The organism is Luteococcus sp. H101 (assembly GCF_038433155.1).
Classification (GTDB): Bacteria; Actinomycetota; Actinomycetes; order Propionibacteriales; family Propionibacteriaceae; genus Luteococcus.
In genome coordinates, this window is record NZ_JBCDMW010000007.1 from 1 (window position 1) to 111,125 (window position 111,125).

Consider the following 111,125-nt stretch of genomic DNA (forward strand, 5'->3'; position numbering starts at 1 on the left):
CCCCCCCCCCCCCCCCCCCCCCCCCCCCACCCCCCCCCCCCCCCCCCCCCCCCCCCCCCCCCCCCCCCCCCCGGCTTTCTGTCAGCGTCTGGGGCTGGACGGGCGCCCAATTCTGGAGATCGACCTCTGGATTCCGGCCGTCGGACGGCCGGCCGCGGTGCCCTACTTGGGCCCGCGATTCCCGAGGTCGATTTCCAGAATTGGACGCCGGACCCAGTGGTGGGCGGGCTCCAGAAGGCGCCCGAGCCTTGACGGCCCGGGGTCTGCACCGGCAAGAATCGGGGGCGACGAACAATCCCGAATGCCCCGGCGGGGGCGGATGGAGGCCGAGATGACTGCAGGACTGCCCGGGCGGCTGCCGCTCTTCCTGGCGCCGATGGCCGGGGGGCCCACCTCTCCGGAACTGCTGGCGGCGGTGCTGCGGGCCGGGGCCGGCGGATTCCTGCCGGCCGGCTACCTCACCGCGGCCACCCTGGAGGCCAACCTGACCGAGCTGGGGGACCGGATGGGGCCGGCCCTGGAGGGTGCCCCGTACGGCGTGAACCTGTTCGTCCCCGGCCCCAATGACCAGGCCCGCGACGGCCAGGCCATCACCGACTACGCCGCCCGGTTGGGGGAGGGCGCCGGTGAACCGCGCTGGGATGACGACGACCACTACCCGGACAAGCTGCGGCTGTTGACCGAGGTGCACCGGGTGCCGATGGTCAGCTTCACGTTCGGCTGCCCCGGCGCCGATGAGGTGGCCCAGCTGAAGCAGGTGGGCAGCCGGGTGCTGGTCACCGTCACCGACCTGGCCGAGGCCCGGGCCGCCGCGGCGGTGGGTGCGGATGCCCTGGTGGTGCAGGGATTCGACGCGGGTGGCCACCGCAGCACCCATGACGTCGCCAAGGAGCCGAACCACCGCGACGCCCTGGCCCTGCTGCCGGAACTGGCCGAGCGGGGCCTGCCGATGGTGGCCAGTGGCGGGGTCGCGACGCGGGGTGACGTGCAGCGGCTGCTGGCAGCCGGAGCAGTCGCGGTGCAGGTGGGGACGGCCTTCCTGCGCTGCCCGGAGGCCGGAACCAGCCAGGCGCACCGGGAACTGCTGGCCACCGGACACCAGACCCGGATCACCCGGGCCTTCTCCGGCCGCCCGGCCCGCGGGATCGTGAACGACTTCCTGGAGCGGCACGACGCCGACGCACCGGCGGTCTATCCACAGGTCAACCACCTCACCCAGCCCCTGCGGGCCGCGGCCGCCGCGCGCGGGGACTCCTCCCAGGTCTCCGGCTGGGCGGGCGCCGGTTGGGCCGCTGCCCAGGAGATCCCGGCGGCCGAGGTGGTGGCCTCGCTGCTGCCCTGACGCGGGGAGCATCCGGGATGGTCAGAGCAGCTGGTCCTCCCCGGCGTCCTGCAGCTGGACCAGGCGGAGCAGTACGGCCATCCCGGCGGCGGCCACGCCACAGATCCCGGCCGCGCCACCCAGATAGGCGATGAACTGCTCGGTGAAGACCTCGCTGTGGATGTTGTTCACCTGCCAGGTGAACCAGGCGCAGATGGCCGCGATCCCCAGGGCGAAGCCCCCGGCCATCAGCAGCAGCACTGGCATCAGCCGGGAGGGGCGTTGCAGGGCGGGCTGGTCCTCGCCGAAGAGCCGTCGGCCCAGCATCCGTTGGCGCAGTGCCCCCAGGCTGAGCGCGCCGAAGGCCCAGCAGAAGCACACCAGGTAGGCGCCCACCACGTCGGAGGGACGGTGCCAGTGCGCCGCCAGGGTGCCGTACCCGAACAGCATCATCACGCCCGAGCCCAGCACCGCCACCAGGGGCCGCAACCGTCGGGGCGCCACCAACAGGGCGGCCACCATCGCGGAGCCGGCGGCCGTGGTGTGCCCGCTGGGAAAGGAGTTGTGCGCGATTCCCTTGTAGTCCAGCAGGAAAGGGCGGTACAGCAGGTGGTACTTCAGCACCCGGGTGGACAGGTTGGCACAGGCCACCACCGTCGCGGCCTCCAGGGCGAGCATCCACCGGCCGCGCAGCACCGCCACCATGGCCACCACCAGCATCGCCAGCGCGATCACGCCGACGGAGACCACCTCCAGGACGCCCTGCAGCCGGTCCGCGACGTGGGTGTGACCGATGCTGGCCCCCAGGTAGGAGGCGGTGTCCAGCATCTGCCCCCGCCCGGTGGCGACGAAGAAGCGCCAGCATGCGAGCATGCTGAAGCCGCAGGCCGCCGCCAACAGCAGGGGCCGCAACCATCGCCATTCCCGGGAGAAATCCATGCCGGGTATTCTTTCAAGCCAACCCAAAGCGCCGCTGTGAGCCAGCCCGGGCCGGTCCCTCGGTCCGTCGGGATTCACAGCTTCCTCACAGCGCGAACCATGGGTTTTCCCAGCCCGCCGACGTTGACTGGAGACCATGGACAACAAATTCCGTGCCGACGACCTGACCGGGGACGAGCCCACCCGGGCCCTGCTCGCGCAGCCCCGGGACGACGCGGAGTGGTTCTGGAGCCGTCCGCAGGAGGCCCAGGACGCCGAGCCGACCCGGGTGATCGGTGGCCAGGACGAGCAGACCCTCCAGCTGCCGTTGGCGATGAGCGCCGCGATCGGGTCGGCGGCGGCCACGGCGGCCCAGCGGGCAGGCTCGGGCTGGGGACAGGGTTCCGCGGGGCATGTGGCGCCGCCCGCTGCCGCGCCCTCGTTCACCCCGGCCCAACCCGTCCAGACCCAGCCTCTCCAGAACCAGCCCGTCCAGACCTGGGGTGCGCCGAGCGGTCAGCCGGTCCAGCCGGTTCCGGCCAGTGCGGCACAGCCGTCGCGCACCGGTGGCAAGGCCCTGTTGGCCGTCTTCGCCGCCAGCCTGTTGGCCGGCACCGCGATCCTGCAGGGGCCGGCGCTGCTCTCGTCGGGTTCCCAGCCGCAGGCGCAGCCCAGCGTGGGACAGCCGGAGGAATCGGGCCAGTCTGGCCAGGACCAGCAATCCGGAGCGGACGGGCAGTCCGGGCAGGATCAGCAGGGCCAGCAGGACGGTGGTGGCACCCCCGCCGAGGGCCGGCCCTGGGACCCGTGGCAGCAGGTGGAGCAGGGATCCGGCGTCACCAATGAGCAGCAGGCCGGCTCCCAGCAGACCACCGCCAGCGCGGCGCAGAGCAAGGGCGTCGTGCTGATCAACACCACCACCGCCGCGGGCCAGGGCGCGGGCAGCGGGATGGTGATCACCAGCAATGGCTATGTCCTGACCAACTACCACGTGGTGCAGTCCAGCACCCGGGTGCAGGTGCAGGTGGCCAGCACCCGCAAGACCTACGTCGCCACCGTCGTGGGGCACGACGCCAGCAATGACGTCGCCCTGCTGAAGCTGGAGGGGGCCGAGAACCTGGAGACCGTCACCATCGACGATGACCAGGTCCGGGCGGGGGACAGCGTGACCGCCGTCGGCAATGCCAATGGGCAGGGCTATCTCAGCGCCGCCGCGGGCACGGTCACCGACACCTCCAGCAGCATCACCGTCACCAATGAGTCGTCGGCCTCCGGCAGGGAGGAGCTGACCGACGTGCTCAAGACCACGGCCGGCGCGCAGCCCGGTGACTCCGGCGGCCCGATGTATGACGCCGAGGGTGAGGTGCTGGGGATGACCACCGCGGGGCAGACCGCCTCCTCGGGGATCCGGACCCAGAACACCACCATCGCCAGCTATGCCGTGCCGATCGAGCGGGCCATGGGCATCATCAAGCAGATCCAGGCCGGCAAGGAGTCCGGCAGTGTCAAGGTGGGGCCCAATGCCTACCTGGGAGTCTCGGTGCGCACCTTGGACGACGGCAGCCTGGTGGTGGCCTCCGTGGTCTCCGGTGGGCCGGCGGAACAGGCCGGGATCGGGCGCGGCGACGTGATCACCGGCATCGGCGGAACCGCCGTCGACTCCCACGCCACGCTCAGCGAGCAGCTGGCCGAGCGCAATCCCGGGGACACGGTGGCCGTGACCTGGCTGGACGAGCTGGGCCAGCGCCACCAGGCCGAGGTCAGCCTGGGCAGCAGCCCGGTGAACTGAGCTGGCTTCCGAGCCCCCAAGTCCCCAGGCCCTGAACCCCGGAGCCGCCCCCGCGGCGGCTCGACCCGCTACCGGGCATCATGGATGGGTTGGGCGCCGCCACGTCGTGGAACCCGCTGCTGATCCGGTGCCCGGAAATGGAGACCCGACGGGCCCGACCTGGCTGCCGATGGGATCCCGTCAGATCAACCACACCCTGCAGCGCAGGGTCCGGGCCTATGCTGAAGGTCATCCCGAGGAGATGGCCGCCTGGCAGGCCCAGCAAGGAGAGCACTGATGAGGTTGTTGCTGGTCGAGGATGATCGCTCGCTGGCCGAGGTCACCCGACGCGGACTCGTGGGCGAGGGCCACGTCGTGGATCTGGCGCGCGACGGCAAGGAGGGCTGCCTCAAGGCCGTGCACGGCGAATACGACGTGGTGATCCTGGACATCATGCTGCCGCTGATGAATGGCTACGACGTGCTCAAGCAGATGCGCGCCAACGACGTGTGGACCCCGGTGCTGATGCTCACCGCCAAGGACGGCGAATGGGATCAGGCCGACGCCTTTGACCTGGGCGCCGACGACTACCTCACCAAGCCGTTCAGCTTCGTCGTGCTCAATGCCCGGCTCCGCGCCCTGGCCCGACGTGGCGGTGCCGAGCGCCCGGCCCAGTTGACCGCCAAGGGGCTGGTGCTGGACCCGGCCACCCACCTGGTCAAGCGCGGCGAGCACTCCATCGACCTGACGCCGCGGGAGTTCAACCTGCTGGCCTACCTGATGCAGCAGCGCGGCGCCGTGGTCACCAAGGCGCAGATCCTGGACGGGGTCTGGGGTTCCGAGCACGACGGCGACCCCAATGTGGTGGAGGTCTACGTCGGCTACCTGCGCAAGAAGCTGGACACCCCGTTCGGGGAGAACACCATCCAGACCGTGCGCGGGGTGGGCTACCGGCTGGCGATGGACTAGCTCACTCCCGGCCGGGGAGCAGCACCTCGAAGCAGGCGCCGCCCAGCGGCGAGTCCTCCACCCAGATCCGCCCGCCGTGGGCGGTGACGATCTGCTGGACGATGGCCAGGCCCAGGCCGGAACCACCCTCGTCGCGGGAACGGGACTCCTCCAACCGCACGAAGCGGTCGAAGACCCGTTTGCGGTCATTGGGGGCAATCCCATTGCCGTCGTCCTCCACCCGGAGCACCGCGCCCCCGTCGGGCAGCGGACGAACCGTGACCTGCACCGTGCTGCGGGCGTGCCGGGCGGCGTTGTCGCACAGATTGCGCACCACCTGGCTGAGCTGCACCGGGTCGGCCACCAGCCGGGCCGCGGTGATCCGGGTGACCACCTCCACCGACGTCGTGCTGCGCAGCCGGGCGGCCTCCACGCTGGCCAGGTCATCCAGGTCGGTCTCGACGAGGTTCAGCGGGGAGGCCCCGTCGCCGCTGCGGGAGAGGGCCAGCAGACCCTGCACCAGCTGGTTCAGCCGGCCGGTCTCCGCCTGCATCAGCGGCGCCATCTCCCGCCAGGTGTCCAGCCGGTCATCCCGGACGGAGATCTCCAGCGCCCCGGACAGGCTGGCCAGCGGGGATCGCAGCTCATGGCTGGCGTCGGAGATGAAGCGCTGCTGCTCATGGTGGGCGGTCTCCAGCCGGGCCAACATCTGGTTCATGGTCAAGGCCAGGTCCCGCAGCTCGTCCTCGGTGGGGGGCAGCGGGATCCGCTCGTCCAGCGTCGACGAGGTGATCCGGGAGACCCGGTCATTCATCTGGTCCACCGGACGCAGGGCGCGCCCGGCCACCCACCAGGAGATCAGCCCCGCGGCCAGCATCACCAGCGGCACGCAGGCCAGCAACAAGCCCGTCGTCACGGTGACGGCGGACTGCTGGTCTTCCTGCGAGGTGGCGATCTGCACCACATAGTCCTGCCCGTCGTGGCTCAGGCCCTGCACAATCACCAGGTCCCGGTGCTCATTGCGGTCCCCGGGGCCCCACCACTGCACCTTGCCCTCCTCCAGCACCTGCCCGGGCTGGGCCATCTGCTCGGAGAAGGGCTGCTTGTAGTAGGAGTTGGAGGTCCACAACAGGGTCCGGTTGGCCCGCCACAGCTGTGCCCGGTAGCCGTCGTCCAGCTGCAGCTCGGAGCGCATCCCCTCGGGGCCGTGCTCGCTGACATAGCTGGCGGTGCGGTGGGCCACCTCCCGCGCCGACGTGACCTGCGCGGTGGCCAGGGCATTGGTCAGCAGGTTGGCCAGCAGGATGATCCCGAGGCACAGCGGGACGGCCACCAGCAGCACCGCCACGGCAGTCAGCTGCTTGCGGATCCCCCACCGGGTCCAGGTCTCGGCCAGGCGCAGTTTGGGCATGGCACCCATCGTGCCGCATCCGGATGGGCTGGCTGATCACATCCTCCGGACCATGAAGGGGATTGCGCCTGTCTGGCTACCTGCGTGGGCCAGGAGCTGCATCGGGGTCCGCGGCCTTGGCTGCCTGCGGTGCCGCGGATTGCCGCGCCCCTCTTCGGCGAACTCCGCCTCGGTCGCAGCCTGCCACTGTGCGAACTGTGGCTTGCGTTCCTCGAAATACTCGGGCTCGAAGAGCTTGGCCTCCAGCGGACTGGGGGTCTGGCGTCGGTGCGGTCCCTTGACGTAGTCCACCAGTTCGGTGTCGCGGAACTCGGGTGCTATCCGTTTGGCCACCCTGTCGACGAATTCCGCACCACTGGCGGGCGGGGACTCGGCGAGCGTGCGTTCCACATCCTCGATCATCTCCTCCGGTGTGGTGCGGGGCACCGGCTTGGGTTCCGAGTGGCACAAGACGTCGTGGGGGCCGGTATAGGTGTAGCTGTGCCGGGAATCCTGGACGACCCGCCCCAGATCGGTTGGGCAGGCCAGCAGTGAACTCGACATCACGCTGCGGTGCACCAAGTGGCCGTACAGCTCCTTAGACGTGCTGAAGATCGGTGCCGCGTAGCGCACGAGGACTCCCGGAGCGTTCGCCAGGTCGCACAAGGTGTTGTGCTGCACCTTGCCGTTGGCGGTCTGGCCGGTCTTCACCATGAACCGGAAATAGGCCTCGCCGGGCCGCCGCCAGCCCTGCCGGATCTCGTAGGCATTGTTCGCGGTCAGGTGGGCAGAAACCTTGAACTGCAGGAAGACTAACGCCCAGGGGGTGGGAACCTTCAGGTCATAGCCCAGAGCCGCCTCCTCCTGGAGCGAAGGCACCACGGGCAGCCCCAGCAACTGCTTCGTCCGACGCAGCTCGTCGAGCCACTCCATCGAGTAGGCAAGCGCGAAGGTCGATTCGCTGAACAGGTTCGGCATGTCCTGACTATAGGGCTGACCATGTCAGCCACCCAGACCGGTACCCACCTCGCGCGCCGCCTTGATCCAGTCGTGGTCGGTGGGGACGTACTTCACCTTGCCGGCCACCTTCTCCAGCGGCACCGCGACGGTGTGCTCGCCCTGCGCGGCCACCATCACCCCGTACTCGCCGCTGGCCACCAGGTCCGCGCCCACGGTGCCCAACCGGGTTCCCAGCAGCCGGTCATGCGCGCACGGGGTGCCGCCGCGCTGTACATAACCCAGGATGGTCACCCCGGGACTCCAGACCGGTGGCCGCCTCCAGCTCCCGCGCCAGCTTGAAGGTGTTCTCCCGCTGCGCCGATTCCACCGAGGCCTTGTGTTTCTTGGCCGCGGCCACCTGCTCCGGGGTCTTGGCCGCCTTCACCAGCGCCTCCGCGGCGGCCAGCTCCGCGGCATCCGCCACGCTGCGGGCTCCCTCGGCCACCGCCACGACGCTGAAGGTGGAGCCGCGCCTGCGGCGCTCCTCGATGGTCTGCACCACCGAGTCGATGGTGTAGGGGATCTCCGGCAGCAGGATGATGTCCGCCCCGCCGGAAATCCCGGAGCCCAGCGCCAACCAGCCGGCGCGGTGGCCCATGATCTCGGCCAGGATGATCCGGTGGTGGCTGTGGGCGGTGGAGTGCAACCGGTCCACCGCCTCCGTGGCGATCTCCAGGGCAGTGGCGAAGCCGAAGGAGTCGTCGGTCTCCACGATGTCGTTGTCGATGGTCTTGGGCAGGTGGATCACGTTCAACCCGGCCTTGGCCAGCCGGTTCGCATTCTTGGCGGTGCCGCCGCCGCCCAGGCAGACCAGGGCGTCGAGCTTGTTCTTCTGGTAGTTCTCGACGATGGTCGGGATCATGTCCCGGGTCTGGCCGTCGATGGTCATCCGGTGCACCTTGTCCCGGCTGGTGCCCAGGATGGTGCCGCCCACGGTCAGGATCCCCGACAGCGCCTGCGCGTCCAGCGGGATGGTGTGGTCCAGGGCCAGGCCCCGCATCCCGTCGCGAAAACCGATCAGCTCCATCCCGTGGCTGCCGATGGCAGCCTTGCCGAAACCGCGGATCGCGGAGTTCAGGCCCGGGGCGTCACCGCCCGCGGTGAGGATGCCGACGCGCTTGGTCTTCTTCGCGGCCATGGTGTGCCTTTCGGGGTCGGGTCACCCGGCGTGGCTGCCCGGGTGCTTTCCCCGATGCTATGCAGCCCGCCGCGTCGACAACAGGCCCGGCGGGGTGATCCGGTCAGGGCCGCGGGGGCAGGCCGGCCAGGCGTCGCACCGCGGCGAACAGCTCCGGGCCGCCGGCTCCAGTGACCAGATGGGTGGCCACCTCGGTGACCGCCGGGGCGCAGGGTTGCACCCCGATGCTGGTGCCGGCCCACTGCAGCATCGGCACGTCGGTGGCCGAGTCGCCGCAGGCGATCACCTCGTGGGGGCCCAGCCCCAGGTGCCGGCACAGCGCCGCCAGGGCATTGCCCTTGCCCGAGTCCGACGGCCAGATGTCGTGCAGCTCCATCCCGGAATGGGTGAGGTTCAGACCGTCGATCCGCCCGACGGCCTCCTCCAGCGCCGGGATCAGGGCGGCCGGCCCCTCGCACATGATCTTGCGACAGCGCAACCCCACCAGCTCCTCCGGGTTCGGCTGGTCCCCGTGCTGGTCAGCGGTGCACCAGGTGTCGCGTTCCTCCCGCGCGATCCCCTCCGGGTTCCCGTAGGCCAGCCACCGGTCGTCGCTGGTGTAGACGTCGATCGCACCCCAGCCGTCGTGGGTGGGGGCGGTGAAGTCCGCCAGCACCCCGGCCAGTTCCGGCGTGATCTGGAAGCCCACCTCGTGCACCACCGTGCCGTCGGCCAGCGTGGTGAGGGCCCCGTTGTAGCTGATCCGGGTGAGCGGCACCCCGATGGCGTCATTCACGATCTGCATCGACGGGTCCAACCGGGCGCTGGCCAGGGCGACGTCCAACCCGTCGGCCACCAGCGCGGCGACGCCAGCGGCGGCCTCGGGGGCGATCCGGCTGCCGGTCAGCAGCAGGGTGTGATCCAGGTCGAAGACGGCCAGTTTGATGCTCATTCAGAGTCCTTCGTCGTCCCTGCGGGCCCAGGGGCTGGTGGTGGGATCCTCCGACGGCCAGGCGGGGCCGGGGGGAGGGTTCTGCGGAGCAGCGTAGCCCGGTGGTTGCGGGGTGGGCACGGCCGGCGTGGCCGGCTGGCCCGGGTGGGGCACGGTGGGTGGGAACTGGGCCGGTGGGTACTGGGCCGGTGGGTATTGGGCCGGTGGGTACTGCGTTGGTGGGTACTGCGCCGTGGTCGGGCCCGGAAGGCAGTGCGTGACGGCCGGTGCCGACGGCCAGGCGGCCTCGGTCTGCGCCGGGGTGACGTCGCCCATCTGCACCCGGTCCAGGTACATCACCGTCTGCCACGCGGTGAGCCACACGCCCAGCGCGATCCCGAGCACGGCGGTGACAAGGCTCACCAACCCACCGAGCCCCGCCAGCGCCTGCCGTTCCTGCAGCTCCACCCGGGCCACGTTCAGCGCGAGGTTGGCGGCATAGGGAACGCCGCACCCCACCACCAGCAGCCCCAGGGTGCGGCCCACCTGCCCCGACGTGAGACGCCAGGCCCGGCGCACCGCCTGCCAGCCGGACATCTTCTCCAACGTCAACACGGGCAGCAGGTAGACCAGCCGTGCCAACGGGTAGAGCATCACCAAGGACAGCACAGGCAGGGCCAGCACGGTCAGGGCGAACACGGTCGTCGGCCCGTCACCCCACTGGTCGCTCTCCAGGGCCACCAGGAGCAGCCCCACCGGGATCGCCCCGGCCAGCGCCCCCAGGCCGGCGCCCCACCAGAGCAACGGCAGAGCCCGTCGGTCCGTGCCCTGCGCCTGTGCCGTGGCCGAATCCCAGGTCGGCTGGAAACCCCGTGCCAGCTGGTCGATCACGGCCACCAGCATGGAGTTGAACTTCGCCCAGACCCACACCCAGATCACCCCGATCAGGGCGCAGCAGATCACCACCAGCGGCAGCAGCACCCAGAAGTCCCCCAGCGGGGGGCCATCGGGCGGGCTGCCGATCGCGGCCATCGCCCCAAAGACTCCGGCGGTGAGCAGGGCAATGGCCGGAAGCAGCGCCAGCAGGCCGGCCACCAGGCCGCTCACCAGACTGATCCCCAGCAGCAGGCCAAAGCGTCGGCGCAGCACCTGCCAGGTGACGCCGATGATGTCGCCCAGACCCATGGGGGAGCGGCGCAACAGCGGTGGCTCCTGCGCAGGGGGCGCGCCGAAGAAGGTTGGCTGCTGCACAGCGGCCGGGAAGCCCGGAGCCTGCGGGGGATGGCTGGTCATGGTGCGATTTCAGTCCTGTTCGTTTCCGGCGACGGAGTCCAGGGCACCCACCTCGGCCTGCTTCGCCAGCGTGCGCAGCATGGTCAGGTGGGACTCCCAGAAGCCGGGATCGGCCGTTGCCATGTTGTCATTGGCGGCGGTCAGCCCCACCTGGCCGTCGATCTGCTCCCGCACGATGTCCGCATGCCCCAGGTGGCGGGCGGTCTCCACGGCGACGTGCACGATCAGCCGCTCCAGGGTGGTGGGCTCCGGCCACCACGGCACCCGGGCCTCGGCATCCAGCGGCAGTTCCTGGCAGGTCTGGTTCGAGGCGGCGATGGCGTCCCGGTAGGTCTGGATGATCTGGTCGGCCCGCTCCTCGGCCGTCGCATAGAAGTCCAGCATCCGGTCCGCGTCCATCCTCAGGTGCGGCAGGTCCGGGTGGGGCCGCCCGAAGGACATCTGGAAGTAGCCGTACTCCACCGCGGCCAGGTGCTTCACCAGCCCCAGCAGATTGGTGCCGGTGGGGGTCATCGGGCGACGCAGGGCGCCCTCATCCAGCCCGTCGACCTTCCACAGGAGGGCCTGGCGCTGGGCGTCGAGATAGGTCAACAGGGTCTGCTTGGTGGCATTTCCCGAAGTCTGGTTCATGTCCGCAACGCTAGCGGGCGCCTGTGACAAAAAATTGTCGGAGCTGGCTGCCAGACTGTGACCCATGGTCTTCCGGCTGGAGCAGATTGGTGTCGGGCTGCCCGTCCTGGCGGCCCGCGACGAGCTGCGGCGCGCCCTGACCGGCGGAATTGCGGTGGTGCAGGCCCCGCCGGGCACCGGCAAGACCACCTTGGTGCCGCCGCTGGTCAGCGAGCTGTTGGCGGCCGGTGCGGGGCGGGTGGTGGTCACCCAGCCCCGACGGATCGCGGCCCGCGCCGCCGCCCGTCGGCTGGCGCACCTGTCCGGCAGCACGCTCGGGCAGGAGGTTGGCTTCAGCGTCCGCGGCGAACATCGGGTGGGGCCGAGAACCCGGGTGGAATTTGTCACCACCGGTCTGCTGGTCCGACGCCTGCTGACCGACCCGGCGTTGGACGGGATCGGCGCGGTGGTGCTGGACGAGGTGCACGAGCGCTCCCTGGATGCCGATCTGGCCTTCGCCATGGTCCGGGAACTGCGCGAACTGCGGCCCGAGCTGGTGGTGGTGGCCATGTCCGCCACCCTGGATGCGTCGCGCTGGGCTGAGCTGCTGGGGGACGCTGCCCCGGCGCCGGTGGTGGCCGTCGATGCCGACCTGCATCCGCTGGAGATCCGCTGGGAACCCGCCCCGCCCGGGGTGCAGCGGCTGGACCAGCGCGGCGTCACCTTCGGCTTCCTGGATCACCTGGCCACCACCACCGCCCGGGCCCTGGGCCAGACGGAAGAGGGCAGCGCCCTGGTCTTCGTCCCCGGCGCGTGGGAGGCCGAACAGGTGGCGCAACGCCTGCGCAGCAAGGGGATTGAGGCAGATGCGTTGAGCGGCTCGCTGGATGCCCGGCGGCAGGACGCGCTGCTGGCAGAGCAACCCGGCCGACGCGTGGTGGTGGCCACCGCCGTCGCCGAGTCCTCCCTGACCGTGCCCGGGGTGCGGATCGTGGTCGACGCCGGGCTGGCTCGGGAGCCCCGACACGACGTTGCCCGCGGCATGAGTGGCCTGGTCACCGTGAGCGAGGCGCGCGCGTCTGCGGAACAGCGCGCCGGCCGCGCCGCCCGGCTTGGCCCCGGCCTGGCCATTCGCTGCTTCCCCCAGTCCGACTGGCCCCGGCTGCGGCCCTTCACCACCCCGGAGATTGCCACGGCCGACCTCACCCAGGCCGCCCTGCAGCTGTCCTGCTGGGGCGCCCCGCGCGGGGTGGGTCTCGCGCTGCCCGACGCCCCACCGACCGCCGCGATCGAGGCGGCCGAGGAGACGCTGCGCGCTCTGGGAGCGGTGGACGCGGAGGGCCGCGTCACCGCCCGGGGCCGACGGATCGCCGCCGTGCCCGCCGACCCCCGGCTGGCCAGGGCCCTGCTGGACGGCGCCCCGCGGGTCGGTGCCCGGGCTGCGGCCGAGGCGGTGGCCCTGCTCTCGCTGGACGAGCGCGCTCCCGGTGGAGACCTGGAGGCCCTGTTGAACTCCCTGCGGCAAGGCCGGACACCGGCCGCCGCCCGGTGGCGGCAGGAGGCGGACCGGCTCCAGCGGCTGGTCCGGGGCGCCGGGGTCGGTGCTGGGATTGGGCCCGCGGAGGTCCTGGGCCTGGTGGTTGCGCTGGCGCACCCCGACCGGATCGCCCGGCGGCGCGGCGGGCCCGAATCCTCGGCCTACCTGCTGGCCTCGGGCACCGGCCTGGTGCTGGACAAGGGCTCCCGGCTGCACGGGCAGGAGTGGCTGGCCGTCGCGGAGATGGCGCTGCGCCAGACTGGCGACGGCTCCGGGGCGGTGGTGCGCGCGGCGGTGCCGATCACCCGCGAGCTGGCCGAACAGGCGGCCGAGCACCTGCGCACCCGTCGCACCGAGGCTCGGTGGAGTGGGTCGGCTGTGGGCGGTGGAAAGGTCGTCGCCCGGGAGCGGGACCTGCTGGGTGCCATCGAGCTGACTGCCACGCCGGTCCCGCCCGATCCCCTGCAGGCCCGGGAAGCGGTGCTGACCGCCCTGCGTGCCGACGGGCTGGGGCTGGATTCACCCGGTCTGCTGGTCTGGCCGGATACTGCCCGGGACCTGCGACGGCGGCTGGCGCTGCTGCACCACGTCGTAGGCGAACCATGGCCCGCCATGACCGAGGAAGCCCTGCTGGCCCGGGCCGACGACTGGTTGGCCCCGGAACTGGACCGGCTGGCCGGCGGCGCGCAAGCCAGCCAACTGGACCTGACCTCCGCCCTGCGACGTCTGCTGCCCTGGCCCGAGGCGGGGCGGCTGGAGGAACTGGTGCCGGAACGGATCGAGGTGCCCACGGGCTCCCGGATCCGGCTGGACTACCCGGAAGACCCCGACGGCCGGGTGGTGCTGGCGGTGAAACTGCAGGAGTGCTTCGGGATGCTGGACACCCCGCGGATCCTCGACGGGCGCCTGCCCGTCCTGATGCACCTGCTCAGCCCGGCCCGACGCCCGCTGGCGGTCACGGATGACCTGGCCTCCTTCTGGGCCAACGCCTACCCGGCGGTCCGCTCGGAGAACCGCGGGCGTTATGCCAAGCACCCGTGGCCGGAGGATCCGCTGACCGCACCACCCCGTCGCGGCACCACCCGCTCCGGACGCTAGTCCCGGGCGGACGGGCGTCGCGGAAGGAAGTCTCAACCGGCACTCGAAGCGGCTTTCGGCTGGTTGGTTGGGGCACCTAGTGTCTGACCGTCGAATTTGTCTGGCCCACGAAGGAGTGGGTGCATGGCTGACCAGCTGAACCACCCGCCGGTGATCGTCGAACCCAAGAAGCCGCCGAAGGACAACACCCACTGGCTCTACATCGGCGTGATCATCGCGGTGATCGCCGGCATCATCGTCGGCGTCGCCGCCCCGGAGTTTGCGAAGAGCTGTGCCTGGATCGGCAAGACCTTCGTCAGCCTGGTCAAGATGATGATCAGCCCGGTGATCTTCTGCACCATCGTGCTCGGCATCGGCTCGGTCAAGGCCGCGGCCAGCGTCGGCAAGGCCGGCGGCATCGCGCTGGGCTACTTCATCACCATGTCCACCTTCGCGCTGGCGATCGGCCTTGTGGTGGGCAACTTCCTGCACCCCGGCAGCAACCTGCACATCAAGGCCGGCTCCGGATCCGAATACGCGGAGAAGGCTGGCGCCGAGGGCCATGGCACCGTCGCCTTCCTGCAGTCAATCGTCCCCGAGAGCCTGTTCAGCCCGCTGGTGGGGGAAAAGGTGCTGCAGACGCTGTTCGTGGCGCTGCTGATCGGCTTCGCGGTGCAGAAGATGGGCAAGCAGGGCGAGCCGATCCTGAACTTCATCTCCTACCTGCAGAAGCTGGTCTTCCGGGTGCTGACCATGATCCTATGGGCCGCCCCCATTGGTGCCTTCGGTGCCATCGCCGGCGTGGTAGGCGGCTCCGGCATGAAGGCCGTGTACCAGATGGGCATCCTGATGCTGGGCTTCTATGTCACCTGCTTCCTGTTCGTCTTCGTGGTGCTGGGCCTGGTGCTCAAGGTCTTCACCGGGTTCAGCATCTTCAAGCTGGTCAAGTACCTGGCCAAGGAGTACCTGCTGATCTTCGCGACCTCCTCCTCGGAGTCGGCGCTGCCCAACCTGATGGCCAAGATGGAGCACGTCGGCGTGCACAAGTCCACCGTCGGCATCGTGGTGCCCACCGGCTACTCCTTCAACCTGGACGGCACCGCGATCTACCTGACCATGAGCTCCATCTTCATCGCCAATGCCATGGGCAAGCCGTTGAACATGGGCGAGCAGATCAGCCTGCTGGTCTTCATGATGATCGCCTCCAAGGGCGCCGCGGGCGTCTCCGGCGCCGGCCTGGCCACCCTGGCCGGTGGCCTGCAGGCGCACCGGCCAGAGCTGCTGGACGGCGTCGGCATCATCGTCGGCATCGACCGCTTCATGTCCGAGGCGCGCGCCATCACCAACTTCTCCGGCAATGCCGTCGCCACCCTGCTGGTGGGCAAGTGGGTCGGCACCGTCGACTCGCAGCGGGTGCGGGAGGTGCTGTCCGGTCAGCAACCCTTCGACTACTCGACTATGACCGACGACCACGGCGTCTCCCGCGGCGAAGATGAGGTGCAGATCGGCAAGGTGCCGCATCCGAGCGACGTGCAGTCCCACATTCCGCCGACTCCCTACCCGGTCCTGCCGGAGGAGTCAGCCAAGCACTGAGCAGGCTCCGAGGAGCCCTGGAAAATGGACGAGGGAGCATTGCGGCCGTTACCCGACGGTCGCATGCTCCCTCGTCTTTCTGCGATCCAATTCGTGGCACCCGCGGGATCAGCCCCATGGGTTCCAAGTGGGCTTCCCCCGCCAGCGCACCGAATTAGAACGTTCAACAGTGTGCAGCACAACGTCTTTCCACGCGAATTGGGTCAAGCGCCCATTCTGTGGGACTTCTCAGCCAATGCGGGACACGCGCAGCCCGGAACCCGGGTGGACCGTGACCCGCACGGTGCCCGCCGGACGGCCGCGCACCAGGTAGGCGATCGCGGCGGGCGTCAGGGTGATGGCGTTGCTGGGGGCTGCGAGGGTGCGGACCTGGTGCTGACGGTTCTTCATGACTCACTCCTTGGGCTTGGTGCCGGTTGGCCGATGCCTTCATGGAAGTCCGCCAACCTGTCGCCGGCCTGTGCCTGCGCCCAGATGCCCCTGTGGGTCAGAGGTGCTCCACGACGAAGTCCACACACCGGGTCAGCTGGCTGACGTCCTCGGGGTCCACGGCGGGGAACATCCCGACGCGGATCTGGTTGCGCTTCAGCGCCCGGTAGGGGAAGACGTCCAGCACGCCATTGGCGGCCAGGGTCTGCACCACCGCGGCGGCATCGATGCCCTCGTCCAGGTCGACGGTGCCCACCACCTGCGAGCGCAGGGCGGGGTCCGCGACGAAGGGCGTCGCCCACTCGGTGCGCTCAGCCCAGTCATAGAGCCGCCCGGATGAGTCCTTGGTCCGGGCGCTGGCCCAGGCCAGGCCCCCCTGGGCGTTCAGCCAGCGCAACTGCTCGTCCATCAGCAGCAGCGGGCCGATGGCCGGGGTGTTGTAGGTCTGGTTCTTGGCGGAGTTGTCGATGGCCGTGGTCAGGCTGAGGAAGGCCGGGATCCACCGCTCGGTCTGGGCGATCTGCCGGGCTCGCTCCAGCGCCCGCGGGGACATGATGGCGAACCACAGCCCGCCCTCGCTGGCGAAGCCCTTCTGCGGGCTGAAGTAGTAGACATCGCACTGGGTGAGATCCACGTCCAGACCGGCCGCGCCGGAGGTGGCGTCGATCACCACCAGGGCGTCCTCGTCGGCGCCCGCCACTCGGTGCACCGGCAGCATCACGCCGGTTGAGGTCTCATTGTGTGGCCAGGCGTAGAGGTCCACCCCGGCCGTGGCGTGCGGAGTGGCGCCCTGTCCGGCCGGTACCTCCACCACCTCCGGCTCGGCCAGGAAGGGGGCCCTGCGGGTCTCGGCGGCGAACTTCTTGCTGAACTCGCCCAGCACCACGTGGAGCGAGCGCTCCCGGACCAGACCGAAGGTGGCCACATCCCAGAAGGCGGTGGCGCCGCCATTGCCCAGCACCACCTGGTAGCCGTCGGGCAGTCGGAAGAGTTCGGCCAGGCCCTCCTGCACGCTCCGGACCAGGTTCTTCACCGGCGGCTGGCGGTGCGATCCCCCGAACAGCTCCGCGCCGCGGGTGGCCAGGTCGGCGACCTGCTCCGGGCGCACCTTCGACGGGCCTGAGCCGAAGTGGCCGTCGGCGGGCAGCAGGTCGGCGGGAATGGTCAGGTGGGTCACGGTCAGCCTCTCGTCGGGTGCCTGTCCATCCTTTCGCGTCCCGGCTGGATTGTCCGCCCGGGCCGCTCACTGGACGGTCCAAGGGTGGGTCGGGCGTCCAATTCTGGGAAATGACCTCAGGATTCCCCGGGCTTCGGATGGTCCCGCGGGGACGGGTGGGAAGGTCGGATTCCCGTGGTCGATTTTCAGAATTGGACGCCCGACCCACCGCGTGGGCTGCGGCAGGGGTCAGGACAGCCGGGAGATGAGCCCCGTCAGCAGGGCGAGCACCACCACGAAGGTGGTCTGGCAGACCTCGATCAACGAGCCGAAGGTGTCCCCGGTGAGCCCGCCCAGCCGGCGCAGCAGGTGCCGTTGCCAGCGCCCGGCAACCAGCCAGGAGATGACGGCGGCCGCGACGAAGGCCAGCATCACGGTGGGATCCCAGCTGGCCAGCAGTCCCAGGCCGGCGGTGGCCGTGCTCACGAGCATTGCATCGATCACGGCATTCACCCGGCTGGTGATCCCGGTGAACAGTGCCCCGAAGCCACCCGCCCGGGCGCCCGGAATCCCTTCCACGGTGGCAAAGAGCGCCGCCACCTTGCCCACCATCGGCAGGCAGGTCAGGGCGGCCACCAGCAACCAGCCGCCCAGCGCCGTGGACGCCAGGGCGGAGGCCTGCAGCAGCAGCACCAGCACGGCGGTGGCCACCCCCATCGGCCCGATGTCGGACTGCTTCATCAGCGCCAGCGCTTCCTGCGGCCCTTTGCGGGAAGCCAGTCCGTCGGCGGTGTCGGCCACCCCGTCCAGGTGCATCGCGCCGGTCACCCCGGCCAGTGCGGCCAGGCCGGCCATCGCGGCCAGGATGTTGCCCGCGCCGCAGAGCACCACCAGGGCCGCCGCCGCGGCGCTGACCAGTCCGCAGACCAGACCGGCCCAGGGCAGGGCGAGCATCACCCGTCGATTGGTCTCGGGGGTGAGCTCCATGGTGGGCGGCACCGGCAGCAGGGTGAACATCCCCAAGGCGGTGACAAGGGATTTCACGAAGCGTCCTTGAGGGTCATCGGGATCCCGGCGATGCAGAAGACCACCCGCTCGCAGGCGGCGGCCACCCGGGTGTTCAGGATGCCCAGCTGGTCCCGGAAGAAGCGGCCGGACCAGTGCGCCGGCACCACGCCCTGGCCCACCTCATTGCTGACGAAGACCACCTCTCGGGAGGTCGTCTGGACGGCGGTGACCAGTTCGTCGACTCGGCGCTGCAGCTGGTCGCGGGGGGCCTCGGCCGTCGGGGAGGGCTCATCCCAGATGCCGCATTCGTCCATCATCCGGGTGAGCCACACGCCCAGGCAGTCCACCAGCACCACGGGTTCTCCGGCCTGCCGCAGGACGGCGGGGATGTCCGCGGTCTCCACCGTGTGCCAGTGATCCGGGCGGCGGGCCCGGTGCAGCGCGATCCGCTCCACCCACTCCGGGTCCTTGGGATTGACCGCCGAGGTGGCGACGTAGTCCACCGCGTCGGCGTCCATCACCAGCTGCTCCGCATGGGTGGACTTGCCGGAGCGGGCGCCGCCCAGCACCAGGGTGCGCATCACTCGTACTCGCCAGTGACGCCGGCGCTGTCGAAGGTGGCCATCTCCCGCAGGATCCTGGCCGCCGTCGCCACCACGGGCAGGGCCAGCGCCCCGCCGGAACCCTCGCCCAGGCGCAGATCCAGCCGGATCACCGGCTGCAGGCCCAGCCGGGCCATGGTGGCCTGGATGCCCGGCTCCACCCCGGCATGCCCGGCAATCAGGTAGCCGTGCGCGGCCGGGCAGAGGGCGACGGCCACCAGCGCGGCGGAACAGGCAATGGCCCCGTCCAGCACCAGCGGCACCCGCTGCTCCGCGGCCCCCAGGATCAGGCCCACCATCGCGGCGTGCTCGAAGCCGCCGACGCAGGCCAGGGCGCGCAGCGGGTCGGCCGCGGCGGACTCCGGGCTGAGGCCGTGCCGGGCAAATCCCCGCTGGATCACCTCGCCCTTGCGGGCCAGCATGTCGTCGTCGGCGCCGGAGCCGCGGCCGGTCACCTCCGCCACCGAGACTCCGGTGAACAGGCTGGTCAGGGCCGACGACGGGGTGGTGTTGCCGATTCCCACCTCGCCCGGAACCAGCGCCCGGAATCCCTCGGCGACGGCCTGCCGGGCCGCCTGCAGCCCCACCTCGATGGCCCGTTCGCACTCGTCGTCGGTCATCGCCGGCTCGACCGTGAAGTCCCGGGTCCCGCGCGCGATCACGGCGTCGACGGTTCCCGGGGCGGCCGAGAGCATGCCGACGTCGAAGACCTTCAGCGAGCCGCCGGCGGCCCGGGTGATCACGCTGACGCCCGCCCCGCCGGCTGAGATGTTAGCCGCCATCTGCACCGTGACCTCCTGCGGCCAGGGCGAGACCTTCTGCGCCTGCACCCCGTGGTCCCCGGCGAAGACGCAGACCAGCGCCGGTTCGGGCACGGGCGGCGGGCAGGCGCCGGCGATCGCGGCCAGCTGGTTGCCCAGGGCCTCCAGCTCGCCCAGCGAGCCCGGCGGCTTGGTCAGGGTGAGCTGGCGGGCCTCGGCGGCGGCGCGGGCCTCCTCGTCGACGGGGGTGATGGCGGCGATCACGTCGCGCAGGTTCTCTGTCATGCTGACTTCTTTCATGCGTTGACTACTGGTGATGTCTGAGTGAGGCCAGGGCCTCCACGGCCCGACGGCTGGTCTGCTGATCCCGGACGGCCAGCCGGATCCACGACGGGCCCAGCCCCGGGAAGGACTCGCCGCGGCGCACCGCGAAGCCCAGCCCGGCCATCTGTTCCCGGATCCAGCCCGGCAGCCCGGCCCGGGGCCCGAGCGGGGCGCAGTCCACCAGCACGAACGGCGCTCGGGGCGCATCGACGGGTGCCAGCCCGGCCGCGGTGAGGGCCCGGACCATGGCCTCCCGGTGGGTCTGGGCGGTGCGGGAGATCTGGTCCGCCTCGGCCAGGGCCTGTGGGGCGCTGCACGCAACCATCGCGTCCAGCGCCGGGGTGGCCACCGACCACGGGGTCTGCAGCCGGGCCAGCGTGCGGACCAACCCGGGATCGCCGACGACGTAGCCCGCGCGGATGCCGGCCAGGCTCCAGGTCTTGGTCAGGGAGCGGGTCACCAGGATCCCGCTCATCTGTTTGCCGATCAGGCTTTCCGGCTCACCGGGGACGGCGTCCATGAAGGCCTCGTCCACCAGCAGCACCCGGCCGGGGCGAGCCAGCCGGCGCAGACTCTCGGCGGAGTGCAGCACCGACGTCGGATTGGTCGGGTTGCCCACCACCACCAGGTCCGCGTCATCGTCGACGTCCGCAGGGTCCAGGGTGAAGCCCGTCTCGGGGCGGAGCAGCAGGCGTCGGGGCAGGTGCCCGGCCAGCCGCAGGGCCTGCTCCGGTTCCGTGAACTGCGGGTGCACCACCAGGGCGCACCGGGTGCCGAAGGCCCGCGCCACCAGCCCGAAGGCCTCCGCGGCGCCCGCAGTGGGCAGTACCATCCGGGGGTCGACGCCGTGCCGGGCGGCGAGCGCCTCCCGGGCCTCGCCGGCGTCCGGGTAGGGCGCCCAGGCCTCGCGGCGGGAGGTGAGGCGGTCCGCCAGCCACCCCGGCGGGGTGGCGGCGTGCACGTTGACGGCCAGATCGGTCAGCCCGGGCGCGAGGTCCCGGTCCCCGTGGTGGGTGAGGTCTGGGTGGTGGGGGGACGTGGGTGGTGGTGTCGCGGTGAGGCTGGCAGCTCGACTCGCTGGCGCAAGCCCTCCTCCGTCGGGCATTGTCGTGCTCACTCGCGTTTGACGCTGCTCATCCTCACCACGAGCACCACCACCCACGTCCGCCGCGCTGAGGGGGGCTGGGGGATCAACCTCCTGCGCGGCCGCCCAGCGCGCCGCGGCCTCGGCAAAGCGCTGCGCGGCCAGGGGATAGCCGGCCCAGTGCAGGTGCTGATAACTGGCGTGCACGGTGGGCCGGCCGAGCCCGGCCGGGTCTCCGGAGACGCCCTCGGCGCGGCCGTCGACATCCCATGCCACCTCGAACCGGTGGTCACCGGCCAGTGAGGCCAGTTCGATCCCGGTGCGGTGGAACTCGTGGCTGGCAAGCACGTCGTCGCGCCTGGTCAGCAGGCTGTCGACGGTGGCCCGGCAGTGCCGGTAGCCCAGGGTCAGCCGCGGAGTCATGGCCGCGGCCAGGGGCAGCGCCCCGGCCATCTCCTGCCCGTCCAGGGAATCGCACAGGTAGAGCAGCCCGGCGCACTCGGCGACGGTGGGCAGGCCCGCCAGCACCAGCCGTCGGATCTGGGAACGCAGGGCGGCATTGCCGGCCAGCTCCCGCGCATAGACCTCCGGGAAACCACCGCCCAGGTAGAGCCCGGCGGTGCCATCGGGCAGGGTGGCGTCGGTGAGCGGGTCGAACTCGGTCACCTCGCAGCCGGCCGCGGTCAGCAGCTCGACGGTCTCCGGGTAACGGAAGGTGAAGGCGCGCCCGGCCGCCACCGCGATCCGCGGCCGGCCGGACACCGCACTGACCAGCCGCGACGGCTGCCACGGCGGCACGTCCAACTCCCCGGCACCCCCGGCCAGTTCCAGCACCCGGTCCAGGTCCACATGGGCCGCCACCAGCTCACCGGCGTGCTGCACCATGGCGCGGGCCTGGTCCCGTTCGGCGGCCGGCACCAGGCCCAGGTGCCGCGACGGCGTGGTCAGCTCCGAGGCGCGGGGGATGGCGCCCAGCACCGGCAACCCCAGCTCCTCGACGGCCCGGGTGCAGGCGTCGACATTGCGCTGACTACCGATCTTGTTCAGCAGCACCCCGGCCACCCGGACGTCGGGATCATAGGAGGCCATGCCGTGCGTGACGGCGGCCACGGTGCGGGAGCTCTTGGCGGCATCCACCACCAGCAGCACCGGCGAGCCGGTCAGCGTGGCGACGTGCGCCGCGGACCCGAAGCCGGCCCGGCCCACCTCGGGCACCGACAGGCTGCCGTCGAACAGCCCCATCGCGCCCTCGACCACGGCAATCTCGGTCACCTCCGGGGTGCGGAAACCGTGTGCCAGCAGGGGAGCAATCAGCTCCGGCCCGCACAGGTGCGGGTCCAGGTTGCGGCCCACCCGCCCGGCGGCCAAGGTGTGGTAGCCCGGGTCGATGTAGTCCGGCCCGGTCTTGAAGGGCGCCACCGCCACCCCACGGGAGCGCAGCGCCGCCATCAGTCCGACGGCGATGGTGGTCTTGCCCGCGCTGGAGGACGGCGCGGCCACCACCAGCCGGGGAAGGTTCACCATTCGATCCCCGCCTGCCCCTTGGCGCCGGTGTCGAAGGGGTGCTTGATCTTGGTCATCTCCGTGACCAGGTCCGCGGCGTCGATCACCTGCTGCGGCATCCGCCGCCCGGTCATCACGACGTGCTGCCTGCCCGGCCGGGAAGCCAGGGTGGCCAGCACCTCGTCGACATCCAACCAGCCATTGGCCAGCACATAGCTGAACTCGTCCAGCACGTAGAGGTCATGGGTCTGGTTGGCCAGCTGCTCGCTGATCCGGTCCCAACCCTGCTTGGCCATGGCGACGTGGTCCACCTCCTGGGTGGAGCGCAGCCACGTCCAGCCCGCGCCCATCGCATGCCATTCCACCGGGCCACCCTGGCCGGTCTGTTGGTGCACCTCGTTCAACGCGGCGAAGGCGGCCTTCTCCCCGGTGCGCCAGTTGGGGGATTTCACGAACTGGTACACGCCAATGCTCCACCCCTGGTTCCAGGCGCGCAGGGCCATCCCGAAGGCGGCGGTGGACTTGCCCTTGCCGTCGCCGGTGTTGACGATCAACCGGGGTTGGTGGCGCAGCTGCTTGGTGGTGAGCTGGGTGTCGCTGACCGGTGGGGTGCCCTGCATCTCAATTCTCCTTGCCTGGTTGGGTTTGGGGATGGGTTGCCAGCGCCAGCAGCGCCTCGACGTCGACCTGCGCCTCCAGGGCGTCGGCCAGGGTGTTGATCATGGCTTCGCGACGTTCGTCGTAGCCGGGGGCATTTGGGTCCGGCCGCCAGGGGTGCCCGGTCTGCTCCGCCACCCGGCTCAGCCAGGCCCGGCGGAAGCCGTCGTGCTCCAGGGCGCCATGCCAGTGGGTGCCCCAGGTGGCGCCCACCCGCATCCCCTCCAGGAAGTCCTCATCCGGGGCTGCGAGGGTGGTGGGGCGGCCGTGGTGGATCTCGTAGCCGGTGGTGTGGTGGCCCCGCCAGGAGCCGGTGGGGCGGCTGAGCACCTTGTCCGGGTGGAAGTCGATCCGGACTGGCAGCAGGCCCAGCCCGTCCACCGGAGTGCTGGTGTGCCCCTCCACCTCGTCGTGGATGGTCCGGCCGAGCATCTGGTACCCGCCGCAGATCCCCAGCGTCGCCCGGCCCTGGTTGTGGCGCTCGGTCACGGCATGGTCAATCCCCTGGGCCCGTAGCCAGGCCAGGTCATCGGTGGTGGCCCGGCTTCCAGGCAGCACCAGCAGGTCCGCCTGGGCGCAGGCCTGCGGGTCGGCGGTGACGGTCACCCGCACGCCCGGCTCGGCGGCCAGGGCGTCGACGTCGGTGGCATTGCTGACCCGGGGGAAGCGGACCACCGCCGCCTCGAAGGGGCGGGATCCCTGACCGGGCAGGCTTCCGGCGCGCCGCCAGGCACCGATCGCCAGGGCATCCTCACCGTCCAGCCAGACCCCGTCCAGCCAGTTCAACACCCCGAAATTGCGCAACCCGGTGAGTTCACTGATCCGGCCCAGACCGGGGGCCAAGACGTCGGGGTCCCCGCGGAACTTGTTGATCAGGTAGCCCTGCAGCAACGCCCGGTCCGGCTCTTCCAACAGGGCCCAGGTGCCGTAGATGCTGGCCAGCACGCCACCCCGGTCGATGTCCCCCACCAGCACGACAGGCAGGTTGAACTGCCTTGCCAGCCCCATGTTCACGTAGTCGCCGGAGCGCAGGTTGATCTCCGCGGGGGAGCCAGCCCCCTCGCACACCACGACGTCGTGGGCGGCGGCCAGCTCCCGGTAGGCCTGGAAGGCGGCGGCCGCCAGATGGGTGCGGCCGGTGGCGTACTGCCCGGCCTCGAGGGTTCCGTCCGGCCGCCCTCGCAGCACGACGTGGGCCCGGCGGTCCGTGCCCGGCTTGATCAGCACCGGGTTCATCGCGGTGGTGGGCTCGACGCCCGCAGCCCGGGCCTGCAGGAACTGTGCCCGGCCGATCTCCCCGTCGGCCACCACCATGGAGTTGTTGCTCATGTTCTGGGCCTTGAACGGCGCGACGTTCAGCCCGCGCCGCCGCAGCACCCGGCACAGGCCGGTCACAACCAACGACTTGCCGGCATCCGACGAGGTGCCGGTCACCAGGATTCCGGTCATGGCCTCTCCTTTCCAGCGACGCTGGCCCGCGCCAGCACCAGGGCTCCCGCCGCCAGCCCCGCGGCGGCCCACTGCACCCGTCGACCCAGCACACAGGCCCGTCCCAGATCCTCGGCCGTGGGCCGGGGCCCGTCGCCCAGCAGGCCGCGATGCTCCACCCGGCCGCCCGGGTAGACATTGCGTCCGCCCAGCTGCACGCCCAGCGCCCCTGCCCAGGCCGACTCGCACCAGCCACCATTCGGGCTGGGATGGTCGTGGGCGTCGCGCCACATCACCCGCCACGCCTGCCCTCGTCGCTCCCCGGCCAGAGCGCAGGCCAACGCGCCGGTGAGCCGGGCCGGCAGCCAGCAGGCTGCGTCATCCAGCCTGGCCGCCACCATCCCGAAGTTCTCGTAGCGCGCATTGTGGTGGCCCACCATGGCGTCCAGGGTGTTGATCCCGCGGTGCAGCAGCAGCCCCGGCGCCCCCGCCACGACGCCCCAGACCAGCGGGGCCACCACCGCGTCGGCGGCATTCTCCGCGACGGACTCCAGCGCCGCCCGGGCCAGCTCCGGCTCGTCCAACTCATCCGGGAGCCGGCCGCACAAGTGTCCCAGCCGGACCCGGGCGGCCGGCAGGTTCCCTCTGGCAAGGTGGGATGCCATGACCTCTCCCTCCCGGGCCAGGGAATTGCCGCCGGTGACCGCCCAGGCAGCCAGCGCGGTGGTGGCCACCCGCAGCAGCGGACGGCGTCGGCCGGCCAGCTCCGCGGTCACCCCGGCCAGCGCCAGCGGCGCCAGGCAGACCGCCACATGCACCGCCCCGGCCATCCGGTCATCGCGATAACTGCGCCGCTCCACCCACGTCGCCCAATTGCCGAACCAGGCCACCGGGTGGTGCCGGTGCGGGTCCGGGATCACCCGGTCCGCCACCGTCCCTAGCACCAGGCCCGCGGCGCGCGCCCAGCTCATGCGGCACCCACTAGGTTGAAGTCATGCAGCCCACTCGTCTGGTCCTGGTCCGGCACGGCCAGAGCACCTGGAACCTGGAGCGACGGCTGCAGGGCCAGACCATGGACGTGCCGCTCACGCCGCAGGGCCTGGCCGAGGCCGAGCTGGCGGCCCAGCGGGTCGCGGCCCTGGTCAGGCCGGGAACGCCGGTGGTCAGCAGCGACCAGCTGCGCGCCCGGCAGACCGCAGAGGTGGTGGCCGACGGGTTGGGCGTCGCGCCCCGGCTCACCGACCTGCTCCGGGAACAGGCCCTGGGCAGCCTGGAGGGCCGGCTGGCCCACGAGCTGGCCGAACAACCCGTGCCCGCTGGGCTGGACATCAGCGAGGTGGCCTGGGGTGGGGGCGAGTCCATCCAACAGGTGCATGCCCGCTGCCGCCGCCTGCTGGACTGGCTCGCCGCCCAGTACCCGTCGGCCCCGGCGCTGGTGCTGGTCAGCCACGGTGACACCCTGCGGGTGCTGCTGGCGGTGCTCGACGGGCGGGGCCACCGCGACGTGGACTGGTGCGTGATCGGCAATGGTGAGGTGCTGGTGCGGGACTGGGCTGATGGGGGCGGCCCGGCCGACGGTGATTCGGGCGGCGCGCGCTGACGGCCAGTGCTGGCCGAGGCTGCGGAGAGCCGGCCGCGTCCGGACGGTGCGCTCCCACGCAGCCCTGTGGACGGGGGCCCGACGGAGGGCATTCGGGCGAAGGAGAGCCGCGGATGTGCCGCGCGGGTCTGGCATCCCGGTAGTCCTTCACACGTTGGGCGAAGGACGGGACCGTCCACCCTTCGCCGAGGGCAGTTGAGGCGCACCGTTGCCAGGCGACCGGGCTCATCCCCACGGACCCATGGCTCCGGCCATCGTTCGTGGGGCATCACCGTTGCGGGACAGCGCCGGGATCTCACCGGCTTCGCTGGCAGCGACGCACTGGCCGAGGGCCAGCAACCAACACCCTAGCCCGCCTGCCCGGCATGGGCGCAGCCGGATTCCCCCCAAATTGTGGGACTGCCGTCCAAATCTGAAAATCCACCTCCAGAATCTCCCTGATCCAGGAAGTGCGCCGTAGGCCGACCGGGCCGGGAGATTCCTGCGGTCGATTCCCAGAATTGGTCCGGCGACCCACTGCCAAGTGCCCCATGAGAAGGCGCTGAGCGGGCACTGAGAGGGGTTCGGTCGGTCACACAGCCCAGCCATAGCCTGTGGCAAACGTTGAGCAGCCGACCGTCGGCACAGCAATGGGGGAGCAGAACATGACCTGGTGGGAATCGATCATCCTGGGCGTCGTCGAGGGAGTGACCGAGTTCCTGCCCGTGTCCAGCACTGGCCACCTGACCATCACCGAGAAGCTGATGGGCATGCCGATCGACGACCCCGGCATCACCGCCTACACCGCCATCATCCAGATCGGCGCGATCCTGGCGGCCGTCCTGTACTTCTGGAAGGACATCGTGCGGATCGGCACCGCCTTCGTCCAGGGCCTTGGCAACAAGGGCAAGCGCGATGCCGACTACAACATGGGCTGGGCCGTCGTGGTCGGCACCGTGATCACCGCCGGCGTCGCCCTGCTGGGCAAGGACCTGATCACCGGTGCCCTGCGCAGCATGTGGGTGGTGGCGATCGGCCTGATCGTGTGGTCCTTCGCCATGTTCGCCGCCGACCGGTACTCCGCCAAGGCGCCCGCCAGCAAGCAGCGCAGCCTGGAGAGCATCACCTGGAAGGATGGCGCCATCCTGGGCGCCGTCCAGTGCCTGTCACTGGTGCCCGGCGTCTCCCGCTCCGGCGCCACCATCACCGGCGGCCTGTTCAGCGGCCTGGACCGGCTGGCCGCCACCAAGCTCTCCTTCTACCTGGGCATCCCCGCCCTGGTGGCCGCCGGCTGTTACGAGGCCGCCAGCGAGTTCAGCCATGTGTCCGAGACCATCGGCTGGGGCGTCACCGGGATCGGCATGATGGTGAGCTTTTTCGTCGCCTACGCCTCCATCGCCTGGTTGCTGAAGTTCGTCGCCAGCAACACCTTCACCAGCTTCGTGATCTACCGCGTCCTGCTGGGCCTGACCATCATCGGCCTGCTCGCCACCAAGGTGATCACCGCCGTCTGAGCATCTCCCGCCGATGAACGGGGTCGTGGCCTGCGGGTCGCGGCCCCGTCGTCGTCACCAGCCCCAGCCTCGTTCTGCCACCATGGTGGAGCCACCGCTCCTCCCGGGCGGACTTCGTGAGGATTCGCATGACCCAGCAGCTGCGCGCCAGTCTCGCCCTGATCGGCTCCATGGTCCTGTTCGCCGCCAGCTACACCATCACCAAGGTCGCGCTGGTCGACGTCGGCCCCCTGACCCTGGGTACCGTGCGCTTCCTGCTGGCCACCGTCGTGATCGCCGGGATCCTGGCGGCAACTCGCGGCTGGCAACGCCCGACGCCCCGCGACGCCCGCACCCTGGCGCTGGGTGGGCTGCTCGGGGTGACGGCCTACTTCGCGCTGGAAAACCTTGGCGTCGCCTGGTCCACCGCCACCGACGCCACCCTGCTCTCGGCCGCCTTCCCCGCCGTGATCGCGGTCACCGACGTGCTGCTGAACAAGGCCGTGATCGGCCGTCGCGGCTGGTTCGGAATCCTGCTCGCCATGGTTGGTTCGGTCGCGATCGTCTTCGGCGGCCCCATCTCCGACGAAGCCGGCCCCAAACGGCTCTGGGGTGATCTGCTGATCCTGCTGGCCGCCGTCGTCTGGGCCCTCTACACCTTCGCCACCCGGGAGGTGGTGACCCGGTACTCGTCGTGGACGACGGTGTTGTGGCAGGACGGCGTCGGCGCGCTGGCCTTCATCCCCCTGGCCCTGACCGAGGCGCGGACCTGGCGACCGCCCAGTCATCCGGTGCCCACCATCTCTGCGGTGCTGTCGCTGACCGTGCTGTGTTCCGTGCTGGCGATGGTGCTCTATGCGTTGGCCGTGCGCCAGCTCTCCACGGCGGTGGTGGCCGCCAGCATCAACCTGGTGCCGATGTTCGGCCTGGTTATCGCCCTGCTGGTGCTGCACGAGCCGGTCGGCTGGGGGCAGGTGGCCGGCTGTGCCGTCGTGATCGGCGGGGTCTGGCTCACGCACCGCCAGTGAGTCCGGTGGCCGGGTCAGCGGGCCTGTCTGGTCTGCACCGGCAGACCCGCCTTCTTCCAGCCGCTGAAACCACCCTCCAGATGGGCGACGTCATCGCGCCCCATCCGGCTGAGCACCTCCGCCGACAAGGCCGAACGCCAGCCCGACCCGCAATAGAGCACCAGCCGGCGGCCGTCGTCCAGATCCGGCTTGTAGTAGGGGCTCTCCGGGTCGATCCAGAATTCCAGCATCCCGCGCGGCGCGTGCTTGGCGCCGGGGATCAGCCCGTCGCGCTCCAGCTCACGCACGTCGCGGATGTCCACCAGCAGCACGTCCGGATCGTCGAGCATGCCCCGCACCTCATCGCGGGTGAGGGTGGTGATCTTCTCATTGGCCTGCGCCACCAGGGCGGCGGCGTTCAGCGGCAGCGGGCTTCCGGGTTCGCGGGTCATGGCTCCACCTTCGTCATCGGATGGCTCCAGCCTAGGGAACACGGATCATCATGTCCCGGCTGCGACGTGTCGGATCCGTCGATCTGCTGATCCGAGCCGGAGATTGCCACCATCGTGGTGGACGGCTTCCGATCGGTGGACCCCCGGACGGTCACCTACTGGTGAAGCGTGAGTCCTTGCGGTGGGGCATGCCGCGGCGGGAGTGCTGGGCGAGCGGGCCAAGCTCCTGTGGGAGTGGCGCGTCGTTGAGTCGACGATCCGACGCAGGCCCGCGCGGAAGACCATTGGTCGGTGCTTCCCGGGCCCGGAAGCGCTCAGCCGCCGAGGTCCTGCGCGATCTCCCAGCTGTGGCCGTCGGGGTCCCGGAAGGTCACGGTGCGCATCCCCCAGGGTTGGTCGGTCGGTGCGGAGTCGAAGGTGACATTGCGCGCCTTCAGGGTCTCGACGACGGTGTCGATGTCGTCCACCCAGATGCTTAGCTGGGAGCGCACCCCGGCGTTGGCGGCGGCCACGGGGGCGGGTGCCAGCAGCCGCTCACCCTCGGAGTCCACCAGGAGGTTGAGCACGACGCTGCCCAGCCCGAAGCCGATCGACTTCTCGTCGCGCCACAGGGGCTCTTCCGCAAAGGCCCGCGCGTAGAACTCCGCCGCGGTCTCCTGGTCTGCCACCAGCAGCGTGATGGCCGACAGGGCGGGCGTGAACGAGGGCTCGTGAGAATCCATGCGGCCCACCGTAGCCGCGCCGCGGTCCCTGGTGGCTGGCGTCCCCCTGCTGGGATGGCTGGGTCGCTCGACCAATTCTGGGAATCGACCTCGAGAATTCCGCCAGGCACTGGTTTGTCGGCGGTTTCCGCGGGGCTCCGCCGGCCCCCGATATTCCAGAGGCCGATTCTCAGAATCCGCGCAGGAAAGGATGCGGCGCCGCGACGGTGGAGCTTCTAGGCTCGCGGGGTGCAGCCCACCCCCACCCCCGCTTCCCAAGCCGTCGCCGCTGACCTGGATCCCCGCGCCTGGCCCGCCCTGTGGGCGATGGCGGTCGGCTTCTTCATGATCATGGTGGACGGCACCATCGTCAGCGTGTCCATCCCGGCGATCATGGCCTCGCTCGGCGCGGATGTGACCCAGGTGATCTGGGTGAGCTCCGCCTACCTGCTGACCTACGCCATCCCGCTGCTGATCACTGGCCGGCTGGGCGACCGGTTCGGCCCCAAACGCCTGTACCTGTCGGGGTTGCTGGTCTTCGCCCTGTCCAGCCTGTGGTGTGGGCTGGCGGGCAGCATCACCTCGCTGATCGCGGGCCGGGCGGTGCAGGGGTTGGGAGCGGCAATGATGTCGCCGCAGACCATGGCCGTGATCACGCGGATGTTCCCGCCGCAACGACGGGGTGCGCCGATGGGTCTGTGGGGGGCCACGGCGTCGGTGGCCAGCCTGGCGGGGCCGCTGTTGGGTGGCTTGCTGGTGGACACCGTGGGCTGGGAGTGGATCTTCTTCGTCAACGTGCCGATTGGGGTGCTGGCCATCGCCGCTGTCTGGAAGCTGGTGCCCAGTCTGGAGACCCATGCCCACTCCTTCGACCTGCTCGGGGTGGCGCTGAATGCCGTCGGCCTGACGCTGGTGGTCTTCGCCATTCAGGAGGGGCAGGCGCAGGGGTGGCCACTGTGGGTGGCCGGGATGATCGCGGCCGGCCTCGCGGTGCTGGGGCTGTTCGTCTGGCAGCAGGCCCGCAACCGGCGCGAGCCGCTGATGCCACTGGCCCTGTTCCGCAACCGCAACTTCGCGGCCGCCAATGCCAGCATCTTCGTGATGGGCGGCGCCGTGGTGGCGATGAGCTTCCCGATGATGCTCTTCCTGCAGACCGGCCGCGGCCTGTCCCCAACCCAGGCGGCCCTGCTCAGCCTGCCCTCGGCGGTGATCTCCTTCGTCGGCGCCCCGCTGATCGGCAAGGCCGCCAACTCTCGCCCGACCAGGGGATTTGCCGTCACGGGCTTCCTGGTCTTCGCGCTGGCGCTGGTGGCCCAGGCCGAACTGATGCGTGCCGACCTGTCGGTGTTGTGGATGCTGCTGCCATCGGTGCTGGTCGGATTGTCCGGGTCACTGATCTGGGGCCCGCTGTCCATGTCCGCAACGCGAGACCTGCCGCCGCACTGGGCCGGCGCCGGCTCCGGTGTCTACAACGCCACCCGGCAGCTCGGCTCGGTGCTGGGTTCGGCCGCGATTGCCACCATCATCGAATGGCAGCTGGCTTCACAGTTGCCCGGGGGTGGTTCGGCCGGGCGGCCCACCGAGGGGGCGCATGTGGCGTTGCCGGACCTGTTGCGCGGCCCCTTCAGCGTCGCCATGCGCCATGCCGCCTGGTTCCCGGCGGTGCTCGCCCTGCTGGGGGCCGTGGCTGCGAGTTTCCTGGTTCGGCCCAGCTTCCTGCGGGGCGACGAGTGAGCACCTCGGCCACGCCGCGCTCCGCCCGCCACACCCGGTACCTGGCACTGGGTGCCCTGGTGCTGATGGGGGTGCTGTGGGGAAGCACCTTCTTCTCCATGAAGGACCTGACCAGCCGGATCCCGGTGCCGGACCTGCTGGCAGTGCGCTTCATCATTGCCGCCGTCGTCTCCGGGGCCTTGGGCTGGCGGCACTGGCGGATGAACCGACGGACGCTGCGGCACGGCACCATCCTGGGGTTGATCTATGGCACCGCGCAGCTGGTGCAGACGGTGGGGTTGGCGCACACCGCGGCCTCGGTCTCGGGCTTCGTCACCGGCCTCTATGTGGTCTTCACTCCCTTCCTGGCCGCGTGGCTGCTGCGGGAGCGGGTGCCGCTGCTCACCTGGCTGTCGGTGCTGCTCGCCGCGCTTGGCCTTGGTGTCCTGACCTTGGACCTGTCCGCGGGTGTCGTCATCGGTGTGGGGGAACTGCTCACCCTGGGCTCCGCCGTGATCTATGCCTGCCACATCGTCGCGGTGGATCGTTGGTCGGACGGCGACAACTCGCTGTCGCTGACCCTGGTCACCCTGACGGTGGTGGCGCTGGAATGCACCGTTGCGGCCCTGCCTGGTGGCATTCACCTGCCCTCCGGGGGGACGGACTGGGCATGGATGCTCTACATCGCGGTGATTGCCGGGGCCATCCCGATCTTCCTTCAGGTCTGGGCCCAGGCGGTGGTCGAGTCTACCACCGCGGCGGTGCTGATGGCCGGCGAGCCGGTCTGGGCCGCGGTCTTCGCGGTGCTGCTGGGTGGGGAGCGGTTCACCTGGCAGATGTTGGCCGGGGGTGGTTCGATGTTCGCCGCGATGATCCTGGTCACGGTCCTGCCCAAGTTCCGCAGCCGGGGTCGGCTGTTGGAGGTGGGCTGAGCTCCCGGTCCTTGGGCTGGAGGGTGCCTGGGCTGGGCGGTGCCCGAGCTCGGCGATGTTTGGGCTGGGCGGTGCCCGAGCTGGACGGTGTCCTACCCGGCTGGTGCCCCGCCCAAGGCCCCTCCCCGCGCCTGGGGAGTCGTTTGTGGCCAGCCCGATCCAGCCGCGCCAGGCGTCGACCACCTCCCCGCACCTGGAGTGCCGCTTGAGTTCGTACGGCGCAACCAGCTCGCCGCTGTGGGCCGTTTCCGCGTCTGGGGTGCTCTGCACCGGCTTTCGTTGTGGCAGCGGGTGACCAAGAGCTCCCCGCGCCCGGGGTGCCGCTGGCCCTGCGGGATCCCAGCGCGTTCGTGGTGACGCTGGCGCCGGGCCCGGGGAGGGTCGGTTGTCCAGTTCTGGGAATCGACCTCAGGAATCCATCGGGCCCCGGTTCCCGCGCTCCTCTGCTGGCGGCGGACGATAACTCGGGGGCGCTTTTCAGAATTGGACGAAAGTACAGAGTTATCCACAGATTTGTGGTTGCCGAGGAATTGTCCACAGGCTCCCCACTGCGTGACGCAAATCGGGCCCTCTTGCACATCCTGCTTGTGTGAACACCATGACATCGGAGGCCGAGCGCCTCCTGGACGCCGTCGGCGTGCTCCGCCGCAAGGACCATCCCGGGCTCGCCACCGCCCTGGACTACCTGGTCAAGCTGGGTCGAGCGGTGACGCTGCTGCCGGGAATCGTCGTCCCGGCAGCAAAGAAGGATGACCTGGCCACCCAGCTGGCCGCCGTGGGCTTGTGGGATCCGGACGCCGTGATCACGGGTCTGGCCGCGGCCAGGCTCGGATTCTGGGAGAAGGCCAAGGTCAGCACCATCACGGTCCTCACCAGGCGTCGGCTGCCGGACCGGGGAAACTTCCGCTTCAGCCGGGCTTCGATTGATGTGGATGACGTGGTGGAAAAGGATGGCACCCGGTTCAGCAGCCCCACCTGGACGGCCGTCTGGTTGGCCAGAAGTGACCACGGTGAGGCCACCGATGAGGCGCTTCGTGCCACCAAGACCACGCCGGAACACCTGACCGAGATGATGGACACCTTCAAGTGGCGGGTGGGTAACCGGGAAAGGCGGTTCATCGTCGTGAACAGCCGGGAGAGGCCCTGGTCCCAGATGGAGCGGCGGGGTCATGAGGCGCTGCGGGATGCCGGGGTCACCGGCTGGAAGGGCAACCACGTCTTCACGCTGGGAGGCCGCACCTGGCCCGGGGATATCGTCTTCGAGCACCTGCGTCTGGTGATCGAGCTGGACGGCTTTGAGTTCCACTCCAGTCCGGAGACCTTCCAGGCCGACCATGAGAAGGACGCGTTGCTCCTGGCAGAAGGCTGGATCACCGTGCGGTTGAGCTGGGCACAGGTGAAGGATCCGGCACGATTCGTGGAGCTGGTGCTGGCCGCGATGCAGATCGCGGCTCGAGCGATGGCCTGAACTCTCTTGGGGAGAGCTGAAGAATGCGCCGGGCCAAGGGCTGGGGCTGAGTGGAACCTGAGTGCTCACAGGGCTTGTCGGCCGGCCACCGGATAGCCTGTGGGATGCGCACATGGCGTGTGCCGAACATCTTCTCGGGGGAGAGCCTTGACCGACCTGACCATTCCACTGCCGGACGACATCCAGATCGTCGCCTTTGACCTGGACGACACCCTCGCGGCCTCCAAGTCCCCGCTGAAGCCCGCGATGGCCGAGGCGCTGACCGACCTCCTGGCCACCCGCCCGGTGTGCATCATTTCCGGTGGCCGTTACGAGCAGTTCCAGGCGCAGGTGCTGGACAACCTCCCGGAATCGGCGGACCTGACCAACCTGCACCTGATGCCCACCTGTGGCACCCGTTACCTGCGTCACCTGGATGGCGGCTGGACCGAGATCTACGCCCACAACCTGGACGAGGCGGACAAGCAGGCGGCGATCGCCTCGCTGGAGAAGCGCGCCAAGGAGCTCGGCCTGTGGGAGAGCGACGAGATCTGCAAGGGCCCCCGGATCGAGGACCGTGGTTCGCAGATCACCTTCTCGGCGCTGGGCCAGCAGGCGGCGGTGGCGGACAAGCATGCCTGGGACCCGGACATGACCAAGCGGGCTGCCCTGCGGGATGCCGTCGCGGCCGACCTGCCGAACCTGGAGGTCCGCTCCGGTGGCTCCACCTCGATCGACATCACCATGAAGGGGATCGACAAGGCGCACGGGATGCGCTCCCTCGAGGAGCAGACCGGGATCAAGCAGGCCAACATGTTGTTCATCGGCGACCGGCTGCAGCCCGGCGGCAATGACTACCCGGTCTACGAGATGGGGATTGCGTGCCATGCGGTCACCGGCCCGGAGGAGACCATCAGCTATGTCCGGCAGCTGGTGGAGGATCTCAAGCAGGGTTGATCTCCCGGGATGATTCAGGGATGGCCGTCCGCGTTCTCGCGGGCGGCCATCGGTCATTCCCGCCCCGGGTCCGGGGCGCTGCCGGCGCCGGGCAGGGTGCTCCCTCGCAGCACGGGCGGATCCAGCCGCACCCGTCGCACCGTTCGTGGGAGGTCTCCCAACGCATCATGGTGCCGCAGTTGGGGCAGGGCTCGGTGAGATCAGCCATGCCGCGACTATAGGCGGTGGGGCCCGGGAGGCGCCGGTTCGGCGGCTGGGGACCGCGGGTGGCTGCCGCGGCTGGCAGCAGGGGTAGTCAACGCACCAGTTGCGGCCACGACCGCTGGCATCGGGCGGCGCAGCCTTGCCCGGGCGCTGGGACGAGCGTCCAATTCTGGAAAGTGACCGCGGGAATGCCGGCAATTCCTGCTGCCGGGCGGGGCGCCGCTGACCAGGGGAAGTCTGGCGGCACCTTTTCAGAATGTGATCGTCAGAGCACCAGGCTGACGGCCACCGCCAGCATCACCAGGCCGACCACCACGTCCACTCCCCGCCATACCGATGGCCGGGCCAATGGGCCAGACAGGGCCCGCGCCCCGAAGCCCAGACCGGTGAACCAGACCACGGAGGCGCACATCGCGCCCACCGCAAAAGCCCACTTCAAGTCTCCGTGGCTGGCGGCAATGGATCCCAGCATCACCACCGTGTCCAGGTACACGTGCGGATTCAGCCAAGTGACGGCCAGCACCGTGGTCAGTACCGAAGACCGGCTCCGGGTGCCCTCATCGGCCAGCGCGCCCGGGGCAAGAGCGGCCCGGAAGGATCCCATCGCGCACCAGGTCAGATAGCCGGCGCCCAGCCAACTCATGGCCCGCAGCGCCGCGGGATGGGCGGTGGCCACCGCGCCCATTCCGGCCGTTCCGGCCCCGATCAGCACCAGGTCTCCCAGGGCGCAGACCGTCACCACCAGACCGACATGCTCCCGGCGCAGCCCTTGACGAAGAACCAGGGCATTCTGCACGCCGATCACGATGATGAGCGAGAGGCCGGTGAGCAGTCCGGTCAGCCAGGTGGAAATCATGCGGGAAACGTTAGGGATCGAGCCAGATGAAGACAAACGATTCTTTCTGAGGTTTCCTAAGATGTCCTCATGAATGGTGATTGGCTACGCACGATGATCGCGGTGGTGGACGAGGGCAGCTTCGAGGCGGCCGCTGATGACCTACGGATCTCGCCCTCGGCGGTGAGCCAGCGGATCAAGGCCCTGGAGGCCCGGCTGGGTCAGGTGGTGGTGCGCCGCACCCTGCCCTGCGCCCCCACGACCGCCGGGGAGGTGCTGCTGCGAATGGCCCGCCAGGTGGTGTTCCTGGAGGACGAGACCCTCGCCGAACTGGGCCGCGGCCAGGGCGGTGCGGTGCTCCGGATGGCGGTGAATGCGGACTCGCTGGCCACCTGGTTTCGTCCGGTCTTGCGGGAGGCGGCCGGCTGGGAAGGCCTGACCCTGCGCCTAGAGGTGGAGGACCAAGGGCACTCGTCAGAGCTGCTGCGCCGGGGAGATGTGATCGCCGCCGTCACCTCCGACCCGGTCCCGGTGGCTGGCTGTCGAACCGAGCGCTTGGGGGCCATGCGCTATCTGCCGGTGGCGTCCCCGGAACTGGTGGCCCGGCACGGCGGCCTGGATGGCCTCCGCTGGGCCGAGCTCCCCGCCCTGCGGTACAACGCCAAGGATGACCTCCAGCTCGATTTCCTGCGGAGGAAGGGAATTCACGACGTTCCCCCACAGCCGCAGGTACCTGGCTCGGAGGCCTTCCTGGCTGGGGTGCTGGCCGGCCTGGCGTGGGGGATGATCCCCAAGGCGCAACTGGCGAGCCACCTGGAAGACGGCAGCCTGGTCCGACTGCCCGGCGAGCCGGCCGATGTGGGGCTGCACTGGCAGGTGTGGAGGGTGGACTCCCCGCGGATCGAACGAGCCACGGCAGCCGTGCGTCGGGCCGCGCGCGGCCTGGCCCAGGGAGGAACCTGATCAGTCGTGTCCCTCCTGGGGCGGGTCGGATCGGGCGATCACTGGTCCCGCGCGCCACGGGTGCAGGAACACGGGCTCGCTCGGACCCCATCGCTCTGTGTTTTCCAGCCAGCTCTCCCGCCGCGCCGGATCACCCGTAGGTGCCGGCAAGGGATCGGTCACCATGGAGAAGTCCCCTCTGTGCGGGGGAAGGCAAGGGGAGGTGGCGAGCAGTATCCGGATGGTGACGGAGCCCACCTCCGCGAGGCGAAGGCACGTTTCCCTCGTCGGGTCCACGCCACGGCCGTGGCCGCATTTCCCGGGGATCCGAGGACCTGCACGTACAACCCGCAGTTCTCCGCGAAAATCCAGTCGGCAACCAGAACCCCGATTCGGGGGAGCCGTGACGGGCCGGCGCCGAAGTCACGTCCAGCTCGACAACCTGGCGGACGGATGTCCAGTTCTGGAAATCACCCTTTGGAATCCAGCCAGGTGACGGCCGACCACGGGAAGGACCCGGTCAGCCGGATTCTTGAGGTCGATCCTCAGAACAGGACGGATGTCCCACTGTGTGGGTGGCGGCTCAGTGATCCGGATGGTGTTCCAAGTGGCCATGCACCAGAGGAACGACGGCCGCTCCCTCGCCAGCGGCCGAGGCCACCCGCTTCATCGACCCGGCGCGAGTGTCGCCCACGGCGAAGACCCCGGGAAGGCTCGTCTCCAGGGCGGCCGGGGGACGCCCGTCGTGCCAAGCCCAGCGTGGGGTGTCGGCGCCGGTGAGGATGAAGCCGCGCTCGTCCAGCGCAATGGCGGGCGGCAGCCACCCGTTGTGGGTCTGGGCGCCGATCAGCAGGAACAGCCCATCGGCCGGGATCCGCTCGCGAACGTCGTCCAGCATCGAGGCCACCGTCACCCACTCCAGCCTGCCGTCGCCGCCACCGTCGACGATGGCGGCATTGCCACGCACCAGGATCCGAGGGTTGGCCTCGATCTCGTCGATCAGGTAGCGGCTCATGGTTTCCGCCAGCCCTGCCCGACGCACCACCAGGGTGACGGTCTCCGCAAACCGGGCCAGGTGCATAGCGGCCTGGCCAGCGGAATTCCCGCCGCCCACCACCACCGCATGCTGCCCCGCCAGGTCTCCGGCGGCGGTGGTCACGGCGCCGTAGTGCACGCCCCGGCCCACCCGATCCTCGATGGACTCCACGCCCAGCCGCCGATAGCTCACTCCGGTGGCCAGGACCACGGTGCGGCCCGTCAGGGTGCCGCCATCGGTGCGCAACACGAAGCGGTCCCCGGTTGAAGTGAGGCCGGTGGCTGGCCAACCCGTCCAGAAGCGGGTGCCGAAGCGCACGGCCTGCGCTCGGGCCCGCTGCGCCAGCCGTACCCCGGAGATGCCGCGGGGGAAGCCCAGATAGTTCCGGATCATCGACGAGGTGCCGGCCTGCCCGCCCACCGCCTCGGCCTCAAGCACATGGGTGGTGAGCCCCTCCGAGGAGGCGTACACGCTGGCCGCAAGCCCGGCCGGGCCGGCGCCGATGATCAGCACGTCGGCACATTCGTCGGCCTCGATCTGGTCCGGGCGGCCATAGAAGCGCCCGGCCACCTCCCGCACGCTGGCCGGTGAGAACGGTTCCCCGAACTGCGGGGCGAAGACCATCGGCAGGCGACGCTCGGCCGGATCCACCAGAGCCATCAGCTCGCGCCCCTTGTCGGAATCAGGTCGCACGGTCTTCCACGGCATTCCCACCCGGTGGAAGTAGTCGTGCAGCGCCAGCCCCAGCGGGTCCCGGGCCGCGGCGACGATCACCACATTGGCCACTACGGGTCCGCCCACCATGTGGCCCCAATCGCTGAGCATCTCGGTCACCGCGGTGTGGAATTCCTCATCGCGCACGCCCCGGGGCAACAGCAGGGAGGCGTCGAAGACATTGCGCGCCAAGTCCGTGCGTAGGGCGACGGCGTCCTGCGTGAACCGATCCCAGGGGATCACCACCAGCCGTCGGGCATTGGGCAGCATGGCGCGCCACTGCTCGAAGGCGTCGCTTACTTCCGCGTCGGGCAGCCGGGAGTCCGAGACCAGCAGCGCCACCCGGCCCTGCTCGCGTTCGATCGAGCGGATGAGCTGGCAGGCATCCTCGCAGTCGCGGGCGGTGCGCAGCGCGTAGTCCCGGGCGTAGCGCCCGAACTCGTCGGCCAGGAAGTCGGCATGCTCGGGGCTGACGAGCAGGATGTAGGGCTTGGCGGGGATCACGGGCGCTCCCATCCAGGAGGGTGTGGGCCCAGCGTAATCCTCGGTCGGGTGTCCAATTCTGGGAATCGACCTCCGGAATCCTGCCGGCCGGTGGGTCTAGGTGGGAGCCGACCGAACCGGGGAAATCTCGGGGTGTCTTTCCAGAATTGGACGCCCGACCCAATCCATGGGGGCGCCTCACCGGGAATAGTGCGGTCGTCCCGACGTTGTGCTGGGAGCACGGCATCTCACGAACAGGTCGCCCCAGCAGGAGGAATCATGACCAAGATCACCGTCATTGGCGCCCACGGCAAGGTGGCGCTGTTGGCGCTGCCGCCGCTTGTCCAGGCAGAAAACCAGGTGGACGGGATCATCCGGAACCCCCACCATGCGCCAGACATCGCCCAGACCGGGGCCACCCCCGTCGTCGCCGATGTGGAGCACATGAGCACCCAGGAGCTGACCGACCTGCTGCGCGGCAGCGACGCCATCGTCTGGTCCGCCGGCGCCGGCGGGGGGAACCCGCAGCGAACCTACGCGGTGGACCGGGATGCCGCCATCCGCAGCATGCAGGCCGCCGAGGCTGCCGGGGTGAAGCGGTACGTGATGGTCTCCTACTTCGGCGCCGGCCCGGACCATGGGATCAGCCCGGAGAACTCCTTCTTTGCCTACGCCGAGGCCAAGTCCGCCGCCGACGAGCACCTGATGCAGACCCAGCTGGACTGGACGGTGCTGCGGCCCAGCAAGCTCACCCTGGCCGAGCCCACCGGCCGGATCGACACCGCCGCCCAGGTCGCCGGTGAGGTCTCCCGGGCCAATGTCGCCCGGGTGATTGCCGCGGTGGTGGCGGAGCCGGGCACCATCGGGAAGGTGATCGCCTTCAACGACGGCGAGACCCCGGTGCAGCAGGCCATCACCGCCTGAACACCCCCCCCACACACACAGGTGGAGCGGCGGGCAGGGCGGCTGCGGGATGATGGGGTCATGCCCCAGGAGCGCTATCCGGTGCCGCCGGAACCGCCGGTCTACCGGCGCGCGCCCGGCAAGGTCTCCGCGCGGCGCACCTTCGCGGTCTTCGAGCTCCTCTCGGCCGCCTTCGTCGTGGTGGCCCTGGCCCTGGCCTTCTGGCTGGCGGCGATCCTGCTGACCAGCGGATTTCGTGGCCACACGGTGCGTTTCCTCCACCTCCTGCTGTTCTGGGGGGTCACCGCCTATCTGGCCCTGCCCCGCGTGCACCAGTTGTTCACGCTGCTCTACCTGCCGGACTACTTCATCGGCCGCACCCGCACGTCCGACGGGGTACTGGGTGACCCGATCAACCTGGCCTTCGACGGCAATGAGCACGACGTGCACGCCGTGATGCGGGCCGCCGGCTGGACCCGGGCCGACGACCTCTCGGTGCGCTCGGCCTGGGGGATGATCCACTCGTCGGTGCTGCGTCGCTCCTATCCGGCGGCCCCGGTGTCCGGTCTGTTCCTGTTTGGCCGACGGCAGGATTTCGCCTACCAGCAGGAGGTCGACGGGAATCCGGCGCGCCGCCACCACGTGCGTTTCTGGCGCACCCCGCCCGGCTGGTTGCTGCCCGGCGGTCACGCGGCACAGTGGCTGGCGGCCGCCACCTATGACCGGGCTGTGGGCTTTTCCATGTTCACCTGGCAGATCACGCACAAGATCGACGAGGACATCGACATCGAGCGGGACTACCTGATCGACACCATCCGGTATGCGGATCCGGCCAGCCGGGTGGAGGTGATCCACGGTTTCTCGACGGCCTACCACCACCGCAACGGCGGGGGAGACCGGGTGCGCACCGACGGTGACCTGCCCGTCGTGGACGTCACGGAGGCGCTGATGCGGGTGGCGCCGGAGAAGATCTCGGCCCGGGTCTACCCCTATCCGGGTTTCGCGCGGCACGGGGTGCCCCCGGCGGCGCTGTGGATCACCGGGGTCCTGGTGGCCGGCCGCGCCCTGATGGTGGCCGGCGCCTGGCTGTTCGCGTGGCTGCGCGGCGCCGCCGGCCCCTTGCTGGGCGAGACCCTCGGCGACCTGCGGTTCTCCGCCGTCTGGGCGTTGGCGGCCGTGGTGTTGTGGTGGTTCATCATCGCCCGCAAGCGGATCGCCTGGGTGCTGCTGATGCTGGTGGCCGTGATCGACGCGGTCTACCTGCTGGCCGACGTCACTGCAAACACCGCCTCTCTGGGCAGCCTGCTGGCTGCGGGTCTGGCCGTGTTGACGGTGCTGGCGGTCAGCGCCTCGCCGGTGCGGGACTGGGTCTCCCGGGGCCGCCGTGAACCCAAGGTCACCATTCCAGAGACCCACTGGCGCCAGCGCCTCGACCAGCCGCGATGAGCCCCAGGCCGCTCGACGTGCGAGCATGGCGGCATGCATTGGATCATCCTGGTGCTCTCCGGCCTGTTCGAGGCCGTCTGGGCCACCGCCCTGGACCGGATCTCCGGCCTCAGTCGCCCCGTGCCCATCGTGGTCTTCCTGGCGGCCATGGCCATTTCCATGGCCGGTCTGGCCTTCGGCATGCGGGAGATTCCCGTCGGCACCGCCTATGCCGTGTGGGTGGGGATCGGGGCGACGGCCACCGTCGCGTGGGCGATGCTCACCGGCAATGAGCCCGTCAGTGTGGTGAAACTGCTTCTGGTGGGCGGAATCGTTGGCTGCGTGATCGGGCTGAAGCTGGTCAGCGGCGTCGACGCCCATTGATTGGGCGGGCGTCGGCGCCACGACGTATCGTGGGGGCTGAGGGGGATCGACAGACGCGAGCGGCCGGGGCGCGTCCGCTGGACGCAACCCTGGAGACGCGATGACACCCCTTGAACCGCCGCGCGACGGCAGTCCCGCCGCGCCCCCGCCACGGCCGAGCGATGCCCCCAACCTGGTCACCGCCGGCGGCTGGGCCTTCCTGCTGACCGCCTTCATCTCCCGGCTGCCGTCGTCGATGGTCCAACTGGGCTACCTGATGGTGCTCAACCAGGATGGGCGCGGGTTGGGGGTCGGTGGGTTGGCGGTGGCCGCGGTGGGGCTCGGCAGCGCCGTCGGGGCCCCGGTGGTGGGGCGGCTGGTGGATCGGTTCGGTCCGCTGCGGGTGGTGGCCGGCGCGACCATGGTCTCGTTGCTGGGCCAGGTCTGGTTCCTGACCGGGTTGATCCAGCATGCGGTCTCGGCCCAGTTGCTGGCCGCCGCGGCGGTGGTGGGAGCCGCCAATCCACAGATCGGTCCGATTGCCCGGAGCCACTGGTCCCATTTGGCCGCCCGGCTGGGCCAACCGCGGCTGGTGTCCAAGGCGCTGGGCTATGAGGGCGCGGTGGATGAGATCGGGTTCGTGATCGGGCCGGTGCTGGCCAGCGTGCTGGTGAGCTGGCTCGGTGCCTCCCCGGCCGCCTTGGCCATGATGGCGATGACGCTGGTGCTGCAGGGCGTCTTCGTCGCCCACCTGTTCTCCGCGCGTTCCCGCTGGCGCACCTCGACGGGTGCCGCCCCCGGCGCCTCGGGCCACAGCCGGGCCGGTCTGGCGGTGCTCTGGCCGATGCTGGCCTGTCTGGGCGTCGGCATCCTCTTCGGCGCGACGCAGACCACCCTGACCGCCCTGTTCGCAGCCCGGTCGATGCCGGGCGTGACCGGTCTGGTCTATGGCTGCGTCGGCGTGGGCAGCGGCGTGGCGAGCCTGCTCATCGGGCACCTCTCCCCGCGATTCCCGGTCTGGCTACGCGTCCTGTCCGGTGCTCTGGCCATGGTGTCCGGTGCCGGCCTGATGATGCTGCTGCCCGGGGCCTGGCTGGCGTCGGTGGTGGCCGTGCTGCTGGGGGTCGGCGCCGGGGTGAGTCTGGTCAGTTCCTTCGGCTGGATGGAGCGCATTGCACCGCGGGACCGAGTGGCCACCATGATGACGATGCTGGCCACCTGCCTCACCTTGGGGGTCAGTGGTGGCGCCGCAGCGGCGGGCCAGCTGGTCAGCAGTCCGGCGCACGGGATGTGGCCGGTGCTGGGCTCGGGACTGTTGGCCGGGCTGGCGGCCGTCGGGATGCGTCGCGGCTCCTGATCAGGCCTCGTCGGGGCGGGCCTGGCGCGCCCAGGTTCGTGGCCTCTCCACCGTGGGGACGGCGCGGGTGAGGCCCACCATGTCCCGGTGGTCGACTGCTGTCTGGTTGCGGGTGGTGCCGGCCCAGTCCTGTTCGTCGCGGATCACGGTGGTGCGGGTGGCGAAGAAGTAGGACTCACGGGGGGAACGGTCAATGGTCATGCGAAACTCCTCGGGGCACGGCGGGGCCGGCCCTGCTCGTCGTTGGGATTGGTGTGGTGGCGCCACGCTGGGGGGCGACGAGGAGACCACTGATGGTCTGACCACATAGGTGAAAGCGCCCCGGTGGCCGGAATATTCCCAACCCGAACTGGGCGGATCAGGCCCGGGAAGCCTCCGAGTCCCCGACGAACTCGCCCAGCCACCCCAGGAGGGGCCGCAGCTCATCCCACCCGTCGTTGACATAGTCGGCGGCCTCCGGGGTGTGCATCCACTCCGGCTCGCCCAGGTTCAGCTGGGCCGCGATCGTCTTGTGCCGCAGCAATTCCAGCCGAGGCGCATCCGCCGCGACGCCCCGCGGCCGGGTGGCCAACTTCTCCCCGCGCACCTCATAGCCGGCGTCGGTCAGTTCCCGCAGGATCTCCTCCAGCTGCACCCCGGTGGCGTCATTGGCGACAGCCGAGCGATAGCGCGCCAGCTGGTCCCCGGCCATGAAGTAGCTGCCGCCGGCGATGAGGTAACCCGTCGCGTCGCACTGCAGGTACCAGCCAGCGTGGGTCATGCTGCGCACGTACAGCCCCTGATGTCTCTTGTAGGGCGACTTGTCATGGCTGAACCGCACGTCGCGGTTGGGACGGTAGACCTTGGGCTCCCCGAAGGCCGGGGCCACCGCCTCGCCCAGCGCGACGAAGGGTTCCTTGACCAGTTCCTGGTAGCGGGTCCTGTTGGCCTGCCACCACTCGCGGGTGTTGTTCACCTCCAGCTCCCGGTAGAAGTCGACGGCGCCCTGCGGGATCCCCTGGAAGTCTGCGGCCATGGGTTCAGCCTATGTTCCGGCCCGACGTGGGGCGGCTGCTGGTGCAAGGATCGGGGCATGGTGTTCTCCGCTCCCGTCCTGGCCCTGGTGCTGGTGGCCGTCTTCGTCGGTGCCGTGCTGCAGCGCCTGTCGGGCACGGGCATGGGGCTGGTGCTGGCGCCGATCCTGGCCGTGGTGCTGGGCGCTGGCACGGGCGTGCTGGTGGCCAATGCCACCACCACCGTCTCCGCGCTGATGATGCTGGTGGCACTGTGGCGCGACGTGGAATGGCGCCGCGCCCTGCTGATCTGCGGCTTCGCGGTGCCCGGAGCGGTGGTGGGCGGATTCGTGGTGCGGGCCACCCCCGCCGCGTGGCTGCAGGTGATTGTCGGCGGTGTGGTGATGCTGGCGATCCTGGTGACCGTGCTGGCCAGCGCCCTGGTCCGCATGCCGCGGGTACGCGCGCCATGGATCACGCCGCTGGCGGGATTCCTGGGTGGGATCTTCAACACCACGGCGGGGGTGTCGGCGCCGGTGATGGTGGTGCATTCGCGGCTGGTGCGCTGGGAGCAGAAGGCCTTCGCCGCCTCCATGCAACCGGTCTTTGCCGCCATGGGTTTCTTCTCCGTGCTGGTGAAGTCCCTGATGGCGGCGGCCGACACCGCCCTGCCGCCGTGGTGGCTACTGCCGGTGGTGGTGGTCACCGTGGTCCTGGGAATTCAGGCCGGGGGATGGGCGGCCCGCCGGGTCAGCTCGGCCCAGGCCCGCACCGTGGCGATCACCCTGGCCGGGCTGGGCGGCCTGAGCGCCCTGGTCCGCGGCGTGCTGGCCCTGGTCTGACCTGCGAGCTCCCGTCACTGGAGTCCCCTGGCCGGGTGGCCGCTCGGGATTGTTCTTCCCGCGTCGGATGTATCCGTCGCGGGATGATGAAACCCGAGCGCCAGCGGAGGCCGGCTGGTCCCGCCCCGGGCGGGGCGCCGGTGCCTGCCGCGTGGCTTCTTGTGTGGTCGACGAGCACGCTCCGGCCGCTCGTTGTGTCGGTGTGCTGTGGCGGCGTCCTCGTGGATGGGTCAGAGGCGTAGCCAAGCCAGGCTGAAGTCGTCGTGTTGCTTGATGGCCCGGCTGCGCAGCTTCGCGGCCGCGGCCCGCTCAGCCTCACGGGTCAGCCGGTGGACCTCGCCGGCTGAGCCCTCCAGCACCAGGCTGGCCAGCCCCGCCAGGTCAAGCACGCCGAGGCTCTGGTGCCCCCGGGTGGCGCCATCGCTGGCCGCGATCACCCCACTCAGCTCGGCCAACGGGTGGGATCCGGTGAGGGCCTGCCGGGCGGCCTCGGGATCGTGCTGGCAACACCAGAAACCGCCCGGCCGGTTGCGGGCCCGGCCCATCACCGCAGCCCGGGCGGCTCGAATCTCGTCCGGGCTGGTCAGGCCGCCCTCCGCTGGCCCCACCAGGGTCCCGAGCCGGTCATCGGTCACCTCCAGGGTTCGGCCGTCGGCCAACCGCAGAATGATGGAGGCATCACACAGCACCAGGTATTCCAGCCGATCGCCGGTGATCCGGAAGGCGGCCACGGTGGCGCTGGGGGAGCCCGCTGCCAGGTCGCACTCCTCATGCCGGTCGGCAACCTGCCGCAGCGCCGTCGCCAGGGCAGCGGTCATTTCCACCTCACGGTTGGCGAGCAGGCCCCGCATCCTGCTGGCCAGCTCCCGGGAATACCACTGGACACTGTGTTGGCACCCGGCGCGCTGGTCCTTGGGCAGTCCGGCGCCGTCCACCACCACACCGACCCCGGGGCCCACCGCAATCGTGTCCTCATTGGCCTCTGCCGACCCGGCGGCCCGAGTGAAGGTCTCGATCTGCTCCATGGCCGCCAGTCTTGCAGCCGGCCAGAGCGCCCCCGGAACTGGATCGAGTGTCCACTTCTGGGAATTGACCACCAGATTCGGGCCGGCTGAGGATGCCCCGCTCCGGGAAGCCCACGGGACCGAATCGTGAGGTCATTTTTCAGAACTGACCATGTGGCAAGCTGGGGGTATGGACTCCCGTCGCTCGCACCGGCCCCTTCACCGGGCCAGCCCAACATGAGGCGCTACCCCGCTCTCGCCGGCTCCGCCATGCTGTGGGGCCTGCAGTTCGCCTTTCTTGCCCCGGCGCTGGCGCTGCTGCTGGTGAACCTCTACGGCGCGTCGATGCGGGATGTCGGGTGGGTGATCTCGGCCTACCAAGGTGCCGCTTTCGTGACCCAGCTCGTGGTTCCCCACTGGGCCGACCGGCGTCGGGACTACCTGCTGCCCATGCTTGGTGCGGGCGTGTGCACCATCGCCCTGGCCGTGGCCCTGTGGTTTGCCACCTCCCTGCCGCTGGCCTTGGTCGCGTTGCTGATCCTGGGAGCCCCCGCGGGCGTGGGCGGCGCCATGCTGTTTGCGGAGCTGAAGCACTCCGGCGCCCGGGTGCACGAGGTCACCAGCATTCGCGCCGTGTTCTCCTTCGCCTGGATGATCGGCCCGCCCGTGGCCACGCTGGTGATCGGGGCCTTCGGCAGTCGCGCCCTGCTGGTGGCGATCGCGCTGGTGGCCCTGGCCAACCTGGGCATGACAGGCTTCCTGATCCACGCCCGCAAGAATCGTGGCCCCGGCCAGGACGGCAGGTCGGAGCCCACCCGGGCGGCACCGCCCAGACTGCCGGTGGCCCTCGCCCTGGCCGCCTTCGTGCTCACCGGCGCCACCAATGCCGTCGCCGTCTCCGTGCTCACGCTCTTCGTCACGCAAGACCTGGCCGCCGCCCCGATCTGGGCCGGGATCAGCCTGGGCCTGTGTGCCACGCTGGAGATCCCGGCGATGGTCTTCTTCGGGCGGCTCAGCCTGCGGCACTCCAAGTTCTCTATGGTGGTGGCGGGCGGAGCCCTGGCGCTGGTCTACTACCTGGGCCTGATCCTGACCGGTTCCCCGGCGGTGCTCCTGTTGCTGCAGCTGCCCAATGCCCTCTTCATCGCCCTCACCGAGGCCATCGGCTTGGCCTGGATGCAAGAGGTCATTCCCGCGCCCGGAATGGCGTCGGGGTTGTTCATGAACACCCGTCGGGTGGGTTCGGTGCTCAGTGGGATGCTGATTTCCTTGGGCGCGACGGGCACGTTCGGGGTGGCCAGCGTCTTCGTCGTGTGCGCCGTGCTGGCCGCCGTCGCCCTGGCGCTGCTGCTGGCCGCCGGCCGCCTGCTCAGGGCCGCGTGAGCAACCCGTCGATCTGGTTGATGGCCGAGGTTGCTCCCTGGATCACGCCCATGTCCAGCACCTGCTGCAGGCCCTCGGCACTGGGGAAAGTGCTGGTGTAGGTGGCGCGGGTGCCGCCCTCGATGGGTTCGAACCGGAACTCATTCTCGCTGGCCGGCAGCTCCGGATCGGGCCGGAAGTCCTCGTCGGCAAAGCCGTCCAGCAGCCGGATCCGCGTGGGTTGCTCCACCTCCAGGATGTCCCAGTAGCCACAGTACTTCTGGCCGTCGGGGCCGGTCATGAAGTAGTTCATCCGGCCGCCGGGCGTCAGGTCGTGGGCGGGGAAGGTGGCCGGCATGTCCTGGGGCCCCCAGATCTGCTCCAACTGGCGTGGGTCGGCGTAGACCTGCCAGATGCGCTCGACGGGCGCCGCGAACTCGGCGGTGATGGTCAGGGTGCGGGCTGCCAGGTCCGGCCGGGCATCGACGACAGGCATGGTGTCTCCTTTGAGTGGTGCGTAGCGGGTTGTTCACCCCGACAATGGCATGCCCGACGCGGCAACCTTTGTCCGTTCGTGCGGAACCTCACCCACGGTGCTGGTTAAGGTCGAGACATGAGCGATCCGATCCGCGTGCACCAGTACGGAAACCCCAGCAGGCCCACCCTGGTGCTGGTCCACGGGGTCACCGACGCCGGCACCACCTGGCCCGACGCCGTCACGCACTGGGAGCGGGACTGGCACCTGCTGTCGGTCAGCCTGCGTGGGCACGGGGAATCACCCCGCTTCCCGGCGGCGCGCTATGGCCAGATGATGCAGACCCTGACCGATGACCTGGTCACGGTCCTCGACGGGTTGCCGGAGCCGCCCGTCGTGGTGGGGCATTCGCTGGGTGGGCGCACCGCGGTGCTGGCCGCCCTGGAGCGCCCCGAGCTGGTGAAGGCCCTGGTGCTGGAGGATCCGGCGCTGGCCGACACCACCCCCGAGCGGCGTCGCGAGACCCAGTTGTGGGTGGTGGGCGTGCGCGGCTTCGCCGCCCGGCGCGAGCAGGAGGTGGCCAGGCAGCTGGCCGCCGGCTGGTCCGCCACGGAGACCCAGGCCTGGGCCGATTCCAAGGAGCAGATGGACCTTGACATGATGGCCAACCTGGACTTCGGGCCGATGGACCAGGATGCCGTGCTCAACCAGCTCACCGTGCCCGCGCTGGTGCTGGCCCCGCGCGACAGCGAGCTGGTGCCGGCCGATGGTGTCGTGACCAATCCGCTGGTCCGGGTGCAGCGCCTGGACGGGGTGGGGCACTGTGTGCGACGCGATGGCCCCCAGGCCTACTTCCGGCTGGTCGACGCCTTCCTGGCCAGCCTCTGACTCCTACTTCAGTGCTGACCGGGCCTTCCACTGCTCCCAGGTGAGATCCCATTCGGTCCACCCGTTGCCGGCCTCTAGCGTGCGCTCCGAGCCGGTGAAGACCACCGGATCCCCGATCTGGGCGGTGGTGTAGAGCGAGTACATCTGTTCCTCGTCCATGCCCACGCAACCATGCGACGCATTGCGCACCCCGAAGTTGCCGGCATTCCACGGCGCGGAGTGGATGAACTCGCCCGACTTGGTGACTCGCAGCGCGAAGGCGACCTTCAGGTCATAGCCCTCGGCCGAGTCCCGGGCGATCCCCGTCGTCTCCGAGTTCATGGTGATGTTCTCGGCCTTCTCCATCACCACCTTGGTCCCGGAGCGGGTGGTGAACCCGGGCTTGCCGGCGGTCATCGGCCAGGTGCCCACCACTTTTCCGTCGCGCTTCCAGGTGATGGTGTGCTTGGCGATGTCCACCTGACCGGCCTGGTCCTTGCCGATCTGCAGCTTGAGGGTCCGGTTGAGCTGGCCGTAGCGGCCGTCGCCGGCATTGACGCCGTTCAGGTTGGCGTTGAGCGTGACCTTGGTGCCGGGCTTCCAGTGGACGCGGGGGCGCCAGTGCACGGTCTTGTCGTCGAACCACCCCCAGGAGCCCTCCTGCGCGGGGACGGAGGTGACGTGCATGTTCCGCTCGAACTCGGCCTTGTTCTTCACCGGCGCGTCGAAGTGGATCACGACCGGCTGCGCCACCCCATAGGGGCCGTTGATGACGGGCTCCAGGGTGGGGAAGACCTCCTGGGACCGGACCACCGAGGCGGTCCGGAAGCTCACCGTCCGCGTGGCGGCCTTTCCGGCGTCGGAGGTGCCCCGGGCAGTCACGGTGTAGCGCGCGTCGGGGTCCAGCCGGGAGCTGGCGGTCCAAACCCCCTGGCCGTTCACCGTGCCGGTGATCTGCACCGCATTCCTGCCTGATGCGGTGGACTCGACGGTGACCTGGTCCACCCGACCGGAGGTGGGGGTGACGGTGAGCAATGTGTCGACGGGCACCTCGCTGGCCTCGTCCTTGACATTGGCGGTCAGGGCAAACGGACGCGGCGTGGTGGGGCTGGGTGATGCGCTCGGGCTGGCGGCGGCTGTGCTGGCCTGCGCGGTGGAGGGAGCGGACGCAGGCGAGGCCGACGTCGCGGCCACCGGGCTCTCGGCGGGATCCGGATCTGCTGTCGCCCCGCACGCGGCCAGCAGCAGTGCCCCGCCCACGGCCAGGGCCGCCATCACTTTGGTCATTGTCGTCTCCTCCACGGCTATCCCGAGGCTGTCACAAGCCGCCGACATTTTTTGCCGACGGCGGGTCCGGTCCGGCGCTGGTCAGCCGTCCGGCATGCCGGTTGGCAGTCAATCTTCAGCCACACAACCGAATCTGGCTCGCCACCCCGGCAGGATGGGGGCCATGGCGGAACAGGTGAGGGCAGAGATTTCCGACGGCATCGCGCAGATCGTGCTGTGTGCGCCGCAGAGTGGAAACCAGATCGACGTGGACTTCGTGGGCTCCTTGCACCGGGTGCTGGACGTGGTGGAGCCCGACGAGACGGTGCGGGCCGTGCTGATCCGTGCCGAGGGTGAGCACTTCTCCTATGGCGGCAACATGCGCGCCTTCCACGCATGCCTGGATGACCTCCCCGCCGCGATCATGGCCCTGTTCGAGGGCTTCAATCCCATGCTGGAGCGGGTGGAGGCGCTGCCGGTTCCCGTCGTGGCGCAGGTGCAGGGCTGGTGCGTCGGCGGAGCCCTGGGGATGGCGGCGCTCGCCGACATCCTGGTGGCCGGCGAGGGGGCGCGTTTCCGGGCCTCCTTCCCGGGGCTCGGGATCTCCAATGCGGCGGGTTCGACAGTTTCCTTCTCCGCCCGGATGGGAGTGCAGGCGGCCAAACGCTTCTGCCTGCTGAACGAGCCGATGGATGCCCTGCAGGCGAAGGAATCCGGGCTGGTGGACATGGTGCTTCCCGACGCCGATCTGGATCGGGAGGCGTTGGCGCTGGCCACCTGGCTCGCGGCCGGCCCGACCCTGTCCTACCGCGGCATGCGACGAAATTTCGGGCGTTACGCGGGGATGGCCTATGGCGAGGTGCTCCGGATGGAGGCCGAATCCCTGCGGGTGTGCTCCGAGTCCGCCGACGTGGCCGAGGCGGTGCGGGCCTTCATCGAGAAGCGCCGCCCGACGATGACGGGCCAGTAGCCCCTCCCCGCAAGCCCCAAGAAGCCAGGTCACGTGTCCAATTCTGGAAATCGACCTCAAGTTCTTCCGGGAACCGTCTGGCTCTGCGGGGCGCGGACGGGCGGCTGGATTCTGGAGGTCGATTTCCAGAATTGGACGCCCGTGCCAGTCCTTGACGCGGATCAGCGGGCCGGGCCGTGGCAGGCTGAGCTCATGGCCGAGGACTTCGACGCGCTGCGCGAGCGCTACCGCACCTTCATTGCCGAGCGGGACTGGGGTCAGTTCCATGACCCGAAGTCGCTGCTTCTCGCGCTGGTGGGTGAGGTGGGGGAGCTGGCCGAGCTCTTTCAGTGGACCCCGGCCGACGAGGCGAAGGCCACCTGCAGCCACGGCGAACGGCAGCAACGCGCCGGGGAGCAGATGTCCGACGTGCTGATCTACCTGCTCGCCCTGGCCGATTCCCTCGGGATCGACCTGATGGAGGCGGCGCATCACAAGCTCACGGCCGCGGAGGATCGATTCCCCGTCGAGCAGGTGAAGGGTCGAGCGCTGCTGAAGCCCTGAGTTCCTGCTCCCACAGCCCGAGCGTCCGGGAGGTGGCAGGCTTGGGCCATGGACATCGCAGTCATCGGATCAAACATGGTGGATCTGATCACCTACATCACCCGGATGCCCCAGCTGGGCGAGACGCTGGCGGGCAGCGACTTCCAGCTGGGCTGCGGCGGCAAGGGCGCCAACCAGGCCATCGCGGCCAGCCGGCTGGGCTCGTCGGTGCTGATGCTGACCCGGGTGGGCGACGACAGCTTCGCCGAGATGCAGGTCAGGAATTTCGAGCAGAACGGGATCGACACCCGCTTCGTGCTCCCCACCCGGGCCTCATCCGGGGTGGCGCCGATCTTCGTCGACGAGCAGGCCCGCAACTCCATCGTGATCGTGAAGGGGGCAAATGACCTGCTCAGCCCGGCCGACATCGATGCCGCGTGGGAACAGATCAGCGGATGCCGGCTGATCGTGCTGCAGCTGGAAGTGCCGCTGGAGACCGTCTACCACGCGATTGACCTGGGCCGGGAGCATGGAATCCCCGTGCTGCTGAACCCCGCGCCGGCCACCCCGGAGCTGGACCTTGCTCGGATCGCGACGGTTGACTACTTCGTCCCCAACGAGTCCGAGCTGGCGCTGCTCACCGGCCGGCCAGTCGAGAGCGTGCAGCAGGTGGAGGCGGCGGTCGAGGAGCTGGTGGCCACGGGGATGCGCAATGTGATTGTCACGCTGGGCGAGCGCGGGGTGCTCTGGGCCGCCGACGGGCGCACCGAGCTGATCGAGGCGACGCCGGTGCAGGCCGTGGACAGCACCGGTGCCGGGGATGCGTTCATCGGCTGCTTCAGCCATGCGCTGGTCTCCGGCCAGGACGTGCAGACGGCGCTGCGGCTGGCCAATGCCTACGCGGCCGACTCGGTGACCAGGCGGGGGACGCAGGCGTCGTATGCCACGGCGGAGGAGTTCGCGGCCAGCCGAACTGTCGGCTGACCAGCCCTCGTGATCCCTGCGGCTGCCAAGCTGGGCGCATGACTCACAGTGCGCGAGATGTGATTCCCGTGGTCTCCTGTGTGGTGCTGGCGGTTGCTGGTTGCCAGCCGTCCTCCGGTGGCCCGGACGTGCCTGCTCCCAGCCCGTCGTCGAGCGCCGACCCGTCGGTGCCGGCCAGCCCCAGCGCCTCGTCCAGTAGCCAGCCCCACACGACGCCGCAGGCCAGTTCCTCGTCGATGCCGGTGGCCTCCAGCCCGGCCAGTTCCGCGCCAGCCAGTGCGACGTCGACTCCGTCAGCGACCTCGCTGGCCAAGGGTCCGCAGAAGCAGTCCCTGGGGATGGGGCAGACCGCCAGGCTGGCGCACTTCGACGTGACCCTGCTGCGCCACGAGTTCGGCAAGGACGGCATCAGCGTCGGCTGGAAGGTGCGCACCTGCTACACCAAGGCGCATCCCCAGCAGAATGCCGACGGCACCACCCGGGTGAGCACGGACCCGTGGTCCGTGCAGGTGATCGACGGCGAGGGCGGCACGCACTCCGTATGGGCCAAGATCAGCGAATTCCCCGCCGACAAGGGCTGGGAGCCGCCCTACCCGCAGGGCACAATCAAGCTCGGCAGCTGCGCCGAGGGCTGGATTGCGGTCCGGCACGAGAATCCGGACCTGCAGTTCCAAGCGCTTCGTTACCAGCCGTCGGACTTTGGCGACGTGGTCACCTGGTCGACGCGCTGAGGGGCGAGCAACCGGGCTGTGGACTCAGTGGCCCGGTGGGGAAGTGGTGAGATTCGGGCCTGTTCAAACCAGGGGCGGTGGGAAGGGATGCGTGTTGCGCTTGAACTGGCCGAACAGGTCGGTCAGGAACTGCTGGTTCTCGTCAAGGAAGGCCCGTAGAGACGCGTCGGGTGGAGTGCCGAATGACAGCGAACGTCCCCGCACCGTGACGGGCCTTAGTGGAGCGTTGGGCTCCTCAGTGGCCAGGTAGAGCTTGTACTCCATCCCCAGCGAGGTGGAGATCTCATCATTGATGCCGGCGAGCTCGTGGAAGGACTGGCGCAACTGGTAGTTCATCCAGCTGCCCTCGAAGTGCTCTGACAAGACTTGCTGAAGCGCTGGTCTGCGCAGATGGTTCCACGAGACTGTCCCCAAGAAGGTTTGCTGGGCGCCGTCGGAGTCGTGGATCTTGACGCGGACGGTGGGCAGGTACCGGGGATTTCCGCCGACGAGGCATGCGAGGCTGAACAGGATGTCATCCGGGTTGTAGATGTGGACCGAGGCCATGGCCTGGTGGGTGTTGACCGCCCACGTCAGGAGGTCCTGGACGGCGTGGCGCCAGGCGTCGTTGTGGAAGAGCAGGTCGTCAATCCTCTCCCGCAGGGCCTCAACGGCTGGGATCGAGCGCAGGTCCACGCCGACCATCTCGTCGGCGTTCAGGCTGCCGTCGGAACAGATCTCCCGCAGGATCTTCTCGTCAGTGAGCTCGCTGGTGGAGAGACTGCCGAACCTCCGCACGGAGACCGCGCTGGCTGTCTCTTCGGACGTCAGTTCGGCGCCGCGTTCGGGGTAGGAGATGGCCTGTTCGGTGGCCCGGAACCCGGGGATCGAGTGGGTCCTGTTCTCCCAGCTGTATTCGGAGCACTGCTCCAACTGGTCGCTGGGCTCCGGCAGTTCCTCCAGCAGGTCCAGGAATTCCAGGAATTCGTCGGGATCCATGCGGTGCTGCAGGAGCGTCATGTACTCCGACATCGAACGCTGCAAGGGCGCGAAGTAGACGATCCACTGCCCGGAGAACCGTGCCTCCCGGAGCTTGATCTGGAGAAGAATGAAGTCCTTGACCTCTTGCTGCTGCATGTGATCGGCAATCTGGCCGAGCCCCTCCGCGCAGGCCTCCTCGCTGGTGAAGAACCACAGGAAATGACGGTTGCTGAACCGTCTCGGTGCTGGCGGATCGGGAAGTTCGACGGGCTCGACGGACGTGACGATCCCCGCGGCGGTGGCGATGATCTTGCCGGCGGTGATGTCGAATGGTGGCCGCCGCATGAGTTCCGCATACGGGGTGAGGAGTTCATGCCAAGTGGTGCTCAGCAGGATGAACCGATACTCCTGCTCGCGGAGCTGACGGTTCCTGCGGATCAGCGAGGCGTACTTGTAGAGTTCCTGGATTGCTTCGCGGGCCGGGCCGTCGGCACGCTTGATCTCGATGATCGCGTGGCGCCCATTGCCATCGGTGCAGTGGATATCGATGAAGCCGCGGGCGCCGTCAGGATTGGGCAGGTATGACTCCGGTGAGATGAGGGTGAGGCCCGGCTCGATCAGGTCAAGGTGATCTACCAAGTAGTCGCGGATGGTTGCTTCGGATGCAGTCATTGCCGTCCTCGCTCCTGAGGTTGTCGCGGCATTCTCGGGCCGCTGTGCCCGAGCGCGCTCGTGGGGAAACCTACACCGCACGGCGGAACGGTGGATCAGCTGGGTATCTCCCGGGGCCCTCGGCGACGGCCTCTTGAGCCAGCAGCTGCCGCGCGGTGCGCTCGTCGGTGATCAGCGACGTGATCAGCCGTGACCGGGCCACGGCGGCCAGGGCCAGTACCTTCTCCGTGCCGCCAGCGACGGCCAGCACCTGGGGCACTTGAATGAGCTGCTCCGCGGAGATCGAGATCCGGCGCTGCACCACGGGCGCGTCGAAGGGGCGGCCGTCGTCGCGGATGAAGATGCCCACCACTTCCGCGCGAACCTTGGCTTCGTCGAGCTGGCGCCGGTCCTCGCTGGAGAGACTTTGCATCAGCTGGGTGATCGGCGGATCCCAGGATCCGATGGACAGTACCGCTAGATCCAGGTCTGCATAGCTGGCGAGCACCGAGGAGATGGCCGGATCCTTCCTGAGGCCTGCCGCTGTGCTCGCGGAATCGACGAACATCGGCGCGAAGATCGTCATGGTGCGCACCTGGGAGCGTCCCGCCACTCGGCGAATCACGTCGACGGGGGACTGCTCGAAGTCGGTGCCGACGCTGCCGGTCAGCGCCACCAAGGTGGAATCCGGCAACAGCTCCATGTAGCCACCAATCGAGGCCAGCGTCCGGCCCCAGGAGAAGCCGAAGGTGTCGCCAGGCAGTACGGTTCGACGCAGATAGGCGGCCGCCGCTCGCGCCAACGCCTCCCGGTTCTCGGTGTCGGCCTCGGCGCCGGCCACCACCTCGACGTCGTCCAGTTGCAGGTGGGTCTTGAGCTGCTCGGCCAGGTCGTCGTCCCGCACCATCACGGACTTCCGCGCCAAGAGCGTTGAGGATCCGCGCTTTGCCGGATTGGCGGACATCTGTGAAGCCAACGACAACATCTGGAGTGCCGAGGCGGAGCAGTATCTGCTGGAGAAGTGGGGTCAGTGAGACTCTTGGTCCAGCCTGCAGAGGCACGCCCACGAACGCGTGGGCGGGCCTCTGCTGTGCTGGGATGACCAGCGGCTGAGGTTGAGGGCCTTGCTTTGGGCCCTCGCCCAAAGCCCTACGCCGAGCCACCGGGACGTCGTGCGTATGGCCATCGCGGGCCTACTGCAACATCAATGTGACAGCTGAGTGTTACAGCTGCAGCAGGCGCCAGACCGCTCTGCATCTCGGTGTGGGCGGGACAGAGGCTCCTACTCTCGCCAACTCGAACATAGTTAGACGGATGGCCCATCGAGATCCTCCGGGCTCGGTGGGGCTATCGGTCCTGACCACGGTGAACCCGCCCTGATGGTCCAGGGGTTGCCCGGGGAGGTTGGGATCGGCCACGAGGCGATCTAATCAGTGGGGCGCGAGCGTCTTCCGAACGCTATGTGATCGAGAATGGAGCTGGCGATCAGGACAGGGATCAACTTCCAGAGCGATAGATTGTCCTTGTCGGCGTGGCATGTCGACCCTCGTTCGTGGTCGACGGCAGCAGTATTTTCGGGAGAAATTGCTCTGGATTCCCAGCTGGGCTGAGGGTAGTTCAGCATGCGCCATGCTCGGGCGACCCAGTTCTGACGCAAGATCAGCCGCTGACTTGTCTCGATTTCTTGTGCCAGGTCGTGCGTCAATGGATGGCCGTTTTCGCATGCAAAGTCATCTGCGGAATGAACTCGATTTACCAGTTCACGATGGCGAGATCGGGCAATGAGCAGTAGGAGGATTGTCACGGCCGCAGCAAGAGCTGTCAATTCTCGCAGGATGGGATGTTCTGGTACGAAAAGTGCGACTACGAGCGTGGCGTCCAGTGACAGAGAGAGGATGAGTGCTGCTACGGTTCCTGTGGAAAATAGTATCGAGCGAGTCGGCGGGGGGTTCAATAGATAGTACAGTTGGTGGGAGACGATGAATCGGGCGGCCTCATTGCTCGTCAACTCATCGGGGTTGATCGCAATCGTTGGAACCCGTGAGTCGATGGATTGCCCTTGTGATGTTCCTCTGGACCGGGGCCAGATCTCTGGTTCTTCGAGATGGTACTTCTCGCTGAGGAGATGTAGCTCGTCGGTAGCCGCAACCTCTGCAGCCGAAAGGTTTTCGCTGCCGGGAAGCTCGTGGAGGCTCTGTGGGGGTGCGCCGAATCCGCCGCGGTCATCCTGATGCTTCCATTGGGCAGCAACAAACAGCTGACGAAGAACCCCCAGAGCTGTCCCAGTGATGCAAGCGAGAATGACATACTTCCAGCGCAGTTCATTCGCGGTTTGTGGTGAGACGACTCTTATCAAGAGAAAATAGACGCCGATTGCTGTCGAGAGAAGCATGGAAAGGGAGCCGATTCGGCTCTTGATTCGGTGTGACTCTGACCATGCGGCACGTCGGAGGGCTTGACGGTACCCGGCTTGCGAGCGTGCCAGATTGCGCCTCGCTGCTTGGAGCAGGAGGCGCCCGTCAGGCTCAGCCCTGAGTCCACGAAGATGGTTTAATTCCTTTGCCAAGAAACTCTCAATTTCTGCGGCTTGCTGCCTCTTTCGGGAAGCGTCAACCAAGAGGGGCTCCCAAGAGAACTGTTTCCTGAGCCATTGCCAGAATCTTGGCCAAAATATGGTAAAGAGGCCCCAAGAGAAGATTGCGGAAGGGATTGCGAGAGAATCAATGGTTGTTTTCCAGTTCATGTGTTCCTGATCTTCGGGGGTCTTGTGTAGAAATGTGGCTCGGTGAGGTTCCTGATTCGGTGAGTCCTACGCCACCATCTCCGGTGCCAGAACCTCCATCTGCTCCACCACGAGCTTGATCGCCTCGGGCTGCTTGCTGGGCGGGTACTTGTGCCAGCGCAGCAGGCGCTTCACGGAGGCGCGGAGCTTCGCCTGCACGTCCTCGCGCTTGGTCCAGTCGGTGCGGGTGTCCTTGCGGAGGATGGCGAGCAGCTCCCGCGCCATGGCGGCAAGAACCTCATCGCCCATGGTTTCCAGCGCACCGGGGTCATTGGCCAAGGCGTCGTAGAAGGCCAACTCGGCGTGGTCCAAGGGCGGGGTAAAGGTCTCGCCGCGGGCATTCTCGGCGCTGATCTTCTTGGCCAGCTCGGCCAGCTCGCGGATGACCTCGGCGGAGGTGAGCTGCTGGTTCGTGTACCGCAGCATCAGTTCGTTGATGCGTTCGCTGAAGGCGCGGTTGCGCACCAGGTTGTTGCGCGTGGCCTTCTCGGCTTCCTCCACCAACAGGTCGCGCAGCGCCTCGATCGCCAGGTGGGGGTGCTTGGTCTGCTGGAACTGCTGCAGCACCGCCGGGGTCAGGTTCTGCAGGCTGGGCTTGGGAATGCCGGCAGCATCGTAGATGTCGGTGATTCCACTGGTGACCGTCGCCTCGGCCACCACGCCGCGCAGCAGCCGCAGGATCTCCTCCGGCACGGGCTGGCCATTGGCCTCGCGCTCCTTGGCGTCGTACTTGGCCATCCACACCCGCACCTCCTCCAGGAAGGCGACGACGGGGCGCTGTGCTTCAAGGGTCTGGCTGCCGGCCGCCAGCGCCCACATCCGGGAGAGCTGACTGGCGAGTTTGCGATAGCGGTCGCCCAGCGTCTCCTCGCCGTCGCCGACGGAATTGCCGGGGGTGCTGGGGGAGCGCAGGTATTCCACGGCCCCCGCGACGGCGTCGCGTCGGGCGGTCTTGGCCCCCGAGGTGAGCACTCGTCGCCAGTCGAAGCCAGCCAGCAACCGTTCCAGCGCCGCGATCAGCTCGTGGGTGACAGCCGCTGCCTCGTCGACGTCGCGGCCGACGGGGCGGCTGGCCTTGTCGGCGTCGGTGTACTCGTCGAGGGCTTCGCGCAGGTTTTCGGCCAGCGGGGCGTAGCCGACGAGCAGGCCGTCCTCCTTGCCGCGGAAGGTGCGGTTCACCCGCGCCAGGGTCTGCATCAGCAGCGCGCCCTTGAGCGGCCGGTCCAGGTACAGGGTGTGCAGCGGCGGCGCGTCGAAGCCGGTGAGCATCATGTCCTTGACGATGACCAGTTCGATCTCGTCGTCGACGTCGGTGAGGCGCTTCTTGATCACCTGGTTCTGCGAGTCGCGGCGCACGTGGTCGCGGATGGGCGGCTCATCCATGGCATTGCCGGAAATGACCACCTTGATGCGGCCCTTGTCAATGTCGTCACTGTGCCAATCAGGCCGCAGCGCCACGATCTCCCGGTACAGGTTGGCGCAGATCTCGCGGGTGGCGCCAACGATCATGGCCTTGCCGTGCGGTGTGGCCTGCGAGTCTCCGTCGCGCAGGGCGGGCTCCATGGCGGCCCGGCGCTTCTCCCAGTGCTCGACGATGTCGGCGGCCAGGGCGCGCAGCCGTTCCGGGGCGCCGTAGATGGCGTTGATCACCAGGACGGACTTCTCGATCCGGCTGCGCTCGGCCTCGTCGAGTCCCTGCACGGTCTCGTCGGCAATCCGGTCAAGGTCTTCCGCGCTCAGCCCGGGCGCCAGGGCCACCTGCACCAGCCGCTGCTCGAAGTAGACCGGCACGGTGGCGCCGTCCTCGACGGCGCGGGTGAGGTCGTAGACGTCGATGTAGTCGCCGAAGACCTCGCGGGTGTCGTGGTCGGCCTTGCTGATGGGGGTGCCGGTGAAGGCGATCAGTGTGGCATTGGGCAGGGCGTCCTTCAGGTGCCGGGCGTAGCCGTCGAGGTCGTCGTAGTGGGAGCGGTGGGCCTCGTCGACCATGACGATGACATTGCGTCGGTCGGTGAGCGTGGGGTGGTCGAGGCCGGCGTCGCGTTCCTGGAGGGAGCGGCCGAACTTCTGCAGGGTGGTGAAGTAGATGCCGCCGGAGGCCGTGTTCTGCAGGCGTTCGCGCAGCTCTGAACGTCGGGTGATCTGCACGGGGGTTTCCGGCAGCAGGGTGGAGCGTCGGAATCCGGCGAAGAGCTGCCCGTCGAGTTCGTTGCGGTCGGTGATGACGACGATGGTGGGGTTGAGCAGCTGGGGGTGGCTCATCACCAGGTTGGCGTAGAGCTCCATCTCCATGCTCTTGCCGGAGCCCTGGGTGTGCCACACGACGCCGGCCTTGCCGGTGGATCCGACGGCCTTGAGCGTGGATTCGACTGCCTTGCGGACGGCGAAGTACTGGTGGGGCTTGGCGATGCGCTTGGTGATGGTGCCCGAGTCCTCGTCGAAGGCGGTGAAGTGCACCACCATGTCCAGGAAGCGGCCGGCCTCGAACAGGCCGAAGGTGAGGGTCTCCAGCTCGGTGGAGCTGGGGCCGGTCTCGACGGGGGAGCCGAAGTCGTCCACCTTCCACGGGGAGTAGTGGTTGAGCGGCGTGAACGGGGTGCCGTACTGGGCGCTGAGACCGTCACTGACGACGGTGGTGACGACGGTGCGGAAGGCCGTCCCGAACTCGTGCAGGTAGGTGCCGAGCTGCGCGTGGGCCTTCGCGATGGTGGCTCCCACCGCCCCGGCCTGCTTGAGTTCGATGATGGCCAGCGGCAGGCCGTTGACGTAGAGCACGATGTCGAAGCGTCGGCTGTGCTGCCCGTGGATGATCCGCACCTGTTGCACGGCCAGGTAGGTGTTCTCGCTGGGGTCGGTGCTGATCAGGCGGAGGGTGGGGGTCTGCTCGGTGCCGGAGGAGTCGACGTAGCCCAAACCGTGGAAGCCGTGGGCGAGCAGGGCGTGGAAGGCCTTGTTCTCGGCCAGCGCGTCCTGGCTCTTGGGCGTGAGCATCTCGGCCTGTGCCTGCGCCAGGAAGGTGTCCGGGACGCTCGGGTTCAGCCGACGCAGCGACTGCAGGAAGGTGTCCTGCAGCACCAGGTCAGCCAGTGACGAGCGCTCGGACTCGAGCGATGAGCCGACGGCGTGTTCCCAGTCAAGCTCGCCCAGCCAGTCGAGCATGTCCTGTTCCCACTCGGATTCCCGGATCATGAGGAGGGTCCTTTCGGCAGGGAACGCAGGGTTACTAGAGCTCGTTGCAGGGAAGGGCTGTTCTCGGCGGCCCGATCCACATTCCAGTGGAGCCGGGCGAACTCGTTCAGGTGCTCGACGAAGAGTGGGCCGGCGTGTGCTTCGTCGCGGGCCACTTCTTCCCGTATGTCGCGGCTATGGCTTTTAAGACAGAGGGTGAGAAAGGTGTGCTTGGCGTGGTCCTCGCTATCGGGTGCGAGGGGGACAAGGTCGTTCGAGACATGGAAGTACTTGGCGAAGTCCATCCGATCGGCCATGAGCCACGCTTCGGTCATGGTGTGCGCGATGCGCAGTGCGAACAGCGGGTTGTAGGGGATTCCTTGCATGAGACGCTTGCGCAGGGCGACGGGGCACTCACGATCGGAGTCTCGGAAGATGACCCACGGCTCGTTGCGGGCAGCCTGGGCGTAGTTGGCGATCTTGGGATCGAGCTTGGACTTGCCGCCTGCTGAGCGGGCGGACGTCACCGCGTGCCCGGCGGCCGTGCATGTCTTCACCGCCGCCTGCAGGTCGGACGGCCCTTCTACGACGACGCGCATGCGCGTTACCGCCGAACGGCGGTGAGGAGTCCGGAGAGGTCTTCAGGCGCTACCAATGCCGAGGTGATCTCCGAGAAGGGAAGGTCAGCATCGACTTCGTCGGCGACCTCGGCGATGTCTGAGAGGGCGGTGGCGATGGAGCCGTCTTCCGTCACCCGGAGCACGAGGACCTCGTCGGCGTTCAACCCTTCGTCATCGAGCAGTTCGGGTGCGTGGGTGCTGAGGATGACCTGCATGGATGAGCTGCGCTGGGCCATCGCCAACAAGGGCGCCAGCTTGCGTACCACAGCCGCGTTCAGGGACAGCTCGGGTTCTTCGAGCAGCAGCACCCCGCCGTTGGAGGGGGCGCTGACGATGGTCCACAGTAGACCGATGAGTCGCAGAGTGCCGTCGGAGAAGTCCGTCTCATCCTGCTTGGCCGGGTGTTCGCGCCAGTTGCGGTAGCTGGCCACGAGATGTGGCTGACCGGCTGAATCGAGTTCAAGTTCCAGGCTCTCAAAGCCAGGCACCGCCGACTGCAGGGCCTTCTGAATGCGCGTGAACCACGCTTTGCGGTAACGGGGCTGGGTGGCATTCATGTCGGCGATCATTGAGCTGCCAAAGGCTTGCGCGTCGTTGAGGGAGCCAGTGGCGGGGTGTCGGATGACCTGCGGGACCAAGTGGAAGTAGGTGGTCTTCGCGAAGTACTCGGCGACTGACCGAAATCGCTGGTTCGCGGAGATTTGTTCCAGATGAGTCTGGGTAAGTCGCTCGGGGTCCTGCTTGTCGTCGGCATCAGGGCGCTGTAGCAAAACCTCGCCATTCTTCGTAACGACCTCCTCGGCGACGATGGGGCGGTTGAGCCCCTTGCCCTCCCCCTTTACTGCGAGGCGGTAGCGCCAGATGTCATCGCCCTCATGCAGCCCGACGTCGACGACAAGGTGCCCCTTGGCGTTGTTGCGCGCAAAAAGGCATCGTGCCTTGGACAGTCCGCCGCGGGTGCGGAGGGCGGAGGCCAAGCCGCCGCCGGACCGGGAGATGTCGCCCAAAAACCGCAGCAGGTCGAGGAGGTTTGACTTGCCTGATGCATTGGGGCCGATCACGATCAGCCGATCGCCCACCTCGAAATCGAGGTTCTTGAAGTTGCGCCAGTTGTGCGCTGTGACGTGGGTGATCTGCATAACTCAATCCTTGCAGGAGCAGTGGAGCATGGGTGGGAGGCGGTGCATGGTCAGGCCCCCTTGCGATGAAGGGAGGTCAGGTTGATCACCTTGGCGACGGGGGTCGCCTCATCGGTTGGCTCGTCGAGGCGCGCCCAGTGGCGCACCAGCTGGGGTGGCAGGCCGGTGTAGGCGGCCAGTGATGGGCCATCCAGGGCGGTGGCGCGGGAGAGCGCCTGCTTCAGGAGAAGCGGGCGTTCGTCCGCGACGGGGACGGGTTCGATGTGGGGATCTCGCCACCCCAGTGAGGAGAGCTGGATCTGCAGGCTTCTGGCGCGGTCGGGGGAGATGGCGCCAACATCACGGGCGCGCATGACGATGGCGCCGACACTGAGTCCGTAGTCGGCCTTGACGGGCAAATAGCCGCGCAAGGTGGTTGCTTCTGAGATGCGCGCCATGACCTCCTGCTTTGGGAGCAGGAGCGCCCCGGCGAAGCGGTGGGCGCGCAGTTCGCGATAGTCCTTGGTACTGGTGATCGGGCTGGGGAGGTCCTGGTCCCAGATGTGGTGCGCGGCCTCGTGGGCGAGGGTAAAGCGTGCCACAGCTCCGGGCATCTCGGTGATGAGGGCAACCAGTGGCCGCCGGTCCTGGCAAGTGGGCAAGCTGATGCCGGACAGGTCCTGCGTCTGCTCGCCATGAGGGTCGAGCCCGTTGATGACGGCGATGCCCTGCCGTTCCAGCGCACGCGTGACATTGGGGACCGGAGCTCCGTCGTCGATGCCTGCGGCCCTGCGCACTTCGAGTGCAACCTGTTCCACATCTTCAAGCAGGTCATCGGCGTCGGTGAATTCGAAGGGCTTGTAGCCGGTTTCGCTGGAGATCTGGGTGAAGACGCGGGCGGCTTCACGGGCTAGCCGTGTACTGCGCTTCTGGTCCAGGGCGGAGGCGCGGGCCTTCCTGCGGAAGGTCGGTACGGCGGCCTCGTGGATGGGGTCATTCTGGGTGAAGAAGTCGACGGGGACGCCGCACTTCTCTCCCATGGCAACAGCGAGTTCGAGCGGGAAGCGTTGCATTCCGCTCTCGATCTTGGACAGCTGGGCGGGCGTTGCTCCGACGCTCTCGGCCAGGCGTGTCCGCGACATGCCGAGGAGTTCGGCCAGTGCCTTGATGCGCTGTCCGATGAGTTCCGGGTGGGTCACTGGTCGGCCAGCCCCTCCTCCTCCCCCTCGTTGGGGAGGTCGAAGGTGAACAGGTCGCCATCCTCGTCCGAACCGACGAAGCTCAGGTCCTCCTCGTTGATCAGTCCGCCGCGGGGGATGACCAGGTCCAGGTCGCAGGGCGTGGCCTTGCCGAAGGCGCCGGGGGCTCGGGTGTGGACGATGCGCAGGTCATAACCGTCCTCCCGGTTCTGGGGGTCCTTGTAGGACCAGATCAGCAGGAAGGTCTCGCCGCGCAGGTTGGCACGACCGGTGAGGCTGCTGACCCGGCCGAGGCTGGGCAGGGTGGTCTGGATGGGCTCATTGCTCCACGCCTTGCGCCGTGCCGGGTTGTAGCCGGCGTGCGGGATCCGGTCCGGCTGGCTGTAGGGCGCCTTGAGGAAACGGATGGTCATGCCGGTGGTGCTGTCCACCAGGAGCAACTGACCCATCTTGCGAGGGTCGCCCTCGACGCGCCAGCCGTCGGGGAGTGGCTCGGCTTCTTCCAGCGCGAGCCGGACGTCCTGGCGGATGTTCAGCGGGCGCGTGTGGGGGAAGCGGGCGTGATCAAAGCCCACGGCGCGGGCTTCGGCTTGCAGGATGGCGCCACCCATGGCGTCGTCGATCAAGGGCGCGATGAGCCTGACACGGCTCAGCACGAGTTCGACAGCGGCGTCCATGGGTGACTCCCTCCAGAGCTGATGTAGAAAGTTTTGCATACAGATGCAAGGGCTGCTAGAGCGCCTCGCTGACGGTCTTCTCGACGTCCTTGACGCGCAGCGTGCCGTCCATCAGGGCCGGGAGGAGCGTGTCTTGCAGGGAGGCAAGTGTCGCCGCCTCGTGTCGAGCGGCTTCTCCTCGCAGGCCAAGCGCCGCGAGTTCCTCGGCCAGATCATGTGGCACAACAGTTGGCATGGGCAGCTGCATCACCTCGCCGGGTTTGACGCGTTGGTGGCTCCCTGATGTTCCCGCAGCGTGCTCGCCCAAAAAGCCCGAGACACGTGGGCTTGAGAGGAGAGCCCAGAGAACCGAACTATCGAGAGCGCGCGGTTCGAGCACCAAGAATTCTGTGGATGCCACCGAATCCTTTTGGGGGGACGGTAGGTTCCAGACGCGGGGGAAGCGGGGGTTCAACTTCGAGAGCAGGACCGAAGGCTGAGCAACCACGAACTTGTTGCTCTTGATGTCTTCGCGCTTCTCAAGACTGGGAAGGGCACCTGCATCGAACGCTGGCAATGAATAGTGCCAAACCTCCGGCGCCATGGACTCGGGGGAGACGGACTGTTTGCTAAGCGAGCAAAGGTCCTCCAATGCGCCCGTGATCGGCAGCGCGGCGATCTTTGCAGTCATGAGCTGTTCCATGGTCGCGACGAGGGCGCGGTTGGCGGCGATCTTGTCGTCCAGGGCCCCCAAGACCTCCGCGATCGCCTGCTGCTCGGGGAGAGGTGGGAGTGAAACGGGGATGTCTCCGAGGAAGTTTCGGTTCAGGGAGGGCTGCGCGCTTCCAGAGTTGTAGGCGGTGAAATCGATCGTCTTCAATCGCCAGTAGACCCAGTGGGGGTCATTGCCGTGAAAGTCTCTGACAAACAGGCAGGTGTTTAGTGGCCAATAGGCACTCTCCACGAGCGTTGCAGTGCCGATGGCTGCGCCGCTACGACCGATGGCAACGCCTGGTCCCGGGTACAGAGCCGTGTCGTGATATCCGGTCACACCAAATGAACCAATGATGGGGATGGTTCCGGAGCGCCGGGTCTGGCTGGGGAGGTCATGGCCTCGTTGGAATGACGCAACGTCGTTGAGGGTGGTTTGGGTCCAATCGACCATCACAGCCTCCCCAACTGCTCGCGTACGACGGCCTGCAGCCGTTCCGACTCGGCGAACTGCTCTTCCAGCTGCTTCGCCAGACGTGCGATCTTCTCATCCAAGGGCTCGGCGTCGGCCGCCGCCTCGGCCATGCCGACATAGCGTCCCGGGGTCAGGGAGTAGCCGGCGTCCTTGATCTCGGCGAGGGTCACCGAGCGGCAGAAGCCGGGGATGTCGGCGTAGGTGGCTTCGACAGGCTCGGCCACCGTTGCCGTGGCCTCGACAGGCTCGGGCGTCGTCCCTTCGACAGGCTCAGGGACCGGGGTGGATTCAGGCTCAGGGAGCGTGGCGTCCTTGGTGCCCAGCTCCAGGATCTCCATGCCGCGCCACAGGTGGTAGGTGTCGGCGATCTTCTTGATGTCGGCGTCGCTGAAGGCCTTCTCGGCGCGGGTCACCATGTGGCCCAGGTTGCGGGCGTCGATGAACAACACCTCGCCGCGGCGGTTCACCGAACCACCCTGACCGGCCGACTTGTCCTTGGTGAAGAACCAGATGCACACCGGAATGCCGGTGGAACGGAAGAGCTTCTCTGGCAGCGCGATCATGCAGGCCACCAGGTCGTTCTCCACCAGTTGGGCGCGGATCTCGCCCTCGCCGCCGGAATTCGAGGTCATCGAACCATTGGCCATCACCACACCGGCGCTGCCCGTCGGCTTCAACTTGGCGATGATGTGCTGCAGCCAGCCGTAGTTCGCATTCTTCGCCGGCGGCACGCCATAGGCCCAGCGGGAATCGGACTCGACGCGGTTCCAGTCCTTGATGTTGAACGGCGGGTTCGCCATCACATAGTCCATCTGCGTGCCCGGGTGCAGATCGAGCGAGAAGGTGTCACCCCAGCGGGGTCCCAGATTCGCATTCAACCCGTGGATGGCCAAGTTCATCTTCGCCATCCGCCACGTGCGCTCGTTCAACTCCTGACCATAGACCGCAAGCTTCGTCGGGTCCTCGTCGTGCGCGGCCAAGAACTTCTCCGCCTGCACGAACATGCCACCCGACCCGCAACACGGGTCGTAGATCCGCCCCTCCCGGGGCTGCAGCACCTCGACGATGGTCCGCACCACGCTGGCCGGCGTGTAGAACTCGCCACCTCGTCGGCCCTCCGATGCAGCGAACTTCGCCAGGAAGTACTCGTAGACCTCGCCCAGCAGGTCCCTCGCGCGGGCCGCGCCCTGACCGCTGAACTGCACCTGGTTCAGCAGGTCCAGCAGCTCCGCCAGACGCTTCTGGTCAACCTGCGGCTGGTTGAAGACCCGCGGCAAGGTGCCCGCCAGCGACGGGTTGTCCGTCATCAGCAGGTCCATCGCCTCATTGAGGCGCTGGCCAATCGTGGTGCCGTCATTCACCTTCGCCATCTGCACCAGGTAGGGCCAACGGGCATCCTCGGAGACCCAGAAGACGCTGGAGCCCGTGTACTCGTCGCGGTCCTCCTTCATCTCCGCGATCGCCTCGGCGTCGAAACCCTGCTCCGCCAGCTCGGTGGCCAGCGTCTCGGCGCGCTCGGTGAAGGCGTCGGAGACGTACTTCAGGAAGACCAGACCCAGCACCACATCCTTGTACTGGGAGGCATCCATGGAGCCGCGCAGCTTGTCCGCGGCCTTCCAGAGCGTGTCCTTGAGCTCCTTCTCCGTGCTGGGCACCAGCGCGTCCTGCTTCTTCCTCGGCGCCATCACTGGGCCTCCTTCTCATCATCGGTCGGGGTGACCAGCACCGCGCCACACGGCACGGATCGCATCACCACACGGCGGAGCTCGTCCACCACATTCTGTCGGTCCCGCAGCTGCTGCTCGAACCGGTCGAGCACCTCCAGCGTCTGGTCGGTGGCCCGCCTGTCCTTGGCCACCGGCACCTGCCATGTGCGCCATGAGGCGCTCCCGGTAGGGAGATCGTTGATCACCGCCGCGATCGTGCGCGGTGAGATGGGGGCGGTCGACGCCAACCGGATCACCCGTGCGGGGGAGGCCACCACGGCACCGCCCACGTCATCAACGCACGCCGCTGGCTTGCCCTGCGAGCAGAAGACGACGTCACCCGGTGCTGTCACCTTGGCATTCGGTGCCTGGCGGGTCAGTTGGAACATGTCTGCCCCTACCGGCCGGTGGTCCCGCAGGCACTCCGCCGTCCACATTCGCGACGAGCCGCCGGGGACAGCGGCCAGGTCCAGCCGGGTTCCGGGCACCACCTTGAGGCTGCGACGACGTGCCAGGTCCCCCAGCATCACCACGGAAGGATCCATGCCGTCGGTGACGCTGGCGCGCAGCCCTTCGGCCGGGTTCGCCATCGGGGTGCTCAGCTGCTCGAGGAGCTGCTGGATGCGGGCGGCGTCGTCACCAGGAAGGCCAGGCAGTGCCAACGGAATGGTCGTGTCCAGCGCGGTCAGTGACGTCGAGCGGGCCAACAGGTTGGGCAGAGACACGGGATGCAACAACTCCACCGCTCGGCGGCGATCAGTCTGTGCGACCGCCACCAGGTCATCCAGGAGCTGCTGGGTGCGGACCTGCGTCAACGGGTTGCCGCTGAGGTCCCCCACGCGCGGATGTGCATCAGCGTCGCGCTCGATCAGCCACAGCCCCAGATGGCCACGAGCACCGTCAGCCAGCAGACCCTGGGGAAGGCGCACCACGGCGCGCACCAGGTTCTCACGCAGCAGGGCATCGCGAAGGTGCGTCAGGTCACCGAGCTCATCCACCAGGACCTGGGCTGGGCCAACCACCAGTGCGCGGGTTCCGGGAGCCAGTTCCAGGGAGAAGGTCTCCAGCGCAACCAGCGCCGCCTGCGGGTCAGCAGGCAGATCGGCCAGCACGACGCTCCCCGTGCGCAGCTGCCACGAGTCATCGTCGGGTGTGCGTGGGAAGACGCGCCGCGCGGCCAGCCGCTGACGGGCCCGACGCGTCGCCCTACTTGTCCCGGTCAGGACGACTCGGGGCTCGGGCAGGTCCTCGTCGCGCAGCAGGTGCACCACCACATCGGTGACCGAGCCGTCCACGTCGACGATCTCCCCGTCCTCGGCCAGCAGGGCCCGGGCCGTGGCCGACAGGAGTTCGACGAGGGCCGGCGACAGCCGTGGCAGTTGGGAGTCCTGGCGATCCATGGCCTGGATGAGGCGGTCATGGGCGTCCGCCGGCGTCCAGGCAGCCTCGACGAGCGCATCGGCCCGCGCCGCCAGGGCCTCGATGTCATCAAGGCCCTGTAGCTCTGACCAGCACCATTCATCGTCGGCGTCCGCTTCTTCGACGCAATCCAGAAGGTCCTCCGCATCCATGGTGGTCAGGGTGTCGGAAATAACGGCCCGGGCGGCCACCAGGGCTGCCAGTCCTTCGAGCTCTTCGCGGTCCGCATCACGCGGCACCGCGGTCTGCAGGGCAATGTCCAGGCGCGGCTGCGGGTTGTTGCCCCGGCCGGTGGCCTCCAACCAGTCGAGTACCTCATCCGCGTCGAAGCGACCCGAAGGCTGGGGAGTGGGGAAGGAGAGCCCGAGCGCGGGGCGCTTGCGCCACACGGAGACCACGGGGCGCTGCACCTGGCACAGCCGGGCCACCTGGCCCAGGGAGAGCGTCTGCTCGGTCATCTCGGTTCCTCCTTTCGATGTGCCTCACATTACGGCGATTCCCGATCGTGCGACTCGAAATCACTGATAAGGGGGGTTATCAGAGTCGAAACGAGAACGAGTCCCTTCTGGAGTTCACAGTGGAGTCATCGCCGCGGCACCCCGGTCACGGCACCCCGACACCACCCGGGAGCAGACATGAAGAAGCTCAACCTCCTGACCGCAGCCGCGGTCGCCTCTCTGGCCCTCACCGCCTGCAGCGGGGTCCAGGCCAGTTCCACCGACACGGCGCCCGCCGGCACCAACCAGGGCGCCAGCGCAGCGGCACCCGCCGATGTCTCCGAGGCAGCCGAGGCGACTACGGCTGCGCAGCCGGACGAGGCCGAGTCCACCGCGGCGTCCGGCGTGGCCGCCTTCGGGGAGGCCTACACCTGGCAGGACGGACTCGCCGTCACCGTCGGCAAGCCCGCCGTCTACAAGCCCAGCGAATGGGCCGCCGGCACCGACACCTTCAAGAGCTTCGTCATCTTCGAGGTCCGCGTCGTCAACAAGACCAAGGCGACGTGGGATCCGGCGTTGCTGCACATCACGGTGCAGTCGGACAACCAGGAGGCCGAGCAGGTCTTCGACTCCCAGAAGCTCGCCGACCAGCCCACCACCAAGTTGCTACCTGGCCGCGAGGCCAAGTTCCCCGTCGCCTTCGGCGTCGCAAACCCCAAGGACCTCGTGATGGAGGTCACCCCTGACTTCGAGCACGAGTCCGTGCTCTTCCAGCAGTAGTCACCACCGGCAGGACCAGCAGTTCAACCCACCCCCAAAACTCCCGAGGAGGAGCCATGACCGACATCATCTGCCCCGAGTGCCACACGGCATTCAGCCCCGACGGCGCCAGCTACGCCCAGATCGTCAAGCAGGTCCACGACCACGAGTTCTCCGTCGCCCTGGAGGAGCGCCTGAAGCTTGACGTCGAACTCGCCGTCGCCAAAGCCCAGGCGGACGCCGACAAGCAGCGCGCCAAGGTGGCCGAGCAGCTCGCCGCCGCCAAGAAGGAACTGGCCGACGCCAAGAAGCTGGCCGAGAGCGAGTACGCCCTGAAGCTGAAGGAGACCGAGGCTGCCAAGGATGCCGAGATCCAGCGGCTCACGGCAGACCTGGCTGCCCGCGAGACCCGGCAGGAGCTGGCTGTCACCGAGGCTGTCAAGGACCTCGAGGTGAAGCTGGCCAAGACCAGCACCGAGCTGGAACGGATCCAGCACGAGCACACCGTCGCCGAGCAGAACCTCAAGGAGAAGTACGAGGGGCAGATCCGCGACCTCGACGAGCGGATCAAGATCGCCCGCGACCTGAAGGCGAAGCTGTCCACCAAGATGCTCGGCGAGACGCTGGAGCAGCACTGCGAGAACGCGTTCGAGAACGTGCGCGCCATGGGCTTCCCACGGGCGTCCTTCGAGAAGGACAACGACGCGAGGGGCGGCAGCAAGGGAGACTTCATCTTCCGCGACTTCGACGACGATGACGTCGAGTTCGTCTCCATCATGTTCGAGATGAAGAACGAGAGCGACACCACGGCCACGAAGCACAAGAACAAGGACTTCTACGCCAAGCTCGACAAGGACCGCACCGAGAAGAACTGCGAGTACGCCGTGCTGGTCTCCCTGCTGGAGGCGGACAACGAGCACTTCAACAGCGGCATCGTCGAGGTGTCCGGGTACTCCAAGATGTACGTCGTGCGGCCGCAGTTCTTCCTGGCCATCATCTCCCTGCTGCGCAATGCCGCCCGTGGGACGGCCCAGTACAAGAAGGAACTGGAGCTGGTGAAGGCGCAGAACATCGACATCACCACCTTCGAGCAGGACCTCGAGGCCTTCAAGACGGCCTTCGGCAAGAACTACGACCTTGCCTCCCGTCGCTTCGCCACGGCCATCGAGGAGATCGACAAGTCCATCGACCACATGCGCAAGATCAAGGAGGCCCTCCTGGGAGCCGACCGGAACCTGCGGTTGGCCAATGACAAGGCCCAGGACGTGAGCATCAAGAAGCTCACCCGGAAGAACCCGACGATGAAGGCGAAGTTCGACGAGCTGAAGGCCGGTCAGCCGGCGCTTCCGGCGCCCGATGCGGAGAATCCCTCCGCTGCCTGAGTCACTGGTTTGATGGGGCTCCGCGATTTCGGTCGCGGAGCCCCATCAACGTGTCCGCCAGACACCAGGCAATTGCTCGTGCCGTGTCCACTGCACACCATCCCACCATCGCAAGACGCCCCTGCCTCCGTATGGATACCACCCCGGGGGCGGAGGTGCCGACGGGGCTGGGGGCCGTGCCACGAAAGAGGGGCTTTCAGGCTGACTCGAAACTGCAGAATGGAGGGCCGGGAATTGCGAATCTGGGCGCGCAGCGGCAGGCAGCTGCCGCCGGTGGGTGTGCAAGGACTCGATCACCGCGGGCGTGGCGAGCGTCGGATCCTCCGCCAGAAGTCGCGTGATGATGGCCTGGGTCTGTTCGCTGGAGAGCTGGTGCACAGTCGAACCCAGTTGTTGGGATTGTTCCGGCGTCAGCTGGCCTAATGCTGCGAGGCGCTCAATGGCTTGTTCCGAGTGAAGTCGTGCGAGTAGGGCTTGAAGCAGCGTGGCTCTCGCTCCTGGTGTCGTCAGCCCCGGCGGGAAATTGGTCGATGGGCGAACTTGTTCAGCTCGCTCGATGGGCGGCTGGGCCCCTGAGGCTTGCGCATGGCGGCGATACTCCATCGGCATCGGTGGAGGCGGCAGAGCCTTGGTTTCCCGTTGACTCTTCTCCCAACCCAGAGTCTTCCTGCGGTCCTGCTTCTTCTCGATTGCGTGCGTCACAGCCGCCCCGACGCCGAACGCAACGAGCGCAGTCAGGCCAAGGGCAACCAATTCGCCCAGAGCATTGGAGCCATTTGATTCCAGCACGTCGATCTCGTTGCCCGATTCGCCACCGTCAGGATCGAAGGGACTCAGAGTGGCATGTGCTTGTAAGTGGCCATCAGGTCCGTAGGCGAGTGGACTGTATTCCCCAGGGTGCACGTGGGACGTCCCGAGGTCAGTACCGTCGGGCCACTCAGCCCACACCAACTCACGGGGCATTCTTCCTCCGACGGTAGGCGCGCTCGTCCACATCGATTGGGATGAGGAGATCTGACGCTTGACTTGGCGACGTCGGTGAAAGCTGGTCGCGATCGCGACTGGACCCACATCGGTCTGCCGAGCCAAGCGGCATGATGGTCTACATAGTATCTCTGAAGGACAGGATCCACATGCACGCCCAAGACGTGAAGCTCATCGACCTCTTCCACGGGTCCGTACGCTTCCTGATGCCCATGTTCCAGCGCCCCTACGTCTGGGGCGAAGAGCGCGAGTGGGCGCCGCTGTGGCAGGACATCCGGCACCAGGCAGAGATGGTCCTCGCCGCCGGACATTACGGCGACGCACCGTCGCACTTCCTCGGCGCCATCGTCACCGAGCCGCGAGCCACTTTCGGGAAGACGGAGCACGTCGTCATCGACGGCCAGCAGCGGCTCACCACGCTTCAGATCGTGCTTGATGCCGCTGAGCGGGTCGTCGACGAGTTGGGTAACCCGTCAGACGCGGCAGACCTGCGCGTCCTCATCCTCAACCAGGACTCCCAAGGGAAGACTCCGGACGACGAGACCCGCTACAAGGTGTGGCCCACCAACCGGGATCGGGATGCCTTTGCTGCGGCCATGGAGGATGTTCGCCCCGTTCCCGCCAAGTACGCGGAATCCCGCTTGGTCAAGGCCCACAACTACTTCACTGAGAACATCACGGAATGGGCGCAGGCCGATGGTGAGGCCAACGCGGCCTCCCGGCTGGGGGCCCTCGTGCGGACCTTGCGCACCCAGCTGGTCCTCGTCGGCATCAGCCTTGAGCAGGGCGACAATGCCCAAGCCATCTTCGAGACCCTCAACTACCTCGGCGCCCCCTTGTTGGCGGCAGACCTGATCAAGAACCACCTCTTCCAGCGCGCCCAGAAGGAACACCGCAACTTGGCGCAACTTCACAAGCACTACTGGGCCGGCTTTGACGGTGACGGCAATGGTGACGAGTACTGGCGCGAGAAGGTCCGCCAGGGCCGGCTGAACAGGCCCCGGATCGACCTGTTCCTGACCCATTGGCTCGTGATGAAACTCGGCCGCGAGTTGCCCAGTGATCGGATCTTCGCGGAGTTCCGTGACCGGATCTCCAAGGACGTCGTCAACGTCGAAGACCTGATGAAGGAACTGCACACCGACGCCATGGCCTACCGAAAGTTCATGGATGCGCCGCGCGGAACTGTGGAGGAGACCTTCCGGTACCGCGTCCTGGATGTCCTCGACGCCAATGCGGTCATGCCCGCAGTCCTGTGGGTGATCGCTCATGACGTCCCTGCGGATGAGCGACAGCTTGCTCTGGAATCGCTGGAGAGCTGGCTGGTTCGCCGGGCGATTCTTCGTCTGGGTTCCAAGGACCTGAACCACATCACGATCGACTTGATCAAACGTCTGCGCGGTGCCGAGGCTACCCAAGCCGGCAGTGTGATCCGCGAATTCCTCGTCGAGCAGACCGCGCCCACCCGCCTGTGGCCGGACGATGTCTCCATCGTCGAACACCTACAGGCCGCTCCGTTCTACAAGCAGGCCAAGCGCAGTGTGAACCGGATGCTCCTGGAGGCGGCGGAGGAGATGCTGCGACGTGATGCCAAGGCGGAGGAAGTGTCGTGTCCGCGAGACCTTTCCGTGGAGCACGTCATGCCCCAGAAGTGGACAACCCACTGGCCGTTGGGCAGCGATGATCCGCTGGACGTGGAGCGTCGCGATCTGATGGTCCAGACGCTCGGAAACCTCACCTTGGTCACTCCCGGCCACAACTCCGCGTTGTCCAACAGCGCATGGCTTGCAGAGGGAGCAAAGGGGAAGCGTGAATACCTGTTGAACAACGCCGTCCTGAAGCTCAATGCCGAGCTATACGGCCACGAGGACTGGACAGAGGAGCGGATTGCGGTGCGTGGTTCTGCACTGGCGCAGCTCATCGTCCGGACGTGGCGCCGGCCCGCGGGCGGCCCTTCCACCACGAGCTTGCTGTCCAGCCCCAGCAAAGTGAAGCGCAAGACCAGTGTCCACCGCGCCACCTACGAAATCCACGGCCCGGGTTTCTGCGAGGAGGGCTTGCCCCGACGCATCGCACTGCGCCAGATGATTACCCGTGTCAACGCGGCGGGGCTTCCCATGGAGACCGTCCGCGAGGCCCTCAACTCCAGCAGGCTGCGCCGCGTCGAGGGGATCCACGAGGGCCAAGAGCTCTTTGAGCAGCTCGTGGCACAGCACGGAATCAATCCCGAGGCAGCAGGGCAATGGTTCCTGAACCATCCGATTCATGAGAGTGGCCATACCTGGGTGCTGGCGGAAAGCTGGGGACGGCATCGTACCCATGCGAGCCTGGACAAGCTGTCCAAGCTCGCGGATGGCTTCGGCTGGTCCACCACGGCCCGCGTCGCGGGCGCCGCATGGAGTCTCGAGGACGTGATGGATCACCTCGAGGAAGCGCCCGAGTTGGCCGCAGTCGTGACCAAGATGTCGTCCGGTGTTGAGGCTTTGGGCGGCAGAGTTCGGGGAACCGCCGCCCAGGAGCCGTCTGTCGCACTAGGCGTCCCCGGTGTCGGGGGAGAGGTCTGGCCGTTCACCTTCTACGCCGGCCGGCCGGAGCGCCCAGTTTCGATTGGCTTCCACTTCGCGGCAGCTCCCGCAGGAGCCGAAGAACGCTTCCTGGGCCGCATTGCCCCCTTGCTCCCCAGCCTCGACGCGGAGGCTGTCCGGGCCTCGGAGTATCGGGCCTGGCCGTCAGTGAGTGCTGGGGATCTGCTCCTGGAGGGAGTCCCCGAGGCCCTCGCACAAGCCACCGAGGAATATCTGGGCGACGGCGACACCAGCCGATGGTGGTGCATCCACAATGATGAACTGTCCGGCCAGACCTTGCAGCAGGGCGGCTTCGTCAGCCTCGGCTGGGATGAGCTGGGGGACCTCAACACGTTCAGCGACCGAGAAGCCCTGAAGAGCCAGCTCCGCATCGCCTATCCGGGTGAGAAGGAGGGTGCCTACACCAACTGGACGGCAATGCTCACCAAGTTCGCCCACGAACTGAAGCCCGGCGACTACGTCATCTCCCCGGTGAAGGCCAGCCGCACCGTTGACATCGGGGCTGTGCGGGGGAGCTACTGGTTCGACGCCGAAGCGGATCGGCACAAGCACCGCCTACCCGTCGAGTGGTTGGTGACTGGGATCGGGCGCGACGAGTTCTCCACCACGGCTCGCCACGAGATTGGCGGGGCGCTGGCACTGTTCCGGGTGCGGCGCACCGCTACGGAGTTTGCTGACCAGGTGTCCATGGGCGTTGGTGATCCGGGCGACCCGGTTGCCACAGGCGCCCGGTGAGCGACTGGGCGGTGGACGTCACCCAGCGGCTTAGCGCTCGGGTTTGGCCTGACGAGTTCGAGCGCGCCCTGTTCCACGGGCCACAGCCGTGGAGCCAATGAAGTCTGGGTCTTGGCTCGGGCTCACATTTCACGTACGCCTGCAAGTGGGTTACTGGCACGGAGGGATGATCAATGCAGACCACTGAGATATTCGACTTTGAGACCAACTGGATGCTGGATGACGGCACCTTCATCCATATGATCGCACTGGGGGTCGATGTCGGGTCCGACTATCAACTCGTCCTGCTGCGCTCAGGCGAACAAGTCATGTCTGTCCACGTTGAGTTCTTCCTCTCGGAGCTTCCTGACGGCGCCCTTGTGGTGTCTGCAGGGGCTCCCACACGTCCCATTGAGCTGGAGGGAGAAGCGCGGACGACAGATCTGGTCTTCCAGCTGGAGGATGACTATCTGGACGGGAGCGACGAGGCAGTCGACGTAGACCTGTACCTCACTCGGGACAACGTGGTGCACCTTGACCTGCTTGTCGATGTGGCGGAGGAACTCCGTGAACACGCCACGGTGGATATGGATGCGGGCAGTTTCGCCGCGTTGGCGGATCAGATTATTCGTGAGATGTCTGTTTGATCGGACTCCTGCCGGTTGGTTCACTCGATCGCACGTGACGCCTTGCCTTCCGTCCACTGTCGGGCACACATGCGTCATGTGGGGGATTGGTCAGCTGGTGCCCCTCGAGGCTTCCCGCCACCACTCATCCGGGGCCTCCAGCGGATAGCGGCCCCCCGGATCCCCCGGGCGCCATACCGTCGCCTCCACGTCCGCCGGGAAGTGCAACTCCGTCTCCTCGAACTGCACCCCGAACCGGGTCAGCACCCGTCGTCGTAGCCCGAAGAGCTCGCCGGCGCCATGGTCCCCTGCTTCCTCGGAGTTCCCAACCACCCGGGTGGCGTGCAGCCGGTCCCCGCGCCACACGTGGTGCACCATGGTTGGCCCCAGCAGCAGCGCGCAGAGCTGGTTGACGCAGTCCGTGAAGACCTCCTCCACCTCCTCATCACCCCGCTCCGCGAAGTCCGGGGTGACCCGCGCGCCGGCCACCCGCCCCAGGAAGACTGAGGCCGTGGGCAACACCTCCAGCAGCGCCACCCGACGGGGATCACCGGGAACCCGCAGGTGCAGCCGGAGGGCACGGTCATCGTCGCCCGGTTCCAGCAGCCACTGCACCAACCGATGCCGCGCCATCACCTGCGGCGCCATCACGGCCAACTGCTCGATGTCCGGCCGGATCGCCTTGATCATGGCCAGCGCACCACGCCCGTCGTGGACCGTCTCCTCAACAACCGTGAACCCCAGCGACTCGTACAGCCCACGTGCCGGCTGATTGTCCGCAAAGACGTTCAGAGTGGCCCGGGTGGCGCGGGCCAGCTCGGGGCTGTGCAGCCTGGCATGCGCCAGCAGTGCGGTGACCAGCACCCGCCCCAGCCCCGCGCCTCGGCGTCGCGGGTCAACCAGCAGCCGGCCCAGGTGCACCGCGCCGTCGCGCAGCGTGAAGGAGCCGGTGCCCACCAGGTGCCCATCTACCTCCAGACACCGGACATTCCAGCCGTCGCGACTTGTAGCCAGCAACGCCTGCGGCTCCAGCGGGAAGCTCAGTCTGGGCCCGGCACAGACCAGCAGTTCCTCGGCGCTGGCAACCCAGCCGCTGATCACCTGGGCATCGGCCAGAGTGGCGGTGTGGAGTTGCATCCGTGCGTCGGTCACGGAACAAGTGTGACGCGTGTCCCTCGCCAGAAATTGTCAGTGCCGTCCGCCATGCTGTGCTCATGGAGATGGCGCTGAGTTTCGGCATGCTGCGGCCGACGCGGACCGACGGTGGCCTCGCGCTAGTCTGGCAGCGGCTCCAGCGGGACCTGGATCCGGACTTCTGGGCCTCCCGGAAGAGCACCTTCCTGGAGCACTGGCTGGCTGAGACCGGTTATCGCGACGCCTTCGAGCGGGCGGCCCGGAAAGAGCCGCCGCCCCACGAGGAGGAGCGGGAGTGGCTGCTGGACGCGCTGCACGAGGACTCCGTGGCCTATCAACGCCTGGTCCGCGACGGCCAGCTCCGCGCCGGAGACGAGCTACGGCCAGCCTGCATCCCGGTGCCCGAGGGCCATCTGCTGGTCCCCGTCGTGATCCACCTGATCCGCGGCTGGTATCCCGTCGATGACGTCGCCGAGTCCTTCCAAGTGCTCGAGGCTTGGGCGGATGATGCCACTCAGGATGACCTGGAGAACGCTCTGGAATCGCTGCCCGCACAGGGTCTCCCGGCGTGCTCGGTACTGGCGCGGCTCCGTGAGGGAGAGCTGCCGCCGGTCAAGCCCGAGCGCACCGGCTCCTCTGAGCCCACCGCGCTGGAGGTCGCCCTGTGGGACACCCTGAAGGAGATCAGCGACGCCCAGCAGCCCAACCCGCAGCAGCCGTCAGATCCGCACCCACGCGCAGCCGTCAGCTGGCAGTATCCCGTCCACGACGGGCTGGGATGAGACCAGCACCTCACCCGCAGGCAGGGGCTCGGGCCCGCCCATGGCCACCACCACTCGAATCCGGTCACCGCGCCGCACCATGATCCCGCCAGCAGCGGTGCGTTCCCAGAGCACCGGATCAGCCCAGGCGAACACGCCCCGGTCGGCCAGCGCGTGTCGCAGGGCAATTGCCTCCCGGACAAGCGCCACCATAGAGCCCGGGGCTCCGCCAACAGCCTCGACGGAGCGTTTGCCCCACCCCTCGGGTTGGGGCAACCACGGCGTCGCGTCGGTCCGCGAGGAGAAGCCATGGCCACCGGCGGGGCCCATGATCCACGGAAGCGGCACCCGGGTGCCGTCTCGGGTCACCCCGCCGCGCTGCCACATGGGGTCCACCCTCTGATGCACCGGCACGTCCACCTCGGGCAACCCCAGCTCCTGCCCCTGATAGATGTAGGCGCCACCGGGCAGGCCGAGGATCGCCAACAGGGCGGCCCGGGCTCGCCGGGCGCCGAGTTCACCGCCGCCGAAGCGGGTGGTGGATCGCACGATGTCGTGGTTCTCCAGCGCCCAGGTGGGGGTCGGGCCGTGCGCCAGACGGGCCTCCTCCAACGCACTGCCCACCCGGACCCAAGCATCGGGATCCCAGCCCAGCGCGATGAACTCGAAGGCGAAGGTCTGGTGCAGCTCGTCCGCCCGGGCATAGCGTGCGGCGCGTTCGGCAGGCAGGTTCACCTCGCCCACCAGGATGCGCGGCGGTTCGTAGCTGTCGGCCAGTCGGCGCCAGCCCCGGTAGATCTCGTGCACCCCCTCCTGGTCGCTGGCCAGTCGGTTGGCCCGCAGGCCGTCCACCACATTGGTGACCTCGTCCAGATCCGGCAGCCCGGGTGCCTTGAGCAGGGCATGGGCCACGTCGATCCGCACTCCGTCGGCTCCATGCTCGAACCAAAAGCGCAGCACCCCGTCGAACATCTCGTGAACCGCCGGATTGTCCCAGTTCCAGTCCGGCTGTTGGGGGGAGAACAGGTGCAGGTACCAGTCCTGGTCCTCGGGGTCCTCCGGGCAAGCCCGGCTCCAAGCCTGTCCGCCGAAGACGCTCTGCCAGTTGTTGGGCGGCGCGTCGTCCTCGGAGCGGTGGAAGTGGAACATCCCCCTCTCCGGGCTCCCGGGCCCGGCCGCCAGCGCCGCCTGAAAGGTGGGGTGCTGGCTGGAACAGTGGTTGGGCACCACGTCCACCAGTACCCGCAGGCCCAGCTCATGGGCCCGCGCCATCATCCGGTCGAAGTCGTGGAGGGTGCCGAACAGCGGGTCCACGCCGCAGTAGTCGGACACGTCGTAACCGAAGTCCACCTGCGGCGACGGCTGGAAGGGGGTGAGCCAGATGCCCTGCACTCCCAAAGAGGCGATGTGGTCCAGTCGCTGCATCAGGCCGCTCAGGTCGCCGATCCCGTCGCCATTTCCGTCGGCGAAGGAGCGCAGGTAGACCTGATACATGACGGCATCGCGCCACCAGTCGACGTCATCCAGGGTGGGGCTCACTTGCCCGCTCCCGAGGTCAGGCCCTCGACGATCCGACGCTGGAAGAGCAGCACCATGATCACCAGCGGGACAGTGACGATCACGCCGGCGGCCATCTGCTCCCCGAAGGGAGCTTGGAATTCGGTGGCGCCGGTGAACTTGGAGATGGCCACGGTTGCAGTCTGCATCTTCGGGTTGTTCACCATGGACAGCGCGATGATGAACTCATTCCACGCGTGGATGAAGGTGAGGATGGCCGTGGTGAAGACACCAGGTGCGGCCAAAGGCAGCAGGATCTGCCGGAAGGCCCGCCACTTGGAGCAGCCGTCGATCAGCGCGGCCTCCTCCAGGTCATACGGAAGTTGCTTCATGAAGGTGGTCAGGTTCCACACCGCCAAGGGGATTGCGAAGGACAGGCTGGGCACGATCATCGCCTGATAGGTGTTGATCCATCCCCACTTGGTGAACAGCTTCAGCAGCGGCACCACGACGGAGATCCCAGGGAACATCGAGGTGGCGATGATCAGGGTCATCACCAGCGACTTTCCGGGGAAGCTCAACCGGGACAGCGCGTAGGCGGCAAAGATGCCCAGCGTGAGCGCCAGCACCGTGGTGGTGCCCGCGACGATCAGACTGTTCAGCAGCGACTGGCCGAACATGGTGCTGGAGGAGAAGACCTTGGTGTAGTTCTCCACCGAGGCGGGGCTGGGCAGCAGCCCGTTCTCGAAGATGTCCTGGGTGCGGCGGAAGCTGGACACGCCCATCCAGTAGAAGGGCGCCAGGCAGTAGACCGCGATCACGGCAAGCCACAGGTAGGCCCACTTGGAGCTCTGGCTGCGCGGCTTCGATGCGGCAGCGGGTGCTGCGGGGGTTGCGACGATACTCACTTGGTGGCCTCCTTGCGGGTGCGACGGGCGGGCTTCTGGTCACCGACGACATCGGCTCCCAGAAGCCGGACGAAGGTGAAGGCCACCAGCGCCACGAACAGGAAGAGCACCACCGAGTAGGCCGAAGCCGTCCCGTACTGCAACTGGTTGGCCTCGTCCCAGGCCAACATGGACAGCGTCTCGACGGACCGCTTGCCGGGCCCGATCAGGACATAGGGCAGGTCGAACATCCGCAGCGCATCGAGCATCCGGAAGAGCACCGCCACCAGTAGCGCCGGCTTGATCAGCGGCAACGTGATGTGGGTCAGCTGCCTCCATCGGCTGGCGCCGTCAATCTTGGCGGCCTCGTAGACCTCCGCGGGGATGATCTGCATTCCGGCCAGGGCCAACAGCCCGATGAACGGCGCCGTCTTCCACACCTCGGCGATGATCACCGCGCATTGGGCGGCGACGCCCTCCGAGGTCCACAGGATGGTGGAGCCGATGAGGTGGTTGGCGATCCCCTGGGACTGGAAGATCCAGCGCCACAGCAGGCCGGAGACCGCGGTGGGGATGGCCCACGGAACCAGGATGCTGGCGCGCAGGAAGGCTCGCCCGCGGAAGGCCCGGTTCATGGACAGGGCCAGGGCGAGCCCCAGCAGGGTCTCCAGGGTGACGGAGACCACGGTGAACATCGTCGTATTGCCCAGGGCATTGAGGAAGCGGGCTCCGGCGTCGCCCTGGAAGAGGCTCAGGTAGTTGGACAGTCCCACGAACTTGTCCCCCTCCACCACGAATCCGCTGTCATCCACGCCGCTGGCCGAGCTGTACAGGGACTGGTGCACGGCGGAGACGAGGGGATAGGCGACGACGAGGAGCAGGACGAGCAGGGTCGGAGAGAGCAGCAGCGCGGCCATCCGCCCCTCCCCGGCGGTGCGCCGGGAATGGGTGGACGACGTCGGAGTCTTGAGGGCCATGGAACTACTTCGCCGCCAGCTCTTCGAGCTTGGACTGCATGTCCTCCAGGGCCTTCTTGGGCTCCTTCTCACCGGTCAGGGCGGCGTAGGCCTCCTGCTGGATCACCTGGGTGGTGGCGCCGTACTGCACCACCTTGGGGCGGGGCTGGGCATTTTCCAGGGACTTCAGCAGGGTGGGGTAGAAGGGACGCTTGGCCACGACGGCCTTGTCCTTCAGCAGCTCGGGGTAGACGGGAGCCCGGGAGGACTTCTCCACCCGCAGCTTGGACTCCTCCTCGCTGGTGAAGAAGGTGATGAAGTCCAGCGCCGTGGCCTTGTTCTTGGTGAAGGCGGAGACGGCGAGGTTGCGGCCGCCCAGCGTCGAGACACCCTGCTTGCCGTCGCCGATGCCCGGGATGGCGCTGATCTCGAACTTGTCCTTCACCTTGCTGGTGCCATCCGTGGCAGTCAGCGACGCGTAGACGAAGGGCCAGTTGCGCATGAAGACCACTTTGCCCTCCTGGAAGGAGCGTCGGCCCTGCTCCTCCAGGTAGGTGATGGCGTCATTGGGCACCAGCTTCTTGGTGAAGGCATCCTTCAGCTGGGTCAGGCCGGCCAGGGCCTCGGGGGTGTTCACGTTCGGCTTGCCTTCGTCGGTGAACAGCTTTCCCCCGGCCGAGGCGACGGCCTCGGTGAAGTTCACTGTCAGCGCCTCGTTCTTGTCGAACTGGCCGGTGTAGCAGGACATCCCCTTGGCCTGGGGCAGCGCCAGGATCTTCTGGCAGGCGGCCTCCATGTCGGCCCAGGTCTTGGGAGCCTCGGCCACTCCGGCGGCCTTCATCAGGTCGCTGCGCTGGTAGAGCAGCGCGCCGTCGGTGTAGTAGGGCGCGGCGAACAGCATGTCGCGGTAGGTGGCCGCCTCGACGGGGCCCTTGAGCATCTTGTCGGTGGGGACGGCGGTCTTGGGCAGCGCTGAAATCCACCGGTTGGCGGCGAACTCGGTGGTCCACACGGTGTCCAGGTTCAGCACACCGAAGGTGTCGGACTTGATCTGGGCGTTCTGGACCATCTGCTGGCGCTGCTGGTCCGCGGAATCGGGCAGCTCGATCCAGGTGACCTTCTCATCGGGGTGGGCCTTGTTCCAGCGGGCGATGCTCTCCTGTGCTGCGCCGGAGGCGTCGCGGGAGGAGACGTAGTTGATCGGCCCGCGGCCGGTGAACTGATCGCTGGAGGCGGCGCTCGGGGCAGCGGTGCCGCCGCCGTTGTCGCCGGAGCAGCCGGCCAGGGCCAGCCCGGAGACCGTCGCCAGGACGGCAAGCGGGGCGAACAGGGACTTGCTTCTCATGGGAACTCCTTTGTTGTGTGAAGCAGTTGTTGGGGTGGTGTGGAACTGGGGGAATGCGGTTGTGGTCAGGTATTTCGGGGTGGGGCGGTGGAGGCGCGCTGGATGATCCGGTGGGTCATCACCCGGGAGGCCAGGTTGCGGGAGCGCAGCAGCTTGGCCACCGCCACCGTGCCCATCTCCCGCAGCGGCTGTCCGACGGTGGACAGTTGGGGGTGAACCTTCAGGGCCGTCGCCGTGTTGTCGAAGCCCAGCACCGAGATGTCCTCCGGCACCCGGAAACCGCGGCGCTGCAGCTCATGGATGACGGCCACCGCCATCTCGTCGCTGTGGGCGAAGATCGCCGTCACGTGCGGGTCACGGGCCAGCAGCTGGGCGACGGCGTCGGCGCCGGAGGCGTAGAAGAAGTCCCCGTGCACCGTGGCGGCCTCCAGACCAGCCTTGGCCAGCGCCTCCTCGCTGCCCAGCAGCCGCGGGCGGGCCACGTGGACCGAGCGGGGGTCTCCAGCAACCACCCCAATGTGCCGGTGCCCCAGCCGCAGTAGGTGCTGGATCCCATCGAAACCGGCCTGCCGGTCGTCGATGGCGATGCTGGGGGTCCCGGAGCCGTCTGAGATGGCCACGGAGATCACGGGGCGGGTGGTGCCCAGAGTGCGCCGCAGCTCGTCCGTGATCACGGCGGAGATCAGCACGATCCCGGCTGCTCGGTAGGCGCGCATGGTGCGCAGGTACTGCTGGCTGAAGGTGGAGCCGAGCCCGGTCCGGCCAAGCATTACGGCGTAACCGTGGTCCCTGGCGGACGCTTCCACCCCCTCCAGGATCTCGAAGGCGAAGGCGTCCGAGACCTTGGGGGCCAAGACGCCGATCAGCTGGGCGTGGGGCGAGCGCAGCCCGCGGGCGAACTGATCGGGTTGGTAGTTCAGATCTGCGATGGCCTGCTCGACGCGCAAACGGGTGTCCTCGGAGAAGCCGTCCATGCCGTTGACCACGCGGGAGACCGTGGCGGGAGACACTCCGGCCTGCAGAGCTACCTCACGGATGTTGGACAAGGTCACCTCGCCTTCGAGCGCCTGAGAGAAATCGTTTTCGCTGGAAGGTTAGGCGCCCCGTTTTCGGAAGCCCAAGCGTTTCCGAAACAGATTGATGGCCTGCTTGGCTGGTCTCCGGACAGAGCTGCCTGTTGGTTGCCTGAGCCGCACCTGCCGGACAAGCGCACATGCACCCCTTCGGGTGGGAGGCTCAGTGCCGCCAAGGAGCTTCGGGGGATGTTCCAACCGCCCCGAACTCGAAGGATTCAGCATGACCGAATACAACCAGGGCACGCCCAACGCCTGGCAGACCCAGCCCGCACAGCAGATGCCGCCTCAGCAGATGCCGATGCAGCAGCCCTACGGTGCCCCGATGATGCAGTACCAGGGCAACGGCATGACCCTCGCGGGCCAGTCCCCGGCGCAGCGCTTCACCTTCACCGGCGATGTCGGCGACTACTTCGTCGTGAGCCTGCTCAGCTACCTGCTGACCGTGTGCACACTGGGGCTGGCGGCGCCGTGGGCGGCTTGCATGGTCTACAAATGGCGCGCCGAGCACACCTACCTGGACGGCCACCAGCTGAAGTTCACCGGCACCGGCGGACAGCTTGCCGGCAAGTGGTTCCTGACGCTGCTGCTGATCATCGTCACCCTGGGCATCTACAGCCTGTGGGTGGTGCCGCGGTTCACCAAGTACCAAATTGAGCACACCACCTTCGCCTGAGAGCCGGGCGCTACACGCCCGTCAGGGCAGCGCGACGCCTGTCCTGCTCTCCAAGGAGGCCACCAGCTCCTCCTGGAAACCCGCGTCGAGGCACACGCCGACGGGTGCGGACGCCACCAGGTGGTGCCAGTAGCCACCCGTCGGCGGCGTGATCCGGTCCAGCGGGGCAGTGGCCAGCCAGCACTGGGTCAGGTGCGCCTCGGCCAGGCTGTCGGGCGCGCCCGGCCCGCCCATCCGGGTGGGCACCCAGCCCGGATCCACCGCGTGGCAGGACATTTCCGGATATCGACGGGCCAGTGTCATCGCCAGGGTTGTGACCAGCAGCTTGCTGGTGCTGTAACTGATGCCGTCCAGCCGGGTGCTGGCCACGCCGCTCCGGTGCATCGACGAGCTCAGGCAGATCCACCGCCTCGGGAGCGGCCCCAGAGTGGTCAACAGATAGGGCGCCAGCACATTCACCGCGGCCAGGTCGGGCCCGTCGTAGACCCCGGCATTGTGGATCGCGGCATCCACCGGCCCGTGGTCACCCAGTTGGCTGGCCAGCCGTCGCACCGCGGACTCGTCGGCCAGATCGGCGTGCAGCACCGCCGCGCACTCCCGCGCCACCGGCAAGCAATCCGAGCGCTCTGGAGAGCGGGCATGCAGCAGCACCTCGTGTCCGTCGGCCACCAACTGCTCGACGGTCTGCAGCCCGACCCCGGACGATGCCCCGGTCACCAGTATCCGCATCTCACTCTCCCTTGGGTTCGCGTGTCTGCTGGTAGGCCAGCAGAGCCGTCATCCGGATCCGACGGTTCCGACCCACCCGCTCATAGGGGATCTCCCCGCGGTCCAGGATCTTGAGCAGGGTCGGGCGGGAGATGCCCAGGATCTGGGCCGCCTGCTGCGGGCTGACCCGTCGCTCGTCCTCCGCGATTGCGGCGCTGGGCCGTGCCTCCGGAACAGGTGGCATCGCCGACAGCCGCGCCGCGGCCGCGCCCTCCTGCTCCTGCTCCGCCAGGGCGGCGCCGAAGAAGCGGTAGGTCCACTCCTGCGCCAGCTGCCGGGTCTCGGCAAAGATGATCGGCACGTGCGGGAAGCGCACCTGACACTCACCCAGCTGGTCGGCCACCTGCGCCGGACGGGCGTGGGTGAGTTTGAAGATGGACGAATAGCGATCCTCCACCACCAGCGCCGCCCGGGGGAGCGACGCGAGTTCGGCCAGCTGATAGCTCAGCTTGCCGCTCAACAGCGAGCTGGTCAGGTCTTCCAGGCTCTTGCGCTCCACCGCCGCCACCAACTGGCCGTCGGTCTGGACGGCGTAGTCACCGGCGCGCAGCGGCGCCTTGCGGGTGGTGGCCTGCTGGCTGCTGAACTTCCACGCATACCGCTCATGGGAGTCGATCAGGATCTCCATCCCGGACTGCCCCGACGCCCGGGCCGCCGGCACCGTGGCCATCGGACGTGCCTGCTTGGCGGTGCGCTGCGTCTGCCAGAAGATCGCCTCCCGGCCGCCGCGGACCCGGGTCATCACGAACTGGGATCGCTTCTCCCGCCCCCGCGCCAGCACCAGGTCGATCGCGGCACCGCGTCGATTGCAGGAAATCACCGGGAGGGTTTCCAGAATCTCCGGGTCCTGTGGCCACGGCGCCGGGTGGCAGTACAGCTTGCCGGTGCGCGGCCAGGTCTCGTTGGTCTTGAGCACCAGCCCGTCGCCCAGCGGCAACCACACCAGGTAGGGCAGCGACGTGTCCTGTTCCGGGTTGCGGGCAATCCGCATCTCCAGCGCCATGCCGTCAGCCTACGGGGTGGCCGATTCTGAAAAACCACCTCCAGAATCCGAGGCTGCGACGGATGCCCGCGTGGCTCCCGCCCTCGGCCCGATTCCTGAGGTCGTTTCCCAGAACTGGGCAACCGACCGGGAATAAATAGATGAAAGTTCAACGTTCTAGCCCACGAAGCCTTCCACGACAGGAGTTTGACCATGAGCAAGACCGCCGCCCGTACCCTTCTTGGTGTCGCCAGCCCCGTGCTGCTGGGCAGTGGCGCCGCCGCCTGGGCCGCCATCACCAAGCAGCTGAAGGACCAGCGCATCCAGGTGCACCCGGACAGCGCCAAGCTGGGCGGCAAGACCGTCGCCGGTCCCATCACCGCCTTCGAGCAGGCCAATGTGGTGGGCGCGCACGCCGAGCACATCGGCGGCGGCAAGACCTTCGCCGAGCTGAGCGACGAGTACATGGCCGCTTCGGCTGCCGGCGACACCGAGAAGGCCGAGGCCCTGGCCGGCCCGCGGGAGATGGTGATGCAGGCCAACTTCGTGCGGTCCTCGCTGTTCACCTCCGTGCTCGCCTACGGGGTCTCCGCCCTGGTGGTGGGGATGGGTGCCCTGACCGGTGCCGTGGCCCTCAGCCTGGGCGACGAGTGACCGCCTGATCCACGGGCAGACGAGCGCCCCTCATCGCGTCGGCGATGAGGGGCGCTTGTGCCGTGCTGGGGTCGTTCAGCGGACGACGACGGAGGCGAGCTCCCCGACGTCGATGGTGCGGCTGGTGCTGCGTTCCATCGGGATCTCTCCCGACTGGCCCAGGGCGCTCCATCGGATGGTCCAGCCGGTGGTGGCGGTGATGGTGCGTTGGCCGGGCTTGAGGTAGGTGTGGCCGCAGTCCGGGGACTTGGCCATCGGCTCGGCGTCGGCCGGTCGAGGGGTGCTGGTGGTGCAGGTGATGGTCTTGCCGTCGCCGAGCGCGATGGTGGTGCCGGAGCTGGCCGCCACCAGCGTGATCCCGATTCCCTGCTGGGTGGTGGAGGCGTCGATGTCATCGGTGGCGTCGGTCCACAACCAGACCGGTTGCCCGACCGCGATCATCTTCCACTCGTTGACATCCGGCTTCGGACCCAGGTGAAGGGTGGGTGCGGGGAGTGAGATGTTGGCGATGGCCTGCTGAACGACGGTCCGGACATCGACGACGGGAGCGGCTGCCCCGCCGCCTGAGCCGGTCTGGGCCTGCGCGATGGAGGGTGGGGAGTCGGTGCCCGTCGCAGCAGCTCGGCCCGTAGCGCCACCGTCTATCATGCCGATCGGCGTGACCATCGTGGCTCTGGCGTGCATCCCGACGCTTAACGGGGTTCCCATGGCGAGAAAGGTCTTCCCGTTCGCGGTCGCGATCCCAGTGGTGCTCAGCATTCCCGGAACGAAAGCCATGTGCGGTATGAACTGGTTCGGCCTCACGAGGGACTGGCCGGGTTGACGAGATGAGCTGTTCCCGACGCCCGCGGACCGTCGTGGGGTCGCGCCACTTTGGCCCGCGGCGGATCTGGTTGCAGGAGAGGCGAAATTTGTCCATCGCCCGTGAGTGCCTCCGGCGGATGGCCTTGTGGCGAGGGACGAACTTCGCCCGGAAGTCGTGATCTTGGTGGACACTCGGGTCGCGCGAACACTCGCTCCAGAGTTCGCTCGCCTGCCACTAAACGTGATATCTGAACTGCTGCAAGTCCCGTTGTCCGCGCACGAAGCACTCGCCACAGGGATGTTCGTATGCACCAAGAATAAGACCAGACATACAGTGCAAGCTGCCTTTACTTGATTGGACACGATTGCACCACCTTGGCCTCACCGACGAATCCTTTGAGCTTGCCGCCGAACCGTTTGAAATAGACCTCTCTGTATGCCAAGACGCCAGGCCCGAGGGATTCTCCCGTGGAGCGCTTTACGACGGTGCCCTGCCGTGCATCGGTGCATACCCGAACGGAGACCAAGCTGCCCGCGCGCGAGGTTCCGATATTCGGTGCAATGGCGGTCAGTCTGGTCGAGTCGCCCTGCTTTGGTGCTTCATCCATGCGGATCGACTCGGCGATGGAGTTCTGCACCGCCTCCAGGAGTGACCCGGTGATGTACTGCTGGATGCTGGCTGGCAGCTTGCCATCGGCGTAGCTGGCGGCCTCGAACCGCGCCAGTTCTGCGTGGTACGCCTTGTAGACACTCACCGCCTCCAGATACAGCGGGTCCTGACTGGGGTCCACGGACGTGCTCGTCGGCGCGATGCTCGTGACGGGCGGGGCGCTGGGGCTCGGGTCGGTGGTCGGCTTCTCGGGCGAGCAGGCCACCATCACGGGCAGCAGCACCAGCAGGCTGACGGTTCTCTTCATCGGGATCTCCGGGTCGGCGGTATTCGTCAATCTGCCAGCGAACCGGGGATGTGCCAACCGTCATAGCGCTGCCTGTGGATAACTATCGGCTGTGGAAAACCGCACCGAAACGGGCACAATCCTCGCCAATACCTGTGGGGTATGGGAATGGGGCATCGGCGTGGGTGGAACCGCCCGTCGCCACCAGCGCCAGGTGAGCGAATTCACATCCGGGGCGACAGTCCCAACAGGGGACGAAGCTCATCCAGCGTCGCCACGGAGTATTCCGCGTCGTCGTCGACGGGTGCTTCGGGGGACTCCAGCATCGCGGCCCGGATGCCGGCCTGGTGTGCCGCGGTGGCATCGATCGGCCGGTCGCCGACGGCCAGACATTCATTGGGGTCCAGGCCGTGCCGCCCCAACAGCACCCGGTACATCGTCGGGTCTGGCTTGCGGGGATACCCGTCAACCGCGGAGACCAGGTCATCCACCCGCAGCCCAAGCCCCTCCAGCAGGGTCAGGGCGCTGGCCCGGTCCCGGTGGGTGACCACCAGGTTCAGCCCGCCGGCCGCGCGGACGTCGTCCAGGAGGGCAGCGGCGCCGGTCATCGCGGGCGGCGGCTGGGTCTTCCACAACTGTTTGAGCTCAGCATTGGCCCGCTCGAAGGCCGCGGGCTCAATCCCGAACCGGGCGGACAACTCGGCGACGGCCACGCCGGTGGAGTGACGCGTCAACCGGGCCACCTCCGTCACCTCGACGGAGCCACCGTGCGCGCTCACCACCGCCGTGAAAGCGGAGTCCAACGCCGGATAGGTGTCCACCAGGGTGCCGCCCAGGTCCCAGAACAGATGCCGGTACATGCGCAAATCCTACGGAAAAGTCTCGGGTCCGTCGGTGGTTGGAGACCGACGGACCCGAGACTGTGTGCCGACGCATCGCCCTTGATCCGTCGAGCTGCCCTTCCCCAAGAAGGGCTTCGTCGGCCACCGCACTCCCATACAACGGCCGTTCGATGGGTTCTACTCTTCACCGCGGGAGGGTCAACCGCAAGGAAAATCGTTCGGTCATCGACGTATTTCAGCGGCGGGTCAGAGACGGCTCCCCAAATGTCCCCCGACGAGGGGACATGACACCATCGGGGAACGCTCACCGTGGCCGGGGAGGCAATGTGGGTTCCGCCGGCCGCGCCCCCTCCGGATTGCGCAGCGCCAAGCGAGCCAAATCCCAGGGCATCAATTTCTTCACGCTCCGCGGGTAGTCCGAGCCATCCGCGGGGACCTCCACCCGCAGGCCGTCCACCCGGACCGGCGCGGACCAACCGGCCTCCACCCAGCCGTCATTGCTGGACTGCCAGCCCCGGTAGGTCACCCACGCCCAGGTGATGGCCGCCTCAACGCGCAGCACCTTCGCCGCGCACTGGGAGCCCGTGGGGTGCTGCTGCTGGGAGGCCAGCTGGGCCACCCGGGCCGACTCCGCCCGCAGCTCTGCCGAGTCCGGGTCCGGAATCCGCGCCGACGTGATCCGGGTTCCCAGCCAGGGGCTCAGGACCCCCGCCAAGGCGGCCAACAGGCCAACCACCACGGCACCCAGCAGCAACTTCCGCATGCCCGCATCCTAGGCAGCGGTGGGGGCGGCCCCGCGACATGATCCCCCACAATTCACCATCGTCCGGCTAGTGTGGTTCGGGTGCCGAGCCATGATGGCTGCCTCACACCCTGGAGAGATCGTGAACCAACAAGAACCACGACGAGCCACGCTGAACGAGCCCACGCGCAAATTCCTGCGGGAGGTGAACTACCCCCACCAGATCCACCCTGCCCTGGTCCCCGGCGTCTCGGTGGCTGACCAGAAGATCAGATATGGCATTGACAAGGCCATTCTCGGCGCCGTCGGCGCGCTGATCATCGGCTTCGTGGCCTGGGGGCTGGCCGCACCGCAGCAGGTCTTCGACGTCTCCAGTGCCGCTCTGGGCTGGGTGATGCGCAATCTGGGCTGGATGTTCAATGTCTTGGCCATTGCCATGGTGCTCTTCCTGCTGGTGATCGCCTTCTCCCGGTTCGGCAAGATCAAGCTCGGGTTGGACGGCGAGGAGCCGGAATATTCAACAGGCTCGTGGGCGGCGATGCTCTTCGGCGCCGGCATCGGGATCGGCATCATCTTCTTCGGCCCCTATGAACCGCTGACCTACTACCTCAGCCCGCGGCCCGGGGCGCAGTACGACGCCAACACGGCGCAGGCCATCAAGGGCGCGGTGGCGCAGTCGGCCCTGCACTGGGGAGTCAACGCCTGGGCCATCTACGCCATCGTCGGGCTGGCGGTGGCCTACGCCTCCTACCGTCGCGGCAAGGTGCCGTTGATGAGCTCGGTGGTCACCTCCCTGTGGAGTGGCCGCACGGACACGCCCGCCGCCCGGGTGATCGACGCCCTGGCCATCATCGCCACCCTGTTCGGGACCGCCGCGTCCCTGGGCATCGGCGCCCTGCAGATCGCTCGCGGCGTCGAGGTGGTCGGTGGTCTCGGCCCGACGGGCAACACCCTGGCGCTGGGCATCATCGGCGTGCTGACCATCGCCACCATCGCGTCGGCGGTCTCCGGTGTCTCCAAGGGAATCCGCTGGCTGAGCAACATCAACATGGTGATGGCGCTGGGTCTGGCGGTGTTCTTCTTCGTCGTCGGTCCGACGGCCTTCCTGATGAACATGGTGCCGGCCGCCATCGTCGAGTACTTCGGGCACCTGCCGGACATGCTGAGCGCCAACATGGCCGAGGGTCCCCAGATGGAGGCCTTCCTGTCCGCCTGGACCACCTTCTACTGGGCCTGGTGGGTGAGCTGGGCGCCCTTCGTCGGTGTCTTCACCGCCAAGATCTCCCGCGGCCGCACCATCCGCCAGTTCGTGCTGGGGGTGCTGCTGATCCCGTCGTCGATCATCGTGCTGGCCTTCGCCATCCTGGGCGGTACCGCCATCTGGCTGCAGCGCCGCGCGCAGGCCGCCGGCGACACGGCGTCGATGATCGCCCCGGACGGCACCGCCGCTTCCCTGCCGCTGCCGGCCGAGATCTTCTACCAGGTGGTAGGGCAGCTGCCCGGTGGCGGGATCGTCTCCGCCCTGGTGATCGTGATGCTGGGCGTCTTCTTCGTCACGACGTCGGACTCCGCCTCCCTGGTGAACTCGCAGTTGTCCCAGCGCGGCAATCCGGAGCCCAACAAGCTGGTGACCACGTTCTTCGCGCTGTGCATGGCCGGGATCGCGGTGGTGATCCTGTTCTTCGGTGGCCAGAATGCGCTGCAGGGGCTGCAGAACCTGGTGGTGGTGACGGCCCTGCCCTTCGCCGTCATCCTGGTGTTGATGGCCGTCGCTCTGGTGAAGCTGCTGCGCAATGATCCGCAGGCCATCCGGGAGACCTACCAGGACTGGGCCATCCAGAAGGCGGTCAAGCATGGCGTCAGCACCTATGGCGACAACTTCGCCCTGGTCGTCGAACCCACCGACGAGGCCGACGAGCGCGCCACCGGCGGCGACTTCGACTCCACCGCGCCCGAGGTCACCGAGTGGTACACCCGCACCGACGAGGATGGCAATCCGGTGGAGTATGACTATGAGAAGGGGGAATACGTCGAGGAGGGGGACGTCCCCGACGAAGTGGTCACCAAGGAGGGCGGCAGCGCATGACCGGGAAGGATGACGAACTGGAGCGGTACGCGGCACAGTGGGCCCAGATTGCCCTGGAGGTCCTCGCGACGCCGTTCCCCTACGCGGCGGCCCACGTCGCCGCCGGTGAGGATGACTGCGACGTCACCCCGTGGGTGCTCCACCCGTCCTTCCACGGCTCGCTGGACTGGCACTCGTCGGCCCACATGCAGTGGTCGCTCGTGACGCTGCTGACCCATGCCGGGGGCCAGCTTGAGGCCGCCGGTCTGGCCGAGCGCGTCGTGGCGACGCTGGAGGAGCGCCTCACGCCGGAGGCCCTCGCCGTCGAGGCCAGTTACCTGCGCAACCATCCCTCGTTCGAGCGCCCCTACGGCTGGGCCTGGGTGAGCCTGCTGGCCGCCGCCCTTGCGGACTGCCCCCATCCGCGGGCCGACTCGTGGGCAACGGCGATCCGCCCGGTCACCGACGTGGTGGCCGAACTCCTGCCGAGCTGGCTGGAGCGCCAGACCCACCCGAACCGCGACGGCGAGCACACCAACTCGGCCTTCTCGCTGTCGATCCTGCACCGGGCCTTCACCGCGCTGGGTCAGGACGACGTCGTGGCCTGCATCATGGCCGGAGCACAGGCCTGGTACGGGGCGGACACGGACCTGGACACCCGGCTGGAGCCGAGCGGCCATGACTTCCTGTCGCCGGCCCTGTCCCAGGCGCAGCTGATGGCCGAGGTGCTGCCGCCGGACCAGCGCGCGGCGGCGGTCTCGCGGCTCCTGCTGGGCATCGGTGAGGGTGCGCATGCGCGTCTGCTGACGGCGCCGGGGGTGGTGGACGGCACCGACGGCAAGCTGGCGCACTTCTACGGTCTGGCCCTGTCCCGCGCCTGGCAACTGCGGGCCATTGCACCCCAGCTGCCGGCCCAGGCCCGTCCGGTGGTCCTGGCCGCGGCCGAGTCGCAGCGCGCCGGGGTGCTCCCCGTCGTGACCGACGGTCACTTCATGGCGACCCACTGGCTGGTGAGCTTTGCGCTGTTGGGGGCCCTGACTCCCGTCGAGTGATCCGCCAGGGGTTACTCAACATCTGTTGACTTTTGATCCGATGGGGTGTTGCCTTGAACTCAACAGCCGTTGAGTTCTTTGGAGGTGCGCCGTGGTGCCCAGAATCGGTCGTCGCCCAGGGCAGGGGGACACCCGGGAGGTGATCCTGGCCGCCGCTCGGGAACTGTTTGCCGAGCGTGACTTCAGCAAGGTGTCCGTGCGCGCCATTGCCGCCGCCGCGGGGGTGGACCCGGCCATGATCAACCACTGGTTCGGCAGCAAGGAGGGCCTCTTCCAGGAGGCGCTCGAGATCCCGGCCGAAGTCCCCGCGCGGATCGCGGAGCTGCTCTCGGAAGCCGACGACGAGCGGCTGCCCGAGCGCCTGGTGCGCACCTTCCTGCGGGTCTGGGAGGGGGCGGAGACCGGCGCCGCGATGCAGGCCATGCTGCGCCGGGCCATGGCCGGCGAGATGCCGCTGGAGGCCCTAGAGGAGTTCGTGAGGCACGCCATCGTGACCCCGGTCGCCACGCGTCTGGGAGTGCCGGCCGAGGAGGCGCAACACCGCTTCGGCCTGGTGGCCAGCCAGCTGCTCGGGATGCTGGTGGTGCGCCAACTCCTCCGGCTGGAACCCTTGGCCAGCGTCGATCACGAGGTCCTCGTCGCCACCTACACCCCCGTTGTGCGGCACTACCTTTTCGAGGACCTTCCCGAAGGAGACCCAGCATGACCACCGACGTCGAGATGATCCACCCCAGACATGCCCTGCCCGAACAGCCGCCGGCCATCCAGATCCAGGGGCTGGTGAAGAAGTTCGGCTCCTTCACCGCCCTCGACGGGATCAACCTGAGCGTGGAGGCGGGGGAGGTGCACGGTTTCCTGGGCCCCAATGGCGCCGGCAAGTCCACCACCATCCGGGTGCTGCTGGGGCTGCTGCGCGCCAATGCCGGCAGCGTCCAGCTCCTGGGTGGTGATCCGTGGCGCGACGTGATCCAGCTGCACCGACGGCTGGCCTATGTCCCCGGCGATGTCTCGCTGTGGCCCGGATTGACCGGAGGCGAGGCGATCGACCTGCTGGGCAACCTGCGCGGCGGCCTGGACCGGACCCGACGCGAAGAGCTGATCGAACGTTTCGAGCTGGACCCCAGCAAGCGGGGCCGGGCCTACTCCAAGGGCAACCGGCAGAAGGTGGCCATCGTCGCCGCACTGTCCTCCAATGTCGAGCTGCTGATCCTGGACGAGCCCACCAGCGGGCTGGACCCGTTGATGGAGGTGGTCTTCCAGGACGAGATCGCCAAGGAGAAGGCCAAGGGGCGCACCGTGCTGCTCAGCTCCCACATCCTCAGTGAGGTGGAGGCGCTGGCAGGCCGGGTGAGCATCATCCGCAGCGGGAAGATCGTGCAGACCGGAACCCTGGCCGATCTTCGGGGCAAGACCCACTTGACCATCACCGCCCGGCTGGCCGACCCGCCGTCGGACCCCGCAGCGCTGGGGATCCTGGACGACGTCAAACTGGATGCCCACGGGCGGCTGCGGGCCACCGTCGCGCCGGACCGGGTGAACGACGCGATGGCCTCGCTGGTGGCATACCGGATGAGCCAGCTGACCGTCAGCCCCGCGTCGCTGGAAGACCTCTTCCTCAGCCACTACGACGAGCAGGCCGGCTGATGTCCGCCGCGCTGACGGGGCTGAAACCCCTGCTCAAGGCCACCATCCGGCAGGACCGGCGCAACATTGCGCCCTGGGTGGTGCTGCTGTCCGTCCTGTCGGCCAGCTCCATCTGGGCGTGGCGGTGGATCTTCCCGGACCTGGCCGACCGGCGCGCCTTTGCCCTGGCCATCGGTGCCAACCCGGCCATGGAACTGATCTTCGGCCCGGGCCGCAACTTCCTCACCAATGACGGCTTCAACGCCTGGCGGGCGGGTTCCCTGGGCGCCTTCTTCGCCGGGCTGATGGGGATCCTGATTGTGATCCGCAATTCCCGGGCCGACGAGGACTCCGGTCAGGCCGAACTGATCGCCTCCGGGGTGGTCACTCGCCAGGCTCGCCTGCTGGTGGCGGTGCTGATCGGCTGGATCGCCGCCGTCGCGCTGGGCGTGGTCTGCTTCCTGCTGACCTGGGTCTCCGGCGGTGAGGCCCGGCCGACGGCGGTGATCGCGGCCTGCTTCACCTGCTCCGCCTTGCTCTTCGCCGGGGTGGCCGCCGTCGCCGCGCAGCTGGGGTCCGACGCCCGCACCGCCAACACCCTGGCGATCGGCACCCTGGGCTTCTTCTTCGTGCTGCGCGGCTACCTGGACTCCTCCAATGCCGCCGAGTGGACGCTGTGGCTGACCCCGCTGGGCTGGCTGGAGAAGACGCTCCCGGCGGTGGAGAACCGGTGGTGGCCGATGCTGCCCGCCATTGCGTTGGCGGTGGTGCTGGTCGGGCTGGCGCTGGTCCTGCAGGACCGACGTGACTTCGGGCTGGGGATGATCGTGCCCCGCCCCGGGCCCGTCGAGTCTTGCCGGATGTCGCTGGGCCGGCTCACCTGGCGGCTGCACCGCGGCGCACTGCTCACCTGGCTGGTGGCCTTCTGCTTCCTGGGGCTGGTCTTCGGCAACCTGGCCGCCTCCTCCGGTGACCTGATTGCCGAGAATCCTGCCCTGCAACAGATCCTGGTGGCAGGTGGCAAGACCACACAGGAGCTGGGCTTCGCCTTCGTCGCCACCATCCTGCAGATCGGCGGCATCATCTCCGCCATCGTCGGGGCGCAGGTGGTGATGCGGATGCAGGCGGAGCAGGTGAACTACCGGATCGAGCCGCTGCTGGCCGGAGCGGTGCGCCGTCCGCGCTATTTCGCGACAAATGTGGCCCTGGCGCTGGCCGCCGTGGCGGGCTGCCTGGCCCTGGAGGGCATCGTGATGGGCTGGGTGGTCTCCCGCAGCGACGCCCCCTTCGGCTTCTGGGATGTCCTCCAGCAGGCGCTGTGCACCATCCCGGCCGTCTGGGTGCTGACCAGCGTCGGTGCGGCGGCCGTGGGCGCGAAACCGGTGGCCCGGCTGGCGGGCTGGATGGTGATTGTCGCCACCTTCGCGATCACCCTGCTGGGGCCGTCCTTCAAGCTGCCGGAATGGGCCTTGTCCATCAGTCCACTGCACCACGTGCCGCTGGTGCTGGCCGCTGATCCGGACTGGGGAAATCTGGGCTGGCTGCTGCTGGTGGCCTGTGGCTTCCTGGCGGTGGGCTTCGCCGGCTTCCACCGTCGCGACGTGGTCTGAACTCCACCGGGTCCACCCACGGGTGGATACCGGATTCATGCCCGGCGCCGATTCCGGGCGAACTCCGCTGGGGATTGACTGGGGTCATGTTCAACGACAACACCCCCATCACCGAATTCGGCTGGACCCGCGCCGCCAAGTACACCCTGTTCACCATGGCCATCTGGGCCGTCTGCACCGTGGTTGCCAAGATCGCGGTGGCCAGCTTTGACCTGAGCTGGATGGAGGTGGGCTTCCCCGGCGCGGGCCTCGCCATCGTCTGCGGCGTGGTGTGGGAGTACATCCGTCGCGACGGGGCGCGCAAGGCCGCCAGCCGCCACTGATCGGCTACCGGCCGCGGCTGTAGATCCGCCGGACCAGGGTCTCGATCTCCGCCTCCTCCAGCGCGATCTCCACCACCTCCACATCCCGGGAGACCGCCTGGAGGACGTCGGCGGCGCTGACTCGACGCGAGGCGAAGGCCAGCCGCAGCCGGGTGCCCTGCACGTCGTCGATCCGCACCCCATCTGGCAGCCTGAGCTGCGCCGGGTCGACGGGGGCTGCGGCATCCACCACCAGCACCCGCTCCGCCCCGGTCTCGGCTGCCAGCTCGGCCTCCGAGCCGTCGAAGACCAGCCGGCCCCGGTCCAGGATCAGCATCCGCTGGCACAGCCGCTGCACATCGCCCATGTCATGCGTGGTCAGCAGCAGGGTGGTGCCGTTCTCGCGGATCTCCCGGGCGAGGTAGGCGCGCAGCCGCTCCTTGGCGATCATGTCCAGCCCGATGGTCGGCTCGTCCAGCACGACGAGCTCCGGCCGGTGCACCAACGCTGCCGCCAGCTCCCCGCGCATCCGCTGGCCCAGGGAGAGGTTACGCACCGGGGTGGCCAGGAAACCGGACAGGTCCAGACCGTCGACCAGCTCGTCCAGTCGGGGCTTCCACCGGGCTGGCTCCTGGCCGTGCATCGCGGCCAGGATTGGGAAGGACTCGGCCAGCGGCAGGTCCCACCACAGCAGGGATCGCTGCCCGAACAGCACCCCCAGGTGGCCGGCCAACCGGCGTCGCTGCGGCACCGGTTCCAGCCCGCAGACCCGCACCGTCCCCGACGTGGGGGTCAGGATGCCGGTGAGCATCTTGATGGTGGTCGACTTCCCGGAGCCATTGGCGCCGATGTAGCCGACGGCGCTCCCGGGCTCGATGCCGAAGGACAGGCCGTCGACGGCCCGCTTGGTGCTGCGGGTGCGTCGCAGTCCGCTGCCGGAGCGCAGGGTGAACTCCCGGCTCACGTCCCGCAGTTCGATGATTGCCATCTCAGCCTCCCGCTCCGGTGTAGTGCCGGATGGCCAGCCGCCACCAGCCCAACATCACTGCCCACATCGCCAGCCCCAGCGGCACCGTCAGCCATGCCCACCCGGGCCACCAGAAGGCTGGCAGGGTGCCGCCGGTGAGCACCACGGTCGGCACGTAGGCAATCAGGGTGGCCGGCACGACGTAGCTGAAGAAGATCTTCACCGGGGTCATGAGTGCCGCGCCGGGAAGGCCACTGGCATAGCGCCCGCCATAGGTGAAGGCGTTGACCGCCTGCTGCCCGTCGAGCACGAAGAACAACGTGGCCGAGGCGAAGAGGAAGACCGCGCCATGGATCAACACCCCGCCCAGTGGGGCCAGCACCAGCAGAGCCAGATTGCGGACGGTCGGTTCCACATGACAGGCGCCGATGGCCCACAGGTAGATCGCCAGCCCCACCCCAGCGCGGCCCAGCCGTCGCAACTGGATGTCCTGGGTGACCAACTGCAGCAGCAGCGGAGTGGGGCGGGTGAGCAGCACCTCCAATCGGCCCTCCTTGATCAGCCGATGCACATTGTCCAGCTGCCCGAAGACCATGTCGGCCAGGCCGAAGGCCAGCGACGAGAGGCCGAACAGCAAGGTTGCTTGGTTGAGCGTCAGGCCACCAAAGACCGGCGCGGCGTGCAGCAGCGCGTAGACCTCGATGAATTCCAGCGGGATCAGCATCGCCTGGCCAAACAGGTCGGCGGCAAAGCTGGCCCGGTACTGCAACTGGGCGCGGATCCGGGAGGCCACCAGGATCCGGGTCAGCCGGGGCAGTGAGACCTCAGCCACCCTGGACCACCACCTTGCGTCGGCCGGCGCGCAGCAACAGCTGGCAGAGCGCCACCAGGACGGCCAGCCAGACCGCCTGCAGCCCCAGCACCGCCACCGCCTGGGCGTTCGCCAACCGGCCGGTGAACATGTCCACCGGCGTCTGGAACATCGCCGGGAAGGGGCTGGCATTGGCCAGCGACTGCAACCAGCCGGGGAACCAGGAGACAGGCACCACGAACCCGCACAGCACCTGCTGCACCACCATGGCCACCACCAGGAAGCCGCGGTTCTCGACCGTCCACAGCGCGCTCAGTGAGACGGCAAAGTAGAAGCAGTAGCACAGCGGGGTGGCCAGGATCAGGGAGAGCGCTCCCAGCAGATAGGGCAGGATCCCCGACGGCAGGTAGAGCCCGGTGATCAGCGCGCCGACCATCAGCGGCGGCAGGCAGCGGGGCACCAGCTCGAAGGCGGCGCGGCCGTAGTTGGTGGCCAGCGCGGCGCCCAGCACCGAGACCGGCCGGGTGAAGTCCACGGCGATGTCCCCGCTGCGTACCCGTTCCCCGATGGTGACGCTGGAGCCCCACACGTCGAGCGGACCCAGCAGGCCCTGGCCCAGCCAGACATAGGTAGCGGCTTGCAGCGCGGAGTAGCCGCCCACATCCCGCCCGGCGGTGTGGATGGCGGTGAGCAGCATGGAGGCCCGGACCAGCCCGAAGATGGTGTTGGTGAACACGCTGGCCGCGACGGCAGCACGGTAGCGGGAATGGCGGCGGAACCCCGCCTTCACCAGCTCCCAGTACGCGTGCACCGTCCCACGCTAGACCCCCGAACCATCCCTGTCTCTCCCCACTTGTGCCCCCTGCAACGGGCGGGCTGCGTCGGCGAACTCCGATCAGAGGTCGGGACGCTCGTTGTCACTGGGCTTGCACTCGAACCAAGCGTCTACCGCGAACTTGGCGTCACACGCCTCGCACTGGCGAATCTCCCGGTCTGGGTCATCAGGATCCGGGCTCACATGAATCGTGTCACGGGTGGTTTGGCAGTTGGGGCAGACCATGCTGCGGGGCTCAATGAGTATCGGTCGATGGTGCCCATCCGCTGGGGGCGTGTCGGTAGGTTCCCGGGTTTCAGAGCCATCCACCGACGCCCCCGATCGACTCGGCGACTTGATGCCGTTCACGTCGGACGAATGGACTGGCCCCGGCATGCCACGGAATCCCTCGAGGATCATTCCCTTCACACCGCGCACATCGTCGGAGGCAGGATCCACCAAGGGAAAGACGACCCGGGTCGTTCCATAGTCAACGTCGAGTCGTGGCCTCCAGTCGCCAAGCGGATCCACATCCCAATCACCCAGGATCAAGTTGTGGGCCCCCTTCAAGATCGCGATGAGCCGCCTGATGTGGGGACGCTTCTCCTCGTCGACACCCCAGAACTTGCACGCCCGCTCGGAGAAAGTGGCGCCGCTGTGGCCGCCGTACGGACTTGGACGTTCATCAATCTGATCCGCCGTAATCGTGACGATGGACGTGTTCCTGAGGTCATCGAAGCGGATGCTGCCCTCACGTCGGAAGACGGCTGGCCCGAGCAAGGAGGACTGCTCTGTTTCGGCCCGGTTCGTGACCAGCACTCGATCTTCCTTGAACTCAAGGTCAGGGTCCACATGGGTGACCTGGATGCCGGCCAGCATCGCCACATGAATGGCGATGGACTCCGCGAGCTTTGCGTCCCGCTCGGTCGAGAAGGCTTCGGTGGTCTGGAGGATCAGCGTGGAGGGGTCCTGGCGCAGCCGCTCGGCGTCGTCATTGTGCTGCTGCCACACGCGATCCATGCGAGCGCCAATGCCGACGTATAACTCTCGGGCGGCCTTGTTTTCGTAGAGGTACAGCCATGTGCGTTCAGACATCGATCTTCCTTTGCTAGGGCTGGTTCGGGAATTCAGATGGCCAGCCGGGTGACAGGCAGGTCGAAGAGTTTGGCCATCAGGTCTTCGTCGGAGAGTCGGTAGATGTCGGCGGCGCCACCGATGGTGAAGTCGGGGATCTCGAAGGCTTCGATGTCGGTCAGCTGGCTGGCCGAGATCACGCCGCTCTCGCACTCGAAACCCCACTGGCGGGCCTGGTCACAGATGTGGAGGAGGCCCGTCATGCGGGTGTCGATCACCGCAGCGGCTACGAAGTAGGCGCACCAGAAGCGCACCCCCGGTGCGATCTCGTACCAACCGCGAAGGAGTAGGGGCACAGGGGACTCGTCGGTGAAGTCGGTCTCGCGGGGCGTCGCATCCATGATCGCCCGCCACAGCGGTGTCATGTTGTCGGAGGTCCGTTCGGGGAAGTCCTGCTGGCTACCCATGAACAAAGAGTAGTTCACGTATAACTCTTATGTTCATAAATGTTTCTGATGGATTACTGAAGTGACCACCATGCGGTGGCAGGGCCGCCGCCCGAGTCGATCCACGTGTGTTTGAGGGGGGCTACCCAAGAGCCGGGGTCGGTGACGGTGAAGGCAATGCGCCCCGCACCGTGGCGCCCCCCTGGCACCTCGGTCAGCTCCGTGATGTTGCGACCCCCCAGGCAGAACTTGCCAACCGTGACGATGAGTGGGCAGAAGCCGTGCTGCTGGATGACCTGCAAGATCTGCACCCGACGGCGCGGGGAGACTGGCCAGTACATTCGCGTCGCGTCGTCGATGGCCTCGTGTAGCGGCCCGGACGGGGTGTCGAAGATGTCGATGTGGGTGCCGTAGAAGGCTCGCTCGTCTGCCGTGCTCTCGGGCGGGACCGCCCCGCGTTGTCTCAGAATCAGCGCGCCGCCGATCTCGGCAAGCTCCCGCAGTTCCGCCAGTGTCGTGAGATCGCGGAAGGGTGCCTTCAGGCGCTCGTCGACGCGCGCTTTCGAGTAGCAGATGCCAGCGGCCGACTCGTAGTACTCGCCAAAGACCCCGGCCTCACCCAGATAGGAGACCTGCAGCGCAGTCGTTCTGCCCAACTTCTGTTGCAGCAGCGACGTGGTCTCGCGCACCGAATAGGCCTCGACGCGCTGCCGTTGGCGCGTCTCGGCCAACCAGGTGGCGGCGTCCACCTCCTGTTCGCGAGAAGTCATGCCGAGATGGTAGCCCGCCGCGTCCAGCCGGGCCCCTGATGGCCCGAGGCGTCATCAGGTGGCATCCGTACCGTGCCAGCGCAGCGGGCGACCGGGGTGACGAAATGGTCGGCTCCCGGGATGCTCATGCAGCTCATCTCACGCCTATCAGCTCACCGGTCAGCTGATCATCGCGCCACCTCGGGCACGTCGCGCCTCCTGGTGCTCCTTGCGCCGGGTATCCGGGGCGCGTCGTGCGCGGACTGGCATCTGGTGCCTCATCTGGCGCGAGGTTGCGGCCCGGCTCCCAGGAAGCGCTTGCCCGGCTGAATCATCAACGCAGCAGCATCGCCAGCGTCGTGGTCACACCCACCGTCACGACGAAGATCCGCAGCGCCCTGGGGGACAGGCGCTTGGCGAAGCGTCCGCCGGTCAACCCGCCCAGCGCGGCGCCGACGGCCACCAGCCCGGCCAGCTTCCAGTTGATCAGCTCGGGGGAGACCAGCAGGACCATCCCGGCCGACATCGCGTTCACGAACAGTACGTTGAAGTTCTTGATGGCGTTCAGGTCCTGCATCCCCAGGTGGGTGACGATGCCCAGCAGCCCCACGAGCAGGATCCCCTGTGCAGCGCTGAAGTAGCCGCCGTAGCTGCCCACCAGGTAGCAGCCGATCACCCCACCCACCATTGCCCGACGGGAGGTGAAGACCCCGTGGCTACTGGGTTCGTCGGCCTCCGCATCCCGACGGGAGGCAACCCACCCCCGGATGCTGGGCCCCGCCAGCACCAGCGCGGTGCCGACCGCCACCAGCCACGGCACCACCTTGACGAAGACCCCGGCCGGGAAACCGAGCAGCAGTAGGGCACCCGTCGCCCCGCCCAGGATGGAGGCGGGCAACAGTGTCCGGATCACCCCGCGCAGCCGGCGCAGCTCGTCGCGGTAGGCCACCACCCCGGTGGCGCTGGCTGGCACCAGCCCCATGGTGTTGGCGATGGTCGCGGTCAGCGGCGGCACCCCGCTGAGCACCAGCAGCGGGAAGGAGATCAGCGTCCCGGCGCCCACCATCACGTTGATCCCGCCGGCCAGGAAGCCGCCGATGATCGCCACCAGCCACTGCAGGTCAGCCAGGAAGTTCATGCCCGTCACTATGGCATTTGCCGACGTAGGCTGGCGGGATGCAGAGCTGGAGCTGGTTGCCCGACGACGCCGAGCAGGCCGCGCGACGGCTGCTGGGTTGCGAGCTGGTCCGCCAGATCGACGGGCACCTCCTGCGGGTGCGGATCGTCGAGACCGAGGCCTATGACCAGGACGATCCGGCCAGCCACTCCCATCACGGCCGCACCGCCCGCAATGACGCCATGTTCCTGGCCGCCGGCCACGCCTACGTCTACCTGATCCACGGCCTGCACCACTGCATGAATGTGGTGGTGGGGCCCGAGGGATACGGCTGCGGGGTGCTGATCCGCGCCGCGGAACCCCTGGACGGTCTCGACGAGATGCGACGCCGCCGCAAGGGGAGGGCTGGGGTCGAGCTGACCAATGGTCCCGGCAAGCTGGGCCAGGCGCTGGGGATCACGCTGCCGCTGCGCGGCCATGACCTGGGTCTTCCGCCGCTCCAACTCCTTGTGCAACAGCCCGTCGCGGCGGATCAGATCGTCGTGACCACCCGGGTGGGGATCACCAAGAATGCGGCTGCGCCCCGGCGTTTCTACCTGCGCGGCAATCCTTGGGTGTCCAAGCCCTGGATCCGCGAACCGTAGCCCCTAGCGGCGGGGCCGCACGGTGAGGCTCTGCGCCACCGTGCCGAAGGGGCCGTGGTCGTCGTGCAGGACCGTGTGGGTCAGGCCGACGCCCGCGGGCCCGAAGTGCACCGTGGTGTCGAAGCCGGTCCACTCGCCGTGGTGCTCCCGGAAGAGGTGGGCCGTCAGGTCCACATTCGGGAAGATCGCCTCCTCGGGGGAGACCCGCACCGCCAGCCCGTTGGCGACGTCGATCAGCGCGAACAACGCGGCCGTCGGGCTCACCTGCTCGCCCGCGACGAGTTCCGCGTCGGTCCGGGACCAGGCGACGGCATGACCAGTCTCGATCTCCCGACGCCGCACCTCCAGCGAGTCGATGAAGCCGCCCTCCCAGCGGTCCGCGATCTCCCAGACCGGGAGGTCGTCGACGCCGGGGATCGCCGGGAAGGTGCTCCCGGCCAGGGGAGACGTGTCCGCGGTGCTGGCAAACCAGGCCCGCGCCGTCAAGGCGGTACGGCCGCTGTGGTCCAGCCGGGCCTCCACCAGCTCGATCGAACGGCCCGGCCGCACCAGCTGCACCGAGACGTCCACCGGCTCGATCGGCAGCACGCCGAAGATGTCGAAGCTCACCCGGGAGAGCGCCAGCCCGTCGTCGCCCCGGCGCTCCCGGTGGTCGGTCTCGAACATGTGCGCCAGCAGGCCCATCGCCGGGGCGATGTGCTGCTCGTCGGTCTTCCATGCCCCGCCGACGTGTGCGGTGGGGCGGAAGCGGTCATGGGTCTCGCGCTCGAAGTAGGCAAAGGCGTCGCTCATGTGCCAATTCTTGCGGGCAGAATGTGCGCATGTGTCGAAACATCCGCCCGTTGAACAACTTCGAGCCGCCCGCCACCGACGACGAGGTGCATGCCGCGGCGCTGCAGTATGTCCGCAAGGTGGCCGGCACCACCAAGCCGAGCAAGGCCAACCAGGAGGTCTTTGACCGCGCCGTCGGCCAGATTGCCCACATCACCCGGCACCTGGTTGACGAGTTGGTGACCACGGCGCCGCCCAAGGATCGGGAGGCCGAGGCCGCCAAGGCCCGGGCCCGTGCCCAGCAGCGGTACGCGAGCTGAGATCCGGCGTGGGACGCGCAGGTAAGAAGAGTCCTGGGGCGGGTCGCGGTCGGCTGGAGGTGAGCGTCTCCCGGATCGAGGAGCACCACGTCCTGGCGCTTGAGGACGGCCGCTCACCGCTCGCCGTGGTGGCGCGTGAGCTGCACCGGCAACGCGCCGCCGGTGAGGGCTTCGCGCTGGTGGCCGTCGTCGACGCGCTCCCGGTGGGGCTGTTGGGTATCCGGTTCACCGACGACGGTTGGCTGCTGCACGGTCTGGCTGTCAGCCCGCAGCAGGGTCACGACGAGATCGCGAACAAGCTGCTGGATGCCGCCGAGGAGCTGGCCCGGCCGCTCGGTTCGCTGACCTGGCGGGTGGATCCCGACGGCGGGCAAGCGACTCTCGCCCACACGCGGGGTTATACCGTGCGTCGGGACCTGTTGGTCAAGGAACTCGGCTGAGTTGCCCCACTACGTGGGAGCATCTGTTCATGCGTGGGTCCCGGTTAGCGGCAATCGTTCTGGCGCTCGGTCTGCTGGCCGGGTGCGGTGGCGGTGAACAGGTCAAGGTCACCGAGCACCAGCGGGCCGAGGTGGTCACCGGGGACGCCCAGGGAAATGTCACGGCCAAGCTGGTCGATGCCCTGAAGCCGGTCAAGCCCAGCTGCGCTCGCACCCGCACGGTGAAGAAACTCACCGAGGTGCGCTGTGCCGGATACGACGACGCGTCGATCCATGAGATCACCATCCTCACCGAGGACGAGCAGTTGATCGGGCTGACCGACGAGCTGTGGAGCCGCACCGACGTGCCCAACTACGACAACGGGAACCTGGACACCTCCCGCTGGGACCATTCCCGACGGCTGGTGGCCACCGCCTTCAACGACGTCATGGATCTGGGCTTGGACCTGGCGGAACTCTTCCCGGCGCCGCGGGCGGGTGTGTCCCGTGAGCAGCATCCGGGGGAGTGGGACGTGATCACCTGGACCCACTCATCGGGCGAGGGTGCCCGGTTCAGCCCCACCTTCCGAGCCACACTGCCCCGGGTGAAGCAGGTGGAGGAGGACCTCAACGCCGTTGGCCCCGCCGCCGCCTTCCGGGCTGACGCGCTCAAGGAAGCGGCGAGCTCGGCGGGTTGGGAATGCTCACCGTACGAACGCGGCGTGTGCTGGGGCGACGGCGGCACGGTGGGGGTCAAGGGCAAGCAGGGGGCCGAACTGAGCTGGGTGGTGGCCGGCAATGTCCCGGCCTGGCCCACCGACGCCACCGCGGACCAGGCCCTGCGCGCCGCCCTGCCCGACGGCCTGGCGGACCAGATCAAACAGTGGGCCACCGCCCAGAGTTCACCGGCCGCGTTGGGTGTTGTCGACGGGCTGGTGGTCACCGTCGAGCACTACGGCTCGCAGGTCTCCACCAGCCGCGGCCAGGCCACCCGGCTCAGGGCAGGATTCTGATCAGGCCTTCCCGCCCATGGCGTTGTGACCGGGCCGGGGCAGCAGGCCGACCGGGGAGTGCGGCTGGTACGGCTCCTCCAGATAGGCCAGATCCTCGTCGCTGAGTTCAAGGTCCAGGGCGCGCACGGCGTCGTCCACCCGGCCGGGCCTGGAGCAGCCGACGATTGGCGCCTCCACGCCGCGGGCCCAGTGCCAGGCCAGCGCCACGTCGGCCATCGGCACATCGAGCCGCTTCGCAACCTCGGCCACCCGGGTGACGATCGGCATGTCGGTCTCGCGCTCACGGTCGTACTTGGCCTTCATCGTGGTGTCCGTGGTGGAGCGGGTGGACTCCGAGTCCCAGGTGGGCCGGGCCAGGTGTCCGGAGGCCAGCGGGCTGTAGGGGGTGAGCGCCATCTGGTACTGACGGCAGACCGGGATCAGCTCCCGCTCGTCCTCGCGGTGCAGCAGGTTGTAGTGGTTCTGCATGCTGCTGAACCGGGTCCAACCGTTCTGGTCCGCCACCACCTGCAGGTTGTGCAGCTGGTAGCCGTACATCGCCGAGGCGCCCAGGGCCCTCACCTTCCCCGCGGTGACAAGGCCATGGAGCGCCTCCATGGTCTCCTCCATGGGGGTGTCGTAGTCGAAGCGGTGGATGATGTAGAGGTCCAGGTAGTCGGTGCCAAGGCGCTCCAGGCTGCCGTCGATCTCGCGCTCGATGGCGCCCTTGCTGAGCTTGCCGTCGTTGAAGTAGACCTTCGACGCCAGCACGACGTCCTCCCGCTTGACGCCCAGGTTCTTCAGCGACTGCCCGATGAACTGCTCGCTGGTGCCGTGAGCGTAGGTGTTGGCGGTGTCGATGAAGTTCACGCCCAGCTCCAGCGCCCGGGCCAGCACCTCCTGCGTCGCGGGCTGGTCGATGGTCCACTGGTGGAAGTCCGGGAAGTGCTCCCCGAAGCTCATCCCGCCGATGCACAGGCGCGGGATGGTGATGTCGGTGTTGCCAAGAGTCGTGTACTGCATGGGATTCCCCTCGTCCTGATGGATGACTGGAGCGGTGGTCTGGACCCAGTCTGGCCGCATGACGTCGCCGCGCCAAGGGCGCCGGCAGGGGCTCTCACTACCTCCCTGCGGTCAGTTGTCGCTTCGCGACGGCCACGTCGATCTCGAAGTAGATGGAGGCGACCGCTGGGTCGACGAGACCGTCCTGCCGGTCATCGTGGATCTGGACGGCACCCAACGCTCGCCAGAAGGGGACAGCCGACCGTGGCGTCACCGCCGGCGTGTGCAGGGTCAGGACGCCGTAGCCGAGGTGATCCGCCCCGTTCACCAGCCGGGCGCACACCTGCCGCGCCAACCCGTTCTGCCGGAACCGCGGGAGAACGGCCACGCGCACCAGTTCCCCCACATCCTCCCGCAGTCCGTACCTGCGCTGCACCGGCTCCGGGCCACGGCGTCGAAAGGGCCGGACCCCGCCGCAACCGATGATCCCTTCCCCGGCCTCGGCGACGAGCAGCGCCGCGCGGGGGTCACGCAGGTAACAGTCCTCCGCCCGATCAAGGTCGGCATGCCAGATGGGGTTGTAGTCCAGGCCGTGATCCTCCCGGACGCTGGTCAGGACCAGTCCGCGTACCGCGGAGAGGTCCTGCGGCCGGGCGTCGCGGACCGATACTCCTGGGAGGTTCTTGGTGGGCTCAGGCAAGGTCTTCCAATCTTTCTTCCATGCTTGACGTGGGTCAACTGAACAGGCTGACCAATTCCCGGGTGTACGGATCTCGCTGCTCCGCGCAGAGGTCCTGCGCGGGGAACTCGTCGATGAACTGGCCGTGGCGCATCACGACGATCTGGTCGGCGACGAATCGTGCCGCCGCCAAGTCATGGGTGATGAACAGCATCGAGACCTGCAGATCCTCCTGCAGGTCCTTGAGAAGGTTCAGGATCCGGGCCTGGAGGGAGACGTCCAGACTGGCGGTGGGTTCGTCCAGCACGATCAGCTCCGGCTCGATGCTCAGGGCCCGGGCAATCGCGGCCCGCTGCAGCTGGCCGCCGGAAACCCGGCCGGGCATCCGGTCCAGCAGGGTGGTGGGCAGTTCCACCCGCTCGAACAGCTGTTCCGCCAACTGGCGACGACCGCCGGCCTCGGCGACGCGCCGGCGCAGCACCTCCGGCTGGCAGTCTAGCGGTTCCAGCACTGAGGTGAGCAGTGGCAGCCGGGCGTTGAAGGAGTCGGTGGCGCTCTGGAAGACCGCCTGGATCCGTGCCCGCCTGTGACGGTAGGGCCTCCCCTTGAGGGCGGTCAGTTCGTCGTCGCCCAGCCAGACTCGGCCGGAGTCCATGGGCTCGACGCCCAGCAGGCAGCGGGCCAGGGTGCTCTTGCCGGAGCCGCTCTGGCCCACCAGCGCCAGACACTGCCCTCGTTCGATGGCCAGGTCGACGCCACTGACGGCGCGCAGCCCGCCCAGATAGGTCTTGGTGATGCCCTGGGCCAGCAGGGCCGGTGTGGTCGATGACATGCTCACGCTCCCTGCTGGGTGACTGGCAGCCGGTCGAGGTCCCGATCGATCGGTGGCAGCGCCGCGAGCAGGCCGCGGGTGTAGGGATGACTGGGCCGGGCCGTGATCTCGGCAACGGTGCCCTGTTCCACGATTTCGCCGTGGCGCAGCACCGCCATCCGGTCGGCATGGGTCCGGACGCAGCGCAGGTCATGGGTGATGAACAGCACCGCGCAGCCCGTGCTGGCCCGGAGCTGGTCGATCCTGGCCAGCACATCTGCCTGGGTAACGGCGTCGAGGGCCGTGGTGGGTTCGTCGGCGATCAACAGCCGCGGTCGCGCCATGACGGCCGTCGCCAGCACCACCCGCTGCAGCTGGCCACCGCTGAGCTGGAAGGGGTATCGGTTGGCCGTGGCCTCCGGGTCCAAGCCCACCTCCTCCAGCGCGGTCAGGATGGTGCTGTGGTACGCCGAACTGTTCGTCGTCCCGTGTGCCCCCAGGGCCTCCGTCATGTGGGCACCGATCCGGTGGTAGGGGGAGAAGGCACCGGCATAGTTCTGGAAGACGTAGCAGATCTCCGTGCCCCGGATCCGGCGCATCTGCCGTCGTCCCTGGGTCAGCAGGTCGTGCTGACCCAGCCGGAGCGTTCGGGCCGTGCGCGTCAGGCCAACCGGCAGCAGGTCTCCGATGGCGTGGGCGGTCACGCTCTTGCCGGAGCCGCTCTCGCCCCCCAGTGCGAACCATTCGCCGGGCTGCACCTCGACGTCGATTCCGTGCACCAGCTCCAACCCGTGGGGTGCCGTGACCCTCAGGTCCTCGATCTGCAGGGTCATCTGGCGGCTCCCGTCGTGATCCGGGTGGGGTCGGTGGAGTACTGCTTGGCCAGCGCGTCGCCGGCCAGGCTGGTCAGCAGGACCACGACGAAGATCGCCAGCCCCGGGGCGAACATCAACAACGAGGTCCGGCCGAAGTAGGCGCGCCCCTCATTCAGCATGGCGCCCCATTCCGGGGAGGGTTGGGGCACACCCAGCCCCAGGAAGGACAAGGAGGCCACCAGCAACACGATCTTGCCGATGTCGAGCGTCGCCAGGCTGAGCACGGGCCCGATCACGTGGGGGACCAGGTGCCGGCGGATGATCCGTGCGGTCCGTGCGCCACTGATCCTGGCCGACATGAAGTAGTCCCGGGTCTTCTCCTCCACGACGATGCTGCGCACCAGCCGGGTGTAGCCGATCCACTTGACCACCACGATCGCGAGGACCAGGTTGAACACGCCCGGGCCCAGCAGGCCGGTCAGCACGATGGCCACCACGTACTCAGGCAGCGCCATGAAGGCGTCGCAGAGCCGCATCAGGGCCCAGTCGAGTCCGCCGCCCAGGTAGCCCGAGTAGAGACCGAGCGGTACGCCGATCCCGGCCGAGAGCGCCAGCGCCAGCATGGAGATCCCGACCGTGGTGCGGCCACCGGTGAGGATTCGGGACCAGATGTCGCGGCCGAGTTGGTCGGTTCCGGCAAGGTGCTGCCAACTGCTTGGCAGCAAGGCCTGCGTGAGATCCACCTGCAGCGGATCGTGCGGGGCCAGCCACGGGCCAGCCAGCCCGAGCAACAGGAGCAGCACGGTGGCGGTGGCCAGGGTCACGGTATTGCGGTTGACGGTGCGATTCATCGTGTCCCTTTCAGCCGGACTTCCGGGCTGATCCAGCGGTAGCTCAGGTCAACCAGCAGGTTGATCCCGATGATGGCGATCCCGATCACCAGGATGAAGCCCTGGATCACCGCATAGTCGCGACGGGTGACCGCCTCGACGGCCAGCTTGCCCACCCCGGGCAGCCCGAAGACGGCCTCCACCACCACGGAACCCGAGAGCAGACTGCCCAGGCTGACGCCCATCATCGTGACGACGGGAATCAGGCTGGCCCGCAGCACGTGCGCTCGACGCAACACCCGCTCGGGAACTCCCCGGGCGCGGGCCGAACGGACGAAATCCCGATGCTGGGTCTCCTGGAAGGAGTTGCGGAAGAGCTTGATGAAGGGCGGGGCGATCGCCACGGCCAGGGCCGCGCAGGGCAGCACCAGCCCGGCTCCACCGCGCCAGCCCGAGGCCGGCAACAACCGCAGGTCCACCGCAAACCACTGGATCAGCAGCAGTCCCAGCCAGAAGGTGGGCATGGAGGCCCCCAGGTAGCACCCCGCGGACACCAGCCGATCGATCCATGTGTCGGGATGGGTGGCGGCCAGGGTTCCAAGGGTAACCACCAGGACCAGGGTCACGGTGATGGAGGACAGTGCCAGCAGGGCGGTTGCGGGCAGGGCCTCGCCCAACTCGTGCGCCACCGTCTGACCGGTCATCACCGACATCCCGAGGTCCCCGCGCAGCAGTCCCGACAGATAACGCCAGTACCGCACCAGCAGCGGATCGTCCAGCCCCAGCTGGGCGCGATAGGCAGCAATCTCGGCCTGGCTGTGGGCGATGGTGTCCACCCTCAGCACCGACAGTGCGGCGTCACCGGGTGCCAGGGCCACCACCAGGAAACTCACCACGGTGAGGAACCAGATGCTGAATCCGATCCCGGCCGTGTGCCGCAGCAGCCGGACCAGGGGGTCAGCCACGGTCGAGGTCCTTGGTGATCATCGGGTACTCGAACTCATTGCTGGGGGTCTGCCAGCCCGTGACGCCCTTGGCGAAGGCGGCGGTCTCCATCGGTGCCACCAGGTAGCTGTTGAGCTGGCGGTCGCGGACCGTGACCCCCAGCTGTCTGGCCACGCTGGCCCGTTGGGTGGCATCCGGCGCACTGTTGAACCGATCGATCAGCTTGTTCAGGGCGGGGTCGTCCAGCTGCCCGTGGTTCTGTGCGCCGCCGGGGGTGAGTGAACCGT

Annotated in this window: 105 protein-coding genes and 1 pseudogene (1 of these 106 running past the window's edge); 41 read left to right on the forward strand and 65 right to left on the reverse strand. The window is 68.2% G+C overall.

Features of this window, described 5'->3' with window-relative positions; translation table 11 throughout:
- The first annotated feature begins 331 nt into the window (after positions 1 to 331).
- Complete coding sequence (locus AAEX60_RS01700; protein WP_342100672.1) at positions 332 to 1,342, forward strand: NAD(P)H-dependent flavin oxidoreductase; 1,011 nt, start codon at positions 332 to 334, stop codon at positions 1,340 to 1,342.
- Positions 1,343 to 1,363: 21 nt separating this feature from the next.
- Here the strand turns inward: AAEX60_RS01700 and AAEX60_RS01705 are convergent, their stop codons facing one another.
- Positions 1,364 to 2,260, reverse strand: a complete 897-nt coding sequence (locus AAEX60_RS01705; protein WP_342100674.1) for a phosphatase PAP2 family protein — start codon at positions 2,258 to 2,260, stop codon at positions 1,364 to 1,366.
- Positions 2,261 to 2,396: 136 nt separating this feature from the next.
- Here AAEX60_RS01705 and AAEX60_RS01710 point away from each other — a divergent pair, with 136 nt between their 5' ends.
- Together AAEX60_RS01710 and AAEX60_RS01715 are read left to right on the forward strand one after the other, a co-directional pair.
- A complete protein-coding gene (locus tag AAEX60_RS01710) occupies positions 2,397 to 4,028 on the forward strand; it encodes a S1C family serine protease (RefSeq protein ID WP_342100675.1) in 1,632 nt (543 codons plus the stop codon).
- Between the two features lie 276 nt (positions 4,029 to 4,304).
- Positions 4,305 to 4,976, forward strand: coding sequence for a response regulator transcription factor (locus tag AAEX60_RS01715; protein ID WP_342100677.1), 672 nt, complete (start codon positions 4,305 to 4,307; stop codon positions 4,974 to 4,976).
- 1 nt (position 4,977) lies between these two features.
- Here the strand turns inward: AAEX60_RS01715 and AAEX60_RS01720 are convergent, their stop codons facing one another.
- The 6 genes and pseudogenes from AAEX60_RS01720 to AAEX60_RS01745 form a co-directional block, all read right to left on the reverse strand.
- The gene (locus AAEX60_RS01720) at positions 4,978 to 6,366 is read right to left on the reverse strand and encodes a sensor histidine kinase (protein WP_342100678.1); all 1,389 of its coding nucleotides are present in this window, start codon (positions 6,364 to 6,366) and stop codon (positions 4,978 to 4,980) included.
- A 36-nt stretch (positions 6,367 to 6,402) separates the two neighbouring features.
- On the reverse strand, positions 6,403 to 7,323 hold the full coding sequence (locus AAEX60_RS01725; RefSeq protein WP_342100680.1) for a hypothetical protein: 921 nt from the start codon (positions 7,321 to 7,323) through the stop codon (positions 6,403 to 6,405).
- A 24-nt stretch (positions 7,324 to 7,347) separates the two neighbouring features.
- Positions 7,348 to 8,482, reverse strand: a pseudogene (locus AAEX60_RS01730) (6-phosphofructokinase).
- 103 nt (positions 8,483 to 8,585) lie between these two features.
- Entirely contained in the window at positions 8,586 to 9,413 is an 828-nt protein-coding gene (locus tag AAEX60_RS01735; protein ID WP_342100681.1) for an HAD family hydrolase, read from the reverse strand.
- A complete protein-coding gene (locus AAEX60_RS01740) occupies positions 9,414 to 10,685 on the reverse strand; it encodes a hypothetical protein (protein ID WP_342100684.1) in 1,272 nt (423 codons plus the stop codon).
- 9 nt (positions 10,686 to 10,694) lie between these two features.
- Positions 10,695 to 11,315, reverse strand: coding sequence for a DinB family protein (locus AAEX60_RS01745; RefSeq protein WP_342100686.1), 621 nt, complete (start codon positions 11,313 to 11,315; stop codon positions 10,695 to 10,697).
- A 64-nt stretch (positions 11,316 to 11,379) separates the two neighbouring features.
- Here AAEX60_RS01745 and hrpB point away from each other — a divergent pair, with 64 nt between their 5' ends.
- Together hrpB and AAEX60_RS01755 are read left to right on the forward strand one after the other, a co-directional pair.
- Entirely contained in the window at positions 11,380 to 13,929 is a 2,550-nt protein-coding gene (gene hrpB / locus AAEX60_RS01750) for an ATP-dependent helicase HrpB (protein WP_342100687.1), read from the forward strand.
- Between the two features lie 123 nt (positions 13,930 to 14,052).
- The gene (locus AAEX60_RS01755) at positions 14,053 to 15,501 is read left to right on the forward strand and encodes a cation:dicarboxylate symporter family transporter (RefSeq protein ID WP_342100688.1); all 1,449 of its coding nucleotides are present in this window, start codon (positions 14,053 to 14,055) and stop codon (positions 15,499 to 15,501) included.
- 228 nt (positions 15,502 to 15,729) lie between these two features.
- Here AAEX60_RS01755 and AAEX60_RS01760 read toward each other — a convergent pair whose 3' ends face one another.
- From AAEX60_RS01760 to AAEX60_RS01800, 9 genes are all read right to left on the reverse strand, one after another.
- Positions 15,730 to 15,891: a hypothetical protein gene (locus AAEX60_RS01760; protein ID WP_342100691.1), complete on the reverse strand. Its 162-nt coding sequence runs from the start codon at positions 15,889 to 15,891 to the stop codon at positions 15,730 to 15,732.
- Between the two features lie 97 nt (positions 15,892 to 15,988).
- On the reverse strand, positions 15,989 to 17,107 hold the full coding sequence (gene serC / locus AAEX60_RS01765; protein ID WP_446721230.1) for a phosphoserine transaminase: 1,119 nt from the start codon (positions 17,105 to 17,107) through the stop codon (positions 15,989 to 15,991).
- Between the two features lie 228 nt (positions 17,108 to 17,335).
- The gene (locus AAEX60_RS01770; protein WP_342100692.1) at positions 17,336 to 18,130 is read right to left on the reverse strand and encodes an adenosylcobinamide-GDP ribazoletransferase; all 795 of its coding nucleotides are present in this window, start codon (positions 18,128 to 18,130) and stop codon (positions 17,336 to 17,338) included.
- Positions 18,127 to 18,675, reverse strand: coding sequence for a bifunctional adenosylcobinamide kinase/adenosylcobinamide-phosphate guanylyltransferase (gene cobU / locus AAEX60_RS01775; protein ID WP_342100693.1), 549 nt, complete (start codon positions 18,673 to 18,675; stop codon positions 18,127 to 18,129). The genes AAEX60_RS01770 and cobU overlap by 4 nt, the downstream gene beginning before the upstream one ends.
- Complete coding sequence (gene cobT, locus AAEX60_RS01780; RefSeq protein WP_342100694.1) at positions 18,675 to 19,742, reverse strand: nicotinate-nucleotide--dimethylbenzimidazole phosphoribosyltransferase; 1,068 nt, start codon at positions 19,740 to 19,742, stop codon at positions 18,675 to 18,677. The genes cobU and cobT overlap by 1 nt, the downstream gene beginning before the upstream one ends.
- Before the next feature lie 22 nt (positions 19,743 to 19,764).
- Complete coding sequence (locus AAEX60_RS01785) at positions 19,765 to 22,389, reverse strand: cobyrinate a,c-diamide synthase (RefSeq protein WP_342106388.1); 2,625 nt, start codon at positions 22,387 to 22,389, stop codon at positions 19,765 to 19,767.
- Positions 22,383 to 22,988 (reverse strand): cob(I)yrinic acid a,c-diamide adenosyltransferase, encoded by a 606-nt coding sequence (gene cobO, locus AAEX60_RS01790; protein WP_342100697.1) that lies wholly within the window; start codon positions 22,986 to 22,988, stop codon positions 22,383 to 22,385. The genes AAEX60_RS01785 and cobO overlap by 7 nt, the downstream gene beginning before the upstream one ends.
- Position 22,989: 1 nt before the next feature.
- Positions 22,990 to 24,474 (reverse strand): cobyric acid synthase, encoded by a 1,485-nt coding sequence (locus AAEX60_RS01795; RefSeq protein WP_342100698.1) that lies wholly within the window; start codon positions 24,472 to 24,474, stop codon positions 22,990 to 22,992.
- On the reverse strand, positions 24,471 to 25,424 hold the full coding sequence (locus tag AAEX60_RS01800) for a cobalamin biosynthesis protein (protein ID WP_342100699.1): 954 nt from the start codon (positions 25,422 to 25,424) through the stop codon (positions 24,471 to 24,473). Before AAEX60_RS01800 ends, AAEX60_RS01795 begins: the two co-directional genes overlap by 4 nt.
- Positions 25,425 to 25,447: 23 nt before the next feature.
- Between AAEX60_RS01800 and AAEX60_RS01805 the strand changes: the two genes are divergently transcribed.
- The 3 genes from AAEX60_RS01805 (at position 25,448) to AAEX60_RS01815 (ending at position 28,553) form a co-directional block, all read left to right on the forward strand.
- The gene (locus AAEX60_RS01805; RefSeq protein WP_342100700.1) at positions 25,448 to 26,053 is read left to right on the forward strand and encodes a histidine phosphatase family protein; all 606 of its coding nucleotides are present in this window, start codon (positions 25,448 to 25,450) and stop codon (positions 26,051 to 26,053) included.
- A 644-nt stretch (positions 26,054 to 26,697) separates the two neighbouring features.
- Complete coding sequence (locus AAEX60_RS01810; RefSeq protein ID WP_342100701.1) at positions 26,698 to 27,546, forward strand: undecaprenyl-diphosphate phosphatase; 849 nt, start codon at positions 26,698 to 26,700, stop codon at positions 27,544 to 27,546.
- A 128-nt stretch (positions 27,547 to 27,674) separates the two neighbouring features.
- Positions 27,675 to 28,553: a DMT family transporter gene (locus AAEX60_RS01815; protein ID WP_342100702.1), complete on the forward strand. Its 879-nt coding sequence runs from the start codon at positions 27,675 to 27,677 to the stop codon at positions 28,551 to 28,553.
- Positions 28,554 to 28,567: 14 nt separating this feature from the next.
- Here the strand turns inward: AAEX60_RS01815 and AAEX60_RS01820 are convergent, their stop codons facing one another.
- Together AAEX60_RS01820 and AAEX60_RS01825 are read right to left on the reverse strand one after the other, a co-directional pair.
- Positions 28,568 to 28,984, reverse strand: coding sequence for a rhodanese-like domain-containing protein (locus AAEX60_RS01820; protein WP_342100704.1), 417 nt, complete (start codon positions 28,982 to 28,984; stop codon positions 28,568 to 28,570).
- A gap of 314 nt (positions 28,985 to 29,298) precedes the next feature.
- Positions 29,299 to 29,706, reverse strand: coding sequence for a VOC family protein (locus AAEX60_RS01825; RefSeq protein ID WP_342100706.1), 408 nt, complete (start codon positions 29,704 to 29,706; stop codon positions 29,299 to 29,301).
- A gap of 228 nt (positions 29,707 to 29,934) precedes the next feature.
- Here AAEX60_RS01825 and AAEX60_RS01830 point away from each other — a divergent pair, with 228 nt between their 5' ends.
- From AAEX60_RS01830 to AAEX60_RS01845, 4 genes are all read left to right on the forward strand, one after another.
- Positions 29,935 to 31,419, forward strand: a complete 1,485-nt coding sequence (locus tag AAEX60_RS01830; protein ID WP_342100709.1) for a DHA2 family efflux MFS transporter permease subunit — start codon at positions 29,935 to 29,937, stop codon at positions 31,417 to 31,419.
- Positions 31,416 to 32,330: a DMT family transporter gene (locus AAEX60_RS01835; protein WP_342100712.1), complete on the forward strand. Its 915-nt coding sequence runs from the start codon at positions 31,416 to 31,418 to the stop codon at positions 32,328 to 32,330. Before AAEX60_RS01830 ends, AAEX60_RS01835 begins: the two co-directional genes overlap by 4 nt.
- A gap of 598 nt (positions 32,331 to 32,928) precedes the next feature.
- Positions 32,929 to 33,798 carry an endonuclease domain-containing protein gene (locus AAEX60_RS01840; RefSeq protein ID WP_342100942.1) on the forward strand — a complete coding sequence of 290 codons (870 nt, stop codon included), beginning with the start codon at positions 32,929 to 32,931 and terminating at the stop codon, positions 33,796 to 33,798.
- 156 nt (positions 33,799 to 33,954) lie between these two features.
- Positions 33,955 to 34,734 (forward strand): HAD-IIB family hydrolase, encoded by a 780-nt coding sequence (locus tag AAEX60_RS01845; RefSeq protein WP_446721233.1) that lies wholly within the window; start codon positions 33,955 to 33,957, stop codon positions 34,732 to 34,734.
- A 469-nt stretch (positions 34,735 to 35,203) separates the two neighbouring features.
- Here the strand turns inward: AAEX60_RS01845 and AAEX60_RS01850 are convergent, their stop codons facing one another.
- Complete coding sequence (locus AAEX60_RS01850; protein ID WP_342100716.1) at positions 35,204 to 35,794, reverse strand: LysE/ArgO family amino acid transporter; 591 nt, start codon at positions 35,792 to 35,794, stop codon at positions 35,204 to 35,206.
- Positions 35,795 to 35,863: 69 nt separating this feature from the next.
- On the opposite strand from AAEX60_RS01850, the gene AAEX60_RS01855 reads away from it, so the two are divergent.
- Complete coding sequence (locus AAEX60_RS01855; RefSeq protein ID WP_342100718.1) at positions 35,864 to 36,736, forward strand: LysR family transcriptional regulator ArgP; 873 nt, start codon at positions 35,864 to 35,866, stop codon at positions 36,734 to 36,736.
- A gap of 562 nt (positions 36,737 to 37,298) precedes the next feature.
- On the opposite strand, the gene AAEX60_RS01860 is transcribed toward AAEX60_RS01855, so the two are convergent.
- Positions 37,299 to 38,969 carry an FAD-dependent oxidoreductase gene (locus AAEX60_RS01860; protein WP_342100719.1) on the reverse strand — a complete coding sequence of 557 codons (1,671 nt, stop codon included), beginning with the start codon at positions 38,967 to 38,969 and terminating at the stop codon, positions 37,299 to 37,301.
- Positions 38,970 to 39,227: 258 nt separating this feature from the next.
- On the opposite strand from AAEX60_RS01860, the gene AAEX60_RS01865 reads away from it, so the two are divergent.
- The 4 genes from AAEX60_RS01865 (at position 39,228) to AAEX60_RS01880 (ending at position 42,996) form a co-directional block, all read left to right on the forward strand.
- A complete protein-coding gene (locus AAEX60_RS01865; protein WP_342100721.1) occupies positions 39,228 to 39,872 on the forward strand; it encodes an NAD(P)H-binding protein in 645 nt (214 codons plus the stop codon).
- Between the two features lie 60 nt (positions 39,873 to 39,932).
- Complete coding sequence (locus AAEX60_RS01870) at positions 39,933 to 41,297, forward strand: LssY C-terminal domain-containing protein (protein ID WP_342100723.1); 1,365 nt, start codon at positions 39,933 to 39,935, stop codon at positions 41,295 to 41,297.
- A gap of 33 nt (positions 41,298 to 41,330) precedes the next feature.
- Complete coding sequence (locus tag AAEX60_RS01875) at positions 41,331 to 41,660, forward strand: DMT family transporter (RefSeq protein ID WP_342100725.1); 330 nt, start codon at positions 41,331 to 41,333, stop codon at positions 41,658 to 41,660.
- Between the two features lie 100 nt (positions 41,661 to 41,760).
- On the forward strand, positions 41,761 to 42,996 hold the full coding sequence (locus AAEX60_RS01880; RefSeq protein ID WP_342100726.1) for an MFS transporter: 1,236 nt from the start codon (positions 41,761 to 41,763) through the stop codon (positions 42,994 to 42,996).
- On the opposite strand, the gene AAEX60_RS01885 is transcribed toward AAEX60_RS01880, so the two are convergent.
- Both AAEX60_RS01885 and AAEX60_RS01890 read right to left on the reverse strand, forming a co-directional pair.
- On the reverse strand, positions 42,997 to 43,197 hold the full coding sequence (locus AAEX60_RS01885) for a hypothetical protein (RefSeq protein ID WP_342100727.1): 201 nt from the start codon (positions 43,195 to 43,197) through the stop codon (positions 42,997 to 42,999).
- Between the two features lie 157 nt (positions 43,198 to 43,354).
- The gene (locus AAEX60_RS01890) at positions 43,355 to 44,011 is read right to left on the reverse strand and encodes a DUF2461 domain-containing protein (protein WP_342100728.1); all 657 of its coding nucleotides are present in this window, start codon (positions 44,009 to 44,011) and stop codon (positions 43,355 to 43,357) included.
- A gap of 57 nt (positions 44,012 to 44,068) precedes the next feature.
- Between AAEX60_RS01890 and AAEX60_RS01895 the strand changes: the two genes are divergently transcribed.
- Complete coding sequence (locus AAEX60_RS01895; RefSeq protein ID WP_342100729.1) at positions 44,069 to 44,830, forward strand: sulfite exporter TauE/SafE family protein; 762 nt, start codon at positions 44,069 to 44,071, stop codon at positions 44,828 to 44,830.
- A gap of 230 nt (positions 44,831 to 45,060) precedes the next feature.
- Here the strand turns inward: AAEX60_RS01895 and AAEX60_RS01900 are convergent, their stop codons facing one another.
- Positions 45,061 to 45,855, reverse strand: a complete 795-nt coding sequence (locus AAEX60_RS01900) for a protein phosphatase 2C domain-containing protein (RefSeq protein WP_342100731.1) — start codon at positions 45,853 to 45,855, stop codon at positions 45,061 to 45,063.
- A gap of 216 nt (positions 45,856 to 46,071) precedes the next feature.
- Here AAEX60_RS01900 and AAEX60_RS01905 point away from each other — a divergent pair, with 216 nt between their 5' ends.
- A complete protein-coding gene (locus AAEX60_RS01905; protein ID WP_342100733.1) occupies positions 46,072 to 47,217 on the forward strand; it encodes an MFS transporter in 1,146 nt (381 codons plus the stop codon).
- On the opposite strand, the gene AAEX60_RS01910 is transcribed toward AAEX60_RS01905, so the two are convergent.
- A complete protein-coding gene (locus AAEX60_RS01910; RefSeq protein WP_342100736.1) occupies positions 47,204 to 47,692 on the reverse strand; it encodes an SRPBCC family protein in 489 nt (162 codons plus the stop codon). The genes AAEX60_RS01905 and AAEX60_RS01910 overlap by 14 nt on opposite strands.
- Positions 47,693 to 47,809: 117 nt before the next feature.
- Here AAEX60_RS01910 and AAEX60_RS01915 point away from each other — a divergent pair, with 117 nt between their 5' ends.
- On the forward strand, positions 47,810 to 48,559 hold the full coding sequence (locus AAEX60_RS01915) for an alpha/beta fold hydrolase (RefSeq protein ID WP_342100738.1): 750 nt from the start codon (positions 47,810 to 47,812) through the stop codon (positions 48,557 to 48,559).
- Between the two features lie 3 nt (positions 48,560 to 48,562).
- Here AAEX60_RS01915 and AAEX60_RS01920 read toward each other — a convergent pair whose 3' ends face one another.
- Entirely contained in the window at positions 48,563 to 49,825 is a 1,263-nt protein-coding gene (locus tag AAEX60_RS01920; RefSeq protein ID WP_342100740.1) for a L,D-transpeptidase, read from the reverse strand.
- A 163-nt stretch (positions 49,826 to 49,988) separates the two neighbouring features.
- On the opposite strand from AAEX60_RS01920, the gene AAEX60_RS01925 reads away from it, so the two are divergent.
- The 3 genes from AAEX60_RS01925 (at position 49,989) to rbsK (ending at position 52,280) form a co-directional block, all read left to right on the forward strand.
- A complete protein-coding gene (locus tag AAEX60_RS01925) occupies positions 49,989 to 50,774 on the forward strand; it encodes an enoyl-CoA hydratase/isomerase family protein (RefSeq protein WP_342100742.1) in 786 nt (261 codons plus the stop codon).
- Positions 50,775 to 50,915: 141 nt separating this feature from the next.
- Positions 50,916 to 51,317, forward strand: coding sequence for a nucleotide pyrophosphohydrolase (locus AAEX60_RS01930; protein ID WP_342100744.1), 402 nt, complete (start codon positions 50,916 to 50,918; stop codon positions 51,315 to 51,317).
- Between the two features lie 48 nt (positions 51,318 to 51,365).
- On the forward strand, positions 51,366 to 52,280 hold the full coding sequence (rbsK, locus tag AAEX60_RS01935; protein WP_342100745.1) for a ribokinase: 915 nt from the start codon (positions 51,366 to 51,368) through the stop codon (positions 52,278 to 52,280).
- A 43-nt stretch (positions 52,281 to 52,323) separates the two neighbouring features.
- Here rbsK and AAEX60_RS01940 read toward each other — a convergent pair whose 3' ends face one another.
- Positions 52,324 to 52,593, reverse strand: coding sequence for a hypothetical protein (locus AAEX60_RS01940; RefSeq protein ID WP_342100748.1), 270 nt, complete (start codon positions 52,591 to 52,593; stop codon positions 52,324 to 52,326).
- Between the two features lie 25 nt (positions 52,594 to 52,618).
- Here AAEX60_RS01940 and AAEX60_RS01945 point away from each other — a divergent pair, with 25 nt between their 5' ends.
- Positions 52,619 to 53,011: a hypothetical protein gene (locus AAEX60_RS01945; RefSeq protein ID WP_342100751.1), complete on the forward strand. Its 393-nt coding sequence runs from the start codon at positions 52,619 to 52,621 to the stop codon at positions 53,009 to 53,011.
- Positions 53,012 to 53,074: 63 nt separating this feature from the next.
- Here the strand turns inward: AAEX60_RS01945 and AAEX60_RS01950 are convergent, their stop codons facing one another.
- The 11 genes from AAEX60_RS01950 to AAEX60_RS02000 all read right to left on the reverse strand — a co-directional run bounded on the left by AAEX60_RS01950 (position 53,075) and on the right by AAEX60_RS02000 (position 68,934).
- On the reverse strand, positions 53,075 to 54,643 hold the full coding sequence (locus tag AAEX60_RS01950) for an endonuclease NucS domain-containing protein (protein WP_342100753.1): 1,569 nt from the start codon (positions 54,641 to 54,643) through the stop codon (positions 53,075 to 53,077).
- 70 nt (positions 54,644 to 54,713) lie between these two features.
- The gene (locus AAEX60_RS01955; protein WP_342100757.1) at positions 54,714 to 55,586 is read right to left on the reverse strand and encodes a sugar-binding transcriptional regulator; all 873 of its coding nucleotides are present in this window, start codon (positions 55,584 to 55,586) and stop codon (positions 54,714 to 54,716) included.
- Between the two features lie 462 nt (positions 55,587 to 56,048).
- Positions 56,049 to 57,014 (reverse strand): hypothetical protein, encoded by a 966-nt coding sequence (locus AAEX60_RS01960; RefSeq protein ID WP_342100759.1) that lies wholly within the window; start codon positions 57,012 to 57,014, stop codon positions 56,049 to 56,051.
- 417 nt (positions 57,015 to 57,431) lie between these two features.
- Positions 57,432 to 60,593: a type I restriction endonuclease subunit R gene (locus AAEX60_RS01965; protein WP_342100760.1), complete on the reverse strand. Its 3,162-nt coding sequence runs from the start codon at positions 60,591 to 60,593 to the stop codon at positions 57,432 to 57,434.
- Entirely contained in the window at positions 60,590 to 61,171 is a 582-nt protein-coding gene (locus tag AAEX60_RS01970; protein ID WP_342100763.1) for a hypothetical protein, read from the reverse strand. Before AAEX60_RS01970 ends, AAEX60_RS01965 begins: the two co-directional genes overlap by 4 nt.
- Positions 61,172 to 61,176: 5 nt before the next feature.
- Complete coding sequence (locus tag AAEX60_RS01975; RefSeq protein ID WP_342100764.1) at positions 61,177 to 62,331, reverse strand: AAA family ATPase; 1,155 nt, start codon at positions 62,329 to 62,331, stop codon at positions 61,177 to 61,179.
- 50 nt (positions 62,332 to 62,381) lie between these two features.
- Entirely contained in the window at positions 62,382 to 63,509 is a 1,128-nt protein-coding gene (locus tag AAEX60_RS01980; RefSeq protein WP_342100765.1) for an XRE family transcriptional regulator, read from the reverse strand.
- Positions 63,506 to 64,186, reverse strand: a complete 681-nt coding sequence (locus AAEX60_RS01985) for a hypothetical protein (RefSeq protein WP_342100767.1) — start codon at positions 64,184 to 64,186, stop codon at positions 63,506 to 63,508. The genes AAEX60_RS01980 and AAEX60_RS01985 overlap by 4 nt, the downstream gene beginning before the upstream one ends.
- A 55-nt stretch (positions 64,187 to 64,241) precedes the next feature.
- The gene (locus AAEX60_RS01990; RefSeq protein WP_342100768.1) at positions 64,242 to 65,330 is read right to left on the reverse strand and encodes a restriction endonuclease subunit S; all 1,089 of its coding nucleotides are present in this window, start codon (positions 65,328 to 65,330) and stop codon (positions 64,242 to 64,244) included.
- Positions 65,330 to 67,036: a class I SAM-dependent DNA methyltransferase gene (locus AAEX60_RS01995; protein WP_342100770.1), complete on the reverse strand. Its 1,707-nt coding sequence runs from the start codon at positions 67,034 to 67,036 to the stop codon at positions 65,330 to 65,332. The genes AAEX60_RS01990 and AAEX60_RS01995 overlap by 1 nt, the downstream gene beginning before the upstream one ends.
- Positions 67,036 to 68,934, reverse strand: coding sequence for a hypothetical protein (locus tag AAEX60_RS02000; protein ID WP_342100771.1), 1,899 nt, complete (start codon positions 68,932 to 68,934; stop codon positions 67,036 to 67,038). The genes AAEX60_RS01995 and AAEX60_RS02000 overlap by 1 nt, the downstream gene beginning before the upstream one ends.
- 177 nt (positions 68,935 to 69,111) lie before the next feature.
- Between AAEX60_RS02000 and AAEX60_RS02005 the strand changes: the two genes are divergently transcribed.
- Positions 69,112 to 69,693, forward strand: coding sequence for a hypothetical protein (locus AAEX60_RS02005; RefSeq protein WP_342100774.1), 582 nt, complete (start codon positions 69,112 to 69,114; stop codon positions 69,691 to 69,693).
- Positions 69,694 to 69,749: 56 nt separating this feature from the next.
- Positions 69,750 to 71,054 (forward strand): DUF2130 domain-containing protein, encoded by a 1,305-nt coding sequence (locus AAEX60_RS02010; RefSeq protein WP_342100776.1) that lies wholly within the window; start codon positions 69,750 to 69,752, stop codon positions 71,052 to 71,054.
- 45 nt (positions 71,055 to 71,099) lie between these two features.
- On the opposite strand, the gene AAEX60_RS16375 is transcribed toward AAEX60_RS02010, so the two are convergent.
- Complete coding sequence (locus tag AAEX60_RS16375; RefSeq protein WP_446721234.1) at positions 71,100 to 72,050, reverse strand: DUF2510 domain-containing protein; 951 nt, start codon at positions 72,048 to 72,050, stop codon at positions 71,100 to 71,102.
- A gap of 137 nt (positions 72,051 to 72,187) precedes the next feature.
- Between AAEX60_RS16375 and AAEX60_RS02015 the strand changes: the two genes are divergently transcribed.
- Both AAEX60_RS02015 and AAEX60_RS02020 read left to right on the forward strand, forming a co-directional pair.
- Entirely contained in the window at positions 72,188 to 75,358 is a 3,171-nt protein-coding gene (locus AAEX60_RS02015) for a GmrSD restriction endonuclease domain-containing protein (protein WP_342100777.1), read from the forward strand.
- 173 nt (positions 75,359 to 75,531) lie between these two features.
- Positions 75,532 to 75,984: a hypothetical protein gene (locus tag AAEX60_RS02020; RefSeq protein ID WP_342100778.1), complete on the forward strand. Its 453-nt coding sequence runs from the start codon at positions 75,532 to 75,534 to the stop codon at positions 75,982 to 75,984.
- A gap of 90 nt (positions 75,985 to 76,074) precedes the next feature.
- On the opposite strand, the gene AAEX60_RS02025 is transcribed toward AAEX60_RS02020, so the two are convergent.
- Positions 76,075 to 77,115, reverse strand: coding sequence for a GNAT family N-acetyltransferase (locus AAEX60_RS02025; RefSeq protein ID WP_342100780.1), 1,041 nt, complete (start codon positions 77,113 to 77,115; stop codon positions 76,075 to 76,077).
- A gap of 62 nt (positions 77,116 to 77,177) precedes the next feature.
- On the opposite strand from AAEX60_RS02025, the gene AAEX60_RS02030 reads away from it, so the two are divergent.
- Positions 77,178 to 77,879, forward strand: a complete 702-nt coding sequence (locus AAEX60_RS02030) for a hypothetical protein (RefSeq protein ID WP_342100782.1) — start codon at positions 77,178 to 77,180, stop codon at positions 77,877 to 77,879.
- Here the strand turns inward: AAEX60_RS02030 and AAEX60_RS02035 are convergent.
- The 5 genes from AAEX60_RS02035 to AAEX60_RS02055 all read right to left on the reverse strand — a co-directional run bounded on the left by AAEX60_RS02035 (position 77,817) and on the right by AAEX60_RS02055 (position 83,595).
- Positions 77,817 to 79,397, reverse strand: coding sequence for an alpha-amylase family glycosyl hydrolase (locus AAEX60_RS02035; protein WP_342100784.1), 1,581 nt, complete (start codon positions 79,395 to 79,397; stop codon positions 77,817 to 77,819). The genes AAEX60_RS02030 and AAEX60_RS02035 overlap by 63 nt on opposite strands.
- Complete coding sequence (locus AAEX60_RS02040) at positions 79,394 to 80,263, reverse strand: carbohydrate ABC transporter permease (RefSeq protein WP_446721231.1); 870 nt, start codon at positions 80,261 to 80,263, stop codon at positions 79,394 to 79,396. Before AAEX60_RS02040 ends, AAEX60_RS02035 begins: the two co-directional genes overlap by 4 nt.
- Positions 80,260 to 81,219, reverse strand: a complete 960-nt coding sequence (locus tag AAEX60_RS02045; RefSeq protein WP_342100786.1) for a carbohydrate ABC transporter permease — start codon at positions 81,217 to 81,219, stop codon at positions 80,260 to 80,262. Before AAEX60_RS02045 ends, AAEX60_RS02040 begins: the two co-directional genes overlap by 4 nt.
- Before the next feature lie 4 nt (positions 81,220 to 81,223).
- Complete coding sequence (locus AAEX60_RS02050; protein ID WP_342100788.1) at positions 81,224 to 82,543, reverse strand: ABC transporter substrate-binding protein; 1,320 nt, start codon at positions 82,541 to 82,543, stop codon at positions 81,224 to 81,226.
- 65 nt (positions 82,544 to 82,608) lie between these two features.
- Complete coding sequence (locus AAEX60_RS02055) at positions 82,609 to 83,595, reverse strand: LacI family DNA-binding transcriptional regulator (protein WP_342100791.1); 987 nt, start codon at positions 83,593 to 83,595, stop codon at positions 82,609 to 82,611.
- A 244-nt stretch (positions 83,596 to 83,839) separates the two neighbouring features.
- Between AAEX60_RS02055 and AAEX60_RS02060 the strand changes: the two genes are divergently transcribed.
- Positions 83,840 to 84,292, forward strand: a complete 453-nt coding sequence (locus AAEX60_RS02060) for a DUF898 family protein (RefSeq protein WP_342100794.1) — start codon at positions 83,840 to 83,842, stop codon at positions 84,290 to 84,292.
- Between the two features lie 21 nt (positions 84,293 to 84,313).
- Here the strand turns inward: AAEX60_RS02060 and AAEX60_RS02065 are convergent, their stop codons facing one another.
- Both AAEX60_RS02065 and AAEX60_RS02070 read right to left on the reverse strand, forming a co-directional pair.
- Positions 84,314 to 85,021, reverse strand: coding sequence for an SDR family NAD(P)-dependent oxidoreductase (locus tag AAEX60_RS02065; protein ID WP_342100795.1), 708 nt, complete (start codon positions 85,019 to 85,021; stop codon positions 84,314 to 84,316).
- Position 85,022: 1 nt separating this feature from the next.
- Positions 85,023 to 86,063: an ERCC4 domain-containing protein gene (locus AAEX60_RS02070; protein ID WP_342100797.1), complete on the reverse strand. Its 1,041-nt coding sequence runs from the start codon at positions 86,061 to 86,063 to the stop codon at positions 85,023 to 85,025.
- Between the two features lie 192 nt (positions 86,064 to 86,255).
- Between AAEX60_RS02070 and AAEX60_RS02075 the strand changes: the two genes are divergently transcribed.
- Positions 86,256 to 86,696 (forward strand): hypothetical protein, encoded by a 441-nt coding sequence (locus tag AAEX60_RS02075; protein WP_342100798.1) that lies wholly within the window; start codon positions 86,256 to 86,258, stop codon positions 86,694 to 86,696.
- Positions 86,697 to 86,771: 75 nt separating this feature from the next.
- Here the strand turns inward: AAEX60_RS02075 and AAEX60_RS02080 are convergent, their stop codons facing one another.
- The 4 genes from AAEX60_RS02080 to AAEX60_RS02095 all read right to left on the reverse strand — a co-directional run bounded on the left by AAEX60_RS02080 (position 86,772) and on the right by AAEX60_RS02095 (position 90,001).
- Positions 86,772 to 87,404, reverse strand: coding sequence for a hypothetical protein (locus tag AAEX60_RS02080; protein ID WP_342100801.1), 633 nt, complete (start codon positions 87,402 to 87,404; stop codon positions 86,772 to 86,774).
- Between the two features lie 443 nt (positions 87,405 to 87,847).
- Entirely contained in the window at positions 87,848 to 88,447 is a 600-nt protein-coding gene (locus AAEX60_RS02085; protein WP_342100802.1) for a hypothetical protein, read from the reverse strand.
- A 173-nt stretch (positions 88,448 to 88,620) separates the two neighbouring features.
- Positions 88,621 to 89,256: an HAD-IA family hydrolase gene (locus AAEX60_RS02090; RefSeq protein ID WP_342100803.1), complete on the reverse strand. Its 636-nt coding sequence runs from the start codon at positions 89,254 to 89,256 to the stop codon at positions 88,621 to 88,623.
- Positions 89,257 to 89,542: 286 nt separating this feature from the next.
- Entirely contained in the window at positions 89,543 to 90,001 is a 459-nt protein-coding gene (locus AAEX60_RS02095) for a hypothetical protein (RefSeq protein WP_342100806.1), read from the reverse strand.
- 121 nt (positions 90,002 to 90,122) lie between these two features.
- On the opposite strand from AAEX60_RS02095, the gene AAEX60_RS02100 reads away from it, so the two are divergent.
- The 6 genes from AAEX60_RS02100 (at position 90,123) to AAEX60_RS02125 (ending at position 96,653) form a co-directional block, all read left to right on the forward strand.
- Positions 90,123 to 92,066 (forward strand): BCCT family transporter, encoded by a 1,944-nt coding sequence (locus tag AAEX60_RS02100; protein ID WP_342100807.1) that lies wholly within the window; start codon positions 90,123 to 90,125, stop codon positions 92,064 to 92,066.
- Positions 92,063 to 93,097 (forward strand): DUF2891 family protein, encoded by a 1,035-nt coding sequence (locus tag AAEX60_RS02105; RefSeq protein ID WP_342100809.1) that lies wholly within the window; start codon positions 92,063 to 92,065, stop codon positions 93,095 to 93,097. Before AAEX60_RS02100 ends, AAEX60_RS02105 begins: the two co-directional genes overlap by 4 nt.
- Positions 93,098 to 93,191: 94 nt before the next feature.
- Entirely contained in the window at positions 93,192 to 93,803 is a 612-nt protein-coding gene (locus AAEX60_RS02110) for a TetR/AcrR family transcriptional regulator (RefSeq protein ID WP_342100810.1), read from the forward strand.
- A complete protein-coding gene (locus AAEX60_RS02115; protein ID WP_342100813.1) occupies positions 93,800 to 94,741 on the forward strand; it encodes an ABC transporter ATP-binding protein in 942 nt (313 codons plus the stop codon). The genes AAEX60_RS02110 and AAEX60_RS02115 overlap by 4 nt, the downstream gene beginning before the upstream one ends.
- A complete protein-coding gene (locus tag AAEX60_RS02120; RefSeq protein WP_342100815.1) occupies positions 94,741 to 96,330 on the forward strand; it encodes an ABC transporter permease in 1,590 nt (529 codons plus the stop codon). Before AAEX60_RS02115 ends, AAEX60_RS02120 begins: the two co-directional genes overlap by 1 nt.
- An 86-nt stretch (positions 96,331 to 96,416) precedes the next feature.
- Positions 96,417 to 96,653, forward strand: coding sequence for a hypothetical protein (locus AAEX60_RS02125; RefSeq protein ID WP_342100818.1), 237 nt, complete (start codon positions 96,417 to 96,419; stop codon positions 96,651 to 96,653).
- Positions 96,654 to 96,657: 4 nt separating this feature from the next.
- Here the strand turns inward: AAEX60_RS02125 and AAEX60_RS02130 are convergent, their stop codons facing one another.
- The 7 genes from AAEX60_RS02130 to AAEX60_RS02160 form a co-directional block, all read right to left on the reverse strand.
- Positions 96,658 to 97,620: an ABC transporter ATP-binding protein gene (locus AAEX60_RS02130; protein WP_342100819.1), complete on the reverse strand. Its 963-nt coding sequence runs from the start codon at positions 97,618 to 97,620 to the stop codon at positions 96,658 to 96,660.
- A 1-nt stretch (position 97,621) separates the two neighbouring features.
- Positions 97,622 to 98,431 (reverse strand): ABC transporter permease, encoded by an 810-nt coding sequence (locus tag AAEX60_RS02135; RefSeq protein ID WP_342100822.1) that lies wholly within the window; start codon positions 98,429 to 98,431, stop codon positions 97,622 to 97,624.
- The gene (locus tag AAEX60_RS02140) at positions 98,424 to 99,221 is read right to left on the reverse strand and encodes an ABC transporter permease (RefSeq protein ID WP_342100824.1); all 798 of its coding nucleotides are present in this window, start codon (positions 99,219 to 99,221) and stop codon (positions 98,424 to 98,426) included. The genes AAEX60_RS02135 and AAEX60_RS02140 overlap by 8 nt, the downstream gene beginning before the upstream one ends.
- Positions 99,222 to 99,305: 84 nt before the next feature.
- Positions 99,306 to 100,319 carry a hypothetical protein gene (locus tag AAEX60_RS02145; RefSeq protein WP_342100826.1) on the reverse strand — a complete coding sequence of 338 codons (1,014 nt, stop codon included), beginning with the start codon at positions 100,317 to 100,319 and terminating at the stop codon, positions 99,306 to 99,308.
- A gap of 32 nt (positions 100,320 to 100,351) precedes the next feature.
- A complete protein-coding gene (locus tag AAEX60_RS02150) occupies positions 100,352 to 100,765 on the reverse strand; it encodes a hypothetical protein (RefSeq protein ID WP_342100828.1) in 414 nt (137 codons plus the stop codon).
- Between the two features lie 53 nt (positions 100,766 to 100,818).
- Positions 100,819 to 101,514, reverse strand: a complete 696-nt coding sequence (locus AAEX60_RS02155) for a hypothetical protein (RefSeq protein WP_342100830.1) — start codon at positions 101,512 to 101,514, stop codon at positions 100,819 to 100,821.
- A gap of 313 nt (positions 101,515 to 101,827) precedes the next feature.
- Entirely contained in the window at positions 101,828 to 102,631 is an 804-nt protein-coding gene (locus AAEX60_RS02160; protein ID WP_342100831.1) for a sulfite exporter TauE/SafE family protein, read from the reverse strand.
- Positions 102,632 to 102,669: 38 nt separating this feature from the next.
- Here AAEX60_RS02160 and AAEX60_RS02165 point away from each other — a divergent pair, with 38 nt between their 5' ends.
- Positions 102,670 to 103,254: a DNA-3-methyladenine glycosylase gene (locus tag AAEX60_RS02165; RefSeq protein ID WP_342100832.1), complete on the forward strand. Its 585-nt coding sequence runs from the start codon at positions 102,670 to 102,672 to the stop codon at positions 103,252 to 103,254.
- 3 nt (positions 103,255 to 103,257) lie between these two features.
- Here AAEX60_RS02165 and AAEX60_RS02170 read toward each other — a convergent pair whose 3' ends face one another.
- A complete protein-coding gene (locus AAEX60_RS02170) occupies positions 103,258 to 104,046 on the reverse strand; it encodes a thioesterase family protein (RefSeq protein WP_342100835.1) in 789 nt (262 codons plus the stop codon).
- Between the two features lie 29 nt (positions 104,047 to 104,075).
- On the opposite strand from AAEX60_RS02170, the gene AAEX60_RS02175 reads away from it, so the two are divergent.
- The 3 genes from AAEX60_RS02175 to AAEX60_RS02185 are packed head-to-tail and all read left to right on the forward strand — an operon-like array spanning position 104,076 to position 105,777.
- Complete coding sequence (locus AAEX60_RS02175; RefSeq protein WP_342100837.1) at positions 104,076 to 104,345, forward strand: DUF2277 domain-containing protein; 270 nt, start codon at positions 104,076 to 104,078, stop codon at positions 104,343 to 104,345.
- A gap of 8 nt (positions 104,346 to 104,353) precedes the next feature.
- Positions 104,354 to 104,785, forward strand: coding sequence for a GNAT family N-acetyltransferase (locus tag AAEX60_RS02180; RefSeq protein ID WP_342100838.1), 432 nt, complete (start codon positions 104,354 to 104,356; stop codon positions 104,783 to 104,785).
- Between the two features lie 29 nt (positions 104,786 to 104,814).
- Entirely contained in the window at positions 104,815 to 105,777 is a 963-nt protein-coding gene (locus tag AAEX60_RS02185; protein WP_342100841.1) for a hypothetical protein, read from the forward strand.
- Here the strand turns inward: AAEX60_RS02185 and AAEX60_RS02190 are convergent, their stop codons facing one another.
- The 7 genes from AAEX60_RS02190 to AAEX60_RS02220 all read right to left on the reverse strand — a co-directional run.
- Positions 105,778 to 106,779, reverse strand: coding sequence for an aldo/keto reductase (locus AAEX60_RS02190; RefSeq protein WP_342100842.1), 1,002 nt, complete (start codon positions 106,777 to 106,779; stop codon positions 105,778 to 105,780).
- Between the two features lie 97 nt (positions 106,780 to 106,876).
- A complete protein-coding gene (locus AAEX60_RS02195; protein WP_342100843.1) occupies positions 106,877 to 107,458 on the reverse strand; it encodes a GNAT family N-acetyltransferase in 582 nt (193 codons plus the stop codon).
- A 34-nt stretch (positions 107,459 to 107,492) separates the two neighbouring features.
- Entirely contained in the window at positions 107,493 to 108,269 is a 777-nt protein-coding gene (locus AAEX60_RS02200) for an ABC transporter ATP-binding protein (RefSeq protein WP_342100846.1), read from the reverse strand.
- 2 nt (positions 108,270 to 108,271) lie between these two features.
- The gene (locus AAEX60_RS02205; protein WP_342100847.1) at positions 108,272 to 109,081 is read right to left on the reverse strand and encodes an ABC transporter ATP-binding protein; all 810 of its coding nucleotides are present in this window, start codon (positions 109,079 to 109,081) and stop codon (positions 108,272 to 108,274) included.
- On the reverse strand, positions 109,078 to 109,914 hold the full coding sequence (nikC, locus tag AAEX60_RS02210) for a nickel transporter permease (RefSeq protein WP_342100848.1): 837 nt from the start codon (positions 109,912 to 109,914) through the stop codon (positions 109,078 to 109,080). The genes AAEX60_RS02205 and nikC overlap by 4 nt, the downstream gene beginning before the upstream one ends.
- A complete protein-coding gene (locus tag AAEX60_RS02215) occupies positions 109,911 to 110,858 on the reverse strand; it encodes an ABC transporter permease (protein ID WP_342100849.1) in 948 nt (315 codons plus the stop codon). The genes nikC and AAEX60_RS02215 overlap by 4 nt, the downstream gene beginning before the upstream one ends.
- Positions 110,851 to 111,125, reverse strand: the 3' end of a protein-coding gene (locus AAEX60_RS02220; protein ID WP_342100850.1) for an ABC transporter substrate-binding protein. The gene runs 1,246 nt beyond the window's last position; the window shows 275 of its 1,521 coding nt (coding positions 1,247–1,521); its start codon lies off the right edge, out of view — the gene reads right to left on this strand; its stop codon occupies positions 110,851 to 110,853. The genes AAEX60_RS02215 and AAEX60_RS02220 overlap by 8 nt, the downstream gene beginning before the upstream one ends.

Bases quoted from the DNA above. Each gene is read 5' to 3' on its own strand.
- AAEX60_RS01725 (WP_342100680.1), bottom strand. From the start codon at position 7,323: ATGCCGAACCTGTTCAGCGAATCGACCTTCGCGCTTGCCTACTCGATG.
- AAEX60_RS01970 (WP_342100763.1), bottom strand. From the start codon at position 61,171: ATGCGCGTCGTCGTAGAAGGGCCGTCCGACCTGCAGGCGGCGGTGAAG.
- AAEX60_RS01805 (WP_342100700.1), top strand. From the start codon at position 25,448: ATGCAGCCCACTCGTCTGGTCCTGGTCCGGCACGGCCAGAGCACCTGG.
- AAEX60_RS01740 (WP_342100684.1), bottom strand. From the start codon at position 10,685: ATGACCAGCCATCCCCCGCAGGCTCCGGGCTTCCCGGCCGCTGTGCAG.
- AAEX60_RS02015 (WP_342100777.1), top strand. From the start codon at position 72,188: ATGCACGCCCAAGACGTGAAGCTCATCGACCTCTTCCACGGGTCCGTA.
- AAEX60_RS01870 (WP_342100723.1), top strand. From the start codon at position 39,933: ATGCCCCAGGAGCGCTATCCGGTGCCGCCGGAACCGCCGGTCTACCGG.
- AAEX60_RS02190 (WP_342100842.1), bottom strand. From the start codon at position 106,779: ATGCAGTACACGACTCTTGGCAACACCGACATCACCATCCCGCGCCTG.
- AAEX60_RS01985 (WP_342100767.1), bottom strand. From the start codon at position 64,186: ATGGACGCCGCTGTCGAACTCGTGCTGAGCCGTGTCAGGCTCATCGCG.
- AAEX60_RS01865 (WP_342100721.1), top strand. From the start codon at position 39,228: ATGACCAAGATCACCGTCATTGGCGCCCACGGCAAGGTGGCGCTGTTG.
- AAEX60_RS02095 (WP_342100806.1), bottom strand. From the start codon at position 90,001: ATGCGGAAGTTGCTGCTGGGTGCCGTGGTGGTTGGCCTGTTGGCCGCC.
- AAEX60_RS01885 (WP_342100727.1), bottom strand. From the start codon at position 43,197: ATGACCATTGACCGTTCCCCCCGTGAGTCCTACTTCTTCGCCACCCGC.
- AAEX60_RS01735 (WP_342100681.1), bottom strand. From the start codon at position 9,413: ATGAGCATCAAACTGGCCGTCTTCGACCTGGATCACACCCTGCTGCTG.
- hrpB (WP_342100687.1), top strand. From the start codon at position 11,380: ATGGTCTTCCGGCTGGAGCAGATTGGTGTCGGGCTGCCCGTCCTGGCG.
- cobO (WP_342100697.1), bottom strand. From the start codon at position 22,988: ATGCAGGGCACCCCACCGGTCAGCGACACCCAGCTCACCACCAAGCAG.
- AAEX60_RS02200 (WP_342100846.1), bottom strand. From the start codon at position 108,269: ATGTCATCGACCACACCGGCCCTGCTGGCCCAGGGCATCACCAAGACC.
- AAEX60_RS01925 (WP_342100742.1), top strand. From the start codon at position 49,989: ATGGCGGAACAGGTGAGGGCAGAGATTTCCGACGGCATCGCGCAGATC.
- AAEX60_RS02145 (WP_342100826.1), bottom strand. From the start codon at position 100,319: ATGTCTGAACGCACATGGCTGTACCTCTACGAAAACAAGGCCGCCCGA.
- AAEX60_RS01855 (WP_342100718.1), top strand. From the start codon at position 35,864: ATGAATGGTGATTGGCTACGCACGATGATCGCGGTGGTGGACGAGGGC.
- AAEX60_RS02045 (WP_342100786.1), bottom strand. From the start codon at position 81,219: ATGGCCCTCAAGACTCCGACGTCGTCCACCCATTCCCGGCGCACCGCC.
- AAEX60_RS02205 (WP_342100847.1), bottom strand. From the start codon at position 109,081: ATGACCCTGCAGATCGAGGACCTGAGGGTCACGGCACCCCACGGGTTG.
- AAEX60_RS02070 (WP_342100797.1), bottom strand. From the start codon at position 86,063: ATGGCGCTGGAGATGCGGATTGCCCGCAACCCGGAACAGGACACGTCG.
- AAEX60_RS02160 (WP_342100831.1), bottom strand. From the start codon at position 102,631: ATGAACTTCCTGGCTGACCTGCAGTGGCTGGTGGCGATCATCGGCGGC.
- AAEX60_RS02065 (WP_342100795.1), bottom strand. From the start codon at position 85,021: ATGCGGATACTGGTGACCGGGGCATCGTCCGGGGTCGGGCTGCAGACC.
- AAEX60_RS01910 (WP_342100736.1), bottom strand. From the start codon at position 47,692: ATGCCTGTCGTCGATGCCCGGCCGGACCTGGCAGCCCGCACCCTGACC.
- AAEX60_RS01755 (WP_342100688.1), top strand. From the start codon at position 14,053: ATGGCTGACCAGCTGAACCACCCGCCGGTGATCGTCGAACCCAAGAAG.
- AAEX60_RS01760 (WP_342100691.1), bottom strand. From the start codon at position 15,891: ATGAAGAACCGTCAGCACCAGGTCCGCACCCTCGCAGCCCCCAGCAAC.
- AAEX60_RS01715 (WP_342100677.1), top strand. From the start codon at position 4,305: ATGAGGTTGTTGCTGGTCGAGGATGATCGCTCGCTGGCCGAGGTCACC.
- AAEX60_RS01965 (WP_342100760.1), bottom strand. From the start codon at position 60,593: ATGATCCGGGAATCCGAGTGGGAACAGGACATGCTCGACTGGCTGGGC.
- AAEX60_RS01720 (WP_342100678.1), bottom strand. From the start codon at position 6,366: ATGCCCAAACTGCGCCTGGCCGAGACCTGGACCCGGTGGGGGATCCGC.
- AAEX60_RS01945 (WP_342100751.1), top strand. From the start codon at position 52,619: ATGGGGCAGACCGCCAGGCTGGCGCACTTCGACGTGACCCTGCTGCGC.
- AAEX60_RS01975 (WP_342100764.1), bottom strand. From the start codon at position 62,331: ATGCAGATCACCCACGTCACAGCGCACAACTGGCGCAACTTCAAGAAC.
- AAEX60_RS01900 (WP_342100731.1), bottom strand. From the start codon at position 45,855: ATGGAGCAGATCGAGACCTTCACTCGGGCCGCCGGGTCGGCAGAGGCC.
- AAEX60_RS01915 (WP_342100738.1), top strand. From the start codon at position 47,810: ATGAGCGATCCGATCCGCGTGCACCAGTACGGAAACCCCAGCAGGCCC.
- cobT (WP_342100694.1), bottom strand. From the start codon at position 19,742: ATGACAGAGAACCTGCGCGACGTGATCGCCGCCATCACCCCCGTCGAC.
- AAEX60_RS01815 (WP_342100702.1), top strand. From the start codon at position 27,675: ATGACCCAGCAGCTGCGCGCCAGTCTCGCCCTGATCGGCTCCATGGTC.
- AAEX60_RS01955 (WP_342100757.1), bottom strand. From the start codon at position 55,586: ATGTCCGCCAATCCGGCAAAGCGCGGATCCTCAACGCTCTTGGCGCGG.
- AAEX60_RS01710 (WP_342100675.1), top strand. From the start codon at position 2,397: ATGGACAACAAATTCCGTGCCGACGACCTGACCGGGGACGAGCCCACC.
- AAEX60_RS01825 (WP_342100706.1), bottom strand. From the start codon at position 29,706: ATGGATTCTCACGAGCCCTCGTTCACGCCCGCCCTGTCGGCCATCACG.
- AAEX60_RS01995 (WP_342100770.1), bottom strand. From the start codon at position 67,036: ATGGCGCCGAGGAAGAAGCAGGACGCGCTGGTGCCCAGCACGGAGAAG.
- AAEX60_RS01895 (WP_342100729.1), top strand. From the start codon at position 44,069: ATGGTGTTCTCCGCTCCCGTCCTGGCCCTGGTGCTGGTGGCCGTCTTC.
- AAEX60_RS01950 (WP_342100753.1), bottom strand. From the start codon at position 54,643: ATGACTGCATCCGAAGCAACCATCCGCGACTACTTGGTAGATCACCTT.
- AAEX60_RS02020 (WP_342100778.1), top strand. From the start codon at position 75,532: ATGCAGACCACTGAGATATTCGACTTTGAGACCAACTGGATGCTGGAT.
- AAEX60_RS02005 (WP_342100774.1), top strand. From the start codon at position 69,112: ATGAAGAAGCTCAACCTCCTGACCGCAGCCGCGGTCGCCTCTCTGGCC.
- AAEX60_RS01785 (WP_342106388.1), bottom strand. From the start codon at position 22,389: ATGGTGAACCTTCCCCGGCTGGTGGTGGCCGCGCCGTCCTCCAGCGCG.
- AAEX60_RS02105 (WP_342100809.1), top strand. From the start codon at position 92,063: ATGACCGGGAAGGATGACGAACTGGAGCGGTACGCGGCACAGTGGGCC.
- AAEX60_RS01795 (WP_342100698.1), bottom strand. From the start codon at position 24,474: ATGACCGGAATCCTGGTGACCGGCACCTCGTCGGATGCCGGCAAGTCG.
- AAEX60_RS01850 (WP_342100716.1), bottom strand. From the start codon at position 35,794: ATGATTTCCACCTGGCTGACCGGACTGCTCACCGGCCTCTCGCTCATC.
- AAEX60_RS01840 (WP_342100942.1), top strand. From the start codon at position 32,929: ATGACATCGGAGGCCGAGCGCCTCCTGGACGCCGTCGGCGTGCTCCGC.
- AAEX60_RS02030 (WP_342100782.1), top strand. From the start codon at position 77,178: ATGGAGATGGCGCTGAGTTTCGGCATGCTGCGGCCGACGCGGACCGAC.
- AAEX60_RS02115 (WP_342100813.1), top strand. From the start codon at position 93,800: ATGACCACCGACGTCGAGATGATCCACCCCAGACATGCCCTGCCCGAA.
- AAEX60_RS01810 (WP_342100701.1), top strand. From the start codon at position 26,698: ATGACCTGGTGGGAATCGATCATCCTGGGCGTCGTCGAGGGAGTGACC.
- AAEX60_RS01990 (WP_342100768.1), bottom strand. From the start codon at position 65,330: ATGGTCGATTGGACCCAAACCACCCTCAACGACGTTGCGTCATTCCAA.
- AAEX60_RS02080 (WP_342100801.1), bottom strand. From the start codon at position 87,404: ATGGGAACCCCGTTAAGCGTCGGGATGCACGCCAGAGCCACGATGGTC.
- rbsK (WP_342100745.1), top strand. From the start codon at position 51,366: ATGGACATCGCAGTCATCGGATCAAACATGGTGGATCTGATCACCTAC.
- AAEX60_RS01875 (WP_342100725.1), top strand. From the start codon at position 41,331: ATGCATTGGATCATCCTGGTGCTCTCCGGCCTGTTCGAGGCCGTCTGG.
- nikC (WP_342100848.1), bottom strand. From the start codon at position 109,914: ATGAATCGCACCGTCAACCGCAATACCGTGACCCTGGCCACCGCCACC.
- AAEX60_RS02000 (WP_342100771.1), bottom strand. From the start codon at position 68,934: ATGACCGAGCAGACGCTCTCCCTGGGCCAGGTGGCCCGGCTGTGCCAG.
- AAEX60_RS01905 (WP_342100733.1), top strand. From the start codon at position 46,072: ATGAGGCGCTACCCCGCTCTCGCCGGCTCCGCCATGCTGTGGGGCCTG.
- AAEX60_RS02170 (WP_342100835.1), bottom strand. From the start codon at position 104,046: ATGAGCGACGCCTTTGCCTACTTCGAGCGCGAGACCCATGACCGCTTC.
- AAEX60_RS02050 (WP_342100788.1), bottom strand. From the start codon at position 82,543: ATGAGAAGCAAGTCCCTGTTCGCCCCGCTTGCCGTCCTGGCGACGGTC.
- AAEX60_RS02010 (WP_342100776.1), top strand. From the start codon at position 69,750: ATGACCGACATCATCTGCCCCGAGTGCCACACGGCATTCAGCCCCGAC.
- AAEX60_RS01800 (WP_342100699.1), bottom strand. From the start codon at position 25,424: ATGAGCTGGGCGCGCGCCGCGGGCCTGGTGCTAGGGACGGTGGCGGAC.
- AAEX60_RS16375 (WP_446721234.1), bottom strand. From the start codon at position 72,050: ATGTGGACGAGCGCGCCTACCGTCGGAGGAAGAATGCCCCGTGAGTTG.
- AAEX60_RS01705 (WP_342100674.1), bottom strand. From the start codon at position 2,260: ATGGATTTCTCCCGGGAATGGCGATGGTTGCGGCCCCTGCTGTTGGCG.
- AAEX60_RS02155 (WP_342100830.1), bottom strand. From the start codon at position 101,514: ATGACTTCTCGCGAACAGGAGGTGGACGCCGCCACCTGGTTGGCCGAG.
- AAEX60_RS02175 (WP_342100837.1), top strand. From the start codon at position 104,076: ATGTGTCGAAACATCCGCCCGTTGAACAACTTCGAGCCGCCCGCCACC.
- AAEX60_RS01960 (WP_342100759.1), bottom strand. From the start codon at position 57,014: ATGCTTCTCTCGACAGCAATCGGCGTCTATTTTCTCTTGATAAGAGTC.
- AAEX60_RS02060 (WP_342100794.1), top strand. From the start codon at position 83,840: ATGACCGAATACAACCAGGGCACGCCCAACGCCTGGCAGACCCAGCCC.
- AAEX60_RS01880 (WP_342100726.1), top strand. From the start codon at position 41,761: ATGACACCCCTTGAACCGCCGCGCGACGGCAGTCCCGCCGCGCCCCCG.
- AAEX60_RS02090 (WP_342100803.1), bottom strand. From the start codon at position 89,256: ATGTACCGGCATCTGTTCTGGGACCTGGGCGGCACCCTGGTGGACACC.
- cobU (WP_342100693.1), bottom strand. From the start codon at position 18,675: ATGCGCACCCTGGTGCTGGGCGGCGCCCGCTCCGGCAAGTCCACCCAT.
- AAEX60_RS02125 (WP_342100818.1), top strand. From the start codon at position 96,417: ATGTTCAACGACAACACCCCCATCACCGAATTCGGCTGGACCCGCGCC.
- AAEX60_RS01700 (WP_342100672.1), top strand. From the start codon at position 332: ATGACTGCAGGACTGCCCGGGCGGCTGCCGCTCTTCCTGGCGCCGATG.
- AAEX60_RS01820 (WP_342100704.1), bottom strand. From the start codon at position 28,984: ATGACCCGCGAACCCGGAAGCCCGCTGCCGCTGAACGCCGCCGCCCTG.
- AAEX60_RS02130 (WP_342100819.1), bottom strand. From the start codon at position 97,620: ATGGCAATCATCGAACTGCGGGACGTGAGCCGGGAGTTCACCCTGCGC.
- AAEX60_RS02165 (WP_342100832.1), top strand. From the start codon at position 102,670: ATGCAGAGCTGGAGCTGGTTGCCCGACGACGCCGAGCAGGCCGCGCGA.
- AAEX60_RS01920 (WP_342100740.1), bottom strand. From the start codon at position 49,825: ATGACCAAAGTGATGGCGGCCCTGGCCGTGGGCGGGGCACTGCTGCTG.
- AAEX60_RS02185 (WP_342100841.1), top strand. From the start codon at position 104,815: ATGCGTGGGTCCCGGTTAGCGGCAATCGTTCTGGCGCTCGGTCTGCTG.
- AAEX60_RS02150 (WP_342100828.1), bottom strand. From the start codon at position 100,765: ATGGGTAGCCAGCAGGACTTCCCCGAACGGACCTCCGACAACATGACA.
- AAEX60_RS02120 (WP_342100815.1), top strand. From the start codon at position 94,741: ATGTCCGCCGCGCTGACGGGGCTGAAACCCCTGCTCAAGGCCACCATC.
- AAEX60_RS01745 (WP_342100686.1), bottom strand. From the start codon at position 11,315: ATGAACCAGACTTCGGGAAATGCCACCAAGCAGACCCTGTTGACCTAT.
- AAEX60_RS02075 (WP_342100798.1), top strand. From the start codon at position 86,256: ATGAGCAAGACCGCCGCCCGTACCCTTCTTGGTGTCGCCAGCCCCGTG.
- AAEX60_RS01890 (WP_342100728.1), bottom strand. From the start codon at position 44,011: ATGGCCGCAGACTTCCAGGGGATCCCGCAGGGCGCCGTCGACTTCTAC.